The following is a 93127-nucleotide window of genomic DNA, read 5'->3' on the forward strand; positions in this document are numbered from 1 at the left end:
ACCGGCCCGACCGTCTCGCCGAAGGAGAGAAAGACCTCGTCCTGGATGAAGACGTTCTTGACGAAGCCCTGTTCGTCCTTGACCGCCGCGATCAGCGCCAACCCCGCGAGAATGCCCCGCGTCGCCAGCGTGACAATGAATTCAGGCAGCTCGAAGTAGGTGATGAAGAAGCCGTTCACCCAGCCGATCAGGCAGCCTCCGGCCAGCGCGATCGGAATGTAGATATACGCCGGCAGTTGCGTGTAGGAAATGAAGTTGATGCAGACCATCGAGGTGATGGCCACCACGGCGCCGATCGACATGTCGATCCCCGCCGTGATCAGCACCAGCGTGAAACCGATCGCGATGATCCCCGTCAGCGACGCCTCCTGCAACAGCGTCATGATGTTGTCCAGCGTCAGGAACGTGGGCGTGGCTAGGGACAGGAGCGCCGAGATGAGCAGCAGCAACCCGATCAAGATGAGTCGTCGTATGGCACTGACCGACACGATAAAACCTCCGAACGATGCTTGGATTTCTGGGTGATACGAGGAGGGAAAACACTCCGGATGTTGGCAGTGACGGCGCCCGCGGGCGCCGTCATCCGGAGGCAGGTCTTACCAGCGGTCTTCAGCCTTGATCTGGGCAACCGTCGCCTTGGTCGCAGCGAACGGCGGCACGGTGATGATCTCGGTCTTGCCGCCCTTCTTCTTGGCGCCCGAGAGCAGATCAAGCACATATTGCGCAGCGGTGGCGCCCTGGTTGTAGGCGTTGGTGTAGGCGGTGCCGGTGATCTTGCCTTGCTCGATCAGCGCCAGCGTGCTCTTCTGCCCGTTGAAGCCCCAGATCTGGACCTTCGCCAGGCGACCGGCGGCTTCGGCGGCGATCATGGCGCCTTCGGCCATATTGTCATTGACGGCGAAGACGGCATCCAGCTCCTTATTGACTTGCAGGAAGCTGTTCATGATCTCGATCGCCTTGTCCTTGTTCCAGGCCGCGTTCTGGGCGCCGACGATCTTGATGCCGGGATAGTTCTTGGCCATCGCGTTGCGGAAACCCTTCTCGCGCTCGACGCCGGCCTGCGCACCCGGAGGCGATTGCAGGATGGCGACATTGCCCTTGCCACCGAGCGCCTTGCCGATGCTTTCGCCGACCATGGCGCCGGCACCTTCGTCGTCCATCGTCACGCAGGCAGCGTGCGGCAGCATCGTGTCGGTATTCAGCGTGATGACGTGAATGCCCTTGCCTTCGGCCTTCTTGACGCTGGCCGTCAGCGCGGCGGCATCGATCGGTTGCAAAATGATCGCGTTGTAACCCTGGTTGATGAAGTCGTCCATCATTGTCACCTGAATCTCGGCCTTCATCTGCGCGTCAAGCGACTGCAGACTGACATTCGGCTGATTTTTCACGGTCCGCTCGATGCCCGCCTTCCAGGCTTGCGTCAGCGCCTGACCAACCGTGCTTGGCAGATAACCGATCTTGTAGCTCGTCTGTGCCTGCGCCGCGCCACCCGCCGTCACGAACAAGGCGGTCAAGATTGCCATCCATTTTGCTTTTGCCATGTTGCCTCTCCTGATTGTTTGCCGATTAAGAACCACAACGATCATTATGATCACTTATGGAACCATTCTATAGTCAACGTGTCGCCTTTTGCAAGAAATATTTGATGAAATAATTTCCTTTAAAAATCATTTGATTGCAGACACAATTCGCCAGCCCTACGGCATAAGCACACATCAAGCCCGACGCGGCAAACGACGCAAAACTTCTCTTTTTAACCATCATAACGATCACTTTGCGCTTTTCGCAGTTTACAATTGACCAAAAAACCACGTACACTCCCACCCCACCCCGTATCGAAAGGCGGCCCATGGACAATCCGGTCGGTATTTACGAAAAAGCCCTTCCCAAACACTTGAGCTGGTCCGAGCGCTTTGCTGCGGCAAGGAACGCCGGTTACGACTTTCTCGAACTCTCGGTCGATGAGACGCCCGAACGCATGGCGCGCCTCGACTGGTCGCTCGCCGAGCGGCTCGATTTCTTCCGCCAATCGCGCGAGGCCGGCATCCCGGTGCCAAGCATGTGCCTCTCGGGCCATCGCAAGATCCCCTTCGGCAGCGCCGACCCGGCGATCCGCAAACAGGCCGCCGACTTCATGGAAAAAGCGATCCGCTTCGCCTGCGACACAGGCATCCGCGTCATCCAGTTGGCCGGCTACGATGTTTACTATGAGCCGAGCACGCGCGCATCGCGCGAACGCTATATCGAAGGCATGGAAAAGGCGCTCGAGGTCGCGGCGCAGCATCAGGTCATGCTCGGCCTCGAAATCATGGACACGCCGTTCCAGAACTCGATCACCCGCTATCTGAAGCTCAAGGAGCGCCTGCCCTCGCCATGGTTCAAGGTCTATCCCGACCTCGGCAACCTGACCGCCTGGGGCAACGACGTCGCCCACGAACTTGAAATCGGCATCGACCACATCGTCGGCGTGCACGTCAAGGAAACGAAGGCCGTCGGCCCCGACTTCCCCGGTGCCTTCCGCGACATTCCCTTCGGCGAGGGCTGCGTCGACTTCGTGCATTGTTTCCAGACATTGAAGTCGCTGCGCTATGCCGGCCCGTTCCTGATCGAAATGTGGACCGAGAAAGCCGCCGACCCGCTCGCCGAAATCGCCAAGGCCCGCCAGTGGGTCGGCGAACGTCTCACTCAAGGAGGATATGAATAATGCTTGAACAACTGAAACAGGAAGTGCTCGAGGCCAACCTCGACCTGCCCAAGCTCGGCCTCGTCGACTTCACCTGGGGCAATGTCAGCGGCAAGGACGCCGATACCGGCGCCATCGTCATCAAGCCAAGCGGCGTTCCCTACGAGACGATGAAGGTCGAGGACATGGTCGTCGTCGACCGCGACGGCAAGCGCATCGAAGGCACGCTCAACCCCTCCTCCGACCTCGCTACCCACGTCGAGTTGTATCGCCATTTCCCGACACTCGGCGGCATCGTGCACACGCACTCGACCTGGGCGACCGTCTGGGCACAAGCCTGCCGTGGCATCCCGGCCTTCGGCACGACCCACGCCGACTATTTCTACGGCGAAATCCCCTGCACTGCGGTGCTCACCGAAGCCGAGGTCAAGGAACACTACGAAGCGCAGACCGGCATCGCCATCGTCGAACGGTTCAAGGCCGGCAAGCTCGATCCCAAGGACGTGCCGGCCGTGCTCGTCGCCAATCACGGCCCCTTCGCCTGGGGCAAGACCGCGCACGACGCCGTGCATAATGCCGCCGTGCTCGAACTGACGGCGCGCATGGCGCTGCTCAGCCTGCAGCTGGCGCCGAACCTGCCGCCGATGCCGCAATACCTGCTCGACAAGCACTACCTGCGCAAGCACGGCCCCGGCGCCTACTACGGGCAAAGCGGCGGTAAATAAGACGCAGCGGCGGCATCGCCGCCCCCGATCCCGGCGATGCCGCCGGGATCAGCCGACGATCTTCAGGATGCGGTCGAAACCCGTTTCCTGCTGCGCTTCACCGACCATACCGACCAGCAGGTACTCCTGGTCGATCGGATTGAAGCGAAACTCGGGCAATAACCGGAACGACTCGATCAGCCCCGTCGACGGCACGTGCGTGCGCACACCGGTGCATTCGATGACCTCGTCGCCGATGCGGATGTGATCCTCGTCGGCCGGCGTGATCGGCAGATCGCGGGCGATGTATTCGGCGACATCGGCCTCCAGCTTCTTGAAATCGATTTCCGGCGGATGCGTGAAGCCGATGACAAAGCCATGCTTGACGTCGGAGTGCAGCCCGGGAATCGGGATACCGTAATCGCGCGACAGGATCATGCTGGTGATGTCCTCGGCCGAGTGCGCCATCTTGCGGTACTTGACGGTGCGATAGACGATCTCCTTGATCGCCGCCGGATCGGGACCGAAAACATTGGGCCGCGCGACAACGACCTCCTCGCCGATGCCGAGGATGATCTGGGCGTTGAAATTGAGGTGCGGATAGAGCAGGTCGAAATGCTCGACGATGACGCGACGACGATGGCGGATCGCCTCGGTCACCACCTCGGCGATTTCCCAGAGCTGGTGGAAAGCCTGCTCGTAACGCACGTCGATGTGATAGGTGTGCGGCCCGAAACGGTCCGACTCGTTGAAGTCGAAGATCGGCGCCGTGCGCAGGTTGATGCCCTCGTCATCATTGGTGAGTTCGAGGCCGGGAAACAGGCCGCGAATCAGCGTCGACTTGCCGGCCCCCTCGGCGCCGATGATGCCGACCAGGAGATCGGTCGGAAACAGATGGCGCTCGGCGATGTCCCGCCCCAGCCGGTACAGGCGCAAACGCCCCCGCGGCGCGTAATAGACCGCGTAGATCAGGGTTTCGTGCATCACCACCATGGCCATCTTCCTTCTCTCGGAAATGCGTCAGCGGACCGAATCATGCCATGACAGCAGGGCACCCGAAACAAAGGGCACCCCGCCTCACAGCCCTCCTCGAAATTAGAGATCGAAGGTCATGCCAAGCAAGGGCGCGTGCTGCTGCGCGCCATACACGTCGGAATCGCCGGGCGCGCCCGAAACGATGCGGCGCGGCATGACGACCTTGACGGCATTGGCCGGTTCGAACCAGACGATGTTGCGGATCTCGTCGAGTCCGACGCCATAGGCCTTTGCGACGCGCTCCGGCGAAAACTGACCGCTGGCGCGCAGCGCGTCGAACAGCGCGCGATCCTTGAGCATGACGTCGAGCACGAGTTCATAAGGCCCGGAGTTCTTGGAGCGAACGACGCGGGCGATGTCGAGAATATTTTTCATGAGCTTATCCTTGTCTCCAACGGGCTCAGCCAACCTGTTCCATGCGGAACGGGAACGCCGTCGCCGGGTCGATCGGCATCAGGTGGTAAAGGGCGAATTCGTAGACGGTGCCAGCCTGCACATCCGACGGCGAGAACGGGAAGGCGAGATTGCCGGCGGTGGCGACGCGACCCGGATAGCCATAGTGCAGAAGCGTCGAGCGCGTCAGCGAACAGACCGTATTGGCCTGCTCCTGCGTGTCGGCGAGCACTTCGATGACGATGCCAAGCTCATGCGCCGTCGCACCCTTCAGCGGCTCCAGTCCCCCCATGACACCGTTCTTGCCGTAGATATGGAAGAACACCTGCGCCTTGGCCTCGTTGCCGAGGATGACACCGACGCGCGCCTTGACTGCATCGATGATCGAATCGATCGTCGAGATCATGATCGGATCGCGCGTGCCGGCGATCGAGATCGTGCGGAAGCCGACCGGCGCCGAGCCTTCGAGCTTGACCTTGTACGGAGTATGCACATGCTTCGAGCCGCGCACTTCGACAGTGCCGTCACCGAGTTCGGTGAAGGTGCACTCGGTCAGGTCGAGGATACCGCCCGGTCCGGGCAGGTGATAAGGATCGGACTTCTCGTAGAGCGTGTGCGCCGCTGCCGATTCGGCGGTGAACTTGCGGTCGTCGGAAAGCGCTTTCAGCACAAAGGAATCCTCGCGCAGGATGCCCATCGCACAGTCCGAACCCGAACCGGGCGAAGCGGCGATGGCGGCGCATTCGAGGATCTTGCCGCAGTGCAGCGCCAGGCCTTCGTCATAGCCCTTCATGATCGGCAGCGCCGCGAAACAAGCCGGGTCGTAACCGCGACCGGCGAGCACCACCTGCGCACCGGCTTCGAGCGCACGGATGAAGGGCTCGACGCCGGCCTGGGCGACGATGTAGGGGCTGGCATCGATGGCTTCATGCGTCAGCGGCGGCACCAGGTCGAGCGGCTCGATGTCACCGGCATCGAGCGCGGCATGGATCGTCGCCTTGTCGACGTCGGTCGGGATCACCGCCATCTTGAAGCTCAGCTTTTCTTCCTTGGCGATTTCGAGAATGATCTCGCGGCACCATTCGAGGTGCGGCGCCGCGCCCGAACCGCCGGCCGTGCCGACGACGACCGGGATGCCGGCTTTGACGCCGTGCGTGATCATGTAGCGCAGGTCGCGTTTGACACCGGTGCGATCGGTGAAGGCCTTGCCGGCGCCGAGATAGTACGGGCCGGGATCGGTCGAGCCGCCGTCGACGGCGATGAGGTCGGGCTTTTCGGCCATGCCGCGCAGGAAGCTGGCTTCCGGGAAGCCATAGCCAAGGATTGCGGTCGGGGAAAGAATCTTGAATTCAGGTTTCATGCTTAGCTTCTCCGTGCTTTAAGCAGCGCCAGCGTGCGATGCATTTCGTTATAGACGATGTTCATTCCTTCATCGAAGCCCATGCCGGGCTTGACCAGCATGCGCATCGGCCGCGCCGCGAGGGCAAGGTGCACACAGGCGCGGGCCGAGACGTCGGTTTCGTTGCAGGTACCGCCCTGATAGGCTTCCATGCCATTGGCGTTACAGTAGAGCACCGACTCGACGATGTTGTGGATGCCGCCGAGGTCGGGCGTCTTGATCTGCGCCATGTGGCAGCACTGCGCGTCGGTGAACTCGACGATGTCCTCGTAGGTGTTGCACCATTCGTCGGCGACGATCTTGACGTTCGAACCGAGTTGTTTGAGGCGCCGTGTGATTTTGCCCAGTTCCTCGATCTGCGCGTCCTTGCTGCCGGCATCGACCGGGCCTTCGATGTAGAGGTCGAGCGGGCCGGCGGCCTTTTCGAGGCCGGCGACATACTCGGCGACGCGTGCGGCGTCCTGGTCGAAGATCAGGCCGATCGTGCCATAGACGTCGATATGCAAGGAGGGTCTGTAGTCCGGCCGCGTGCGCAGCTTCTCGACGCGGGCGACGAGCCAGCGGATGTATTCCTCGAGCTTCTCGCCCTTGTATCCGAGCTTGTCGGGCACATTGTTGATCAGCCCGTGCGGCAGCGCATCGACGCCCTTGAGCAGCATCTTGTCGACGGCGGCATAGCGGTCGTCGCCGCTCTGGCCGAACAGCGGCACCGGTGCAGCGACGAAAGGCAGTTGGTATTCATCGAGAATGACCTCGGCCTTGGTGATGCTGCGCGCTTGCGCCGTCGCGTCGAGCAAGGCCTGCGTCAGGCCGTAGCGGATCGCCGTATGCAGGCGCTTGCCGTCGATCTCGAGCGCGTCGAAATAGCGCGCATTGGGCAGGAAAGTCGCCACCGAACGTCCTTCGAGCAGCGGCTTGATATGCTTTTCGAGAAATGGCACGAAGTTCGCGCCAAGGAACAGCGGATCGCGGCCGCCAGCGCCCGAGTACTGCACCGCCGCGCAATCGCCGACGGCGACCGTGCCGTTGTCGAGCACGAGCAGCACCGAGACGCATTCGCCGGCCTGGCGGATGTCGCGGAAGCCGTCGGTGACGGCCTTGCCGAGATAGACGAAGCCGTCCTGCCCGGCGCCGTTCTTGATCGCCTTCTGGTCGTCGAAATAGAAAGAGGAATAGCCCGATACGAACAGGGCCTGGGTAATTTTCATCGCGGTCTCCCGATCAGTTTGCTCTTGGATATGGCATAGATGTCGTCCACCACCATCTGGAAGACGGGCGCACGGTTTTCCGCCTTGGCGCGCTCGGCGATCTTCTCCTTGTGGTAGGCAAGGACGTCGTCCGGCAGCGGCACGCGACCGACTTCGAAGATACGCACGGCGCCCTCGTTGTCGCGCACCGGCATCAGCTTGCCGGCATTGCAGGTGGCGGGTGCGAAGGGCACGTCGAGCACGCCGGCCTCGAAGGCGCGCACGGCGCCGACGGCAACGTCGCCGTTGCCGAGTTCGAAGACCTTGGCCATCACCGCACGCACTTCGCGCTTGATCAGCTCGACTTCGAGATCGACCACCGGACTCGCCGGGAAGACCTGTTCGCGCACCATGTTGAGCAGTTGCGTCGTCGCATCGAGGCCCTGCTTGTTGGCTTCCTTGGTCGGGATGCCGGAAGCTTCGTGCGGCGTCTTGACGATCACTTTGGTCGCGCCCGAGAGCGCCGCCATAGCGCTGCCCCAGGCGATCACCGAGAAGGCCATCGCCTCGTTCTCGGGGAAACCGCCCATCCATTGGTGGAAGACCGTCGATAACGCATAGTCCTCATAGCCGGCGGCGCGGAAGAACTCGTGCCCGAGTTCGCGCAGCGAGCGGATCGCGGCGATGTCCTGAACGATATTGCCGGCCTGTCCGTATCCCAGCGTAATACACTTGCAGCCCTGTTCAAGTGCCAGCAGGCCCTCGATGATGGCGACGCAGTGCGAGACGAAGGGCGGCACCAGCGTGCCCGAGAGCGGCCCGAAGGGTTCGCGGTTGATGCGCACACCACGCTCCTCGTACAGGCCGACGAGGCGGTCGCAGTACTGCCAGTGACGGATCGAACGCTCGAGCGGCACCTTCTTGGCATAAGGAATGTTGTACGAGATGCCGCCGCCCTCGTAGGCGGTGAAACCGGCTGCCAGCGTGATCTCGCCGAGCAGGCGGGCATCCGGTGTGCCGTGGCGCACCTGCACCGGTTTCTTCAGCGCCTCGACGACGCGACGGCACTCGGCCAGGCCATGATTGACTGCCGGAAAGCCGTTGAGCAGCGAGGTTCCCGCCGCAAGCGAACGGGCGACGCCCTCGGCGGCCTTTTCGTAATGATTGAGACGCGTGTAGGCGTCGATCGTCGACGGCAGCAGGTCGCAGGAGGGCTCGAGGAACTGCAGCAGCTTGATATGCTCATCGACCAGCGCCACACCGGCGCGCGGCTGGCACAGCGTCTTGCCCTCGCGCTCGGCCTTGGCCAACGCACTGGAGAAGCGCTTGCTCTCGGGCAGCGCCAATTGGTAGCGGACGCCGTCCTCGAAGTCGACGCCCTGGCCGGTCGGCCAGGTGCGCATGACTTCTTCGCGTTCGGCCTGGAACGCTTCCATTGTCATTTTTTCGCTTTTCAATTTCATTCAACAGACTCCTAAAGTCAATCTTGCAATAAGCGGATGCCCGCCTGCGCGGCGGCTGCGGGGAAGGCGCGCGCGAGGTTGGCCAGCAACGGGAACAGGTAGTCCGCGTCGCGGTAATAGCTAAAGTGCTGCGGGAACAGCACGAGGCGTCCGCGCGCATCGACGGCGTGCTGCGCGAACCACGGCGCCGGATCGAAATCGGCGGCACGTGCAAGCCAGCCGCCCGAACCGATGACCCGCGCTACCTGGCGCAGATCGCGGCCGGTCTGGATCTTCATCTCGCCGTCCGGCGTGTAGATCGTCGCCAGGCGGCCGACATGACGACGGCACGCCTGCCCGACGCAGACGGCGGCCAGACGCGTATCGAGCGCCGCATCCTCGGGCGTCAGCGGCAGGAACTCGGGCTGCGCCACCACGCGTTCGGCATAGCAGCGCAAGGCTTCGGCGGCGTCGCCGAACTCCGGCTCGCCGGCTTCGACCGTCGTCCTGGCCGACACGCGCATGCCGAGATCCCCCTCGACGGTGCGCTTCACTTCCGGTTCGGGCAGGCCGCGCAACACCGTGCCAAGATCGGGCATTTCCTGATGAACCGAGTACACATCGGTCGTCGCGCCGCCCATGTCGAAGAGCACGAAGCTATCCCATTCGGGCACATGCGCATGGATCGCCCGGGTGTATTCGAGCACGGCAAACGGCGTCGGCACCGGCGCCGCACCGGTCGCCGCCATGATGCGATCGAGCCCTTTGCCCTTGACGATGGTTTCGAGAAAGATCGTGCGGATGGCGTCGCGCGCCGGGTCCGGGTTCGGCTCGTTGAAGACCGGCATCAGGTTGTCGACGATGCGCAGGCGCTTGCCAGCGAGCAGACGTCCGACCTCGGCAGCGACCGAGCGGTTGCCGGCATAGACGATCTCGCAATCGATCGACGAGCGGCCGATCGCCTCGGCATTGGCGCGCACATAATTGGTATTGCCGCCGTCAGTGCCGCCGGCAAAGAGCAGGATGTCGGGCGGCGAGGCTTCGAGGCCGGCGATGTCGTCCTCGGTCAGGTGATAGGCGAAGACCTGCGACAGGCGCGCACCGGCCGACTGGGCGGCGATCTTGCCGATTTCCAGCGTCATTTCCGGCACGAGGCCGATGGCGGCGACGGCGAGCCCGCCTTTCGCCGACGACGAATACTGGAGGCTCAAGCGTCCGTCATGCAGTTGCGCGAGCGGATCGCCCTCGACGATATCGCCGAGCACGGCAAAAAAGCCGTCGGCGAGATTGACCACCGTGGTCGGCCGCGCCGCACGCGCCAGCAAGGACACCGTCTCGCCATCGACGCGGAAGGTCGCGCCTTTTGTCCAGGTCGACCCGATATCGAGACAGGCGACGATCATGAGCGGGCTGCGACGTCCTGTTTGAGCAGGTTCGCCATTTCCTTCAGATCGACGGTCGGCGGAAAGACGCGGTCATAACCCATGCCGCGGAACAGCGTCTCGACTTCGGCGAAGTCACGCTTGCCGATAACGAGGTTGCCACCGACATAAAGCACGACCTTGTCGAGACCGCGTTCGAGGCAGCGACCGCGCAGTCCGTCACAGTCGATTTCGCCGTGACCGTAGATCGATGCCACCAGGATTGCCTGCGCGCCGGTTTCGACGGCGGCATTGATGAACTCGTCCTGGCTGACCATGACGCCGAGATTGACGACCTTGATGCCCTCGGCCGTCAGTGCATGGTCGAGGATCTTGTTGCCGACGGCATGACAGTCGGAACCGATGACACCGAGAACGGCGGTAATGTCGCTCATGAATCTGGTAACCTTTCAAATTCAAACACTTCTTGCAAAAAACGAAGGTTTTCACAAAAACAGAAAACCATTTGATGCACAGAAGGAATAAAGTCGATGTAAAAACTGACGTGTAACTTCTATATTTCAATTTTTACAGGGTGTTACCGAGACGACAAACGACAAATTATCAAAACTTAATTCCGTTTTGGAATGTTATAAATTTGTTAATGCCAAAAAGGAATGAAGTACGGAAAGAGCGGAAGGAACTCAGCGACAAATTCGCGGCAAAACACTGCCCACTGCCAGACGGCGCGAACGCGATTTTCCGTTATCAGACATGCCCCGGCGCCACGCGGACACCCGGCAGACTCAAGCCTCTTCCGGCACCCGCACGACCGACAATCCGGCCTCTTCGAGTTCCTGGCAGAACGAGACCGGCGTCAGCCAGTCGGTGACGATGACGTCGATGCGCGCCAGCGGACAGGTGAGGAAGCTCGAGACGCAATTCATCTTGGTGTGATCGGCGACGACGATGACCTTGCCGCCGGAGTTCTCGATCATCGCCTTGTTGACGCTCGTCTCCTGATGCACGGCGGTCGTGCAGCCCTTGCGGATACTGACGCCATTGATGCCGAGCACGGTCACGCTCGAGAAGATGCTGTGCAGACCGGCGATCGTCAGATCGCCGACCAGCGACTTCGACTGGGCGCGATAGTCGCCGCCAAGCAGGATGAGCTCAAGCTGCGGATCGAGATCGAGTCCCAGGCAGGCGGCGTTGTTCGTCACCACGCGCAGCTTCTTGCCGTGGAGATGACGAATGACTTCCAGCGTCGTCGAGCCGGCATTGATGAAGACCGTTTCGTTCTCGTCAATCAACGAGGCAACATAGCGGCCGATCAGCGCCTTTTCGCGCTTGGCGACGTGATCCTTGGCATCGAAAAACTCTTCCAGACGCAGCCCGGCGATCGACACGGCGCCGCCGCGCGTGCGTTCGAGGAATTTCTCGCCGGCGAGCGTATCGAGATCGCGTCGGATGGTGATCTTCGAGACGCCGAATTCGGTCGCCAACTCGTCGGCCGAAATCGACTGCCGCTGGTACAGCATTTCGAGAATTTTCTTGTGGCGATAATTGGAGATCGACGCGATCGATTGCTTGGCTGCCTGTTTCATCTTCCGACCCTTATTCGAACAGTTCGCGCAACACCGGCGACGCCAGCGCCTGATAGAGCGCCTCCGAGCGCCGGCATTGCCGCTCGTACAGCGCCCGCTGCGACGCGTCCGGACGATATTGCCGCGACGCCTCCGGTCGCGCCGCCCGCGCGAAGGCGGCAGGATAGCTGCTTTCCAGACCGACGGCCACCGCCCCGGCAATCCAGGCCCCGAGCGAGGTCGCTTCGTTATTGGCAAAACGCTCGACCGGCCGGTCGAAGACGTCGCTCTGGATCTGGTTGAAGAGATCAGAACGCGCCAGTCCGCCCGAAACGCTGACCGAGTCGACGCAGCCGCACAGGCGCTCGACCAGCGACAAGCCACCTTTCATCTCGACGGCAATGCCTTCGAGAATCGCCCGCGCCATCTCGCCGCGCGTCGTGCTCAGCGTCAGATTGTAGAAGGCGCCGCGCGCCTGCGGATCCCAGTACGGCGCGCCACTGCCCTTGAAATGCGGCAAGAGCAGCAGCCCGTTGGCGCCGGCCGGCGCCGCCGCCGCCTCGGCATTGAGCGCGTCGAAGGAAGCATCGCCATAAAACGCGTCACGGCACCAGCGGTAGATCGCGCCCGAGGTCAACACCGCCGCCTCAACGATATAGGCGCCCGGCACCGCCGAGGCATTGCAGGCCAGACGCATCGCCTCGTCGAAGACCGGATGATCGGCATGACCGATCATGTAGGAACCGGTGCCGGTATTCGACACCGCCCGATGCGGCGAAAACAGCCCCAGCCCGAGCGCCGCGCACTGCTGGTCGCCGCCGGCCGACACCACGGGCAACCCCGCCGGCAGACCGGTCGCTGACGCCATTGCCGGCGTCAACCCGCCAACGATGGCACCCGGTGCGACGAGATCGCAGAGCATCCGCCGCTCGACGCTGAAAAGGTCAAGCAAGGCATCGTCCCACTGTCGCGCCTTGAGATCGAAAAGATTGGTGCGGCTGCCAAAGGTGTGGTCGGTAACGTAGCGACCGCTGAGCAGATAGAGCACCCAGTCCTGGATGCCGATCATCTTGTGCGTGCGCTGCCAGAGCTCGGGCCGCTCACGCCGGAACCACAACATCTTGAGCGCCGAGAACACCGGCGAGATCTTCAGGCCGGTCTTGCCGTAGACCAGCGCGTCGTTGTCCTGCATCGCCCGCGCCAGCTCGGCGGTACGCCGGTCCTGCCACATGATCGCCGGATGCAGCGGCACGCCGTCGGCATCGACCGGAATCACCGACGAACGCTGCGCCGTCACCGCGATGCCGGCCACCGCGATACCGTCATCCCGTGCCGCAACGGCACAGGCCGCGAGCGAATCGGCAAGAATGCCGGCCCAGGCCTGCGGCGCCTGCTCGACCCGCCCGTCGTCGAAATACTCCGGCGCGTTGTCGCGCTGGTAAATATGCACGATGCGGCCGCCGCCATCATAAAGAATGGCGCGCATGCTCGTCGTACCGACGTCGACGGTGACGATCCCCTTCATTCTTCCCCCGGCTGACAAATTCCTCGCGCCATTCTAATGCCAAAGCCCCTGCCCGAAGCAAGCACTTTCGATCGTTTTGATCGTTTTATGTTTCATTACTTTCCTTGACAGGGTAAAATCAGAGCAAATTGTCGACGCATCACCACCCACTTCACGAGGCTCGCCCATGAAAATCGAGAAACGCTTCCTCACCGAATTCAACCGCTGCTATGCCGCCAATCACCTCAGCGTCGACGCGCGCACGCGCATCCTGCTGGCGACCGAGGGCGAAGGCGCGTGCAAGGCCTGGACCGGCCCCGACTACAGCGAATCGCATAATGTCTGGGAAGGCCCCGGCGGCACCATGTCGATCGTGCCAATTCCCGGCACCAACGGCGAATTCCTGGCGGTGCAGAAGTTCTTCAAGATGTTCCAGTGGGAAGAAGCCAAGGTCGTGCACGTCAAGCCGCGCGCCGACGGCGGCTACGATGTCACCGACATCCTGGCGCTCCCTTACATCCACCGCTTCGATCTGCTGACGGTCGGCGGTCGCCACTATTTCATCGGTTGCACGCTGGCGACCAAAAAGGAATCCAAGGAAGACTGGTCGAACCCCGGCAAGATCTGGGTCGGCGAATATACCGGCCCCGGCCCGCTGCAGGTACGCGCACTCAAGGAAGGCCTGACGCAGAACCACGGCTACGACCGCCTGACGGTGGACGGCCGCATGTCCGGACTCGTCACCTGCCGCGAGGGCGCCTTCGAGGTCACGCCGCCGCAGACGCCCGGCGCCGACTGGCAGGTTGAACAGTTCATGGACTGGCCGATCAGCGACATCTCGACGATCGACATCGACGGCGACGGCGAACTCGAATTCGCCACGATCGAACCCTTCCACGGCGAGTATTTCCGCGTCTACAAGAAGATCGACGGCAAGTTCGTCCGCATCTTCGAGCACCCCGAAGTCACCGAGTTCTATCACGTCGTCGTCGGCGCCACGCTGGCCGGCACGCCGGTGTTCATCGGCGGCTGCCGCCGCGGCAAGCAACAGCTCTTCTACGTCAAGGCAAACCAGGCCGCGCCGCTCGCGCTCGAAGCCGTCGTCATTGAAGAAGGCGTCGGACCGAGCAACGTGCATGTGATCAACGAAGCCGGCCGCGACATCATCGTCGCCGCCAACCGGGAAAAAGGCGAGGCCGCGCTCTACTTCATCACCCCGGATTAAAAGAACCAAGATGATCTTGCAAAAAGATAGTTGTGATCATATTATTGCAAAATGATCGATCGATAAGATCAATATGAACATTTAAGGAGAATCGCATGGCAAAAGTGGACGAGATCACCAAGGAATCCTGGGTACTGAGCACGTTTCCGCAGTGGGGCACCTGGCTGAACGAGGAAATCGAGCGCGAAGTCGTCAAGCCCGGCACCTTCGCCATGTGGTGGCTGGCCTGCACCGGCATCTGGGTCAAGACCGACGGTAACACCAATATCTGTATCGACTTCTGGTGCGGCACCGGCAAGCGTTCGATGAAGAACCCGCTGATGGACCCGCATCACCAGATGGCGCGCATGAGCGGCTGCGTCGCGCTGCAACCCAACCTGCGCGTCTCGCCCTTCGTTCTCGATCCGTTCGCCATCAAGCAGATTGACGCTGTCATTTCGACGCACACCCACAACGATCACATCGACGTCAACGTTGCCGCCGCCGTGCTCAAGAACGTCGAAGCCAAGGTGCCGTTCATCGGTCCGAAGTCCTGCGCCGACCAATGGAAGAAGTGGGGCGTTCCCGCCGACCGCATCATCCAGGTCAAGCCGGGCGACGTCGTCAAGATCGGCGACATCGAACTCGTCGCGCTCGAATCCTTCGACCGCACGATGGCCATCACCCTGCCCAAGGAAGAGATCGCCAAGAACAAGATGCCGGTCGACATGGACGAAGTGGCGGTGAACTACCTCGTCAAGACGCCGGGCGGCAACCTCTACCACAGCGGCGATTCGCACTACTCGAACGGTTATGCCAAGCATGGCAACGAGTACAAGGTCGACGTCGCCCTCGGTTCCTACGGCGAGAATCCGCGCGGCATCACCGACAAGATGACTTCGTCGGACATCCTGCGCATGGCCGAGGCGCTCAATACCAAAGTCATCATCCCCTTCCACCATGACATCTGGTCGAACTTCATGGCCGATCCGATGGAAATCACCATGCTCTGGAAGATGAAGAAGGATCGCCTCAAGTACGGCTTCAAGCCTTACATCTGGCAGGTCGGCGGCAAGTTCGTCTTCCCGGAAAACAAGGACGACATGGAATTCCACTTCTACCGCGGCTTCGACGACGTGTTCACCAAGGACACCGACCTGCCCTTCCCGTCATTCCTGTAACGGTGGTCTCTTGAGGGATCTCGCACCCCGCTCCGGCGGGGTTTTTTTCGCCGCTTGCGCGCCGTCAGACCCGCGCGTTGATCGCCGCCGCTTTCACCAGCGGCCACTGGCGACGACTCACCGGCAATGCCTCTGGAATATCGCGCAAGACCGCCCGCCACTGCGTCTCACCCTCCGTCTCGCCGCCTTTCTCGAAGGCGACGATCGCCTCTCGCGCCGCCAGCACGCTGCGGTGCAAACGGATGAAGCGCACCGCGAATTCCTCTTCAAGGCGCACCAGCGATTCGTCGAGCACGTAGCTGCGCAGCGCCGTATGCGCGGTCACGTACTTGAGGCCGGCCTGCAGGTAGCGGATATCGACCACCGGGACGAGCAGCAGACGGCCACGCTCGTGACATGACAAATGCGTTCTTTCGCCGGGCTGGAGACTCGCCAGTACGAGATCCGGCACCGGCGTGCTCAGCCGGCGTGCCTTCCGCAGCGCGGCGACGAGGCGGGCGAGCCGCACCGGCTTGAGCAGATAGTCGATGGCGTTGAGATCGAAGGCCTGGAGCGCATAGCTGTCATAGGCGGTGACGAAGACCACGGCCGGCGGTCGCGCCATGCGCGAAATATGCCGGGCGAGTTCGATGCCATCCATTGCCGGCATGCGGATATCGACCAGCACGAGATCGATCTCGCGTTCGGCCAGCACCGCCAGCGCCAGCAGCCCGTTGGCCGCCTCGGCGACAACCGCGTTGGCTTCCTCTGCCGTCGCATCGGCAAGCAGGTCGCGCAAACGCGCGCGGGCCGGCGCCTCGTCGTCGACGATCAACACCGACAGCGCCGTCGCCGTATTCATGGTTGCCGCCGCCGCAGCGGAATGGCGATACGCACGCAGAACTGGCAGCCACCTTCGGGCAGTGTTTCCTGGCGTGCGTCGAGGCGAGCCTCAAGATCGTAAAACAGGTCCAGCCGCTCGCGGATATTGGCGATCGCCATGTGATGCCCGCCGCTGCCTTGGGGCGCCGACGCGCAGGGGTTGATCAGTTCGATCCGCAGGCTGTCATCTTCGCGGGCGAAACGCAGCTGCAGCGTGCCGCCCTCGGCCAGCGGTTCGATGCCGTGATAAACGGCGTTTTCGAGCAAGGGTTGCAGCATCAGCGGTGGCACCGCGACATTGGCCGGTACGTCGCGCACGTCCCAATCGACGCGCAGGCGCTCGCCCAGCCGCAGCTTTTCGAGATCGAGATACTGACGGCAGAAGGCGATCTCGTCGGCGAGCGGCAGCAGTTCACGCGGATCGCGCATGAGCACGCGGAAAAGCTCGGCGAGCTCCTCAAGCGCCGTCTCGGCGCGGCGCGGTTCGCTGCGGATCAGTCCGAGCACGGCATTGAGGCTGTTGAAGAGAAAATGCGGACGGATGCGGGCGGTCAGCGCCAGCAGCCGTGCCTCGGCAATCGCCGGCGAGAAGGCGCGGGCGCGCAGCGCAAAGTACGCCAGCATCAGCGCCGCAGCCAGCCCACCGAACAGCGCCGCACGCATGAAGCTGACATCGCCGCCGTCGAGGCCGAAGAAGCGCCAGGCGTCGGCCAGAAACAGGGACGACAGCGCCGCCAAGCCGATCACGCCAGCGCGCGCCAGCGCCAGCGGCCATGACAAGAGCAAGGGCGCGGCAGCGGCGAGCACGAGCAGATTGAGCAGCAACAAGGGCTGCACCCAGGCCGACAGGGCGACAAACTGCGTCGCCCAGTCGCCGAATCCGGCGCCGCGCACGAGCGCCGCGGCGGCCGCCATCGCGTTCACGCCGAGCAATGTCCGCAGCATGATGCCGACGTTGCGGAAGTCAGGGACCGGGTGCCCGGCCGACGAATGCTTTATACTTCGCATCTACCGAAAATTGGAAAACAAACAAGGTTTTCCCCATTCTAGCCCAAGCCATTACGCCATCATGACCGACACGCACAATTCGCCCACGCAATACACCTGGGCCGGCCGCTTCACCGAACCCATGTCCGAACTCGTCAAGCGCTACACCGCCTCGGTCAACTTCGACCAGCGCATGTGGCGGCAGGATATCCGGGGCTCGCTGGCGCATGCCAGGATGCTGGCGCGTCAAGGCATCATCGCCGCCGCCGACCTCGCCGACATCGAGCGCGGCATGGCACAGGTCGTTGCCGAGATCGAGTCGGGCGACTTCGTCTGGTCGCTCGACCTCGAAGACGTGCACCTCAACATCGAGAAGCGCCTGACCACGCTCGTCGGCGATGCCGGCAAGCGCCTGCATACCGGCCGCTCGCGCAACGACCAGGTGGCGACCGATATCCGTCTCTACCTGCGCGATGCGATCGACGACATCCTGACGCTGATCAAGGCCTTCCAGACCAACCTGCTCGACCTCGCGGAACGCGAGGCAGCGACGCCGATGCCCGGTTGCACCCACCTGCAGGTCGCCCAGCCGGTGACTTTCGGCCACCACCTGCTGGCCTGGTTCGAGATGACCCGCCGCGACGGCGAACGCTTTGTCGACGTCCGCAAGCGCGTCAACGTCCTGCCGCTCGGCGCCGCCGCGCTGGCCGGCACGACCTATCCGATCGACCGCGAATTCGTCGCCGCCGAACTCGGCTTCGCCGGCGTCTGCGAGAACTCGCTCGACGCCGTCTCCGACCGCGATTTCGCCATCGAATTCTGCGCCGCCGCGTCGCTGCTGATGATGCATTTCTCGCGCATGTCGGAAGAATTGGTGTTGTGGATGAACCCGCGCTTCGGCTTCGTCCGCATCGCCGACCGCTTCTGCACCGGCAGTTCGATCATGCCGCAGAAGAAGAACCCCGACGTGCCCGAACTCGCGCGCGGCAAGACCGGCCGCGTCTACGGCCATCTGATGTCGCTCTTGACGCTGATGAAGGGCCAGCCGCTCGCCTACAACAAGGACAACCAGGAAGACAAGGAACCGCTGTTCGACGCGGTCGACACCGTCACCGACACGCTGCGCATCTTCGCCGAGATGATCGCCGGCGTCAGCGCCCGTCCTGAGAACATGCGCGATGCCTTGCGCCAGGGCTTCGCCACGGCCACCGATCTCGCCGACTACCTGACGCGCAAGGGCCTGCCCTTCCGCGACGCGCACGAAGCGGTCGGACTTGCGGTCAAGCGCGCCGAGGAACGCGGCGTCGATCTGCCGCAGCTGCCGCTGGCAGAACTGCAGACCTTCTCGCCGATGATCGAGGAAGACGTTTTCACCGTACTGACGGTCGAAGGCTCGCTCGCCTCACGCAAGCACATCGGCGGCACCGCGCCCGAGCAGGTGCGCGCGGCGATCACGCGCGCACGTCAGCGGCTGGCAACGGCTTAGAGCGAGCGCAGGAACGGCGCCTCCGGCCTCAGGGAGAACACGAGGGCACGATGCGCCGACCGTCAAGATCGGGTAGCGAATAGGTCGAGCGCACCCGTCCGGTCGTGCCGTCGAAAAGTACATCGAACTTCGCGGCCTTCCACCAGGCGTCGCAATACCGCCATTCCCAGACCAGTTCGTCGCGCGCCTCGAAATACACGGTCCAAGCCGGAAACGACGGACCGAGCAGACGCAGGACATCCTCCTGCGTGCTTTTTCCGGACTCGATCTGCGAAAAATGGGCCTGATCGAGGACCTGCTCGACGCGCTCGATCACACCGTCCGGAGCAACGAACACCATGTGCGTCGTGAAGCCCGCAGGGCCGCCGGGGTAAGCCAACTGCATGCTGCCGTCGGCATTCACCCAGCGCATCGCCGGCGGTCCGAAGGTCGCCAGCACATCGGACACGCTGCTGGTGCCAGCCTTCAGATTGCCGAGGGAATGAAACGAGCATGCCGACAGCCCCGCCAGGCAGACTACCGCAAGAATCGTTCTGAGGCTCACTGCACGCCCTCGATCAGAAAATCGGCACCGACGATAGCGATGCCGACGCCTTCATGTCAATCCGGCGCGGCGATGCCGACAAGCATCTGCTGGAGTTCGCCGGCCTGGTACATTTCGCGCATGATGTCGCAACCGCCGACGAACTCGCCGCGGATATACAGCTGCGGAATCGTCGGCCAGTTGGAGAACTGCTTGACGCCTTCGCGGATCTCGGGTTCTTCAAGCACATTCACGCTGAAGAACAGGGGCAGGTTGCAGGCCTGCAGGATCTGCACCGCCGTCGCCGAAAACCCGCACATCGGCTGGCGCGGCGTTCCCTTCATGTAAAGCACGACCGGGTTCGTCGTCACCTGCTGCTTGATCAGTTCCTGCACATCCATGAATTACCTCGTCTTGATGGGTTGTTTGAAGCTTGAAATTCTACCGGCGAAATACCGGCGGGGTTAGCCCGCAGCGCCGTCGACGCCTTCGCCGAACGTTCCGCCGCTGACCCGCTCGATGCCGGCCTCGTCGCGCCATGACGCAATCTCGCGAAAACCGGCCGCCGCGAGCCGTTCCCGCACTTTGACCGCCTGATCGTAGCCGTGTTCCATCAGCAGCCAGCCCCCCGGCGCGAGATGCGCGGAGGCACCGTCGATGATCGCGGCAAGGCAGGCCATGCCGTCGCCGCCCAGCACCTGATCGGTGAGCGCGCCCTGCGGCTCGAAGGGCAGGCCGTCGCCGGCCAGATGCGGGTCGCCGTCGGCAATGTACGGCGGGTTTGAAACGATCAGGTCGAAACGCTCGCCCGCGAGCGGCGCATACCAGTCGCCTTCGAGAAAACGGATCGCGGCGCCGTGTCTCACGGCATTGCTTTGCGCCACCGCGAGCGCCGCCGCCGAGACATCGACCGCCGTCAGTGCCGCCGCCGGGCAACGTTTGGACAGCACGACCGGAATGATGCCGGAGCCGGTACCGAGATCGACGATACGCGCCGTCGGCAGGCGCACGGCACGCTCGGCGGCAAGGTTCACGAGCACCTCGGTGTCGGGGCGCGGAATCAGCACCGCCGGCGAAACCGCGAATTCGAGACCGGCGAACCAGGCACTACCGAGCAGATAGGCGAGCGGTTCGCCGTTTTCCCGACGCGCCACCAGCGCGTCAAAGTGCCAGACCTGATCCTCGCTCATGAGCCGCTCGGGATGGGCGATCAGGTCAGCATGGGAGCAGACGCACACCGTTTCAAGCAGGCTGCGCGCCTCGCCGCGGCCGATGCGCTGCGATGCCTGTCGCCAGGCCTCGCCGATCGACGCGGCGCCGCTCATTCGGTGTCGGCGAGCGCGGCGAGCTGATCCGCCTGATGTTCGGTCGTCAGCGCGCCGATCAGTTCGTCGAGATCGCCGTCCATGATCGCGTCGATCTTGTACAGCGTCAGGTTGATACGATGGTCGGTCACCCGGCCTTGCGGGAAGTTGTAGGTACGGATGCGTTCCGAACGGTCGCCGCTGCCGATCAGGTTCTTGCGCGTCGAGGCGATCTTGGCGTGGCGTTCGCGTTCCTGCGCGTCGCGGATACGCGAAGCCAGCACCGCCATCGCCTGCGCCTTGTTCTGGTGCTGCGAGCGGCCATCCTGGCATTCGACGACGAGGCCGGTCGGCAGGTGGGTGATACGCACCGCCGAGTCGGTCTTCTGGATGTGCTGACCGCCGGCGCCCGACGCCCGGAAGGTGTCGATGCGAATGTCGTTGGCGTTGATCTGCACGTCCTCGAGCGCGTCGGCTTCCGGCATCACCGCCACCGTACACGCCGAGGTGTGGATGCGGCCTTGCGACTCGGTCTCGGGCACGCGCTGAACGCGGTGACCGCCCGACTCGAACTTCAGCCGTGCATAGACGCCGTTACCGGCGATACGGGCGATGACTTCCTTGTAGCCGCCGAGTTCGGATTCATTGGCCGAGACGACCTCGACCTGCCAGCGTTGGCGCTCGGCGAAACGCGTGTACATGCGGAAGAGACTGCCGGCGAACAGCGCCGACTCGTCGCCGCCCGTACCGGCACGGATTTCGAGGAAGATGTTGCGCTCGTCGTTGTCGTCCTTCGGCAGCAGCAGCTTCTGCAGATCGAGTTCGATTTCGGGCAGGCGCGCTTTCGCCGCCTTCATTTCCTCTTCGGCCAGATCCTTCATTTCCGGGTCGGCCATCATTTCCTGCGCCGACGCGAGATCCGCCTCGGTCTGCTGCCAGCTTTGATAGAGCGCAACCACCGGTCCCAACTCGGCATGCTCACGCGAGAGCTTGCGGTACTGGTCCATGTCCCGCGTCGCCTCGCCACTGGCGAGGATGCGGTCGAGTTCGTCAAGCCGCCCGACCAGGCTCTCGAGCTTGTCGCGAATGCTTTGTTTCATACGCTCAGTCAGAATGCAAGTGGAATAGCCTGGAAATCAGCGCCTGTTGTTCGCTGCGGTTCCCGTCGGCCTGGTGCAGCGCCTGGGTCGGCGCGTGCAGGAATTTGTTGGTCAGGCGCTGCGACAGCTGTTCGAGGACGGCGGCCGGATCGTCGCCGCGCGCCAGCAGCTTGAGCGCGTGATCGAGCTCATGCCGGCGCATGCGCTCGGCACTGTCGCGCAACGCCCGGATCAGCGGCACGCTGTCGCGCGCATGCAACCAGTGCAGGAAAGCATCGACGCGGGCATCGACGATCGTCTCGGCGCTGACCACGGCCGACTGGCGGGCTTCCATGCCCTCCTCGACGATCTGCGCGAGGTCGTCGACGGTGTAGAGGAAAACGTCGTCGAGTTCCCCGACTTCGACTTCGACGTCGCGCGGCACGGCCAGGTCGACCATGAACATCGGCCGGTGGCGGCGCGACTTGATCGCACGCTCGACGAGACCGAGGCCGAGGATCGGCAACTGGCTGGCCGTGCAGGTAATGACAATGTCGAATTCCTGCAAGCGGCCGGCAACGTCTTCGAGGCGGATCGCCGTCGCGCCGAAGCGCTCGGCCAGGGCCCGCCCACGATCGACAGTACGGTTGGCGACAACGATCTGCTTCGGCTTCTGGGCGGCGAAATGCGTGGCGCACAACTCGATCATCTCGCCGGCGCCGATGAACAGTACGCGCTGCTCGTCGATGCGTTCGAAGATACGGCCGGCCAGGCGCACGGCGGCGGCGGCCATCGAAACGATATTGGCACCGATCGCCGTCGTCGAGCGGACATCCTTGGCAACGGCAAAAGAGTTCTGGAAGAGCTTGTTGAGCGTCGCGCCGAGCGATCCTTCTTCACGCGCGATGCGTACCGCTTCCTTCATCTGCCCAAGGATCTGCGGCTCGCCGAGCACCATCGAATCGAGACCGCTGGCAACGCGGAAGGCATGGCGCACGGCCTCGCGCTCGGGATGCACGTACAGATAGGGCGCGATGTCGTCCGGCGCCAGCCGGCGATACTCGGCCAGCCACTGGCTGACGCGTTCCGGCGACTCGGCCTGGCAGTACAGTTCGGTCCGGTTGCAGGTCGACAGGATCGCCGCCTCCTGCGCGCGCGCACCGCCGAGCAGGTCGCCGAGCGCACGCCGCAATTCCTCGGCATGGAATGCCACCTGCTCACGCACCGAAAGCGGTGCCGTGCGGTGATTGATACCGAGAGTGAAAAGGGCCATGGGAATGCGTCGGGAAGAAATTCAAAGACCGTCGGTCTGCGGGAAAAACGAGCAGGATTATAGCATTCGCCCCTCGCCTCCCGACCAACCGCGGCGTTGTGGCAGCGCTACAGCGACTGCTCCGCCTGTTCGCGCAGCCAGACGAGAAACTGCGCCACCTCCTGGCGTTGGGCATTGCGTTCGGGATAGACGACGAAATGGGCGTGGACGCGGATTCCCCAGTCGGCATGGAAGACCGGCAACAACTGGCCGTTGGCGATATGCTGCGCGGCGATCTTCTGGCTTTCCAGGGCAATGCCGAAGCCCTGCACCGCCGCTTCGAGCGACATCGCTGCCCGGTCGAAACGGAAGGCAAAACGTTCGGGGACGGTGTCGATGCCGCGACTGGAAAACCAGTCGCGCCACTGAACGACGCTGACGGTCGACTGGATCAGGGGGCGTTCCAGGAGATCGGTCGGCGAATGCACCGGCTCGCGCATCAGAAGATCGGGGCTCGCCAGCGGCAGGATGTTCTCCTCGAAGATCGGCTCGACGACGAGGTTCGGCCAGTCCGGCACGCCATAGCGGATATCGACGTCCACCTGCCCCAGGGCGAAATCGGAATTGACCGGCGAGGCCGACAGCGACAGTGCGATGTCGCGGTGCGCGCGCACGAAAGCCCCCAGGCGCGGCATCAGCCACAGGCTGGCGATGCTGGTGCTGGCATGAACGTTGAGGCTGTTCTTGACGCCCTTGCGGATGTCATTGGTGGCGCTGCCGATCGCACCGAGCGCCGCCGCCACGCGCTTGAGGTAATCCTCGCCGGCCTTGCTGAGCGCGATGCCCTTCGACAGCCGCTCGAACAGCAGGAATCCGAGAAACTGCTCCAGCTTGGCGATCTGGTGGCTGACCGCCGAGGGTGTCAGGAACAGCTCTTCCGCCGCGCGGGCAAAACTGAGCCGACGGGCCACGGTTTCAAACACGACGAGCGCATCGAGCGGCGGGAGATCGGATTTCACGCAGGCCCTCAGTGAAAATAATTCATCGGCCGAACAATAAGCCATCCGCATTGAACCGACAAGATGGCCAAGGCCGCCACCGGCCGTTCGTGACCTCGGAAAAAGCTTGCCACCGGCTACGAGAAAAATTTGCTGTAACGATTCAGCACCATGTCATGACTGCAAAAGCATCCCGGCGTGAAATAAATTCACCGGTCCCTGAAATTTTATCGCTTGCGCGGCTTTCACCGTCTGCACAACCATGAGCAACGTTTTCACCACAGCAAAAAAAGGGACACGTCAAATGCTACTTGCCAATCGCGTTGCAATCGTTACCGGCGGTGCCGGGGTCAATGGGCTGGGTTTCTGCACCGCCCGCATGATGGCCGAACAAGGCGCCAAGATCGTCATCATGGATCTGGCCGTCGCCAATCCGCAGCAATCGGCCGACCTGCTCGGCGCGGGCCACCTGGGCGTCGTCGGCGACGTCACCAAGAAGGACCAGTGCGAAGCCGCCATCCAGCAGATCCTCGCCAAGTTCGGCCGCATCGACATTCTCGTCAATAACGCCGGCATCACCCAGCCGCGCAAGACCGTCGACATCACCGACAGCGACTACGACGCCGTCCTCGACGTCAGCCTGCGCGGCACGATGCACATGTCACAAGCGGTGATCCCGGTCATGCAGAAGCAGAAATCCGGCTCGATCGTCTGCATCTCGTCGGTCTCGGCGCAGCGCGGCGGCGGCATCCTCGGCGGCCCCCACTACTCGGCCGCCAAGGCCGGCGTGCTCGGTCTCGCCCGCGCCATGGCGCGCGAATTCGGCGGCGACGGCATCCGCGTCAATTGCGTCTCGCCCGGCCTCATCGCCACCGACATCAACAAGGGCAAGATCCCCGAAGACCGCCGCGCCTCGATCCTCGAATCGATCCCGCTGAACCGCATCGGCGAACCGGCCGACATCGGCGGCGCCTGCCTGTTCCTCGCCAGCGACCTCGCCAAGTATTGCACTGGCATCACGCTGGATGTTAACGGCGGTATGCTGATCCACTAATCTGGCAACTTGCAGCACCCACGTGGTTCCCGACCGGGAACCACGTTTTTCATCAACAGCAGAACGCCATCAAAAAGGCGTGGAGGAGTCGGACAATGAAACGTAAATGCCTCGCTCTACTTGTTGCACTCATGACCGTTGCTGGCGGCGCCCTCGCCCAGCAGCCGATCAAGCTCACCCTCGGTCACGGCGCAGCGCCGGGCAACCCGCGTCATGAAGCGGCGGTGCTCTTCGCCGACCGCGTCAAGGAAAAGACCGCCGGCCGCTATACCGTGTTCGTCGCCCACTCGGCACAGCTCGGTGATGACGCTGCCATGGTCACGGCCCTGCGCTCGGGTTCGCTCGACATGTCGGCCAACAGCCAGGGCGCGATCTCGGCCGCCGTGCCGGAATATGCCGCACTCGGTCTGCCCTTCCTCTTCGCCAACATCGAAAAGGCCTGGAAGCTGCTCGACAGCCCGGTCGGCAAGGAACTCGCCGACAAGACCGCCGCCAAGGGCATGGTCGTCCTCGGTTACTGGGACAATGGCATCCGCCACATCACCAACAGCAAGCGCGCGATCAAGACGCCGGCCGACGTCAAGGGCCTGAAGATCCGCACCCCGCCGGATCCCGTCACCGTCGACATCATGCAGGCGCTCGGCGCCGACGCGCAGCAGATCAAGTTCGCCGAACTCTATGTCGCGCTGCAGCAGGGCGTCGTCGATGGTCAGGAAAATCCGCTGACCAACATCGTTTCGTCCAAGCTCTACGAAGTCCAGAAATTCCTCTCGCTGTCCGGCCACAAGTACGAAGTGACGCCGTTCCTGATGGGCAAGCGCGCCTGGGAGAAGCTGACCCCGGCCGACCAGAAGGTCTTCCAGGATGCCGCCAATGAAGCGACCGTGCTGCAGCGCAAGCTCTCGAAGGAAGCCGACGAGAAGCTGCTGGTCGAACTCAAGGGCAAGGGTGTCCAGGTCGACATGGTTGACCGCGCCCAGTTCGTCACCGCGACCAAGCCGGTCTATGACAAGTGGCTGACAGGACCGGTCGGCGATTTCGCCAAGCGCGTCGTCGAAGCGAGCAAGTAAGGATGACCTCCGTGAATCATACGGAATCTTCCGGCGCGAGCCCCGAAAGGGGTTCGCCCTCGGCGATGGCGGTGCTGATGGCCGTCGTCGACCGGGGCATCGGCGCCCTCTGCCGCACCATGTTGTATCTCACCATGTCGATCGTCTTCGCCATCCTGAGCGTCAACGTCGGTCTGCGCTACGTCGCCGGTACCAGCCTGTCATGGGCGTCGGAACTGCCCGAGCTGCTGTTTCCCTGGATGATCGTTGCCGGTGTCGTCCTGGCCGCGCAACACGGTTCGCATATCGCCGTGGTGCTCGTCACCCAGAAACTGTCGGACAACCTGCGTCGCTGGGTACTCTCCGGCGGTTCGCTGATCGTCATCGGCCTCTACGGCTACATGGCCACCATCGCCTGGCCGCTGCTCGAAATTGCCCATGACGAACGCACCCCGGTCCTGCAAGTCCCCGGCTCGATCACCGTCAGCGCGCTGATGGTCGGATTCTTCATGCTCGCCGTGGTGACGCTGATCCGTCTGCCCGGCCTCTGGAATCCCGACCGCAACGCCCACCTTGAGAACGCGGGAGACCACTCATGACCGGCGTCATCATTACTCTCTTCATCATTGCCGCGCTGATCTCGATCCCGATTGCGCACGCGCTGGTGCTCGCCTCTGTCGGCGGTCTGCTGATCATCGACCGTGTGCCGGTCCATCTGGCCATCGAGCAGATGATCACGCAGATGCAGAGCTTCCCGCTGATCGCCATCCCGTTCTTCATGCTGACCGGCGCCCTGATGGTCAGCGGACGCCTCGGCCAGAGCCTCGTCAATCTGCTCTCGATGATGATCGGCCGCGTGCATGGCGGGCCGGCGCAAGTCGGCGTGCTCTCCTCGACGATCTTCGGCGGCGTTTCCGGTTCGGCCGTGGCCGACGCTTCGGCGATCGGTTCGATGCTGATCCCCTGGCTGAAGAACCTCGGCTACCCGGCGCCTTTCGCGGCCGGCACGCTGGCCGCCGCGGCGACGATCGACATCCTGATCCCGCCGTCGATCCCGATGATCATCTACGCCCTCGTCTCGGGTGCGTCGATCGGCTCGCTGTTCGTCGCCGGCATCCTGCCGGGTCTCCTGATGTGCGGCTTCTTCATGGCCATCTGCTACGTCCAGGGACGCCGCCGCAACTTCCCGCGCGACACCACGCCCTTCGCCTGGGATGCCTTCTGGGTGCAGCTCGGCCAGGCCGGTCCCGCGCTGGCGATGCCGGTCCTGATCATCATCTTCCTGCGTTTCGGCATCGCCACGCCGACCGAGGTCAGCGTCATGTCGACGCTCTACGCCCTGGTCGTCTCCGGCATCGTCTATCACGACCTGACGCTGGAAAAGATCAAGGCCGCCACCGTCGAAGCGGGCATCGCCACCGGCGTCGTGCTACTGATCATCATGGCCTCCAGCGTCGTCGGCTGGGTCGTCACCTACGAGCAGTTGCCGGCGCAATTTACCGAGTACGCGACCGAAACGCTGCGCGAACCGTGGCTGATCATCCTCGCGATGAACGGCATCATGCTCGGCACCGGCATGTTCATCGACCTGCCCGCCGCCGTGCTGCTGCTGACGCCGATGTTCGTCCCCCTGGCCTCGGCCGTCGGCATGGACACGGTCCAGCTCGGCATCATGATGATCGTCAATCTGTCGATCGGGCTGTATCACCCACCCATCGGCACGACCCTGTTCATCACCAGCTCGATCGCCAAGGTGCGGATCGGCGATGTGGTCGTCGAACTCATCCCGTTCTACATCGTCGCCTTCGGTTTGTTGCTGGGCTTCGCTTACCTGCCCTGGCTGACGATCCGCTGACGAGTACAGGCCAAGGTCATGAACCGCGTCATCAACAACCCCGGTCTCGTCGTCGATGACATGCTCAAGGGCGTGCTCGCCGCTTATCCGCAGCTCGAAGCGGCGGCGGCCAACCCCAGGGTGATCAAGCGCACCTGTGCGCCGATCGCCGGCAAGGTTGGCATCGTCACCGGCGGCGGCGCGGGTCATGAACCGGCCTTTCTCGGCTACGTCGGCGAGAATCTGGTCGACGCGGTGGCGATCGGCGAAATCCTTTCGTCGCCGACAGCCAACAGCTTCTTCGAAGCTTTCTGCGCCGCCGACGGCGGCAAGGGCATCGCCTGCCTGTACGGCAATTATGCGGGCGACGCGATGAACGTCTCGATGGCACTCAAGATGGCCGAACTTGCCGGCATCCGCGTCAGGACGGTCGTCGCCAACGACGACGTCGCCTCGGCGCCCAAAGGCAAGGAAGCCGAACGGCGTGGCGTCGCCGGCGAGTTGCTGATGCTGAAGACCGCCTCGGCCTGCGCATCGCTCGGCGGCTCGCTTGACGACGTCATCGCCATCGCGCAGAAGACGATCGACCACACGCGCAGCATCGGCATCGGCCTCAAGCCCTTCGTCATCCCGGCGGTCGGCAAGGCCAACTTCCGCATCGGCGACGGCAAGATGTCGATCGGCGTCGGGCTGCGCGGCGAGCCCGGCATCCGCCTCGACGACGTCGTTTCGGCCGACGAGATGGCAAGCCTGATGGTCGACGCCGTCGTCACCGACCTGCCGTTCCCGCCGGGCAAGCGCGTCGCCGTGCTGCTCACCGGCCTCGGTGCGACACCGCTCATGGAGCAGTACATCCTCTATGCCAGTGTCACCCGTTATCTCGGCGAAGCGGGCCTCACCGTCGCCGTGCCGCTGATCGGAAATTTCTTCACCTCGCTGGAGATGACGGGCGTCGCGCTGTCCGTCCTCCTGCTCGACGAAGAGCTGGAACGCTACATGAAGCACCCCTGTGCCTCGATCGGACTCAAGCAGACCTAGACGCCCACCCACCGCGCCGGAAATGGCCATTACACAAAGATTTCATGCCGCGGCACCCGCCATGGCAGCCGTCATACAACCTGGTTTCTGTTTCTTACTGAAGGAGTCTCACTATGGAAAACCCGTCGAACCTATCGTTCGATGCCCGCGTGGACCGGCTCAACAAGATCGCTCAAGAGCTGAGAATGCACGTCGTGGACATGGTCTACACGGCACAATCGGGCCACATCGGCGGATCGCTGTCGGCCGCCGACTTCGTCGCCGCGCTGTACTTCGACCTGATGAACCTCGATCCGGCCAACCCCGGCTGGGCTGATCGCGACCGCTTCGTCCTGTCCAAGGGCCACGTCTGCCCGATCTGGTACGCGGCGCTGGCCGTGCGCGGTTTCTTCCCGGTCGAGGAATTGAAGACGCTGCGCAAGAACAACAGCCGCCTGCAAGGCCATCCGATCGCCACCTACCTGCCCGGCCTCGACGCCTCGGCCGGTTCGCTCGGCATCGGCTTCGCCCAGGCTGTCGGCATTGCCATGGAAGGCAAGCTGATGCGCAAGAAGGACTACAAGGTCTATACCGTGCTCGGCGACGGCGAAATCAATGAAGGCATCATCTGGGAAAGCTCGCTGGCTGCCGCCAAGTTCAAGCTCGACAACCTGGTCGCCATCATCGACATCAACAACCTGCAACTCGACGGCACGCTGGCCGAAGTCATGCCGACCGAACCGATCGACGAGAAATTCCGCGCGCTCGGTTTCGACGTGCTGAAGATGAACGGACACGACATGGCCGACGTCCTCACGACCTTGATGAAGGCCAAGCGCGCCTGCTCGGGCAAGCCGACCTGCGTCCTCGCCTACACCGTCAAGGGCAAGGGCGTCAGCTTCATGGAGAACCAGCTCGACTGGCACGGCAAGGCGCCGAACGAAGCGCAGTACACACAAGCGATCGCAGAACTGAAAGGAGCCGCATGATGGACTTTGCCGCCGCCAAGAGCCCGACCCGCAAGGTCTTTGCCGAACGCATGACCGCCCGCGGAGACACCGACAGCGAATTCGTGGTCTTTGAATCCGACCTCGCCAAGTCGACCTACTCCTACATCTTCAAGGACAAGCACCCCGAGCGCTACTTCAACATGGGCATCGCCGAGATCGGCACTGTCGCCTCGGCCGCCGGCATGGCCGCCGAAGGACGCAATGTCGTCGTCTGCGGTTATGGCGTCTTCATCACCATGCGCGCGCTGGAAGCGATCCGTTCGTTCATCTGCTATCCGCACCTGAACGTCAAGTTTCTCTCCAGCCACGGCGGCCTGACCGCCGCCATCGACGGTGTCACGCACCAGGCAACCGAGGACATCGCCTTCATGACGACGATCCCGCAGATGAAAGTGCTGGTGCCCGCCGACAGCGCCTCGGCCGCCGCCGCCTTCGACATCGCGCTCGACACACCGGGACCGGTGTTCACCCGCCTGATGCGCGATCCGCTGTTCGAACTCTACGGACCGGGCGAATCCTTCAAGCTCGGCGGTTCCAAGGTCGTACGCAAGGGCAAGGACGTCACCATCGCCACCTACGGCGACATGGTCTTCCAGTCGCTGCTCGCCGCCGACGAACTCGCCAAACAGGGCATCGATGCCGAAGTCATCGACTTCTATTCGCTCAAGCCCTGGGACCAGGCGACGCTCGCCGAATCGCTGAAGAAGACCGGCGCGCTCGTTGTCGCCGAGAACCATCAGCGCCGCAACGGCTTCGGTTACGAAGCCGCCGTGTGGACACTGATGAATAATCCGGTGCCGACCGAACTGATCGGCCTGGAGGACACCTTCGCCGAAAGCGGCAGCTATCCGATCACGATCGACAAGTTCGGCCTGTCCGGACCCAAGATCGCTGCGAAGACCGCCGCGCTGGTGGCGAAGAAGCGCTAAGCATCCGTCGCCACCGACTTCCCTTCCACCCTGTTCTGCCCGGCAGCCTCGGCTGACCGGGCAAGACACCGACGCCAAGGAAACTCCTCATGAAAATCGTCGTTCTCGATGGATACACCCTCAACCCCGGCGACCTCAGCTGGTCCGGCATCGAGCAGTTCGGCGAGGTCGTCGTCCATGACCGCACGGCCCCGGAACAGATCATGGAGCGCCTCGCCGGCGCCGAGATCGTCTTCACCAACAAGACGCCGCTGACGCGCGAGCACTTCGCCGCCAACCCGCAACTCCGCTTCGTCGGCGTGCTGGCGACCGGCTACAACGTCGTCGACATCGTCACCGCCAAGGAACGCAAGATCCCGGTCTGCAACATCCCGACCTACGGCACGATGGCCGTGGCGCAGTTCGCTGCCGCGCTGATGCTCGAACTCTGTCATCGCGTCGGCCGTCACGCCGACAGCGTCAAGGCCGGCGACTGGTCGCGCGGAAACGACTTCTGCTACTGGCTGAACCCGCTCATCGAACTCGACGGCAAGACCCTCGGCGTCGTCGGTTTCGGCCGCATCGGCCAGGCCTTCGGTCGCATCGCCCAAGCGTTTGGCATGAAGATCATCGCCGTCGACGAGTACCCCAACAAGGCGCTCGAATCGGCGACGCTGCGTTACGGAACGCTCGACGAACTCTACGCCGAAGCCGACGTCATCAGCCTGCACTGCCCGCTCTTCGACAACAACAAGGGCATGATCAACAAGAGCGCCATCGCCAAGATGAAGCCCGGCGTGCTGATCCTCAACACCTCGCGCGGACCGCTGATCAACGAAGCCGACCTCGCCGAAGCGCTGGCTGCCGGCAAGGTCGCCGGTGCAGGTGTCGACGTGCTGTCGTCGGAACCGCCGGCGCTGACCAACCCCTTGCTCTCGGCGCCAAACTGCATCGTCACCCCGCACATCGCCTGGGCGACCAAGGAAGCGCGTTCGCGCCTGATGGACATCGCCACCGACAACCTCGCCGCCTTCCTCAAAGGCGCGCCGAAGAACGTCGTCAATCCCTGAGAAACCATGAGCGGGGACAGGTGCACACGCACCTCCCTTCGCGCCGTCCGCCCACCGGGGCCGACGGCGTTTTTTTCGTCAAATGCCTGAACCGCCGTCTTCGAGATCCCAGGCCGAAGCTTCGAAGACCTTGACCTGGCGCGGACGCAGCCAGACGCGCTGACCCTTGCCGAGCGTCAGCGTCGCCGCCCGCTCGCGCGTCAGTTCGACCTCGACGAGTTCCGGTCCATGCGCGAGTTCGACACGCACCAACGGCCCGATCGTATGCACCTCCTGCACGAGCGATTCAAGCCCACCGGCGACCGGCGCATTCTCGATCTCGATGTCATGGGGCCGGACGAAGGCGACGACGTTGCCGGCGTCGCGCGTCTGCGCCTCTTCCCGGCCGATCTCGGCCCAGTCGCCGTGAACACGGCTGTGGAAGACATTGACGTTGCCGAGGAACTGATAGACGAAGGGCGAGGCCGGATTCGAATAGACCTCGTCGGGCGAACCGATCTGCTCGATCTTGCCGTGGTTCATCACCACCACGCGGTCGGCGACTTCGAGCGCCTCCTCCTGGTCGTGCGTGACGAAGACGCTGGAAATATGCATTTCGTCATGAAGCCGGCGCAGCCAGCGACGCAATTCCTTGCGCACCTTGGTGTCGAGCGCGCCGAAAGGTTCGTCGAGCAGCAAGACCTTCGGCTCGACGGCGAGCGCCCGGGCCAAGGCGATGCGCTGGCGCTGGCCGCCGGACAGCTGCGAGGGATAACGCTCGGCCAGCCAGTCGAGTTGCACGAGCTTGAGCAATTCGCTGACGCGCCGCCGGATCTCCGTCTCCGACGGCCGTTCGGCGCGCGGCTTGACGCGCAGGCCGAAGGCGACGTTCTCGAACACCGTCATATGGCGGAACAGCGCATAGTGCTGGAAGACGAAACCGACCTTGCGCTCGCGCGCATGCAAATGCGTCGCCTCCTCGCCGGCGAACTTGACGTGACCGGCGTCGGCCGACTCCATGCCGGCGATGATGCGCAGCAGCGTCGTCTTGCCGCAACCCGACGGCCCGAGCAGCGCGACAAGCTCGCCGGTCGGAATGTCGAGATGGATATTGTCGAGGGCGGTGAAACTGCCGAAGCGTTTGGTGACGCCGCTGATTTCGATGCTCATGATCTATTTCCCGTGCTTGTTCCGGTGGCTTCCGGCGCCAGCGTCGCCGCCAGCATCTCGGTCTCGCGCCGCATCCGCCATTCGACCAGGGTCTTGGCGACCAGCGTCACCAGCGCCAGCAAGGCGAGGACCGACGCGGCGGCGAAGGAACCGACCGCGTTGTATTCGTTGTAAAGAATCTCGACGTGCAGCGGCAAGGTATTGGTCTCGCCGCGAATATGTCCCGACACCACCGACACCGCGCCAAATTCGCCCATCGCCCGAGCATTGGCGAGGATCACGCCGTAGAGCAGGCCCCACTTGATGTTCGGCAGCGTGACGCGGAAGAACATCTGCCAGCCAGTCGCGCCGAGCGAGATAGCGGCCTCTTCCTCGTCTTTGCCCTGCGCCTGCATCAGCGGAATCAATTCGCGGGCGACGAAGGGAAAGGTAATGAACAACGTGACGAGAATCATCCCCGGCAAGGCGAAGACGACCTTGATTTCATGCGCCGACAGCCAGGGGCCGAGGAGCCCCTGCGCGCCGAAAATCATCAGGAAGACGAGGCCGACGACGACCGGCGACACGGCAAAAGGCAGATCGATCAGTGTGATCAGCAGGCTCTTGCCGCGAAAATCGAACTTGGCGATCGCCCACGCGGCGGCGACGCCGACGGCAATATTGAAAGGCAAGACAAAGACGGCGATGAACACCGTCAGCCGGATCGCCGCCAGGGCCTCACGGTCGGCAAGCGCCGTTAGGTAGTTGTCCCACCCGCTGCGCAGGGCCTCGGTGAATACCGCCACCAGCGGCAGCGCCAGGAAAAGGCCGAGAAAACCGAGCGCGACGGCGGTCAGCGTCAGGCGCAACCAGCGCGGTTCGGCGTTGGCGCGACGAGGGGAGGATGTACTCACAGTGCCCCCCCATTCAGCCGGTGATGCCGATGCGCCGCCCACCACTGCAGGGCGTTGACGCCGAGCAGCAGCAGGAAGGAGATGATCAGCATCAGGAGCGCCAGCGCCGTGGCGCCGACGATGTCGTACTGTTCGAGTTTGGAAATGATCAGCAAGGGGGTGATCTCGGAGACCAGCGGCATGTTGCCGGCGATGAAGATGACCGAACCGTACTCGCCGACCGCCCGCGAAAACGCCAGCGTGAAGCCGGTCAGCAAGGCCGGAAAGATGCCCGGCAACAAGACGCGGAAAAAGGTCTGCGCCCGCGAGGCGCCGAGCGTCGCGGCGGCCTCCTCGACCTCCGGCTCGATATCCTCGATCACCGGCTGCAGCGTGCGTACGACGAAAGGAAGGCCGATAAAGGTCAGCGCGACGACGATCCCGAGCGGCGTAAACGCCACCTTGATACCGAGCGGTTCGAGATAGCGGCCGACCCAGCCATTGCCGGCATAGAGCGTCGCCAGCGTGATACCGGCGACGGCGGTCGGCAAGGCGAAGGGAAGATCGACCAGCGAATCCACGAGCCGCTTGCCGGGAAACGAGTATCGCACCAGCACCCAGGCGACGATCAAGCCAAACACGGCATTGATCGTCGCGGCCAGGAGCGACGCACCGAAGGTCACGCGCAGCGAAGCGAGCGCCCGCTCACCGGTGGCGATGTCCCACCATTGCGCGAAGCTCAGGGCACTGCTCTTGAACACCAGCCCCGACAAGGGCAAGAGCACGAGCAGCCCGAGATAGACAAGCGTGATACCGAGCGACAGGCCGAAGCCGGGCAGGACTCGTTTCATGGCGCCGGCCTTTCTGCGGAAGGCGCTGCGGCAAGGCGGGATGAGATCGACATGATCGGCGGCATCCGACGACTTAGCGAACCTGATAGATCTGGTCGAAACTGCCGCCGTCGCGGAAGTGCGCCGCCGTCGCCTTGGCCCAGCCGCCGAAGACTTCATCGACCGAGAAGGTGCGGATCGGCGGGAACTGCGCGGCATACTTCTTCAGCACTTCCGGATCGCGCGGCCGCAGATAGTTCTGCGCGGCATTCTCTTGCCCTTCCTTCGACCACAGGTATTCGAGATAGGCCTGCGCCAGCTTGCGCGTGCCCTTCTTATCGACGACCTTCTCGACCAGCGCGACCGGGAATTCGGCGAGGATCGACTGCGAGGGATAGACGACGTCGAACTCGCCCTTGCCGAATTCCTTGGCGATCAGTTCGGCTTCGCTCTCGAAAGTCACCAGCACGTCGCCGAGGCGGCGCTGCATGAAGGTCGTCGTCGCATCGCGGCCACCGGCGGCGAAGAGCGGCGCATTCTTGAGCAATTTGCCGACGAACTCCTGCGCCGTCTTGTCGTTGCCGCCCGGTTGCTTGAGTGCGACGCCCCAGGCGGCGAGGTAGGTGTAACGGCCGTTCCCGGTATTCTTCGGATGCGGCAGGATCACCTGCACCCCGGGCGCAGCCAGGTCGGCCCATTCCTTGAGGCCCTTCGGATTGCCCTTGCGCACGATGAACACCATCGTCGAGGTATACGGCGAGGCATTGTTCGGGAAACGCTTCGCGTAATCCTTGACGACCAGGCCCTTCTCGACGAGGAAATCGACGTCGGGCGCCTGGTTCATCGTCACCACGTCGGCTTCGAGGCCGTCGGCCACCGAGCGTACCTGCTTGCTCGAACCGCCGTGCGACTGGCGCAGTTCGACCGTTTCACCGGTCTTCGCCTTCCAGTATTTCTGGAAGAGCGGGTTGTAATCCTTATAGACGTCGCGGGCAACGTCATACGACACATTGAGAAGCCCCGTCTGGGCGAACCCGGACACCGACCACGCGAGGGCAGACAGCAGCAGAACACGACGAACCGAAGCAAACATGACAAACTCCTTGAGCAAACGAACACGGCATGGAAGCACTATAACGACCCGGCATAGAACCACAAAGTCTGTTTGTTCATTTGCTTATACCTTCGGAGAATATAAGAACACCGCTGCCGCGACGCGACACCGGCCGGACAAGCGGTTAACATGTCGCCTCCTGCGTTTTTCCCGACACCATGGATTCTGCATCCTCTCTCCCGGTCGACTTTGGCGGTCGCCGCTACCACGCCTACAACGACTGGGTCCGCCGCCAGCACGGCGGACGCCTCCAGAAAATATCGATCGACGCCGGCTTCACCTGCCCGAACCGGGATGGGGCGCTCGGCACGGGCGGTTGCAGCTTCTGCAACAACGACGGATTCACCCCGAGTTATCTGCGCGAGCAACGTGACATTCGACAACAAATCGACACGGGCGTTGCCTTCATGCGCCGGCGTTACCCAAACACGCGTGCTTTCCTCGCCTATTTCCAGAGCTATTCGAACACCTACGGCGAACTCGAACAGCTTGAGGCGCGCTACCGGACGGCGCTCGAACATCCGGACATCGCCGGACTCGTCATCGGCACGCGGCCGGACTGCCTGCCCGACGCGACGCTCGACTATCTCTCCGAACTCGCCCGGCACACGCCGGTAGAACTGGAGATCGGGATCGAATCCTGCAACGACGACGTCCTCCGGGAATGCCGGCGAGGCCATGATTTCGCCTGCACCGCCGATGCCATCCGCCGCGCTGCCGAGCGTGAGCTCTTCGTCACCGGCCACCTGCTGCTCGGCTTGCCGGGAGAAAGCCGCGACAGCCTGATCGCCGGCGCCGAAACACTGGCGCAACTCCCGCTCGACGCGCTCAAGTTCCATCAATTGCAGATTGTCCGCCACACGCGCTTGGCCAAACAGTACAACGAAGCCCCCGAGAGCATTCCGTTGTTCTCGCCGCAGGACTACATCGATGCCGTCGTCGATATGCTGGAGCGATTGCCGCCGACGGTAAAAATACAGCGCCTCGGCAGCGAAGTTCCGCCCAAGCTCCGCCTCTCGCCCGACTGGGGCGTCCGCCTCTCACGTTTTCCGGAAATGCTCGAAGAACGCCTGCTCGCCCGCGACACCTGGCAGTCCCGGCTGTTCCCGCCCCCCCGGAACTGAAGGCCCGCTGATTTATTCGTCATTACGGCGAAGACCAATGTCCTAATCTGGGATTGCCCGGAGCTCCAACCTTTGCCGTAATAACACCGCAGCCGCCCCCCTCCCATCACAGGCGCCTGTCACCGTCGTCGTTTTCGACTGACGCCGCGGGGATGTGAAAAAATCTATATACAAACCGTGAAATAGGTCACAACTGCAAATCCGTGCACTCGGCAGAATAACGTCATCGAATCGTTGAAAACCGCACCGGAGTCGAAGTGTTATCACACGAGGCAGTCCATCGATTACCCGGCCAGACAAAAAGGCCAGACCGGGCATCCGCTCAGGGAACCCCACGCGACATCCAACGCGTCGGTGCCGTCTGGCGCTGAAACGTTGCGGGTTTCGGTATCTTCATCCTCTCGCCCAAACACACGATGACCTCTGAACTTAGCAAAGGATTGACGAGCATCGTAGATCTGGCCGAAGCCAGCGGCATCGCCATCGGTACGATCCGTCACTACCAGAATGTCGGGCTCATCCAGAAGCCGGCACGCGCGCAGTACGGTGGATTCCGCCGTTACACGCAGGAAGACATCGACCGACTGAAATTCATTCAGAACGCGCTCGATATCGGATTCACCCTGAAGGAAATCGCCGAGATCCTGCAGCACCAACGAAAAGGCGAGGAATCTGCCCTGTTTGCCCTGCTCAACTCGCGCAAATCGGCCATTGAAAAGGAAATCAGGACCCTCAACCGGAATCTCGAATATCTCGTCAACCTCAGTGCCCACTGCACGCCCACGCAAGCCTCCGCGCCGGGTTGAGGCACGGAAACCCGCTTTTTACATGCTGCGTATTTCGGCACTGCCGCCATGTCCCAGCGACAACCCGAAGAGCCCATGGCGATAGACGGGCACACCACCGCACAATTAGAGGCTTTGCTTGCCTGCGCTTGCCCGCAGAAGACAGGCAATACCGATCTCGCTCCCGGCTGTCATGCCGAGCGCCTGCTCAATGAAACCTCGGCACTGCTATTCGTCACGCCCGGGGAACCGTGGCAATTGACTTGCAGGAAGCTGATCCATTTCGGCTCGGGATATTTCTGCCGTTGTCGCCAGCGCATCGACTACTACAAAAAATACGGTTGCTGAACAACGCCACAGACAATGCCCCCAGCATCCCGGCGAACGGATCGTGGTTCCAGAGCAGGCTAGGATTGAGCCCTCCCCGAAAGAAGACGCGATCATAAAAAAAGCCGCCAGAATTGGCGGCTTTTTGCTTGCGACATCGGCGAACGTTTAGCGAATCACGCGCGCGCCCTTGCCCTTCATCGCGGCTTCGACTTCATCGACACGCACCATCGAGGTATCGCCCGGCGTCGTCATCGCCAGCGCGCCGTGCGCGGCACCGTACTCGACCGCTGCCTGCGGGCCCTTGCCTTCCATGAAGCCGTAGGCCACACCCGAGGCAAAACCGTCGCCGCCACCGACGCGGTCATAGATCTCGAGGTTGTCGCGCTTCATCGACTCATAGATCTTGCCGTCATACCAGAGGATCGCCGACCAGTCGTTGATCGTCGCCGTCTTGGCATTGCGCAGCGTCGTCGCCGCCACCTTGAAGTTCGGGAACTCGGTGACCGCCTTCTGAATCATCTTGGCGAAGGAATCAGTCTCGATATTGGTCAGGTGCTCGTCGGCGCCTTCAACTTCAAAGCCCAGACAGGCAGTGAAGTCTTCCTCGTTGCCGATCATCACATCGACATACTTGGCGATTTCGCGGTTGATGCGCTGTGCGGCTTCCTTGCCACCCTGGCTCTTCCACAGCGAAGCGCGGTAGTTGAGGTCATAAGCGACGATCGTGCCGTATTTCTTGGCCACTTGGACGGCTTCGATCACGGCTTCGGCGGTGTTCGAGGCCAGCGCGGCGAAGATGCCACCCGTATGGAACCAGCGCACGCCCTCTTCGCCGAAGATCTTTTCCCAGTTGAATTCGCCAGGACGGATCTGCGAAGCGGCCGTATGGCCACGATCCGAGCAGCCCAGCGCCGGACGCACGCCAAAGCCCTTTTCGGTGAAGTTGAGACCGACGCGGGTGTTCTTGCCAAGGCCGTCGAAATCGCGCCAGACGACATGGCTCATGTCGACGCCGCCTTGCATGATCAGGTCCTCGAGCAGCCAGCCGAGATCGTTCTTCGGGATCGCGGTCGCCACCATGGCGCGCTTGCCCCAGCACTTGCGCATGGCGCGCGCGACGTTGTACTCGCCGCCGCCTTCCCAGACCTGGAAGCTGCGGGCATTACGCACGCGGCCGAAGCCCGGATCGAAGCGCAACATGATTTCGCCGAAGGACGCGCAGTCCCACTTGCACTCGGCGGCCGATTTGACGATCAGTTCTGCCATAGTCTTTTCTCCCGCTTATTTGCCGGCCAGCTCGGCCTTGATGCGCTTGACCAGCGCGATGGTCTGACGCACGTTTTCCTCGATACCCTTGAAATCCTTGGCGTCGAGCAGCTTCTTGGTGATCAGGTTGGAACCGACGCCACAGGCGACGATACCGGCACCGAACCACTTGCGCAGCGACTCCTCGGTCGGCTCGACGCCGCCGGTCGGCATGATGCGCGTCCAGGGCATCGGGCCCATGACGCTCTTGACGAATTCCGGGCCGCCCACCGACGAACCGGGGAAAACCTTGACGATTTCGACGCCGAGTTCCTGCGCGTCGCCGATTTCGGTCGCCGAACCGCAACCGGGGCTGTAGGGGATGCCGCGACGGTTACACACTTTGGCGACATCGGCATTGAGCAGCGGGCCGACGACGAACTTGGCGCCGTTGGCGATGTAGATGCCGGCCGTCGGCGCGTCGCAGATCGAACCGACGCCCATAATCACCGAGGGATCGGCCTTGGCGAAATACTTCGTCACCTGGAAGAACACATCCGCTGCAAAATCGCCGCGATTGGTGAATTCAACACACTTGGCGCCACCGTTGGCGCAGGCCTGGATAACATCCTTACAAAGCTCGACATCCGGATGATAGAAGACCGGAATCACGCTCTGATCCATCATCGCGGACAATACCGCCATGCGATCCTTAGCAGCCATTTAACTCTCCCATAGGAAAAAACCGAAAACAATGAAACGGCATCAAGCCGGCACAACGGCGCGCGCCGGCACTCATACCGGCGCGGCACCATACAAGTGCTATTCTAGCTCAAATTGGCCTGACAATCTTACAAAATTGAATTACATCACCGCACTAACGCGCCACGGCAGGAATTCGTCGTTGCCGTAACCGAGTTCTTCGCTGCGCACTTTCTCGCCTGAAGCATAGCGGATGATGGCGTCGAAGATGCGCTGGCTGATCTCGGTCATCGGCGTGCCGTCGATCAGATCGCCGCAATTGACGTCCATGTCGTCGCGCATACGCTCGAACAAGGCGTTGTTGGTCGCCAGCTTGATCGTCGGGACGCCGGCGCAACCGAAGGCAGACCCGCGCCCGGTGGTGAAACAGATGATCTGCGCGCCGCCCGCCGCTTGCCCGGTCGCCGAGACCGGATCGTAGCCCGGCGTGTCCATATAGACGAAGCCTTTGGCATCGATCGGCTCGCCGAACAGATAGACGCCGTTCAGCGTGCTCGTACCGCCCTTGGCGACCGCGCCCAGCGATTTTTCGAGAATCGTCGTCAGCCCGCCGGCCTTGTTGCCGACCGACGGATTGTTGTCGAGTTCGCCGCCGGTGCGTGCGCAATAGTCCTTCCACCAGGCGATGCGGTCGATCAGTTTCTGGGCGATCTCGGGCTTCGCCGCACGGCGCGTCAGCAAATGCTCGGCGCCGTAAATTTCCGGCGTTTCCGACAACACGGTCGTCGCGCCATGGCGGACGAGCAGGTCGGACGCGCCGCCCAGCGCCGGGTTGGCGGTGATGCCGGAATAGCCGTCCGAGCCGCCGCAGTTGAGGCCGACGATCAGGTGCGAGACCGACACGTCCTCGCGCTGATAGGCGTTGGCCTTCGGCAACATCGCCTCGACCAGCGCCACGCCCTTGCGGATCGCCGCCGCCGTGCCGCCTTCAGCCTGCATGACGACTTGCTGAAGCATGTCCGGTTCATGTTGCCCGATGGCTTCGATGATCGGGCCGATCTGGTTCTGTTCGCAGCCGAGGCCGACGAAGAGCACGCCGGCGAAATTCGGATGCTTGGCGAAGCCGACCATCGTCCGGCGCAGCATCTGCATGCCCTCGCCGTTCGGGTTGATGCCACAGCCTTCCGGATGCGGCAGGGCGATGACGCCGTCGACGTTGGGGAAGGCCGCCAGGATTTCCGGCGTGAAATGACGGGCGATGGCGCGCGTCACGGTCGCCGAACAGTTCACCGACGAGATGACGGCGATGTAATTGCGCGTGCCGACCTTGCCGTTCGGACGCTTGTAGCCACGGAAAGTGGCAGGATGCTCGACCTTCGGCAGCGCGTTCACGCCCTCGCCGATACCGTAATCGCGCTCGAAATCGCCCATACCGAGGTTATGGCTGTGAATATGCTGACCGGCTTGAATGTCCGACTTGGCGAAGCCGATGACCTGGTTGTAGCGACGCACCGGAGCGCCGGCCTTGAGGTCGTGCGCCGCCATCTTGTGGCCGTTGGGGATCAGGTCGCGCACGGTCACGCTGTCGGCCCCATTCTCGTCGGCGACCGAATTGCCGGGAACGAGTTGCTGGGTCGCAATCAGCACGTCGTCATTGGCGTGCAGACGGATTACGGAAGACTTGCTCATGTTCTGCTCCGGAGGAAGGAGATGAAGATTGGTATTGCAAGAGCGGCACCCCGGGGATATCGCCGGGGCGCCACCTGACGCTCCAGGGAGTTACAGCTCGCCCATCGCCGTCTTGACGCCGACGGCCTGGATACGCGCCAGTGCCGCCGCGGTCTGCTCGGCCAGGCCGGGCACGCGGGTCAGGTCCTCACCCCACAAGCGGGTGTCGGCCAGCAGCGTCGCCGCCACCTTGGCCGCATCGCTGCTGCCTGCCCATGCCGCATTCATGATCTGCAGGATGTCGGCATTGTCCTTGATCGGATAGGCACCCGCGTCGCGTTGGCCGACGTAGTCGCCGTTGGCCGCGAAGCTGCCGCGATAGAAGTTGAGCAGGGCCGCCAGCGAGAACGACAAGCCGGCCGGCGCCTTGCCATGCTGCGCCGCATAATCCTTGACCGTCGGCAGCACGCGCACCGTCCACTTCGAGACCGAGTTCAACGCGATCGAAATCAGTTCATGACGGATATGCGGATTGGCGAAGCGCTCCATGATCGTCGCGGCATAGGCCTTGCGCTCGGCATCGGGCAACGGCACGAACGGAACGATTTCCTCGAACATGACACGGTCAAGATACTTCGAGACGACCGGGTCCTCGGTCATTTCGCGCACGGTGTCGAGCCCGGCGCAATACGAGGCGAGCGAGCTGGCCGTGTGCGCGCCGTTGAGGATGCGCACCTTGCGCGTGCGGTACGGTTGCAGGTCGTCGGTCCAGACGACGTCGATACCGGCCTTGTGCAGCGGCAGTTCCTCGGCAATCTTCGCCGGACCTTCGATGCACCACAGCAGGAAGGGCTCGGCCGCCACCATCAGCGGATCCTTGTAACCGAATTCGGCGTACAGCGCTTCGGCTTCAGCCGCCGGGAATCCCGGCACGATGCGGTCGACGAGCGTATTGCAGAAAACGTTGTGCGCCTTGACCCAGGCAACGAAATCGGCCGGCAGTTTCCAGGCCTCGGCGAACTGCAGCACGAAGCTGCGCAGCTTGGAACCGTTGGTATCGATCAGTTCGCACGGCAGGAAGACGAGACCCGATTCCGGCGAACCGCCGAAGGCCTTGAAGCGTGCCAGCAACAGCGCCGTCACCTTGGCCGGGAAGTTGGCCGGGCACTTGCCATCGACATAAGCTTCATCGACGTAGGCGATACCGGCTTCGGTCGTGTTCGAGACGACGAAGCGCAGCGACGGATCCTGCATCGCCGCCAGCATCACATCCCATTGGGCATACGGATTGAGCGTGTCCTTGACGCAACTGACCAGGCGCTTGGTCTGCACCTGCTGACCGTTCTGCACGCCGCGCAGCAGCACCGTGAAGAGCTGGTCCTGCGCTTTCATCAGGTCGGCAATGCCGCGATCGAGCGGCTGCACGACGGTCACTTCACCGTTCATCAGCCCGGCGCCGTTGGCGACATCGACCATCCAGTCGACGAAGGCACGCAGGAAGTTACCATCGCCAATCTGCAGGATGCGCACAGGCTTTTGCGACGACGGCTGGCTCGCCTCGACCTTGAGCTTGCCCTCGGCAAGACTGGCCCTGTTCAGTGAATTCATTGACATTGCTCCGTAATTATTTTTCAGGAAGGATTCGCCCCGGACCCACCGCGCAACAGTCTCCCGTCATTTCGATGGCGAGCCGTGGACGCCCGATGGCAGCGCGTCACTATCGTCCCGGCCCGGAGGCTTGTCCAATGTTTATTCGACATAGGCATATGCGGTGTTCGCATGGCGACGCATGCCGCCGGCACACGTCGCCTTTGCCCATTTGATGCTTACAGCAGGCAGGTCACCTTGAGGAACTCGCCGGGGTTCTCGGCGATCGCCTTGACCATCGCCGGCGCCTCGTCGATCTGCACCGAGCAGGTCAGGAGATGCGACACGTCGATCTTCCCCTCCGAGATCAGGCGCAGGCTTTCGGGGAACATGCCAACGCTGTTGCGCGACCCGAAAATCGACAGTTCCTTGCGCGTGATCGTCGCCGTCGGCAGCGGAATCTCGTTCTTCGGCCAACCGGCCAGCGCGATGCGCCCGGCGAAGGCGACATATTCCAGCGTATTGCGGATCGCCCGCGCATCGCCGGAGGCCTCGATCACGGCTTCCGCCATGCGCCCGCCGGTGATCTCCTTGATCGCCGCGATCGAATCGACCGTCACCGGGTTGACCGCGTGCTTCACGCCCAGCCGGCGCGCCAGTTCGAGGCGTTCGTCGACCGGGTCGATGATGATCGGATGAGCGCCCAACGTCAGCGCGTACTGCGCCGCCAACAGGCCGATCTGACCAGCACCGGTGATCGCCACGTGTTCGCCGGCCTTGACCTTCGCCTGGCTGACCGCATGCATCGAAATGACGAGCGGCTCGGCCAGCGGCAACAGTTCCCAGGCGATGTTATCAGGCGCCTTGTGCACGAGATGGCGCGGATGCGTGATGCATTCGGCCATGCCGCCCTCGATATGCACCCCGCGTACCGTCAGGTTCTCGCAGCAGTTGGTGTGGCCGATCGAACACGGATAGCAGGTGCCGCAATAGACATAGGGCTCGATGATGACGCGGTCGCCCGGCATCAACTCGGTCTCGTTCTCGGGCACTTCGAGTACTTCACCGGCGACTTCGTGGCCGATCGTGCGCGGATAGCTGACGAGCGGATTGACGCCGCGGTAGGCGCCGATGTCCGAGCCGCAGATGCCGGCGCTACGCACCCGGATCAGCACCTCGTCCTTGCCGCGCTTCGGCTCGGCAATGTCGGCCAGGGCGATTTCGCCGGGACTTTTCAACAATACGGATTTCATACTTTCTCCTTCAAATTACATCGGAACCCAGTTCGCCAGTACCAGCGACAGCGGCGGATAGAACGTCGTCACCATCAGCGTGACGCCAAGCGCGATATAGAACGGCAGGATTTCCCGCATGTATTCGTCGAGTTTGACGCCGGTCAGGTTGCAGGTCAGGAACATCGTCGTCCCGAAGGGCGGGGTGATCGCGCCGATCGAGAGATTGAAGATCATCATGATGCCGAAATGCACCGGATCGATGCCCAGCGCATGGACGGTCGGCATCAGGAGCGGCGTCAGCACGATGATCGCGGCATTGCCGTCGAGGAACATGCCGACCAGGATCAGCAGCACGTTGACAATCAGCAGGAACACCACCGGGCTCGTCGAGATGCTCATCAGCAACTCGGTCGTCTCAGCGGCAACCCCCTCCCAGGTGAGTATCCAGGCGAATCCGGCCGATGCCATCAGGATCAGCATGATCGAACCGTTGGCGCGCGCCGACTCGGCGAGCGCCGCCTTGACGTCGGCCCAACTCGTTTCCTTGTAGGCGAAGCCGACGATCAGTGCGTAGATGCAGGTGACGGCGCCCGCCTCGGTCGGGGTGAAGATACCGTAGCGGATCCCGCCGAGGATCAGGACCATCAGCATCAGGCCCCAGAAGGCCTCGATCGAAGCCTTGCCCATTTCGCCGAGACTCGCCATCTTCGGCCGCGTCGGCTTATAGCCGCGCTTGCGCGCGACATAGTCGACGGCGACCATGAGCAGGATCGTGCACAGGATGCCCGGCCCCATACCGCCCATGAACAGCTTGCCGATCGAGGTATCGGAGACAAACCCGTAGATGATGAGACCGATACCCGGCGGCAGGATCGGGCCGAGCAGCGCCGACGCCGACGTGAGCGCCGCGGCGAACGGACGGCTGTAGCCGTTCTTGCTCATTTCCGGCACCAGCACCTTGCAGATCATCGCCGCATCGGCCAGACCGGCGCCCGACGGTCCGCCGATCAGGGCACCGAGCACGACGTTGGTCTGCGCCAGACCGCCACGCATGTGGCCCGACAAGGCGTCGGCCAGTTTGAGCAGGCGGTTGGTGATGCCGGTGTAGTTGAGGATCGAGCCGAGCATCATGAAAAAGGGAATCGCCAGCAAGGGCAGGTTATCGGCACCACCGATCATGCGTTGCACGACCATGATCGCCGACATGTCATTGGCAATGAAGAAATAGGCGAAGGTCGCAGCGCAGATGGCGAAGGCCACCGGCACATTGATGGCGAACAGGCCAAGCATCACCAGAAAAGCAATCAGAACGCTCATTGTGCGGGCTCCACGGATTCGTCATCGAGATTGGTCGTGTTTTTCTCGCCGCGCAGGCTGTTCCAGAACATGCGACCGTAGTACATCAACATAAAGAAGCAACTGACCGGAACCGAGGCATCGACGTAGCTGTAAGGAATGCCGAGAATCGGCGTGAGCTTGGTCTGTCCCTTGATCGTCAGCAGGATGCCGAACCAGATCAGCAACACCAGCGTCACCAGCACGACGAGATCACCAAAGATGCTGACGGCGCGTTGCCACTTCGACGGAAAGCGCCGCACCAGCACATCGATCGAGCAATGGCCTTCGACGTGCACCACGGCGGAAGCCCCGAGCATGGTCAGCCAGACGAAGGTAAAGACCGTCACCTCCTCGACCCAGCCCCAGGGCCTGCCGACGACGTAACGCATGAATACGTTGGCACAGGCGAGCAGGATGATGAAAGCCATCGCTGTCATGCCGAGAAAGTTGTCGAGCTTTCTCACCAGATTGTAGAAACTTCTGAGAATTTGCATAAAAATCACCTGTCATGGGGACGACGAGATCTCTGACGCAGCAAAGACGGCGTCATGATCGAGGACCCTGAGGGCAGAGAGGAACCGGAATGCGGTCGGGAGCCGCGGAGGCTTCCCGACCGATGCGTGGATTACTTGTGGCCGATGATCGAATAGACCTTGTTCATGACTTCAGGCGGGAACTCCTTGTTGAAGCGTGCCGGGAAGTCCTTCATCGCAGTCTTGAACGCAGCGCGGTCGACCTCGACGATCTTGACGCCCGCCGCTTCCATCTTCTTGACGGCGTCCTTGTCGGCGATTTCGTTCTCCTTGTCGAGGAACTTGCCGGCCTCTTCGCCGGTTTCCTTGAGCATCTGGACGATTTCCGGCGGCAGCTTCTTGATGAAGCCGGTACCGGCGATCCATGACGACAGGTTAACCTGGTGCTTGGTCATCAGCAGGAACTTGGCGCCTTCGAACATCTTGCCGCCGTAGAGCACCGGGATCGGATTCTCGGCGCCGTTGATGACGCCCTGCATCAGCGCCGGATAGGCTTCGGCCAGCGGCATCGGCGTTGCCGTCGCGCCCATCGCATTCATCATTTCGTTCGACAAACGGATGTTCGGCACACGGATCTTCAGGCCCTTGAGATCTTCGGGCTTGGTCGCTGCCTTGGTCGCCAGCATGTTGCGCACGCCGTAGATCCACTTGCTATGCACGATGTACAGGCCCTTGGCTTCGAGCTGCTTGGAGAGATCCTTGAAGAGATCGCTGTCGACGAGCTTGAAGAGCTGTTCCTTGTTGTCATAGATGTACGGCAGATAGGTGACGCCGAACGCCGGCACGTAATCCATCAGGAAGCCGCCATCCGAAATCGTGATGACGTTCGAGCCGATCGTCAGCTGTTCGGTCACGTCCTTCTGCGAGCCAAGCTGCGAGCTCGGGAAATACTGGAACTCGACCTGCCCCTTGCTGCGTTCCTTCATCAGGCGGCCCCACTCGCGCACCGCCTTGTCGTTGGGTTCGCCAACGTTATTGCCGTAAGCGATCTTGATCTTGATCACGTCGGCAGCCATCGCCGAGCCGGCCGCCACACACAAGGCCACGCTCATGGCGCAGGCCATCAATTTCTTGGAAAACCCTGAAATCATTGTGCATCCCCTTTTCTTTGAGTTAAACGGAATCCTCTCTCAACCTTCCGGCACAGCGCTTCCGCACGCGATCGCGCATCGTCGTCGCCGCCGCAAGGCGTGACCACTAATAGCAAACGTCATGCCACGGGTAAGTCCTTGTTTATTATCATCGCATTCATCGGCGTCGTTTCATTTTTGAAACATATGCAATTGCACTTTTGAAAATGCTTGTTATAGTGGCAGCTTCAGCCCATCCCTGCCTTGCCGATCATGACGCCCATTCTGCTACTGAGTCCGATGCAAAGCATCTCCGATCTCGCCCCCGAGGTCGCCGACGCGCTCGGCATCGACATCGACATCGAAACCACGGATGACGCCAGCGTCAGGAAAATCATCGGGCGCAATCCGCACATCGAGGTCGTCGTCACCCGCGGCGGACTCGCCGAGCAGGCCAAGCAGATTCCGGGCATCAGCGTCGTCGAAATCTCGATGTCGCTCAACGACCTGCTCGCCCAACTGAGCCAGCTCACTTCGGCCGGATTCAAGCGCATCGGCATTGTCAGCCGCGCCAATTTCTTCAGCGGCGCCTCCGGCGATTTCCCGATCCTCGACGTGCACGTAAGCATCCGGCCGCAGGCGGACGAAGCCGGCACCGAACGCATGGTCCGCCAGATGGTCGATGAGGGTTTCGAAGCCATCATCGGCTGCCGCGTCGCCTACGAAACCGCGCGCGCCCTCGGCGTCCGCGCGATCTTCCTCGAAAACGGCCGGACCTCGATCCGCAGCGCCTTCGAAGAAGCCCAACGCATCCTCGAAGCGAAGAAACGCGAGAAGCTGCAGGCCGCCCAACTCACCGCGATCATCGACAACATCGATGAAGCCGTCATCGCCGTCACGCCGAAGCGCGACGTCAGCTTCTTCAATCGCCATGCGCGCCGGCTATTCGCGCCGAAGCCGGGCATGGCGCCTGATTTTGCCCGCATCCTGCCGGTGCTCGATACCGGCGAGAAGGAGCAGGTCACCGCCATCAACGGCAACAGCGTCATCGCCCGCAGCATCCCGCTCGAATTCGACCACAGCATCCAGGGCACCGTCCTGACGCTGCACGAAGTCGCGCGCATCCAGGCGTCGGAATCGAAGATCCGCTCGTCGTTCCACCAGAAAGGTCTCGTCGCCCGCTATCACTTCAAGGACCTGGTCGGCGAGTCGGACGTCATGCAGCAGCTGATCGAGCGCGCCAAGACCTATGCCGGCCACGACTCGAACCTCCTCGTGTACGGCGAGACCGGCACCGGCAAGGAAGTCTTCGCCCAGAGCATCCACAACCACAGCAAGCGCAAACACGGCCCCTTCGTCTCGGTCAATATCGCCTCGATCGCGCCCAGCCTGCTCGAAAGCGAACTCTTCGGCTACGTCGACGGCGCCTTCACCGGCGCGCGCAAGGGCGGCAAGCCCGGGCTGTTCGAACTCGCCCACCGCGGCACCCTTTTCCTCGACGAGATCGGCGAACTGGCGCCGGAGATGCAAAGCCGCCTGCTGCGCGTGCTGCAGGAACGCGAGATCATGCGCATCGGCGATGACAAAATCATCCCGATCGACGTGCGCATCATCGCCGCGACCAACCGCGACCTCTTCCAGCAAACACTGGCCGGCTCGTTCCGTCAGGACCTCTACTACCGCATCCACGTCGTCGGCCTGCGCATCCCGCCGCTGCGCGCCCGCGTCGATGACATCCCGCAAATCTTCGAGCACTATCTGCAGCGCTTTTCCGCACAGACCCACCAGACCCCGCACCTGACCGCCAGCGCGCGCCAACTGCTCAAGTCGCGCCCATGGCCGGGCAACATCCGCCAGTTGCGCAACCTGGCCGAGGTCATCTCCTACCACGAAACCGAGCGCGTCGACGCCGAGCATCTCGCCGCGGCCCTCGGCGAACAGGAGCACACCGTCTCGGACACCGGTTTCATCGCCATCCCCGACCGCGGCACGCTCAAGGAGATGGAATCGGAGATCCTGCGCCACCTGCTCGCCAAGAACCCGGCCGACGCCGTCTGCCAACGCCTCGGCATCAGCCGCGTCACCCTGTGGCGCAAGATGCAGACCCTGGCGGTCTCTGCCTGAGCCCGCCGGCACGGCCGCCGCAGCGAAAAAAAATCAAGGCGCGCCGTGCAACAAAACCGGCATCTCCGTGTCCACCCGCACGGATAGACGCCCCGTCTGCCATAAAAACAACACGATTTCGATGCCCATGACCGCAAGCTCCCATCCGCCCCGCTGGCTCGGTTTTGCCGATGCCGCGGCGCTCCAGACCGCCGCCGTCGCGGCCATCGCCGACGCGGCGGAAGCCGCCCTGCGCCTGCGCGGGCGCTTCGACATCGTCCTCGCCGGCGGGACGACGCCGAAAGCCATTTACGCCGCCTGTCGCGGCCTCGCCACCGACTGGTCGCGCTGGCACTGCTATTTCGGCGACGAACGCTGCCTGCCCATCGACGACCCGGAACGCAATTCGGTCATGGCGCGCGCCGCCTGGCTCGACCACGTACCGATCCCCGCCGCCCAGATTTACGCCATCCCCGCCGAACTCGGCGCCACCAGCGGGGCCGTCGCCTATGCGCGAACCCTGAGCGGCGTCGGCAGCTTCGACTTCGTTCTCCTCGGCCTCGGCGAAGACGGTCACACCGCCAGCCTGTTCCCCGGCCATGCCTGGGGCGAGACCGCCGACGCGGCCGATGCGCTGCCGGTCTTCAACGCCCCGAAGCCGCCGCCCGAACGCGTCTCGATGAGCGCCGCCCGCCTCAGCCGCGCCCGCCGCGTCGTTTTCGCGGTCACCGGCGAAAGCAAGCGCACGGCCGTCAACGCCTGGCGCGCCGGCGAAGCGCTTCCCGCCAGCGCCATTTCCGCCGACAATGCAATCGAAATATTCTGCGAGCAAGGGCTTCTCGCGCCTTCCCCTTAAGGACATCACCATGGACATGATTGACCAGCACCCCGAACACTCTGACGCGCTTGTCATTTTCGGCGTCACCGGCGACCTGGCGCGCAAGAAGATTTTCCCGGCGCTCTATGCCATGGCCAAGCGCGGCGTGCTGACATTGCCGGTCATCGGCGTCGCCTCGTCGAAATGGAGCATCGCCCAGTTGCACGAACGCGCCACCGACAGCATCAACGAAAGCGGCGGCATCGACGACCCCGATGCCATGAGCGTGCTGCTCTCGCGCCTCACCTACGTCAGCGGCAACTACAAGAATCCGGAGACCTTCGCGGCGCTGCGCGAGGTGCTGGGCACCGCCGTCCGCCCGGCCTACTACCTGGCGATTCCGCCGGCGCTGTTCGAAACGATGATCCAGGGCCTGCGCGACTCGGGTCTCGCCGAAAACGCCCGCTTGATCGTCGAAAAGCCCTTCGGCCGCGACCTCGCCTCGGCCCGCGAACTCAACCGCATCGCCCGCAGCGCCTTCCCGGAAGACGCGATATTCCGCATCGATCACTACCTGGGCAAGGAAGCGATCATGAATATCCTGTACTTCCGCTTCGCCAACACCTTCCTCGAGCCGATCTGGAACCGCAATTACATCTCGAGCGTCCAGATCACGCTGTCGGAAAAATTCGGCGTCGAAGGCCGCGGCGCCTTCTATGAAACCGCCGGCTGCCTGCGCGACGTCGTCCAGAACCACCTGTTCCAGATCGTCGCCCTGCTCGCCATGGAACCGCCGGCCTACCGCGGCTACGGGGCCGTCCACGAGAAGACCGCCGAAGTCTTCCATGCCATGCGGCCGCTCAGCCCCACCGACATGGTGCGCGGCCAGTACGAGTCGTACCGCGCCGAAGCCGGCGTCCCGCAGGATTCCGACGTCGAGACCTACTGCGCCTTGCGCCTCTATATCGACTCCTGGCGCTGGCAGGGCGTGACCTGGTACCTGCGTTCGGGCAAATGCCTCTCGGAAACCGGGGCCGAAGTCGTCGTCCAGCTCAAGGCACCGCCGCAGCGGCTGTTCGCCGACTCACACCCCGACGGTCGCGCCAACTACCTGCGCATCCGCCTGTCGCCGCGCTCGGCGATTGCGCTGGCCGCCCGGGTCAAGCGTCCCGGCAAGGAATTCATCGGCGACCAGCGCGAACTGGTGCTCGTCGACGAGCAACAGGGCGCCGAGACACCGTACGAGCGCCTGCTCGGCGATGCCATGGCCGGCAACGGCGCCCTGTTCATCCGGCAGGACGCCGTCGAGGCGGCCTGGGCGGTCGTCGAACCGATTCTTGAGAACCATCCGCCCGTCGTCCCGTACTTCAGCCGCAGCTGGGGTCCGGAGTCGGCCAATCGGCTGATCGAAGCCGACGGCGGCTGGATCAATCCGATGCCCGAGTCCCGCCGCGAATAGGTGTCGATCCGGCACGCCGGAGCGCTGCTACAAACCGTCACGGAAACACCCAAGAACGGTCATAGACGCCCACCGCCGCATCACCCAAAATCTGGCCTCGGTCCGAGGCCGTTTACAATTGCGGCGAAACCCTCCCGCGCCAGAAACGGCCCGAATCGTCCGTCCGCGGAATCGCGCACATGAAAAGGAGACGAGAATGTATTCGGTTATTTGCAAAAAAACGGGCGAAATCCTGGCAAAGAATCTCACGCTTGACGGCGTCGACACGTGGATCTCGCGCAACGAGTCGCGCTACATGAGCGTGCGCACGGTCGGCATGACCGTCTTCGTCGCCAGCATCTCCTGACGACGCCCGACCGGGCCCCGATGAATTTCCTCGCCCACGCGCTGCTGGCGGGCGACCATGAGGCCGACCGCATCGGCGGCCTGATCGGCGACTTCATCAAGGGCCCGCTTCCGGGCACCCTGCCCACCGACCTCGCCGCCGGCGTCGCCCTTCACCGGGCCATCGACAGCTACGCCGAGCAACACCCCGCCTTCATCGCCAGCCGCCGCCGCATCAGCCCCGCACGCCGCCGCGTCGCCGGCGTCCTCGTCGATCTGTTTTACGACCACCTGCTGGCCCGCGACTGGGATCGCCACCACGACCTGCCGCTCGACGCCTACGCCGCACAGCGTTATGACGCCCTCGACACGCGCCTGAACGACCTGCCGGACGCCGCCCGCGACATCGCGCAACGCATGCGCGCCGGCAACTGGCTGTTCTCCTACCGCAACGTCACCGCCGTCGGCACGGCGATCGACCGCATGTCGATCTACCGCATGCGGCGCGCCAATCCGCTCGCCGGCGGCATCGACGAATTCTTCGCCGACCGCGAGGGTTTCGCCGCCGACTTCAACGCTTTTCTCCCCGATGCCCGCGACTTTGCCCGCGACCACTGCGCGCGCCGCAAGGCCTGAAGAATCCTGACACTGAACATGACCGCCACGCCGCTGCAACTCGCCATCGCCGACGGCCTGCTGACGACCCCGGACGGCGCCTCGCCCTTCGCCGAACCGATTTTCATCTTCAAGGGCACGACCTACGCGGCGCCAGACCTCGTCGCCAACCAACCGCCCGAGAGCGCCGAGACCCGCGTGAACGCGGCCTACGACAACGCAGTCGAAAACGGCCGGCGCTTCACCCGCGCCGAATACAATCTCGTCGCCCGCTTTTGCGGTCTGCCGTCCGCTAACCTGTGCTCCGGCGAATAGACGCCGGGACGAAATCCCGGTGCGATTCAGCGCTGCGCCGGAATGCAGCGCCCCCCGGTCATGCCGGGTTGCGCCAGCATCGACTGGCAGAGGGCGAGTTCGCTTGCCGGCGAATCTGCCTGCACGACAATCGCACTCTGGGGCAGAAGCAAGGAAGCGTGCACACCCGGCGCCCCACGCAAGGCGAGGGCAACCGAAGAATCCGGTGCCGTCTCGCAACGCGACGTAGTCGACAGGCACTCAGGACATTGCCGACGAACCGCCGCGCTATCGGCGGCAAGCACCGCCAGGCAGCGTTCCGACGATCCGAGCGGTGGTTTGAGCACGGTCAGACGAACGCCGGGCTGATCGATCTCGACGATCGGGAACGACAGACTTGCCGCGGCCCAGGTCACCAGCCCCCAGGCGAGCGCCGTGACCGTGGCAGCCCCTGCCAGCGTCAGGAACAGGACGCGCCCCCCGTGCCGCACATATGCCGACAGGCTGCGCCAGCCCGGCACCAGGCACGGCACGCTATTGGCATAAGCGGCGTACTCGTCGAAATGCCGGCGCAAAACCGACTCCTCGTAGCGCAAACGCAGGAACTGGAAGAACAGGATCGCCGCGAGCAAGACCACGCCGGCCACGCTACGAAAGCCCAGGTAGATCCCGAACAGCGAGATAGCCTCGGCGACGTAGAGCGGATGCCGGACCACGGCATACGGACCGCTGGTCACCAGCCTCCGCGCCTCGGGCATCACGCTCAAGGCCCGACCAAGGTGGCTGACCGAAACGATCGACAGCAGGTTTCCAAGCAGGATGAGGAACAGCGCAGCCTGATCGTACGCCGGATTCGACACGGCGCGCGGCAGCAGCGCCCAGCCGAATACCAGACAGACGCCGCACAGCGCGACAAGACGCGGCCAAGGCCCCTCGGATTTTCCGACCGGCCGCATGCGGACCAGATGAAAAACGAAGAGCAGAGCGAAAAAACTCAACAGGGCGACACGCGTGGCGACATTGCACAACACATCGAAAAATGCCGCCCCCCAGGCCGGATGCTCGTTCAGGTACTGCCGCAGATTTCCCACCTCCATCACGATGAAATACGCATTGAAGGCCAAAATCGGCAATCGCATCAGGCGATCATAGACGACCGATCCTGCAAAAACAGACAAGCATTTTTCCATGAATATCCTCAGGGCCGCGCCACAACGACGGCATGTCAAGTCGATATTGTATTTGACCTGGGCGCTCCGCTTGCGCATAAATGCCTCTTGAGTCCCAACCATCCCGACAGTCGCCCATTCCATGCCCCGTGACGTTCTGTACGCCCTGACCGCCGCCGCTCTGTTCGGCGCCAGCACGCCACTGGCGAAACTGCTCGTCGGCGCCATGCCGCCCATGCTGTTGGCCGGACTGCTCTATCTCGGCAGCGGCGTGGGCTTGGCGCTGATCCATGTTGGCCGCCGCGTTTTCAGCGACGCCGGCACGGGCCCGTCGCCGCTGTTGCCACGCGAATGGCCCTGGCTGCTCGGTGCCGTGCTCTTCGGCGGCATCCTCGGACCGGTCGCGCTGATGGCCGGACTGGTGCGGACGAGCGGCGCCACGGCGTCGCTGCTGCTCAATCTAGAAGCCGTGCTGACGGCCGCCATCGCCTGGCTGGCGTTCAAGGAAAACACCGACCGCCGGATCGTCCTCGGCATGGCGGCGATCGTCGCCGGCGGCATGATTCTTTCATTGACGCCGGCAGACGCCTCGCCCGGCGCCTGGTCGGGACCGGCACTGATCGCCCTCGCCTGCCTGTGCTGGGCGATCGACAACAACCTGACGCGGCATATCTCCGCGGCCGACCCGCTTTTCATCGCCGGCACCAAGGGGTTGATCGCTGGCACAGCCAACTGCGCGGCCGCGTTATCCCTCGGCGCCACGCTACCGTCAACGCCGGCAACAGCGATGACAATGGTAATCGGACTGGGCGGCTACGGCATCAGCCTCGTTCTCTTCGTGCTCGCACTGCGCGGCCTCGGCACCGCCCGCACCGGTGCCTATTTCTCGACGGCGCCCTTCATCGGTGCAGCGCTTTCGCTGCTCCTGCTCGGCGAGCGGTCTTCTGCCGAGTTCTGGCTGGCCAGCGCGCTGATCGGCATCGGCGTCTATCTCCACCTGATCGAGCGACACGCGCACGAACACACGCACGAAGCGCTGGAACACCGCCACCGGCATCGGCACGACGAACACCACCAGCACGAACACGCCGACGGCGATGACGGGCAGGAAGCGCACGACCACCTGCACGTACACGCCACGATCACCCACACGCACCCGCACACGCCCGACATTCATCATCGGCACCGCCACGACTGACATGAACGACAAATCGCCGCGAACCTTGCCGCCGGCAAGCGGTCATTCCGATAGACGACACACAGCGCCACCGGTGGCGTGAATATTGCTGGAAAATCGCCACCCCTCCGTGAAACAATTGCCATCTGCATGACATCGCACCCTGACCACCCGACCGCCCCTTCCTGGAGACTTTCAAAATGAGCCCATTCACCCTGCCCGATTCCGTTCTCGAGCAACTGATGCAGGATGATTCGCCGTTCGGCGACGCCACCTCCTGGGGCCTCGGCATCGGCGAAGAACCCGGCCGCATCATCTTCCGCGCGAAGCATGCCCAGACCGTGTGCTGTACCGAGGAAGCCGCCCGCATGGCCGTCATGCGCGGGCTTTCCGTCGACGGCTCGATCGAAGCGAGCGGCACGACGGTCGAACCGGGCCGCGTCCTCCTGTGCCTGACCGGCCGGGCCGTCGATCTGCAATCGGTCTGGAAACCGGCGCAAACCCTGATGGAATATTCGGCGGGCATCGCCAGCGCCACCCTCGACCTCATCGCCGCGGCACGGCGCGGCAACCCCGACATCGTCATTGCCTGCAGCCGCAAGCACATGCCGGGGGCCAAGGCGATCTGCCTCAAGGCCATCCTCGTCGGCGGCGCGGTGCCGCACCGCCTCGGCCTCTCCGAATCGCTTGTCATACTGGCGCAGCACCGCACCTTCCTGCGCGGCGAAACGCTCGACAAGACGATCGACCGTCTCCACCGCGACTGGCCCGAGCGCCGGGTGGTGATCGAAGTCAAGGGGGAAGCCGACGCCATCGCCTGCATCAACGCCGGCGCCGACGTCATTCAACTGGATCGCTGCTCGCCGCAAGTCATCGAAAAAGTGGCGCGGTACGCCGACGGACGCCCGGTCAAGATCGCGGCCATCGGCGGCATCGGCATTTCCAACGCCGAAACCTACGCCCGCGCCGGTGCGCACATCCTCATTACCAGCTCACAGTACAGCGCCAAACCCAAGGACGTTTCCGTCATCCTCGAACCAAACTGAAACATCGGCGCTGCCCGACGCTCAGGACGACGCCGGGCAGAGCGCTGCCAGCCGCTGGCGCAGCGGCGCCGGTATGTCGGTCTTGACGCGCCGGACCGGGTCGAAGCACACCAACTCCGCCTCGGCCTCGGCGGCCACCGCGCCGTCCGCCTTGCGCACGACCTGATACGAAGTCGAGAAGCGATCGACACCGATCGCGTCGATCTTCACCCCGGTCACTACAACATCGCCAAAGCCCAGCGGCGCCTTGAACCGGCAAGCGGTCGAGGCGACGACGATGGTCACGCCACCGGCCACCGATTCGTCATACTTGCCGATACGGCGATAAAGCTCGACACGCACATTCTCGACGTAGCGGAAATACCAGATGTTGTTGACGTGCCCGTTGGCATCGATCTCGCCCCAGACGACCGGCTGTTCGACCGTCACCGGAAAATCGGAAAGCATCGCGCGGACCATGGCCGCTCCTCTCGTGCAGGAATCATCGACACATTGTAGCCGCCGGCGGAGCGCCCCGAGGCGAGGCGAGAAACGCCGGCCTCAGCCCAGTCCGGCGAAAAGCTCGCGGCGGGCCGCCGAGATGATTGCCTTGACGGCGGGATGCGTCAGCCGGCGCTCGACCGAAATGGCGAAGAATTGCTCGACGACATCGCCGGTCCGGCCGATCTCGACGACGCCATACTGCTGGCATACCTCCGTGGCAATCACGAGCGGCGCGGCAAAGATGCCGACGCCAACCTTGCCGAACGCCTTGAGCAGGGCGCCGTCGTCGAACTCGCCGACCGATCGGGGCCGGACTGCCTGCTTCTCGAACCAGCGCAGCAGATGCGCCCGCACGGCCGCGTCCTTGCCCGGAAGCAGCATCGGCGCGCCGTCCATGCAGGACGGGAATTCCCCCTTCAACTTGCCAGCCAGCTTCTTCGACGCAAAAAATGACATTGGCGATTCGCCGAGCAAGTGGCTGAACCCACGGATACCGAGATTCTGAGGAATCGGGCTGTCTGCGATGACAATATCCTGGTTAAGGATGGCCAACTCGGCCAGCAAAGTCGACAGTTTCCCTTCCTGACACTGGATGAAGGGCGGATTCTTCATGCGAACGGCCGGTTCAAGCAGGCGATAGGCGATCGACTTCGGCACGGCATCGGAAACACCGACGCGAAACGACGGGGGGCGCCCGGCAGTCGGCTGGTCGATGATCTCCTGCAACTCCTCGCCGATCGAGAATATACGATCCGCATAGTCAAAGACGACGCGCCCGGACTCCGATAAATCCAGGCGATGGCCGACACGATCGAAGAGTTTGTAGCCGAGGACATCCTCGAAATAGGTGATCTGGCCGCTGACGGTCTGCGGCGTCAGATGCAGCCGCTCGCCTGCGCGCGAGATTCCTCCGGACTTGGCAACCATCCAGAAGTAGTACAAATGCTTGTAATTGAGCGCACTCATGGATTCACCGTCTTTCGGTTTATTCGAAAAACATTTTAATTATATTCGAATTTACAAGAAGATCGATCGCCCCTAATGTGGCTGCAACGACCGGAGAGATGACAGCAACAGCGGGAAGCGGCAGGCGGCAACACGCCACGACATCCCGGTACGGCTGAAATGCATCGAATCCGTCAGCCATTGAGGAGGTGTGCCAAATGGAATTTCTCAGCTTCGAATTCTTCGCCGCCCTGGCGGCCATCGTCGCCATCGATCTGGTGCTTGCCGGCGACAACGCAATCGTCATTGCCCTCGCCGCACGCAACGTCCGCAAGGACTTGCAGAAGCGCGCGATGATCTGGGGCGCCGGCGCCGCCGTGGTAATGCGGGCGGCGATGACCATCGCCGTGGTGTGGTTGCTCAGCATCCCCGGACTCCTGTTCGGCGGCGGCGTGCTGCTTGCGTGGATCGCCTTCAAGCTGCTGCTGCCCGAAAACGGACACGGCAGCAGCGAAAAGAACATCGCCGCCCCGGCGTCGTTCTGGGCCGCGATCCGGACGATCGTCGTCGCCGACGTCGTCATGGGCGTCGACAACGTCCTCGGCGTCGCCGGCGCCGCGCACGGCGACTTCATCCTGGTGGTCGCCGGCCTGCTGATCAGCGTTCCTATCCTGGTCTGGGGCAGTTCCTTCCTGCTCAAGTACATCGAGCGCTACCCGGTCATCATGTATCTCGGCGCCAGCGTGCTGGCGCTGACCGCGGCGAAGATGATCGCCTCCGAACCCTTCCTCAAGCGGCAACTCGCCGACGCACCGATCGCCACCTTCCTGCTCTACGCGACGGTCATCGGTGGCGTGCTGTGGGCAGGATTCGTGCATAACCACCGCAGGATCGAGTCGAAGATCAGCGCGAGGGTCTCCGACTTTAGCGCCCGCAGTCGCCGGGCATCTGACTCGCACGCTTGTCAAGGAGATCTCATCATGAGAAAGATACTGGTTCCGATCGCTGGTGCTGAAAACGCGACCCTGGTCGTCCCTCACCTGATTCGCGAATTCCGCGCAAATCCGGCCCTCCGGATTCATCTGCTCAACGTGCAGCCGCGCTTCTCCGCCTATGTCACGCGCTTCATCGGCAAGACCGACCTGAAGGAATACACGCAGTCGCAGGGCCGGGCAGCCCTTGCAGCGGCGCAGAAGGCGCTCGACGCCGCCGACGTTCCTCACACCTCGCACATCGAGGTCGGCGACAAGGCCGCGGTGATCGCCCGGATGGCGGAAGACCTGCATTGCGATCACATCGTCATGAGCACCGCGCGCAAGAACACGCTGACCCGAATGGTCGAAGACTCGGTCACCAACCGGGTGCTCGAACTGACGACGGTGCCGGTCGAAATGATTGCCGGTGCGCCGCCGTCGAACATCGAGCGCTACGGCATTCCGGCCGCGCTGGCGAGCATCCTCGGCCTCGTGTTCCTCGCCGCTGCGGAGTGAGTCGCCATGCGCCGCACGAAGCGAAGTGTCCGGCATAAAGCAGCGACGCGTTTCGGGGCGGCCGCTTCGCCCCGGCCCTGGCGATGCCCGGCGCCCCCCTCGCCGGCGTCGCCGGGGGGTGCGGGGCCGGACGCTACTTGCGGCTGACCATGAAGACGCCGAACAGCACCATCGCCGTACCGGCGGCCTGCGCCAGCGACATCGGCTCGCCGAGGATCCACCAGCCGAAGAAAATGGTCAGCACCGGACCGAGCGTACCGATCAGCACCGAGCGCGCGATGCCGATCCGCCGGATCGATGCGGACTGCATGAACATCGGCAGCACCGTCGAGAAGACGACGATGGCAATCACATAGCCGTAGATGCTGGCGGGAAGGTCGTAGGCGCTGAGCGGCTGGCTGACCAGCGAATGGAACGCCGCGGCCAGGGTCGAGACGATCATCACGAGCGCCGTGAAACGGGTCGAACCGAGGCGCGAAATCATCGGGCCGCTGCCCGACAGGTAGAGCGAATAGGTCACCGACGAGCCGAAGACGAGTAGGCTGCCGACAATCACCTTCTGCATGTCGCCGGAAAACTCGAGATCGTGAACGAAGGCGAGGCCGATGCCGACATAGGACAACAACAAGGCGGCGATCTCACGCCGCTCGAGCCGTTTGCCCATGAAGAAGACGCCGATCAGGATCGTCAGGGTCGGATAGGTGAACAGGATCAGACGCTCCAAGCCGGCGGAAACGTACTGCAGTCCGAGAAAATCGAACAGGCTGGCGCCGTAGTAGCCGAGCAGACCGAGGACGACCAGCATGCCCCAATCGCGGCGCGTCAGCGGCGGCGCGGCGCGGCTCGACGTGATGCCGAGCCAGACGAAGGCCGGCAATGAAAGCAGCATGCGCAATGACAGGAGCGTCACCGGACCGACCGGCGCCGCGCCCGGGGCGGTATAGGCCAGCTTGATCAGGATCGCCTTGAACGAGAAGCCGAAGGCCGCCAGGATGGCAAGGCCGACGCCGATGCGGTCGGAAGACCAGTTTTTCCAGAACATATCGCCACACAATCACGCCCGGGAGCGCACCTACCCGCGCCCCGATCGTCATACATCCGCCGAAACCGGCAACCCCGGCATACTACACCCGCTGCACCGGCGAACGTCATGGGCATGTCGCCGGAGATCGGACGCGACTGCCGGACCCGGGGTTCCGGACACGGCGCAAAGCAGCCCCGCCCGGCAAGCGGCGTTGAAAGAGACGAGGCTGGGCGGCAGGCGGAAAATCCATCCCGCCGCCCGCAGACGCTGCCGCCTACTTCGCCTTGAGCACCAGTTCGCCGAGGTTCTGGCTGGCGAAGGCACGCACTGCCAACTCGAGCGGCGCATAGCCAACATGCTCGACGTTGACGACGTAGCCCTCGTTGGTCTCGAGATCGCGGAAGGTGAAGTCGCCGAAGCAATCGGTCAGCGTCTCCTCGATCTTCTTGCCGGTGGCATCCTTCAGCACGACCTTGACACCCGAAGCGCATTCGCTGCCGCGGTTCGAGAACAGCACTTCGCCGGCGATGAACACTTTCGGCAGACCCGAGTAACACACCGACGGGCCGGTCCCGAATTCGGGCTTCAGGGCTTCGAGCTTGCCGGCCTTCTCGGCCAGCATGCGCGACACCGGGCTCGTCACATCATCGAGATCGCCGAAGACCAGCGCACCGGTCGGGCACACCTCGGCGCAGCGCGTGGTCTTCTCGCCGGCATCGAGCATATGCGCGCACATCGTGCACTTTTGCGGCAGGTCGGCATCCTGGTTCCAGTAGACGACGCCGTACGGGCAGGCATCGACCATGGCCTTGCAACCCTTGGCCTTGACCGGATCGATGATGACGATGCCGTCGGCGCGACGATAGACCGCCCCTTCCGGCGCCACCTTGGCGCAGGCCAGCGAGTTGCAGTGCTGGCACAGTACCGGCACGTAATCGACCTTGACCTTGGTGCCGGACCCTTGTTCGACTTCCTTCACGCGGATCCAGCTGTGCCCGCCGTGCGGCTGAGCCGCCGCCGTGGGCAGATGGTCGTTGCCGACAAACTCGTCCTTGCAGGCGAGAAAGCAGGAGTGGCACCCCGTGCACTTTTCAATATCAATTCCAATTCCAAATCGAGCCATTTCCTTACACTCCCCACTTTCTGATTTCAACGAGGCATGAATTCGGCGCCATGCCCGGTACGTTCTTCGACAACATGCGTGACGGCGTCAGCAAGGTGACGCAACCGCCGCGGTCGGTCGAACCCGGCTTGCCCGGCACCAACGGATCGTACTTCGCGCCCGAGGCGTAGCTGTGGATGACACCGGGCTGGACACGCTCGGTCACGACGGCGCTGCCGAGCACCGAACCGCGATCGTTATAAAGCTCGACGATGTCGCCGTTGCTGATGTTGCGTGCCTTGGCATCGGCCGGATTGAGGCGGATCGGCCACCAGCGGTACCCGTTCTTTTCGACGCGGTGCAGCGGAATCTCATCGACCCAGGTCGTATGATTGTCATAAGCCGTGTGGAACGAAAAGCGCGGATGCGGGCTGATCAGTTGCAGCGGGTACTGCTTGAACAGTTCGCTGTCATAGCCTTCCCAGGACGCATGGAAGCTCGGCACGATGCTGCGCTCGGTGTCGTCCGGGAACGCCTTCTTGAGACTTTCCGAAGCGAACTCGATCTTGCCGGAATAGGTGCCGAGTTCCTTGGCCTTGTCGGTGCCGCGCTTCGGGTTGCCGGTATCGGGCGTATCGACGTCACGCCCTTCGGCATACCAGCGCAGGCTCGGCGTCGACTTGTAGTCGTCGGGCACCGGCACCAGGTGGTAGCCCTTCTGGTTGAACTCGTCCCAGCTCACCGTCTTTGCCACGTCCGACGATTCGTAGAAGAGCTTGGCCCAATCGTCCTCGCTGTTGCCCTCGGTGAATAGCTCCTTCATGCCGAGCCGGTCGGAGAGCAGCGTGAAGATCTCGTAGTCGGACTTCGACTCGCCCAGCGGTTCGACCGCCTTCTGTTGGCGCACGATGACGCGGTAATTGTTGCCGATATGCGCGTTGGTCGTGTAGCCGCCGCAAGCCGCCCATTCGCCGATGTCATTGCGTTCGAGGTTGGTACAGGCCGGCAGGATGACGTCGGCGAACTTCGTCTCGCTGCTGAACCAGCAATCCTGGTTCACCACGAACTCGAGGTTCTCGCTCTGGTACATCTTCACCCACTTGTTGGTGTCGACCATGGTGCCCATGAACGAGCCGCCGTAGCGATAGAACATCTTGACCGGCGAATGTCCTTCCATCGGGTAGATGTTGCGCTTGAACTGCTGCTCCAGGCTCTGGCCGCAGAAGCCATCGCCGAGGAAGTCTTCCTTGCCGTTCAGGATCGCTTCCGGCAGGGTCAGGCGGAACAGGCGCTGCTTCGTCTGGTTCATCAGCGAGAGCTTGTTCTTGGCGATACCGGACTTGCCCATCTGGCCGCGCGGTTCGGCATAGGCCGGGAACCAGGTCGTCGAATCGGCCGGCGCGCCCATCGTCGCCCCCCAGATCGAGACACCCGGCTTGCCCAGGCCCTGCATCGCCTGCAGACAGACCATCATGCGCGCCCACTCGGTCCCGTAGGCGGTACGACAGGCGCCGCCTTCGCCGCCGCGGCAGCCGCTGCTCAGGCTGGTGCGCTTCGAGGCCCACTCGCGCGCCAGCGCCCGGATCTTGCGCGCCGGAATGCCCGATTCCTCGGCCGCCCATTCCGGCGTCTTGGCGCGACCGTTGTCGCTCAGGCCAAGGATGTAATCCTTGAATTCGTCGAAACCCTGCGTCTTGTCGGCGACATATTCCTTGTCATAGATGCCTTCGGTGATCCAGACGTAGGCGATCGCCATCGCCAGCGCCGTGTCGGAACCCGGCCGCGGCGGCAGCCAGGTACCGTCCATGGCAGCGTTGGTGTAGTTGTAGAAGGGATCGATAAAGACCGTCTTGATGCCCTTTTCCTTCAGCCACTGGCGCCAGATCGCCGATTCCTGGCCGCTGTAGGTGCCGCGCGTCGTGTCCGGATCGTTCGACCAGAAGACGACCATCTCGGTGTTCTTGAGCACGTCCTCGAGCAGGTCGAACTGTTCCGGCATGCCCAGGCGCCAGTAGAAGCCGTAGGTATGCGTCGCGCCCCAGTGCCAGCCCTCCCAGCTGTCGGTATTGTCGAGCACCGGCGTGTAGTTGAGCATGTTCATGAAGCGCGAGAACGGCCCCATCTTGTAGCCGACGACGCCCCAGTTGTGGTGCGACGAGGTCATGCCGGTGATCGACGAGCCGCCGTAGGTATCGGTCAGGCGCTTGATTTCGCCGGAAACGATGTCGAGCGCTTCGTCCCAGCTGATTTCGACATAGCCGGACTTGCCGCGATTCTGCGGGTTGCGCTCGCCCTTCGGATCGAAGTCGACACGCTTCAGCGGGCGCAGGATGCGGTTGTAGGAATCGAGCCGGTTGCGTTCGGCATGCACCGGCGGCGACAGGCGCACGGCCTTGGGCGGCGAATACTTCTTGCCGCCGGCCTCAATGGTCCAGGGCTTGTATTCCGATTCCGGAACCTGCAGAGGCCGCACGCGGACGACCTTCCCATCCTTGACGTAGACGGAGATCGGTCCGCCGTTCGTCATATTGAAATACATCTTTTCCTGGTTACTCATTGTGGTTTGCCTCCATGATTCCTGCTGTCAGTTGTCTATTTGGGCGAGAACAGCACCATCTTCGGTTTCTTGACCATCGAAGCCACCAAATCGGTGATATTCCCAAAAGTCATGCACGCGGCCTGGCAATGTTTCACGCAAGCCGGCAATTCGCCGTGCGAAGTTCTCTGGTGACACAAATTGCATAAATCGGTCGGAAACGGCAGGTAGGTGATTTCCATGCGCTTCTCGGAAATCTGCTGGGTGAATTCATTCACCTTGATGCCCCACTTCCCTGCCGGGTACTCGTGCTCCTGCTTGCAAGCCACTTCGCAGCTATGACAGCCGGTGCAGAATTCGTAATCGATCAACAGTCCCTGCTTTTCCATCACTCGCCCCTCCCTTCCGCCGCGCGGACGCGGACCAGGGTCGTCTTGTAGGCGCCGCCCCCATAGCCGGACTTGCTTTGCGTGCCCATCGGCACCAGCACGTTGCAATTGACATCCCAGATGCCGAACAGATTGGGCTCGCGCCCTTCCGTTTCGGGCAGCCACCAGCCGTGCGGCACGCTGACGATGCGCGGATGCACGATCGGCGTCACCTTGGCCTTGCGCCGGATGGCGCCGCGATCGTTTTCGATCGTCACCCAGGCGCCGTCCTCGATGCCATTGGCTTTGGCGACGCTGGGATGGATCTCGACGATCGGATCGGGATCGCATTCGCGCAGCCACGGGATGTTCCGGTGTTCGGAGTGGAAGAACACCGAGGAGCGTCGTCCGCTTACCATGACAAGCGGATACTTGGCGAGCAGCTCGGGCGTGCGCACCTCGCTCTCCGGCGGTTCGGAAAAATAGGGCAGCGGGTCGAGCCCCCACTGGGCGTAGCTCTGGCTGGCGAACTCGATCTTGCCGGACGGCGTCCGGAAGCCGGGCTTGCCGTCCGGGCGCAACAAGCCGCGCTCATGGCGGCGATACGGGCGCGACGCGGAATTCTCCGGCGGCATCATCCAGCCGCCGGCATCGCGCAGTTCGTCGTAGCTCATGCCGGTCGGCTTGAGGCGGTCGTCGAACAAATCCTTGAGCGTCGGGAAGCGCTTGCCGAGTTCAGGATTGAAGCGCTTGGCCAACTCGAAATTGATTTCCCAGTCGGACCGGCATTCGCCGACCTGGACGGCCGGCGTGATGACCTGCAGCGGCGCCCACCAGGAACGGAAGCTCTCCTTCTCGGCGAGCGAGGCGACCGGCAGGACGATGTCGGCCACCGCCATCGTCGTCGGATTGTGGAAGAGGTCGGCCACCACCACGAAGTCCATCTTCTTCAGCGCCTCGTGGTGCAGGCGGGTGTCGGCCGCCTGGCCACCCAGCACGTTGCTGGTCTGAATCCAGCAGGCCTTGATCGGATAGGGCTCGCCGCTGATCATCTGCTCGACGGCGACGTCCGGCTGCGCCCAGCCGCGGAAATTGCGCACCATCGCGTATTCCTTGGCGCCGATCCGCTTCTCGTTGAGCCGGTTGACGAAATCCTCGCCGTACAACGCGTGCATTTCCTGCGTCGAGAACGGATAGGTCGTGACGCCGTACGCCGGCCGGGCGATGACATTGCCGCCAGGCACATCGAGATTGCCGGTCAGGCACCAGAGATGGTTGATCGCCTGTGCGACGGTGGTCCCTTCCGGACTCTTGTCGACAGGGACGCCCCAGTGGATCGCCGCCGGCTTGGCCTTGGCGTACATGCGCGCCGCGGCGATGATGTCTGCCTCGGGAATCCAGGTGATCTCGGCAACGCGACGGGGCGTGTACTCGGCCGCGCGTTCGCGCAGTTCGTCGAGGCCGACGGTCCATTCGGACACGAATTTCTCGTCGTAGAGCTTCTCGGAGATGATCACGTTGATCATCGCCAGCGCCAGCGCGCCGTCGGTCCCCGGCCGGATCTGCAGGAACATCTCGGCCTTGGCCGAGAACCAGGTCCAGCGCGGGTCGATGACGATCAGTTTCGATCCGCGCTTCATGCAGTCGACGATCCAGTGGCCGAAGAAGCCGTCCGGACAGCCCGGCGCCGGGTTCTGCGCCCAGATGACGATGACCTCGGGAACGCGGTATTCCGGGTCGTCATAACGTTGCGGCGAGAACTGGGCGGCATCGAGCACGGCGTAATCGCCCTGCGTCGCCATCATCGCACCGAGCCGCGGCGTGTAGCAGGAATGGCCGGCGAGTCCGAGCTGGATCCAGTTGGGACTGCCGTAGGAATAAGCCAGGAAGGAAATCGGCCCGCCGATGTCGCGCCCGGTGCCCTGGCAGAACAGCACCGATTCGGGGCCGTAGTCGTCCTTGATTTCGCGCAGGCGCGCCTCGATCGTGTCGAGCGCCTCGTCCCATGAGATGCGGACGAATTCGCCGCTGCCGCGCGGCCCGACCCGCTTGAGCGGGTGGGTGATGCGTTCCGGGTGATACATGTACTGGGTCAGCGCCAGCAGGCGCGGACAGGCGCGGCCCTGGCTGAAGGGATGGTTCTCGTCGCCCTCGACCCGGACCACCTTGTCGTCGCGGACGAACAGCTTGACGCCGCAGCCACCGTGACAACCGGGCCCGGGCGACCATGCCGTCGTTGTTACAACCTTGTCGTATTTCATATCGATATCTCCTGTCTCAAGCTGTGCGGTACCGCCGACGGCGACACAAAGCGGTCAACGATACCCGACTTGGGCACAAGACAGGCCGGACAGCACAAGGAGATCGAACGCCACATGATGATTGATTGCCAGTTCTTCGTCTGCTGAATTCGTTCGATTCGAGGGCGCGTCCGGTACGGATCAGACGATCAAATCCTGCTTCTCTTCCTGGGCCGGATCTTCTTCATCCGGCATCAGCACCTGCATCAGGTAAACCAGCGTCAGCACCGCGAAGCCGAAGGCGCAGGCGTACATGAACGGATACTTCGGGATGTACAGCACGGCCGAGGTCGTACCAGCCTTGACCTCCATTCCCGCTTTCTCGAAGGTCTGCCAGGTAATCAGCGCGAACATCGCAAGGCCGACCAGATTGACGCCGCGATTGGCCCAGTTCTGGGCCGATTCGGGCAGCATCTCGATCAGCGTGGTGACGCTGATATGGCCGTTCTTGATCTGCGTGTAGCCGAGGGCGAAGACGATGACCAGGCCCATGATGTATTCGACCAGTTCATACGAGCCCTGGAGCGCGACGTTGAAGAGCAGGCGCGACAAGATGTCGACGACGATCAGCAGCACCATGATCAGGATGAACCCGACACCGAGGATGTTGAGCAGCGCGCTCAGCTTGTAGATAGCCAGTTTTATCGATTTACCAACGTTCAAGATCTTCCCCTTAAATCTCACGACAGACACGTTCCGGAGGCGCCTCGCCGGCACCTCCGGCGCGCGGCATTACATCTGCTGCTTCCTGGCCTTCTCGATGCGCTTCACCGCCTCATCCAGGATGGCGAGGCCCGGCAGCTTCTTGGCTTCCTGGTCGGAGGCCCACTTGGTCCAGATGCTCATCGACTTCTCGCGCCACTTCGTCGTTTCCGCCGCATCCATCGGCACAATCTTGCCGCCGGCCTTGAGGAACTTGGCCGTCGAGGTCTTCTTCGTCTCGTCCCAGGCCTTGGCGAAGAGCTGGCTGGCCTTCTCGCCGCTTTCCTCGTCAAAGACCTTCTGCACCTCGGGCGGCAGCGAATCCCAGGTCTTCTTGTTCATGATCAGGAAGAAGACGCCCGAATTGACGTTGGCGTCGAGCGCCGATTTGAACACCTCCTGCAAGTTCATCATCTCGACGGCTTCCCAGGCCATCACGGCACCGTCGATCACGCCCTTCTCGGCCGCCTGATAGGTATCCGGCGCCGGCATCGCCATCGGACTCGCGCCGAGCGACTGCAGCATCGGCACCAGCGGACCGCCCGGCGCGCGGATCTTCTTGCCCTGCATGTCGCCCATCGTGAGGATCGGCTTCTTCGAGGTTACCGGCGCACCGTCATGCGTGTGCAGCGTCAGCACCTTGACGTCGGCGAACTCCTTCTTCAGGTACGGCGTCTCGTTGTACAGGTCCCAGACCACCTTGCTGCCGACGGTGGCCTTATCGACCCCCAGCATCGGCAAGTTCATCACCTCGGTCAGCGGGAAGCGTCCCGGGAAATAGGCGACGAACCCCCAGGTGATGTCGGCGATGCCCTTGATGACGTTATCGTAGGCATCCTGCGGCTTGCCGAGCGTCGCGGAGGGATAGATGTCGATCTTGACCTGGCCGCCGGTACGCGACTCGACCGCCTTCACCCAGGGGGCGAACCCGTTGGTGCACACGAAGGCAGTCGGCGGGTTGTGGTGCGCGAACTTCAGGCGGAAGGTCTTCTTTTCCGGATCGGCCGCGAATGAAGAAAAGGCGACCGATGCGGCGAGTGTTGCGAGCAATAGCTTAAGGCTGAATTTCATGCTTAATCCTCCTCGAATTTGAAACTTGGCAGCAAGTAATGAATGGTAAAAACCGGTTTGTCTTATTAAAGCGCTCACATCAGGACCGACGGCAGCCACAGGGCAAGGTCCGGAATGAGGAACATCAGGAACAACATGACGACGATGGCCCCCCAGTACGGCCAGATAGCCTTGTAGATCTGGGTAATCGGGATCGATTTGTCGATGCCGGCGATGATGAAGCAGTTGATGCCGACAGGCGGGCAGATCATGCCCGAGGCCATGACCAGCACCAGCAGCACGCCAAACCAGTAGGGATTGAACTGGAGGGCCGCCACCACCGGGAAGAAGATCGGGATCGTCAGCAGCAGCATCGCCAGTTCGTCCATCAGCGCGCCGAGGAAGATGTAGAGCAGGATGATGCCGAACATGACGATGTTGCGGTGGAAGGGCAGTTCGGCGAAGAACTGCGCCATTTCGCCCGGTAGCCGCGAGATCGCCAGGAAGTACCCGAAGATCATCGCGCCGGTGATCACCATGAAGATCATCGCCGAGGTCTTGCCGGTATCGAGCAGCGCCTGCTTGAGCATGGCGAAGCTCAGCGAACGGCGGAAGCCTGCGACCACCAGCGCGCCAAGCACGCCGACCGCCCCGCCCTCATTGACCGTGAAGAAACCGCCGAGCATGCCGCCGATCACCAGCACGATCAGGAACAGCAGGTCCTTGACGTGATAGAGCGACTCGAAACGTTCCTTCCAGCTGCACTTCGGCCCGCGCGGCCCCAGTTCCGGATTGCGCAGGACGACCAGATACGCCACCAGGAGATACAGGAGCAACAGCGTCAGGCCGGGGATGACCACCGCCGAGAACAACTTGCCGATCGACAGCGAGCACATGACACCGTAGAGCATCAGCAGCACGCTGGGCGGCACCATGGTGCCGAGCGTGCCGGCGCAGGCCACGGTCGCGGCGGCAAAACCGCCCTGGTAACCGAAACGCTTCATCTCGGGCAGCGCGACGATGCCCATCGTCGCCGTCGTCGCCGTCGTCGAACCGCACAAGGCGCCGATCCCGGTGCAGGCCACGACCGTCGACATCGCCAAGCCACCCGGCAAATGTCCGAGCCAGGTGAAGGAGGCCTTGTACAGGTCGTAGCTGAGCCCGGAGTGATAGGCCAGCTGCCCCATCAGCACGAACAGGACGATGACGCTCAGGCCGTAATTGGCGACCGTCGAATACGGCGTCGTCTGCAACATCCCCAGGGCGGCATCCATACCGGTAATGGCCGCCATGCCGAGAAATCCGACGACGGCCATCGAAATGCCGATATGCACCCCCATGACGATCAGGACGATCATCAGCCCCAATCCAAGCACACCCAATGTTACTGGTTCCACACTCACACTCCTCTGAAATCGCTTTTCAGGCTAATCATTTTTATGACAGCAAGGCGAATTCTCGAAAAACGGGATCTTCCGCTCATCAATTCCGGGACCGAAACCGGCACCACCGTGAATTGTCCCCTGCTGCACCACACAAACAATCGGTATCCACACAGGGCGCCAATTTGCAATTTATCGACCCCCAAGTCGACTGGTAATTTGTTATGCCCACTTGCCTTGGAGGAATACCGGAACCGGCCTGCCGCGGTATTACCGGGGGTTATCTCGTCATGAACAATCGCCAGTCGACGCTGGCCTGCGGGGCTAAGCATAATCGGATGCCGATCGGCATTCCGTCGGGGAGAAGGCATGCCAACACTATAGACGGGCGGGAGCGGTTTCCCGGCCGGAAAACCGCGAATTCTAGATGACAGCGGCGAAAACGATCAAATCAACAGGCATCAAATAATGACGCTGTCAGGAACGGAAAAACCCCGCAAAACCGCCCGCCAGACGGGCAATGCAAGGATATCGGGCAGACCATGACGACCCCGCCACTTTTCATTTTTGTCGGCCATTCGAACGCCGGCAAGACCACTTTTGTCGAGAAACTGCTGCCCGCCCTGACCCAACGCGGTCGGCGCGTGGCCACCCTCAAGCATGCGCACCATCCGGTCGAACTGGACACGCCGGGCAAGGACAGCTGGCGCTACAAGAACGCCGGTGCCGCACTCAGCATGCTGGTCACCGGTTCGGCGCTGCAACTCGTCGCCGACACGGTCGGGGCGCACGAACCGAAACACCTCGCCCGGCGCTTTCTCGGCGAGGCCGACCTGGTCCTGGCCGAAGGCTTTTCCCGTGCCGACGGCCCGAAAATCGAGGTATTGCGCCGCGACTGCGGCAAACCCGCCCGCTGCACGCCGGCCGACGGCCTGATCGCGCTGGTCACCGACAGCCCGGAAACCTATCCCGAACTGCCGCATTTCGCCCTCGACGACGTCGACGGCGTCGCCGATTTTCTGCTGGGCCGCGCCGGACAATGATTGCCGACTGCACCGCCCTGATCCTTGCCGGCGGCGACTCCAGGCGAATGGGCTGCGACAAGACGCGCCTGCAATTCGGCGGCCGGATCCTGCTCCAGCATGTCATCGACGAGCTCCGCCCGGTCTTTTCCCAGGTGCTGGTCAGCGTCCGCGAAGGCCGCAACGACATCCGCGTTCCCCAGGTACGCGACCGCAGCACGGGTAAAGGCCCGCTCGCCGGCCTGAGCGCCGGGCTCGCCCGGGTCAACACGCCCTGGATTTTCGCGCTGGCCGCCGACATGCCCTTCATCAACCCCGCGCTCATCGCGCGCCTGGCCCGCGAACGTCGCGACCACCAGGCCGTCGTCCCGGTCATCGACGGCTTTCCGCAGCCGCTGACGGCCTTCTACGCACGCTCGGCCCTGAACGAGATGCAGCGCACGCTCTCCGGCGGCACGGATTGCAGCTTGCGCGGCCTGCTCAAACGACTCGACGTCTGCTGGGTCGATGCGGAAAAGCTGCGCGCCGCCGATCCGGCCTTGCGCAGCTTTATCGATCTCGACACGCCCGAGGACCTGGCGCAAGCCCTCGCCACCAAGGAACCCAGCCTTGCCTGAACACACCCACCTGAGTCTCGCCGACGCCCAAGCACTCGTCATGGCCCACGCCCGTACCGGCGAGATCGAGGAAATCCCGCTCGAAAGCGCCCAGGGCCGCGTCATCGCGCGCGACATCCGCGCCAACCGCGACCTCCCGCCTTACGACATCTCGGCCATGGACGGTTTCGCCGTGCGCAGCGCCGACCTCGCCGCCGGAGGCGCGGCACTGCCCGTCGTCGCCGACATCAAGGCCGGCGACCGGCCGACCGCCGCCATCACCGCCGGTCAATGCGTCCGCATCATGACCGGCGCGCCGTTGCCCGAAGGCGCCGACGCCGTCGTCCGCTGCGAGGACACCCGCATCGACGCCGACGGTGCCGTCATTTTTCCGGCTGCGGTCCCGGCCGGCAACGATATCCGGCGACGCGGCGAAGTCATGCGCCGCGATGCCGTCGTCCTCGAGGCCGGAAGCGTCGTCACGCCCGGCGTCGTCGGCGTGCTCGCCACCGTCAAGTGCGCCCGTGTTCCGGTCCACCGTCGGCCGACGGTCGCCATCCTCGCCACCGGCGACGAACTCGAAGCACTCGAAGACGCCTTCGATGCGGACAGGATTCCCGAATCGAACAGCTACGCGATCCTCGCCCAGCTCCAGGCCATCGGCATCGCGCCGCAACGACTCGGCATCGCCGCCGACGACCCGGAAGCACTGCGCGAGGCGCTTTGCCGCGGGCTCGACCATGACATCCTGCTGGTCTCCGGCGGCTCGTCCGTCGGCGTCCATGACCACGTCCGCCCGGTCCTCGAAGCCTTGGGCGCCGAACTGCATTTCTGGCGGGTGGCGATGCGCCCGGGCCATCCGCTCGTCTTTGCCACGCACGGCGATTGCCGGATCTTCGGCTTGCCGGGCAACCCGGTATCGAGCATGGTCTGCGTCGAAGAATTCGTCATCCCGCTGCTGCGTCGACATCTCGGCCACCGGCAGTGTTATCGCGAAACCGTCCCGGTCCGGCTGGCCCGCAACTTCAAGCACGCACCCGGTCGCTGCGAATTCGTCCGCGTCACGCTGACGCCCGACGCCGCCGGGATGCTCTGGGCCCGATCGACGGGTTCGCAAAGCAGCGGCGACCTGCTGTCGATGGCCATGGCCGACGGCTTGCTGTTCATCCCGGCAACCAGCGACGGCCTGGCGGCCGGCGAAATCGCTCGCGTCCAGCGCATTGCCTCGAATCGTTTTCAGGAAACCGCGCTACCCTGAGCGGGCACCGCCATCGGCGCGGGAAAGGTGCAGGAGGGGGGCAGGACAGGCGCGGGAAAATGCCCGGCTAACCGCCGATATACGACATCTCGATGCGTCTGGCCGGACTCCGCGTCGCGTCGTGCCGCAGTTGCGAATAGCGGTCGCTGCGCTGCTGCCAGGTCTGCCGGATCAGGCCGACCATCTCGTCGTCATCGGCACCTCGCCGCAGCGCCGTGCGCAGATCGTTTCCGGTCGAGGCAAACAGGCAGGTGAATAACTTGCCGTCGGTCGACAGGCGCAGGCGGGTGCACTCATGGCAGAAGGCTTGGGTCACCGAAGCGATGACGCCGATTTCGCCACTGCCGTCGGCGAATGCCCAGCGTTTGGCGACCTCGCCGTGGTGCCTGGCCGACAGCGGCTGGATCGGAATCTCCTGGTCGATGCGCGCCAGAATGTCGCGCGCCGACACGACATCGTCGAGACGCCACTGGTTGCGGTTGCCGACATCCATGAATTCGATGAACCGGACAATGACGCCGGTATTGCGGAAATAGCGCACCAGCGGCAGGATCTCGTGCTCGTTGACGCCGCGCTGCACGACCGTGTTGACCTTCACCGGCGCGAGCCCGACCGCCTGTGCCGCAGCGATGCCGTCAAGCACCGTCCCGACCGAGGCGGCCGCATCGGTGATGCGCCGGAACGTCGGTTCGCTCAGCGCGTCGAGGCTGACGGTCAGCCGCGACAAGCCGGCGTCCTTGAGCTGGCGGGCGCGTTTGGCGAGTTGCGTGCCATTGGTGATCAAGGCCACTTCGACGGCGTCGCCGCGCGCATCGCGCAGCCGGGCCAGCTTCTCGATCAAGCCTTCGAGCCCGTGGCGCATCAGCGGCTCGCCGCCGGTCAGGCGGATTTTGCGGACTCCCAGCGCAACGAACAGGCGGGCGAGGCGATGGATCTCCTCGAAACTCAGCAGCTGGCCATGCGGCAGGAAAGAGAATTTGGTGCCGATGGCATCGCGCGGCATGCAATACGTGCAGCGCAGATTGCAGCGATCGGTCACCGAAATCCGCAGATCGCGCAAAGGGCGGCCGAAGGCATCGACCAGAAACTCACTCTTCATGCTATTCCCACGCCCGCGGAAACCCGGCGCCGTGCACACAGGCAGCCGGACGCCGCCCCGGCGCGCTGCGCGACGGAAAAATCGCCGCGCCCGCCTCTCCCGCGGCGAAAAAAATGGGCCGGAGACTGAACCACGTCCCGGCCCACCACGGAGATTACTGCTGCTTCTTGAGACCGAGCATCTGACGCGCTTCTTCCGCCGTCGCGATCTCGCGGCCGGCGACCTTGCCGAACTCGACGGCACGGGCGACGAGTTGCGCGTTGGTCGCATGCACGCCCTTTTCCAGGAAGATGTTGTCTTCGAGACCGACGCGCAGGCCGTCGCAGCCGGCCGCCAGACCCGCCAGCATCATCGGCACGTGCGACTTGCCGATACCGGTGATCGACCAGGTCGAGCCTTCCGGCAGCTTCGGCAGCAGATAGGCGAGCGTTTCGAGATTGCCCGGCATGCCGCCCGGCACGTCGAGCACGAACTGGCAGTGCAGCGGCTGCTGGAGCAGGCCCTTCTTGAGGTAATGCTCGACGTTGCCGATCATGCCGGCGTCAAAAATCTCGATTTCCGGCTTGATGCCGAGCTCGATGCACTTGGCGCCAAGTTTTTCGAGGAATGCCGGTGTATTGAGGAAGACATAGCTGTTCGCCCAGTTCATCGAACCCGGATCGTAGGAGCACATTTCCGGCATCAGGATCGGCAGGTGGGCGAGGCGCAGTTCTTCGGAGAACGCGCTGCCGGAGGTCGTGAGGTTGAGCACGATGTCGAGACCGGCGTCGGCCACGGCCTTGCGCACCTTGGTCACGACCTCGACGAACTTGTCGGTCGCCATCGAGTTCTTGCCGTTCTCGTCACGCACGTGCAGGTGCGCAATCGCCGCGCCGGCCTTGGCGCAGGCGACTACGTCGGCGGCGATCTCGTCGGGCGTGATCGGAACGTGCGGCGTTTGTGCCCGGGTGGTACCGGCACCGACCAGCGCCGCGGTAATAATCAGTTTCTTAGCCATTTCAACTCATCCAATGTGTGTAAATAAAAAGCATGCAACAACCGAAAGCGCGGCTTACTGCCCCGTTTCGAAGCGGAACGTGCCTTCCGGATCGACGATCGCCAGGATGCGGACGCCGCAGCCTTCGCCGCCCTTCCAGCGCCACGGCAGCGCAACGAAGAAGCAGCGCTTGCCGGTGACCTCGTCGAGATCGCCGCCGACGTTCTCGATGCCGGGAATGCCGCCACCGACCATCAGGTTCTTGTGCGCATCCTCCCAGAGCGGGAAGTCCTCTTTCGGATCGCGTCCGGTTTCCTTCTTGTACTCCTCGATCAGATGCGGCTGCGACGGGCCGAGGCCGTGATCAACGAGCTTGGTGGCGATCGGATGGTCGTTCGCCTGGCAGCCGTAGCCGACCATCTTCACCTTCTTCTGCACCAGCCACTTGGCGCCGGCACCGTTGATGCCGCAGCCATAGGCGAAGTACTCGTCGGTGTCGGCCCACTTGTGATGGAAGCCGGTGTTGATCATGACGACGTCACCCTCGCGGATTTCCGGCGTGGCCTTCTCGAGGTCTTCCGGCGTGATCACGCCCCACTTGCCCTTCGGGATCGAGACGACGACACCGCTGCCGCAGAGCCGCCAGAGCGGATACGCCATGATGTCGGGGGTGTTGGCGGTCACGTGCAGCGGCGCATCCATGTGCGTGCCGCGGTGCATGATGCCTTCCCAGTTGATCTCGTAGACGCCGTCCTTGGCGTGGAACTTGTTGACGGTCAGGTTCACGCTCGGTGTGGACGGCCATTCCGGCATGAACTGATGGAAGGTGTGACTCAGGTTATAAATCTTGAGGCCCATGATGTTCTCTTTGCGCTTGAGTTAGTTGTTGCCGGAACCGATCCGGCACTGACCGCTCGGATCGATCATCGCGACGAAGCGGACCGGGCAGGCATCGCCCTTTTGCAGCTTCCACGGCGCGGCGACAAAGGTCGCACGCTTGCCGAGCAGGACATTGACATCGCCGCCGACCTGTTCGATGGTCGGGATGCCGGCACTCGCCAGCGTCTTGTGCGCGATGTACCACTCGCCGTGTTCCTGCTTCGGATCGAGCCCGGTCGCGTGCTGGTATTCGCGCGCCAGGCGCTTCATCGTCGGGCCGCCGCGATGCGGGCCGAGCGAGGTCGCCAGCGGGTGGTCGACCTGCTGCGTATCGACCGCGACCATCCGGACCTTCTTCGCCACCAGCCACTCGGCGGCATCCTTGGAGAGGCCCGGCGACTGGCCGAAATACTCGAGCGAATCGGAGTAGAACTTGTGCCAGCCGGTGACGATGACGACAACATCGCCCTCGCGCACAGCCGGCGTGGCTTTTTCCAGATCCGCGGCGGTAATGACCTCGTAGGCGCCCTTGGGAATGTCGAGCACGACGCCGTTGCCGAAGAAACGGTCGACCGGAATGTCGGCCAGATCGGCACCGCGCTGCACCATGTTGATCGGCGCATTCATGTGGGTGCCCGTATGCAGCACCGTATTGCAGCGCCAGGCGAGCACGCCGTGCTCGGCAAACTTGACGGCACGGTGCATCTTCACATCGGCCTGGCCGGGATACGAGGGAACGCCATGCCCCCACACATGGCTGAGCTCGACAAATTGCAAGCTCGAATAGGGATCGGTCACGAATGACATGGTGTGCTTTCCTTAAGTGCGAATCGATGAAAACGGCAAGGCATGAACACGGAAAAACTCAGAGCAACTCGACGACGCTGGCAATCCCCTGGCCGCCGGCGATACACAAGGTCGCCGCGCCGTACTTGACGCGGCGGCGCTTCATCTCGTGCAGCAAGGTGGTGAGGATGCGGGCGCCGGAACAACCGAGCGGATGGCCGAGCGCAATCGCGCCGCCATTGACGTTCACAATCTGCGGCACGAGATCGAGCTCCTTCATCACCGCCAGGCTCTGGGCGGCAAAGGCTTCATTGAGCTCGATCAGGCCGAGGTCGCCGACCCCAAGGCCGGCGATCTTCAAGGCCTTGCGCAGCGCCGGCGCCGGGCCGATGCCCATGACCTCCGGCGACACCCCGGCCGACGCGTGCGCGCGCAGCACGGCGATGGGACTCAGCCCCTGCCGTTGCGCCTCGGCCGCCGACATGACGATCAGGCAGGCGGCGCCGTCGTTGCGCCCGGACGAATTGCCGGCTGTCACCGAGCCGCCCTTCTTGAACACCGGGGCGAGCTTGGCCAACTGCTCGAGCGAGCTCAGGCGCGGAAATTCATCGACCTCGAAGCGCAGCGGATCGCCCTTGCGCTGCGGCAACAGCACCGGGACGATCTCGTCGACGAAACGCCCGTCGCGAATCGCCGCCGCGGCACGTTCCTGGCTCGTCAGCGCGAAACGATCCTGCTCCTCGCGCGAGATGCCATAACGCTCGGCGAGATTTTCCGCCGTCATGCCCATGGTCAGATTGCCGTAGGTCTCGATCGGCTGCGAGCGCGGCTGGCTCTCGGTATTCGAATCGATCAGCAGGCCATTGCCGGCGTCATAGCCGTAACGGGCATTGCGCAAATAGTACGGCGCATTGCTCATGCTCTCGGTACCGCCGGCGACGATGACGTCGGCACGACCGCACATGATCGCTTCGGCGCCATTATTCACCGCCTGCAAGCCGGACCCGCACTGGCGCATCACGGTATATGCCGGCACCTCGAGCGGAATGTTGGCGCGCAGGGCGGCAACCCGGGCGAGATTCGGCGCATCGGTGCTCTGCTTCGCCTGTCCGAAAATCACTTCATCGACCCGGGCCGGATCGATCCCGGCCCGCTTGACTGCCTCGTCGATGACAAGCGTCGCCAAGTCCTCGGGCTGCACGCCCTTGAGCGACCCGCCCATCTTACCGATTGCCGTTCTCACGGCGCTGACGATTACAACGTCCTGCACAATACGACCTCCACTTGAATACTTCCGAATGTCATACACCGTCGTCGTCCGGAAACGCGCCGACACATGCCGGCGCGCGCGGACTGAAGATCGGCGGCTAGCCGACGGCGGTCAGGCCGCCGTCCGGATAAATGATGTTGCCGGTGACGAAGCACGACGCTTCCGAACTGAGGAAGATCGCCGGACCGACGCAGTCGCCGGGAAGTCCCATGCGCTTCATCGGATGCTTGTCGGCGATTTCCTTGCGTGCATTCGGGCCGCGACCGTTGAGGATCTCGGTCATCATCGGCGTCTCGGTCAGGGTCGGGCCGATGCCATTGACGGTGATGTTGTACTTGCCGAATTCCGAGGCCAGTTGCCGCGTCAGCATGTCGAGCGCGCCCTTGGTGCCGCAATAGCCGGCATTGCCCGGCGCCGCCGTCGCGATCTTGCCGCGCACCGAAGAAACGTTGACGATCTTGCCGTAGCCGTTCTTGATCATGTGCTTGCCGAAATGCTTGCAGCACATCATCACGCCGGCGACGTTGATGTCGAACAGCTGCTTGAAGGCATCCATCGGAAACTCTTCGGCATTGAACTTCTTGTTGATGCCTTGAGCATTGACGAGGATGTCGATGCGCCCAACCTCCTGCTCCATCTTGTCCACCAGCGCCTTGATGCTTTCTTCGTCACCCGCATCCACCGTGTAGTACGCCACCTCCATGCCGCTCGCCGCCTTGATTTCATCGACCGCGCGCTGCAGCGATTCGACATTGCGGCTGGCGATCGCCACCCGCGCCCCGGATTGCGCCAACCCCTGCGCGATCGCCTGGCCGATGCCACCGGCGCCGCCGATGACTACGGCGTTTTTGCCAGCCAACGAGAACATATCCGTCATTTTCTTTTTCCCCTCGTCTTATCGTTAAATTGCGCGCCGCACTAGATCTTCTTGTAGATCAAATGCTTGACCGCACCGAATACATCCAGCATTGCCTCGTCGCGCTCCGCCAGCACCTGTTCGATCGGCCGGTCGGTATAGTCGAAGAAGCCCTTGCCGGTTTTCACGCCGAGATCGCCACGGTTGACGAGGTCGAACAGGCTCTTCGGCGCGTTGTCGTTGGGCGGATCGATGAATTCCTTGTTCTCAAGGTTCTTGGCGCTGATGTCGAGCCCGGTGAAGTCGTAGCGCTGCACCAGTCCGAGCACCATGGCGCGCGGAATGATGCTGGCCTTGACGGCGAGGTCGAGCTGCTCGGCGGTCATGTAACCGTTGTCGAGCAGGAAGAAGATTTCGCGACCGAGCACGCGCAGGATGCGGTTGATGCAGAAACCCGGAACGAATTTCTCCATCACCACCGGCACGCGATCGACATGCTTGAGCAGCGCGACGGTGAGTTCGACGGTGGCCGGACTCGTCTTCGCGCCGAGCACGACCTCGACCAGCGGAATGATGTGCGGCGGCGCGAACCAGTGGGCGATGACCGTGGTCGGCAAGCGGCGCTCGGGAACGACGTCATAGATATTGAGCGCCGAGGTGTTGCTCGTAAAAATGGTGCGTTCCGGGCAGAGCAGGTCGAGCTGGTCGTAGAGCGCCTTCTTGGCGTCCTTCTTCTCGACGATACTCTCGATGACGAGATCGGCTTCCTTGGCGGCGTCCTCGATCGACGTCGTCGGGACGATCTTCTGCAGCGCCTTGTCGGCCGCTTCGCGGGTCAGCAGATTGCGCTTGATGAAGGTTTCCATGTTGGCGCGGATGACCGACATGCCCGACGCGATCGTCTCCTGCTTGCGCGAATACATCGCCACTTCATAGCCGGCAACGGCAAATACCTGCGCGATGCCGGGGCCCATGGTGCCGGCTCCGAACAACGCGATTTTCTTCACATCCTTGATTTCCATAATGCTGGGTCGCTTTCCTGATTAGCAATTTGCAACGATGACGAGCACCCGCGCCGCGACGTTGCCATTGACGCTGACGGCGCGCTTTTCGCCCGGCGGGATATAGATCATGTCGTCGGCATCAAGCACATGCTCGACGCCGTTCTCCTCGGCAACCGATATGCAGCCGCGAATGACGCAGTAGATGCGTTCCTTGTCGGAGGCCGTCAGCGTTGCGCCGCCATTCGGCATGAACTCCGAAATCGAGACGTTCACCGCCTTGGCGCCATCCGGCGGCCCGAACTTGCGGATGCCCCACATGTTGAAATGATTGGGCGCGTCATAGACGCTGCCCTCGCCCGCCTTGATGACTTTCAAAATGTCGCTCCTTCCTGAACTCGAAAACCGGCCAATGACCCCGAAATACCGATATCCACCGCGCTTCGTTTGCCGCTTTGGATCGCTGCGATCGGCGCGATCGGCGCGACACTCCCGGCAAAATGCCAACGTACTTAACAGGCGATATGACATCGATTCAATTCACGGGCTAGACTATGGAGACATTCAAACCCCAAGTCGATTGGCGAATTGTTATGCCGGGATTCCTCCTGGTAATACCGTCGAATCCCTTACTGGAAGCGGCTTTCGAGACAAGCATCCGACGCCGGCGAGGCAATTTTGCTGCGGGTTGTACAGCGCCTCGCCGAGTGGTTACAATCCGGCCAGCACATGCCGATTCCCCGACGCTAGCGATCCTGGCCGCACGCCGGAAGCCCCGCGGGAAGCGCGCAGGTCATTCAAATTCAGTATTTGGCGATAGGAAGATTTCGTGAGAGAAATGCTCGACTCCAACCTGTTGCGTTGCTTCCTGTCCGTACTCGAGCACCGCAAACTGACCACCGCCGCCGACGAGCTGTGCGTCACCCAGCCCGCCTTGTCGAAGAGCCTCAAGCGCCTCGAGGACGAACTCGGTGTGCCCCTCTTCCAGCGCACGCCGTCGGGCATGGTGCCGACCACCTATGGCATCTCGCTCGGCCGCCGCGCCCGCCAGATCCACCTCGAATCGCTCGGCGCCAGAAGCGAACTGCAGCTCATGCGCGAAGGCGGTTACGGCTCGCTGATCATCGGCATCGGCCCGATGTGGTCGGTGCATGCGTTCCCGCGCGTGGTTGCCGACATCATGCGCAACCACCCGAAGACCCACGTCAAGGTCATTTCCGGCGTGCTCGACACGCTGCTGCCGCGCCTGCTCAAGGGCGAGCTTGACGTCGTCATCGCGTCGCTCGACTTCCCCGACCATCCTGACCTGGTCAAGGACCACATCATCGACACCGAGCATGTCATCGTCGGACACGAGAGTCATCCGCTCACCCAGCTCGAGTACGTTTCGCCCTCCGACCTGCTCGACCATCCCTTCGTCGGTTTCGCCGACGACTACGCCGGCATTTCCCGCATGGACAAGTTTTTCGCGTCGCACGGCATCCAGTCGCCGGGGCTTGCCGTCGAAAGCAGCTCGCTCGAACTGCTGCTCTCGCTGCTCTCGCTCGGCGATTTCCTGGCGAGCTTTTCGGCGCCGATCCTGCGCCGCAGCGAACGCTACGGCATCAAGCGCATCAACCTGCCCGACTCGTTCTGGCGCTTCGCCGTCGGCGCCGTCTATCGGCGCGGGTCGACCCAGTCGGCGCCCGTCACCTCATTGGTGCAGGCGCTGCGTCAACACCTCAAGGAGACCGAGTCGGACGCGCTGTAAAACGCATTCGACAACGGCGCGCTTCAACGCACCCGCAGCGCCTGGCTGCGCTGCTCGAATTCCTGCCGGAGTTCACGCCGGATCTTGGCGGCCGCATAGCGACGCTGCTCGTCCGGCGTCACCGGTGAGAACGGCGGCACGTCGCACGGCTTGCCATCGTCATCGACGGCGACCATCGTGAAGAAGCAGCTGTTGGCGTGACGCACCACCTGCGTGCGGATGCTCTCGGCGATCACCTTGACGCCGACCTCCATCGAGGTGCGTCCGACATAATTGACCGAAGCGAGAAAGGTGACGATCTCGCCGACATAGATCGGCTGGCGGAACATCACCTGATCGACCGACAGCGTGACGACGTACTTTCCGGCATAGCGACTGGCACAGGCATAGGCGACCTGGTCGAGCAACTTGAGCACGATGCCGCCGTGCACATTGCCGGAGAAATTGGCCATGTCCGGCGTCATCAGCAAGGTCATTGTCATTTGCCGCGAAGACGGCAAGATATCAGCAGGCGTCATCATTTCCCCGGTTGAATTGTGCGGCAGACTTTGCCAACGCTTGTTGCCAACGCTTGCCGCCAAGGCTTGTTGCCAACGCTCGCCCTCAGGCACTTGCCGGCTCGCGCCGCCGGCCGACGATCTGCGTCAGCACCAAGAGCACTGCGACGATGAGGAACGATAGCGCAATCGGCCGCGAAACGAAAATGCCGACGTCGCCGCCCGAAATGATGAGCGACTGGCGAAAGGCGGTTTCCATGATCGGCCCGAGGACGAAGGCGAGCACCAGCGGGCCCGGCTCGAAGGCGAACTTGCGCATCAGATAGCCGAGCAGCCCGAAACACAGCAGGAACCACATGTCGACGACATTGTTGCTGATGCTATACACGCCGATCATCGTCACGATCAGGACGCAGGCGGCCAGGATCGACAGACGCACCCTGAGCAGCTTGACGAAGACGCCAACCATCGGCAGGTTGAGGATCAGCAGCAGGACATTGCCGATGTACATCGACACGACGACGCCCCAGAACAACTGCGGCTGCTCGCGAATCAGGAAGGGGCCCGGCGTGATGCCATGGATCATCAGCGCGCCGAAAATCAGCGCCATCACCGCATTCGACGGCAGACCGAGCGTCAGCAAGGGAATGAAGGCCGCGCCGGCGGCCGCGTTGTTAGCCGATTCCGGCCCGGCCACGCCCTCGATGGCGCCGGCCCCGAACCGTTCCGGCTCGCGCGACAGACGCTTTTCCAGCGCATACGACAGCAGCGAGGCGATCACGGCGCCGCCGCCGGGCAGCAAGCCGACCAGGAAGCCAAGGACCGAGCCGCGGGCGATCGGCATCGACGAGCGCGCGAGATCGTCGCGCGTCGGCCAGATCTGGCTGATCCGGTCGGTGACGATCTTGGTCTCCTCGGACGATTCGAGGCTATGGAAGATTTCACCGACGCCGAACAGACCCATGGCGATGACGGCGAAATCGAGACCGCTCAGCAAGGAGACCGACCCGAAGGTCAGCCGCTGCACGCCGAATTCCGGATCGGAGCCGATGCAGGCCAGGAGCAGGCCGACGAGCGCCGAAACGATGCACTTGAGGGGCGACTGTGTCGACAGGTAGGTGATGAAGGTCAGCCCCATGACCATCAAGGTGGCATATTCGGGCGGACCGAATTTGATCGCCAGCCGGGAGACGGTCGGCGCGAACAGGTTCAGGCCGATGATCGCGACCGTCCCGGCGACGAAGGAACCGATCGCGGCGATTCCGAGTGCTGCCCCGGCCCGCCCTTTCCGCGCCATCTGATAACCGTCGAGACAGGTGACGACCGAGGCCGCCTCGCCCGGCAGGTTGACCAGGATCGAGGTGATCGAACCGCCATACATGGCACCGTAATAAATCCCGGAGAGCAGGATGATCGACGATTCGATCGGGATGCTGTAGGTGAGCGGCAGCAGCAGCGAGATGGTGGCCACCGGTCCGAGCCCCGGCAACACGCCGATCACCGTGCCCAGAGTCACGCCCATCGCGCAGTAGAGAATATTGCTGATCGTCAGCGCGACATTGAATCCCAGCATCATCGAGTCGAACATGCGCCGTAGCTCCTTCTAGGAAATGAGGCCGGGAAACGGAATCTTCAGCCACAGCGAAAAGAGGCCATAGACGAGCGCGCTCATCCCGGCCGTGACCGCGACGGCGCTTTTCCAGCTTTCGCCGCCGACCTGCTTCAACTGGAACAGCAGCAGCCCGACGACCGCCGGCACCAGCCCGAGCGACTGGAAGACAAGGACGAAGACGGCGATCGCCAGCGCACTCGCCACCACGCGTTTCGATTGCGCCGAAAATCGATCGTAATTGAGCGGGCGCACGTCCTTCACGAAGAGCAGCAGCGCGCAGACGATCAGGGCAATGCTGAGAATGAACGGCCAAAGCCCCGCGCCCGGCTGGCTCAAGCGCCCGATATCGAGCTGAACGGCGCCGATGCAGGCAAGGATGCCAAGCAAGAGCGGAATGATGCCGGCCAGAAGTCCCATGATGCCAATCCCTCACACGCGTCGGTCATATCGACCCGGATCGCTCCGGCGCCCACGAGGCGCCGCCAGCGACGATGACATGCAGTTACTTATTGCCGATCTGCTCGAAGTAAACGCCGATTTCCTTGTAGCCGTCGGTCAGCGTCTTCATGAACTCCGGCCCCGATGTCTTCATGCTCGGGAGGCTCAGCGTCTTCATCGTGTTCTGGTACTCCGGGTCGTCCGTCGCCTTGAGGAAGGCGCTGCGCAACACCTCGAGCTGGTTCGCCGCAACCCCCTTTGGCGCGCCGACGCCAAACCACGAGACCAGCGCGACGTCATAGCCCTGCTCCTTCAGCGTCGGCACCTCGGGCGCCTGCGGCATGCGGGAATTGCCGGCCGACGCTAGGATCCTGACCTCGCCGGACTTGAGGAACGGCAGCACATCCGAAACGATCGCGACGCTCGCATCGACGTGGCCGCCGACGACCGCCATCACCGCTTCCATCCCGGACTTGAAATTGACATAGCGGAACTTGCTGCCGTCCTTCTCGCCGACCTTGACCATGGCGAAGGGCTGGGGATAGCCCGAGGCGCTGAACGAGAAGCCGCCGTCCTTCTTCTTCGCCGCCGCCGACAGATCGGCCACCGTGCGATACGGCGAGTCACCCTTTACGGCGATGCAATACTGATATTCACCGTAGGCGATGATGCCCTCGAAATCGTCGGGCGTGTAGGGCGCCTTGATCTGGTTCGGGATGATCGCCACCGACGCGAAGGAAAGAATGCCGATGGTCTGGCCGTCCTTGGGCGCATTCTTGAGTTCGGAGACGCCGGTCACACCGTTTCCACCCGGCTTGTTCACCACCACGACCGGCACGCCGAGATGCTTCTCGGCCGCCTTGGCCAAGGCCCGTGCGCTGAGATCGGTCGGCCCGCCGCTGCCGAAGTTGATGATCATCGAGATCGGTTTGGTCGGATACTTCGCATCGGCGCCGTCCTTGCTGCAAGCGGACAGCAACGACGCGGCAACGACCAAGCCGACTGCCATGCCGAACAGATTCCGTTTCATTACACACTCCTTGCTGTTGTTTCTATGACATCCTCATCCGCGCTACTGGACATGCGCGGCGAAGCTCAAGGTGATCGCCGGGAAAGCCACCAGCAGCGCCAGGCGAATGAAGTCGGCGAACAGGAAAGGCAATACGCCGATCGTCACGGTGCCGAGCGACAGGCCGCGCTGCGATGCCTGCACGACGAAGAGATTCATGCCGAACGGCGGATGGATCAGGCCGATCTCGATCACCGTCACCATCAGGATGCCGAACCAGATGGCATTGAAGCCGAGGTTCTGCACCACCGGAAAGACGAAGGAAATCGTCAGCAGCAGCATCGACAGGCTGTCGAGCAGGCAACCGAGCACGAGATAGCCGACCAGGATCACGGCGAGAACCCAGTATTTCCCGATCGTCAGACTTTGCACGAAGGCGACCGCCATCTGCGGCATGCCGGAAAGATCGATGAAGAAACCGAAGATGCCGGCACCGATCAGGATCAGGAAAATCAAGCCCATCGACTCGGCCGTCTCCCACAAGGCATTGCGCATGAATTCAGCGCTGAAGCGGCCGCGGAGGATGGTCAGGAAGGCGGCGCCGCCGACACCAACGGCCGCCGCCTCGGTCGGCGAGAACCAGCCGACGAACAGGCCGCCGAGCACGAGCAGGAAAAGCGCGAACACGTCCCAGATCTCGACCAGCGCTTTCGCACGTTGCGCCCAGCTGAAGCGCTGACCGCGCGGGGCCATATCCGGATAGAACCAGGTCACCGTGGTGATCGACAGCATGTAGAGCACGCTGCCAAGAATGCCCGGCATGATCGCAGCGGCATAGAGCGAGCCGATCGACGTCTGCGTCAGCAGTCCATACAGCGCCAGCGGAATGCTCGGCGGAATCATGATGCCGAGCGTACCGCCGGCAGCGCAGGCGCCCGACGCGAGACCGGCCTGATAGCCGAGTTTCTTCATCTCGGGCAGCGCCACTTTCGACATCGTCGCGGCGGTCGCGAGACTTGAACCGCAGACCGCACCGAACACCGCCGACGCACCGATCGTCGCCGCCGCGAGGCCGCCGCGATAATGGCCGAGGAAGGCGTTGGCGCCGAGGAAGAGATTGCGCGACATGCCCGAATACGCCGCCACCACGCCCATCATGATAAACAGTGGCAGCACCGACAGGCTGTACGGAAACAGCGAGTTGAACGGGGCCGTGCCCAGCGCGAACTGGAAGGTATCGAAGCCGCCCAGCAGCCAGGTGCCGGCTGCACCGACGATGGCCATGGCGATGCCGATCGGGATGCGGAACATGATCAGCGCCAGCGTCACGACAAAACCGACGACGCCCCAGAGTTCATTGCTCATCCCAAGCTCCCTCAACCCCTTGCAGCACGATGCCATGCGACATTGTCATGTATTCGAGCGCCTTGCCGAGCGCGCAGAGCGCCGACAGCGCAAAGCCGACGACCACCGGCAGCCAGTACCAGACCATGGCAATGCCGAGGATCATCGAGCGGTCGGCCTGTTCGTATTCGTGCCAGGCCTGGACCGCGGCCATGCCCGACGCAGCCGTCAGCAGCACGACGCCGGACACGGCGGCGACGGCATAGACGATGCGGCGCGCTTCGGGCGAAAAGCGATTGGTCACCATCACGACGCTGATGTGATTGTCGAGATGAAATGCCGCCGGAATCGACAGGAATGCCGCCCACATGACGGAGAGCTGCGTCAGATCGACAACGCCGGTAATCGGCTGATTGATCGTGCGCCGCAGGATGATGTCGGCGACGGTGACGACGACCGACACCGACAGGGCGATCGCCGCGAATTTGGCCGCGCCGAAACTCAGGCGTTTCAGCACGGCATTCAATCGATGCACCATGGACTCGCCTCCGGGCTACTTCTTCGATGCTGCCTGCATGGCGGCCTGCATGTCCTGATAGACGGCGCGAGCATCCTTGACGCCACGTCCTTCCAGCTCGACGAGACGGTCCTCGATAACCTTCTCGGAATTCTTCTTCCAGCGCGCCACCTCGGCATCGGGCAGCTTGACGATGCTCGAACGGCGTGCCTTGGCGGCATCGACGCCGGCCTTGCTCCACTTCTCGAACCAGGCGTCGAAGCGCGGAATCAGGTTGTCGCCGGACACCGCATCGATCGCGGCACGCACTTCCGGTGGCAGCGCGTTGTACTTCTTCTCATTCATCGCGAACCAGAACGACACCGCCGACACGACGTTGTCGACGTGATTGTCGAGCACCTCGGCGAGCCGGTAGGAGGCGATCGGATCCCAGGCGAATACGGTGCCGTCGATGACGCCCTTTTCCAGGCTCTCATAGACCTGCACCGGCGGCATGTTGACCGGCACCGAACCGATGTCGGCAAGAATCTTGTTGACCGTCACCGACGGCGCGCGGACGCGCAAGCCCTTGAGATCGTCGATCGACTTGACCGCCCGTCCCTTGGTATGCAGATACGTCATATCGACGGTCAGCGCCAACAGCTTGAGGCCGGGATATTCCTTCTCCAGATCCTTCTTCGCCACCGCCCACAGCGCTTTGTTGGCGGTGCTGCGATCCGGCGCAAGGAAGGGAAGTTCGACGAGTTCGGTGCGCGGCAGCCGGTCGCGCGGCACGCCGACGAGACCGAAGGCGATGTCGACGACACCGGACTTCACCTGATCGAGCTGGCGGTCGATTTGCCCGAACGACGATCCCGCCGGGTAGATCGTGATCTTGGCCTTGCCACCGGCCCGCTTCTCGACCTCGGCGGCCCAGGCGCCGAGAAAATCGGCACTGATGACATTGACCGACGGCAGGTAGTGGCTCATCTTCAACTCGACCACCTGTGCCAGGCCGGGAGCCGCCATCACCGCCATGGCGAGGGCTGCAAAGGTACTTCTGAGGCGTTGCTTACACATGATTGTCCGCTCCGATGCTCAAACGCTGTGATGAATAATTCTTATTCTCTCCGCCAGCGACGAAGGCGCGTCACTGCCGGGCATGACAACGGATGCGCGCCTGTCGTTTTCATTCATCAGGCATATCTCGGAGCATCTGATGCATGCGGTTCGACGCTATTCTGAACAGAAATCCGGCGGCGCTTCATGAATGTTTGTAGACGACGCCATTCCCCGGTGGAATACCCGGAACAGACAAAGAAAGCGCTATGAAGAGTCGGTAACGGGCGCCCGCCCGGGCCGGTGACCCACTGCCAGCCGGCAGATCGCGGCAGGCATCTGCCGCGCAGGATCGGCTACATGGAATGGAAAATCCAGAGCAGCCCGCTGACCGAAAAGAAGGAAAGCACGGTCGCCGCCAGCAAGGCCAGCGCCGACATATCCTCGTGGCCGTACTGCATCGCCAGCGTTGTGTAGATGCTCATCATCGGCAGTGCCGAAACGAGGATCGCCGTCATCTGCAACTCCCGGTCGATCGCCGGCAAGCCGAGCGCCGCGGCGAGAAACAGGCCGAGCACCGTCGCGAGCGGATGCACCATCAACTTCATGACAACGATCGGCACGACGGCGAAGCCAGCCCGGCTGATCTTCAGGCCGGCCAGGGTCCCGCCGATCACGAACAGCGTCAGCGAGCCGCTCGCCGCGGCCAGCATATCGACCGCCCGGGCGACGACGACCGGCAGCTTGAGATCGACGCTCGACATGGCGACGCCGATGACGATGGCGACAAACAGGGGCGTCGTCGCGATCTTCCGCGCCAAAGTTCTCGCCGTGCGCCAGCTGGTCTTGCCGAGGCGACTGCGCTCCGCCAACAGGATGACGACGGGAATCAGCAGGATATTCTCGATCATCATGTTCATCGCCAGGCTGGCGCCGGCAATCGCCGGAAAGGTCAGCACGATGATCGGGTAGCCGATGAAGCCGCTGTTGGCGCAGGACGCGCCCATCGCGTAGAACGTGCTGGGCAACCGGTCCCTGGCGGCGACGCGGCGGCCCCACAGATAACCCATCGCTAGCGCGACGAAGGAACCGAAAGCATAGGCAAAAAGGTACTGTCCGCTGATTACCTCGGCAACCCGGTTCGCCGCCAGCGCTTTCAGCACCAGCGCCGGCAAGGCCAGGTTGATGACGAAACGGCCGATGGCCTGGATGCCCGAACGATCGAACAGCCCCGCCCGCGTGAGCAGATAGCCGACGAAGATGATGATGAAGATGGGACCGGTGATGTCGAAGATGGCGAACATGGGAGAAGCTCAAGGCAGACGCGGCGCGGCCGGCGACGGAAGTGCCGGCCGGCATGAAACCGGCACTATACCCGTTCACGCACCGGCCTGCCCCGCCGGGCGATCAGGCTGCGCCGACAATGTCACGGGTATCGCGGGCGATAACGAGCTCTTCGTTGGTCGGCACGATCATCGCCTTGACCCGCGAATCGGGCGTCGACACGATGGCCTCCTTGCCGCGCACGTCGTTGGCGCTGCGCTCCAGCCCAATGCCCAGCGCGCCCAGGCGTTCGATGACCGAGGCGCGGAAGTCGATGGCATTCTCGCCGATGCCGCCGGTAAAGACGACGGCATCGACGCGCCCGAGCAGGATCGCATAGGCGCCGACGTACTTGAGCACGCGGTGGCGCAACACGTCGATGGCGAGCCGGGCGCGAATGTTGCCGTCGCGGGCGGCGCTCTCGATGTCGCGCATGTCCGAACTCACGCCCGAAACGCCGTACAGCCCCGACTGCTTGTTCAGCGCATTGTCGATGTCGGCGAAGGACATCCCGGTGTTGTCGCCGAGGAACTTGATGATTCCGGCGTCAACGTCGCCGCTGCGCGTCCCCATCGCAATCCCTTCGAGCGGCGTCATGCCCATGCTTGTATCGTATGACTTGCCGCCCTTGATCGCGGTGATCGACGAGCCGTTCCCCATGTGACAGGTGATGCAATTGAATTTTTCGGGCGCGATACCGAGGATCGCGGCTGCACGCTCCGAAACGAAGCGGTGCGACGTCCCGTGAAATCCGTAACGACGGACATGATGCGCCGTGTACCAGTCGTAGGGCACGGCGTACATGTATGATTCCGGCGGCATGGTCGCGTGAAAGGCGGTGTCGAATACCCCGACGTTCGGCACGCCCGGCAAGGCGCTCATCATCGCCCGGATGCCGGTGATGTTCGGCGGGTTATGCAAGGGCGCCAGCGGGACGTTCTTTTCAAGCGCGGCGATGACGCCATCGTCGATCAGCACCGACCCGGAAAAGTCCTCGCCGCCGTGCACGACGCGATGGCCGACGGCCGAAATGTCGGCCAGCGACTTGATGACGCCAACATTGACATCGACCAGTCTGTCGAGCACGCAACGGATTGCCGCCGCATGATCGGCGATGGCGAACGTCTCCTTGATCCGTTCCCGGCTCTCCGGCTCGTAGGTCAGCACCGAATCCGACATGCCGATGCGCTCGACGAGTCCGGCCGCGATGCGACGCTCGTCGCGCATGTCGAGCAGCTGGTATTTGAAGGATGAACTGCCGCAATTCAATACAAAAACGAACATCACGCCCCCTCGGGATATGAAAGAACAACCGCGAAACACGTCGCGACCGTGGCATCAAACAAAATGGCGGAGTATGCACATGGCAAATCTCCGCACATCCTGAAACGCTGACTATTTATCTTGCCCGCGGGCAGCACGATTGAACATGGATATATTTTCATACCGCCATTCCATGTCGTAATGAACTCATTCGCATAGCATTATTCGAACGACGGAACTGACATAAGGGGGCAGGCCCGTTCGCACGAAATCATATAACCCCGGGTTATCCGCGCATGAATAATTGCCAGTCGACGCGCGTCGTCCATGCCGGCAATAATCGCCTCCACCTTAACAAGACGGCTCCGGCAATACCGCTGGAGTCAATCATCCGGGCGATAGCATGCACACCGAAAAGCAGATCGAGCGCTCAGCCATCAGGAAGCATTTGCACGATGGCATGAGCATCATGTTTGGGGGGTTTCTCGGATCGGGAAGCCCCAAAGGAATCATCCAGGAAATTCTCGATGCCGGCATCAAGGACCTGACCATCATCGGCAATGACACGGCAATGCCAGACACCGGCATTGGTGTCCTGGTGTCGGCCAAACGCGTCAAGAAGGTCATCACCTCGCATATTGGCACCAACGCCGAAACCGGGCGGCAGATGATCGCCGGCGAGATCGAGGTCGAACTCGTGCCGCAGGGCACCCTGGCCGAACGCATCCGCTGCGGCGGATCCGGCCTTGGCGGCGTGCTGACACCGACCGGCGTCGGCACGCTCGTCGAGGAAGGCAAGACCAAACTCAGCTTCGACGGCGTCGACTATCTCGTCGAGCGTGCCTTGCGTGCCGACCTCGCGATTCTCAAGGCGCATATCGCCGACGAAAAGGGCAATCTCGTTTATCGGCGTGCGGCGCGCAATTTCAATCCCTTGATGGCGCTGGCCGCCGATTTTGTCGCGGTCGAAGCCGACAGCATCGTCGCCCCCGGCGAGATCGATCCGGATCTCGTCATGACGCCGGGCATCCTGGTGGATGCCCTGATTTTGAGCGGAGAGTGCTGAGATGGATGCAAAGAAACTGATCGCCAGCCGGGTGGCGCAGGAACTCAAGGACGGTGACGTGGTGAACCTCGGGATCGGGCTGCCGACGCTGATTCCGGACTATCTGCCGACGGACGTGCATATCACGCTGCAGTCGGAGAACGGCTTTCTCGGCATGGGCCCGCTCGAAGGCGAGCCGCTGCCGGATCTCGTCAATGCCGGTGGCAAGGCCTGCGGAATGGTGCCGGGAACGGCCTTCTTCGATAGCGCGATGTCATTCGCGATCATCCGCGGCGGGCATGTCGATGCCACCGTGCTGGGCGGCTTGCAGGTCGACCAGGAGGGGAATCTGGCGAACTGGATGGTGCCGGGCAAGATGATTCCGGGCATGGGCGGCGCGATGGACCTGGTGACCGGAGCGAAACAGGTGATCGTCGCCATGGAACACGCGACGAAGGACGGCGGGGCGAAGATCCTGAAACGCTGTGAGCTGCCGCTGACGGCGGCGGGGAAGGTGACGGCCATTGCCACCGAACTCGCGTTCTTCCGTTTCATCGACGGCCAGCTGGTGCTGACCGAAACGGCGCCGGGCGTAAGCCTCGACGAGATCCGCGCCAAGACCGCCGCCGACTATGTCGTCAGCCCGGACTGCCACGCAATGAAGCTGTCCTGAACGCAAACATCATCGAGGAAAAGACATGAGCAAGGAAGTATTTGCATTGAGCGCCGTCCGGTCGCCGGTCGGCAGTTTTGGCGGATCGTTGGGCGGACTGGCGCCGGAAGAACTGGGCAGCCTGGTGGCGAAGGAAGCCTTCGCGCGGGCCGGTGTCGATCCGAAACAGGCGAGCTACGCCGTGGTCGGCAACGTCATCCCCTGTGGCTTCAGCTTCCCGTACGTGCCGCGCCGGGTGACGATCGGCGCCGGCATGGCGATGGAATCGACGGTGATGGCCTGTAACCGGCTGTGCGGCTCGGCGATGCAGGCGATCATCAACGTGTCGCAGAACATCCTGCTCGGCGACGCCGAGATCGGGCTGGGCGGCGGCGTCGAAGTGATGTCGGCCGGCGGCTACCTGTCGACGGCGATGCGCAGCGGCGCACGCATGGGCGACACGACGATGGTCGACATGATGGTGGCGGTGCTGACCGACCCGTTCGGGGCCGGCCACATGGGTATGACAGCCGAGAATCAGGCGGCCAAGTGGGGCATCAGCCGCGAGGAGCAGGATGCCTTCGCGCTGGAATCGCAGGTACGCGCGGCCAAGGCGATTGCCGAAGGGCGTTTCAAGTCGCAGATCGTGCCGGTGACGCTGAAGACGCGCAAGGGCGAAGTGGTGTTCGACACCGACGAGCATCCGCGGGCGACGACGCTGGAAGCGCTGGCGAAAATGAAGCCGGCATTCAAGAAGGACGGCTCGGTGACGGCGGGCAATGCTTCCGGGATCAACGACGGGGCGGCATTTCTGGTG

At 63.0% G+C, this 93127-nt stretch carries 92 protein-coding genes; 33 read left to right on the forward strand and 59 right to left on the reverse strand.

The window, feature by feature from the left end; translation table 11 throughout:
* Together BLR25_RS16340 and BLR25_RS16345 are read right to left on the reverse strand one after the other, a co-directional pair.
* A partial coding sequence (locus BLR25_RS16340; protein ID WP_176785948.1) for an ABC transporter permease occupies positions 1-458 on the reverse strand: 458 nt, incomplete at its 3' end.
* Positions 459-596: 138 nt separating this feature from the next.
* A complete protein-coding gene (locus BLR25_RS16345) occupies positions 597-1541 on the reverse strand; it encodes a sugar ABC transporter substrate-binding protein (protein ID WP_176785949.1) in 945 nt (314 codons plus the stop codon).
* 308 nt (positions 1542-1849) lie between these two features.
* Here BLR25_RS16345 and BLR25_RS16355 point away from each other — a divergent pair, with 308 nt between their 5' ends.
* Positions 1850-2704 carry an L-ribulose-5-phosphate 3-epimerase gene (locus BLR25_RS16355; protein WP_091939063.1) on the forward strand — a complete coding sequence of 285 codons (855 nt, stop codon included), beginning with the start codon at positions 1850-1852 and terminating at the stop codon, positions 2702-2704.
* A complete protein-coding gene (locus BLR25_RS16360) occupies positions 2704-3408 on the forward strand; it encodes an L-ribulose-5-phosphate 4-epimerase (RefSeq protein ID WP_091939065.1) in 705 nt (234 codons plus the stop codon). Before BLR25_RS16355 ends, BLR25_RS16360 begins: the two co-directional genes overlap by 1 nt.
* A 48-nt stretch (positions 3409-3456) precedes the next feature.
* Here BLR25_RS16360 and BLR25_RS16365 read toward each other — a convergent pair whose 3' ends face one another.
* From BLR25_RS16365 to BLR25_RS16405, 9 genes are all read right to left on the reverse strand, one after another.
* Entirely contained in the window at positions 3457-4380 is a 924-nt protein-coding gene (locus BLR25_RS16365; RefSeq protein ID WP_218122783.1) for an alanyl-tRNA editing protein, read from the reverse strand.
* Positions 4381-4482: 102 nt separating this feature from the next.
* Positions 4483-4797 carry a DUF4387 domain-containing protein gene (locus BLR25_RS16370; protein WP_091939068.1) on the reverse strand — a complete coding sequence of 105 codons (315 nt, stop codon included), beginning with the start codon at positions 4795-4797 and terminating at the stop codon, positions 4483-4485.
* 25 nt (positions 4798-4822) lie between these two features.
* Complete coding sequence (locus BLR25_RS16375) at positions 4823-6175, reverse strand: acyclic terpene utilization AtuA family protein (protein WP_091939070.1); 1353 nt, start codon at positions 6173-6175, stop codon at positions 4823-4825.
* A 2-nt stretch (positions 6176-6177) separates the two neighbouring features.
* A complete protein-coding gene (locus BLR25_RS16380) occupies positions 6178-7422 on the reverse strand; it encodes a methylaspartate ammonia-lyase (RefSeq protein WP_091939071.1) in 1245 nt (414 codons plus the stop codon).
* A complete protein-coding gene (locus BLR25_RS16385; RefSeq protein WP_091939073.1) occupies positions 7419-8864 on the reverse strand; it encodes a methylaspartate mutase subunit E in 1446 nt (481 codons plus the stop codon). Before BLR25_RS16385 ends, BLR25_RS16380 begins: the two co-directional genes overlap by 4 nt.
* Positions 8865-8881: 17 nt before the next feature.
* Positions 8882-10246 carry a glutamate mutase L gene (locus BLR25_RS16390; RefSeq protein ID WP_091939075.1) on the reverse strand — a complete coding sequence of 455 codons (1365 nt, stop codon included), beginning with the start codon at positions 10244-10246 and terminating at the stop codon, positions 8882-8884.
* Positions 10243-10659: a methylaspartate mutase subunit S gene (glmS, locus tag BLR25_RS16395; protein WP_091939077.1), complete on the reverse strand. Its 417-nt coding sequence runs from the start codon at positions 10657-10659 to the stop codon at positions 10243-10245. The genes BLR25_RS16390 and glmS overlap by 4 nt, the downstream gene beginning before the upstream one ends.
* A gap of 351 nt (positions 10660-11010) precedes the next feature.
* Entirely contained in the window at positions 11011-11811 is an 801-nt protein-coding gene (locus BLR25_RS16400; RefSeq protein WP_091939078.1) for a DeoR/GlpR family DNA-binding transcription regulator, read from the reverse strand.
* A 10-nt stretch (positions 11812-11821) separates the two neighbouring features.
* Positions 11822-13315: an FGGY-family carbohydrate kinase gene (locus BLR25_RS16405; RefSeq protein ID WP_091939080.1), complete on the reverse strand. Its 1494-nt coding sequence runs from the start codon at positions 13313-13315 to the stop codon at positions 11822-11824.
* 166 nt (positions 13316-13481) lie between these two features.
* Here BLR25_RS16405 and BLR25_RS16410 point away from each other — a divergent pair, with 166 nt between their 5' ends.
* Together BLR25_RS16410 and ulaG are read left to right on the forward strand one after the other, a co-directional pair.
* Positions 13482-14519 (forward strand): hypothetical protein, encoded by a 1038-nt coding sequence (locus BLR25_RS16410; RefSeq protein WP_091939082.1) that lies wholly within the window; start codon positions 13482-13484, stop codon positions 14517-14519.
* 95 nt (positions 14520-14614) lie between these two features.
* Entirely contained in the window at positions 14615-15679 is a 1065-nt protein-coding gene (ulaG, locus tag BLR25_RS16415; protein WP_091939084.1) for an L-ascorbate 6-phosphate lactonase, read from the forward strand.
* Positions 15680-15743: 64 nt separating this feature from the next.
* Here ulaG and BLR25_RS16420 read toward each other — a convergent pair whose 3' ends face one another.
* Together BLR25_RS16420 and BLR25_RS16425 are read right to left on the reverse strand one after the other, a co-directional pair.
* Positions 15744-16520 carry a LytR/AlgR family response regulator transcription factor gene (locus BLR25_RS16420; RefSeq protein WP_091939086.1) on the reverse strand — a complete coding sequence of 259 codons (777 nt, stop codon included), beginning with the start codon at positions 16518-16520 and terminating at the stop codon, positions 15744-15746.
* Entirely contained in the window at positions 16517-17485 is a 969-nt protein-coding gene (locus BLR25_RS16425) for a sensor histidine kinase (RefSeq protein WP_091939215.1), read from the reverse strand. Before BLR25_RS16425 ends, BLR25_RS16420 begins: the two co-directional genes overlap by 4 nt.
* 124 nt (positions 17486-17609) lie before the next feature.
* On the opposite strand from BLR25_RS16425, the gene argH reads away from it, so the two are divergent.
* Positions 17610-19013 (forward strand): argininosuccinate lyase, encoded by a 1404-nt coding sequence (gene argH / locus BLR25_RS16430; protein ID WP_091939088.1) that lies wholly within the window; start codon positions 17610-17612, stop codon positions 19011-19013.
* Positions 19014-19041: 28 nt separating this feature from the next.
* Here argH and BLR25_RS16435 read toward each other — a convergent pair whose 3' ends face one another.
* The 6 genes from BLR25_RS16435 to BLR25_RS16460 form a co-directional block, all read right to left on the reverse strand.
* Positions 19042-19557, reverse strand: a complete 516-nt coding sequence (locus BLR25_RS16435; protein WP_091939090.1) for a hypothetical protein — start codon at positions 19555-19557, stop codon at positions 19042-19044.
* A 56-nt stretch (positions 19558-19613) separates the two neighbouring features.
* On the reverse strand, positions 19614-19937 hold the full coding sequence (grxD, locus tag BLR25_RS16440) for a Grx4 family monothiol glutaredoxin (RefSeq protein WP_091939092.1): 324 nt from the start codon (positions 19935-19937) through the stop codon (positions 19614-19616).
* A 63-nt stretch (positions 19938-20000) separates the two neighbouring features.
* Positions 20001-20861, reverse strand: a complete 861-nt coding sequence (gene prmC, locus BLR25_RS16445; RefSeq protein WP_091939094.1) for a peptide chain release factor N(5)-glutamine methyltransferase — start codon at positions 20859-20861, stop codon at positions 20001-20003.
* Positions 20858-21940, reverse strand: a complete 1083-nt coding sequence (gene prfA, locus BLR25_RS16450; RefSeq protein WP_091939096.1) for a peptide chain release factor 1 — start codon at positions 21938-21940, stop codon at positions 20858-20860. Before prfA ends, prmC begins: the two co-directional genes overlap by 4 nt.
* A gap of 4 nt (positions 21941-21944) precedes the next feature.
* Positions 21945-23192 (reverse strand): glutamyl-tRNA reductase, encoded by a 1248-nt coding sequence (hemA, locus tag BLR25_RS16455; RefSeq protein ID WP_091939098.1) that lies wholly within the window; start codon positions 23190-23192, stop codon positions 21945-21947.
* A gap of 107 nt (positions 23193-23299) precedes the next feature.
* Positions 23300-24190: a LysR substrate-binding domain-containing protein gene (locus BLR25_RS16460; RefSeq protein WP_218122784.1), complete on the reverse strand. Its 891-nt coding sequence runs from the start codon at positions 24188-24190 to the stop codon at positions 23300-23302.
* A gap of 283 nt (positions 24191-24473) precedes the next feature.
* Between BLR25_RS16460 and BLR25_RS16465 the strand changes: the two genes are divergently transcribed.
* The 8 genes from BLR25_RS16465 to BLR25_RS16500 all read left to right on the forward strand — a co-directional run bounded on the left by BLR25_RS16465 (position 24474) and on the right by BLR25_RS16500 (position 32111).
* A complete protein-coding gene (locus BLR25_RS16465; protein WP_091939102.1) occupies positions 24474-25223 on the forward strand; it encodes an SDR family NAD(P)-dependent oxidoreductase in 750 nt (249 codons plus the stop codon).
* 95 nt (positions 25224-25318) lie between these two features.
* Positions 25319-26293, forward strand: coding sequence for a TRAP transporter substrate-binding protein (locus BLR25_RS16470; RefSeq protein ID WP_091939104.1), 975 nt, complete (start codon positions 25319-25321; stop codon positions 26291-26293).
* An 11-nt stretch (positions 26294-26304) separates the two neighbouring features.
* Entirely contained in the window at positions 26305-26871 is a 567-nt protein-coding gene (locus tag BLR25_RS16475) for a TRAP transporter small permease (RefSeq protein WP_218122786.1), read from the forward strand.
* On the forward strand, positions 26868-28127 hold the full coding sequence (locus BLR25_RS16480) for a TRAP transporter large permease (RefSeq protein WP_091939105.1): 1260 nt from the start codon (positions 26868-26870) through the stop codon (positions 28125-28127). The genes BLR25_RS16475 and BLR25_RS16480 overlap by 4 nt, the downstream gene beginning before the upstream one ends.
* Before the next feature lie 18 nt (positions 28128-28145).
* Positions 28146-29144: a dihydroxyacetone kinase subunit DhaK gene (locus BLR25_RS16485; protein ID WP_091939107.1), complete on the forward strand. Its 999-nt coding sequence runs from the start codon at positions 28146-28148 to the stop codon at positions 29142-29144.
* 113 nt (positions 29145-29257) lie between these two features.
* Complete coding sequence (locus BLR25_RS16490) at positions 29258-30112, forward strand: transketolase (RefSeq protein WP_176785950.1); 855 nt, start codon at positions 29258-29260, stop codon at positions 30110-30112.
* Positions 30109-31062 (forward strand): transketolase family protein, encoded by a 954-nt coding sequence (locus BLR25_RS16495; RefSeq protein WP_091939109.1) that lies wholly within the window; start codon positions 30109-30111, stop codon positions 31060-31062. Before BLR25_RS16490 ends, BLR25_RS16495 begins: the two co-directional genes overlap by 4 nt.
* 89 nt (positions 31063-31151) lie before the next feature.
* Positions 31152-32111 carry a D-2-hydroxyacid dehydrogenase gene (locus BLR25_RS16500; RefSeq protein WP_091939111.1) on the forward strand — a complete coding sequence of 320 codons (960 nt, stop codon included), beginning with the start codon at positions 31152-31154 and terminating at the stop codon, positions 32109-32111.
* A gap of 78 nt (positions 32112-32189) precedes the next feature.
* Here the strand turns inward: BLR25_RS16500 and BLR25_RS16505 are convergent, their stop codons facing one another.
* From BLR25_RS16505 to BLR25_RS16520, 4 genes are all read right to left on the reverse strand, one after another.
* Complete coding sequence (locus BLR25_RS16505) at positions 32190-33260, reverse strand: sulfate/molybdate ABC transporter ATP-binding protein (RefSeq protein WP_091939113.1); 1071 nt, start codon at positions 33258-33260, stop codon at positions 32190-32192.
* Entirely contained in the window at positions 33257-34153 is an 897-nt protein-coding gene (gene cysW, locus BLR25_RS16510) for a sulfate ABC transporter permease subunit CysW (RefSeq protein WP_091939115.1), read from the reverse strand. The genes BLR25_RS16505 and cysW overlap by 4 nt, the downstream gene beginning before the upstream one ends.
* Positions 34150-34983 carry a sulfate ABC transporter permease subunit CysT gene (gene cysT, locus BLR25_RS16515; protein ID WP_091939117.1) on the reverse strand — a complete coding sequence of 278 codons (834 nt, stop codon included), beginning with the start codon at positions 34981-34983 and terminating at the stop codon, positions 34150-34152. The genes cysW and cysT overlap by 4 nt, the downstream gene beginning before the upstream one ends.
* Positions 34984-35056: 73 nt before the next feature.
* Positions 35057-36055, reverse strand: coding sequence for a sulfate ABC transporter substrate-binding protein (locus BLR25_RS16520; RefSeq protein ID WP_091939221.1), 999 nt, complete (start codon positions 36053-36055; stop codon positions 35057-35059).
* A gap of 179 nt (positions 36056-36234) precedes the next feature.
* Between BLR25_RS16520 and mnmL the strand changes: the two genes are divergently transcribed.
* From mnmL to BLR25_RS16535, 3 genes are all read left to right on the forward strand, one after another.
* Entirely contained in the window at positions 36235-37200 is a 966-nt protein-coding gene (gene mnmL / locus BLR25_RS16525; protein ID WP_091939118.1) for a tRNA modification radical SAM protein MnmL/YtqA, read from the forward strand.
* 416 nt (positions 37201-37616) lie between these two features.
* Positions 37617-38006: a MerR family transcriptional regulator gene (locus tag BLR25_RS16530; protein ID WP_091939121.1), complete on the forward strand. Its 390-nt coding sequence runs from the start codon at positions 37617-37619 to the stop codon at positions 38004-38006.
* Between the two features lie 75 nt (positions 38007-38081).
* Positions 38082-38333 carry a hypothetical protein gene (locus BLR25_RS16535; protein ID WP_176785951.1) on the forward strand — a complete coding sequence of 84 codons (252 nt, stop codon included), beginning with the start codon at positions 38082-38084 and terminating at the stop codon, positions 38331-38333.
* 147 nt (positions 38334-38480) lie between these two features.
* On the opposite strand, the gene BLR25_RS16540 is transcribed toward BLR25_RS16535, so the two are convergent.
* From BLR25_RS16540 to BLR25_RS16575, 8 genes are all read right to left on the reverse strand, one after another.
* Positions 38481-39581, reverse strand: coding sequence for a sugar kinase (locus BLR25_RS16540; protein ID WP_091939125.1), 1101 nt, complete (start codon positions 39579-39581; stop codon positions 38481-38483).
* Positions 39582-39596: 15 nt separating this feature from the next.
* Positions 39597-40283 (reverse strand): bifunctional 4-hydroxy-2-oxoglutarate aldolase/2-dehydro-3-deoxy-phosphogluconate aldolase, encoded by a 687-nt coding sequence (locus BLR25_RS16545; protein ID WP_091939127.1) that lies wholly within the window; start codon positions 40281-40283, stop codon positions 39597-39599.
* A 141-nt stretch (positions 40284-40424) separates the two neighbouring features.
* On the reverse strand, positions 40425-41951 hold the full coding sequence (locus tag BLR25_RS16550) for a UxaA family hydrolase (RefSeq protein ID WP_091939129.1): 1527 nt from the start codon (positions 41949-41951) through the stop codon (positions 40425-40427).
* Positions 41952-42041: 90 nt separating this feature from the next.
* Positions 42042-43538 carry a tagaturonate reductase gene (locus tag BLR25_RS16555; protein ID WP_091939131.1) on the reverse strand — a complete coding sequence of 499 codons (1497 nt, stop codon included), beginning with the start codon at positions 43536-43538 and terminating at the stop codon, positions 42042-42044.
* A gap of 218 nt (positions 43539-43756) precedes the next feature.
* The gene (locus BLR25_RS16560) at positions 43757-44770 is read right to left on the reverse strand and encodes a zinc-binding alcohol dehydrogenase family protein (RefSeq protein ID WP_091939133.1); all 1014 of its coding nucleotides are present in this window, start codon (positions 44768-44770) and stop codon (positions 43757-43759) included.
* Positions 44771-44785: 15 nt separating this feature from the next.
* Entirely contained in the window at positions 44786-46069 is a 1284-nt protein-coding gene (locus BLR25_RS16565) for a TRAP transporter large permease (RefSeq protein WP_091939136.1), read from the reverse strand.
* Positions 46066-46584, reverse strand: coding sequence for a TRAP transporter small permease (locus BLR25_RS16570; RefSeq protein WP_091939138.1), 519 nt, complete (start codon positions 46582-46584; stop codon positions 46066-46068). Before BLR25_RS16570 ends, BLR25_RS16565 begins: the two co-directional genes overlap by 4 nt.
* Before the next feature lie 131 nt (positions 46585-46715).
* The gene (locus BLR25_RS16575) at positions 46716-47675 is read right to left on the reverse strand and encodes a C4-dicarboxylate TRAP transporter substrate-binding protein (RefSeq protein ID WP_176785952.1); all 960 of its coding nucleotides are present in this window, start codon (positions 47673-47675) and stop codon (positions 46716-46718) included.
* Between BLR25_RS16575 and BLR25_RS21375 the strand changes: the two genes are divergently transcribed.
* The 7 genes from BLR25_RS21375 to BLR25_RS16600 all read left to right on the forward strand — a co-directional run bounded on the left by BLR25_RS21375 (position 47674) and on the right by BLR25_RS16600 (position 53326).
* Positions 47674-47817, forward strand: coding sequence for a hypothetical protein (locus BLR25_RS21375; RefSeq protein ID WP_176785953.1), 144 nt, complete (start codon positions 47674-47676; stop codon positions 47815-47817). The genes BLR25_RS16575 and BLR25_RS21375 overlap by 2 nt on opposite strands.
* A gap of 176 nt (positions 47818-47993) precedes the next feature.
* Positions 47994-49817: a sigma 54-interacting transcriptional regulator gene (locus tag BLR25_RS16580; protein WP_176785954.1), complete on the forward strand. Its 1824-nt coding sequence runs from the start codon at positions 47994-47996 to the stop codon at positions 49815-49817.
* Positions 49818-49944: 127 nt separating this feature from the next.
* Entirely contained in the window at positions 49945-50652 is a 708-nt protein-coding gene (gene pgl / locus BLR25_RS16585; protein ID WP_091939142.1) for a 6-phosphogluconolactonase, read from the forward strand.
* Between the two features lie 10 nt (positions 50653-50662).
* On the forward strand, positions 50663-52072 hold the full coding sequence (zwf, locus tag BLR25_RS16590) for a glucose-6-phosphate dehydrogenase (protein ID WP_091939144.1): 1410 nt from the start codon (positions 50663-50665) through the stop codon (positions 52070-52072).
* 196 nt (positions 52073-52268) lie between these two features.
* A complete protein-coding gene (locus tag BLR25_RS21380; protein ID WP_176785955.1) occupies positions 52269-52418 on the forward strand; it encodes a hypothetical protein in 150 nt (49 codons plus the stop codon).
* Between the two features lie 20 nt (positions 52419-52438).
* Positions 52439-53032 (forward strand): acyl carrier protein phosphodiesterase, encoded by a 594-nt coding sequence (locus BLR25_RS16595; protein WP_091939146.1) that lies wholly within the window; start codon positions 52439-52441, stop codon positions 53030-53032.
* Positions 53033-53050: 18 nt separating this feature from the next.
* Entirely contained in the window at positions 53051-53326 is a 276-nt protein-coding gene (locus tag BLR25_RS16600; protein WP_091939148.1) for a hypothetical protein, read from the forward strand.
* 26 nt (positions 53327-53352) lie between these two features.
* Here BLR25_RS16600 and BLR25_RS16605 read toward each other — a convergent pair whose 3' ends face one another.
* Complete coding sequence (locus BLR25_RS16605) at positions 53353-54495, reverse strand: methyltransferase family protein (protein WP_176785956.1); 1143 nt, start codon at positions 54493-54495, stop codon at positions 53353-53355.
* Positions 54496-54616: 121 nt separating this feature from the next.
* Between BLR25_RS16605 and BLR25_RS16610 the strand changes: the two genes are divergently transcribed.
* Together BLR25_RS16610 and modD are read left to right on the forward strand one after the other, a co-directional pair.
* Positions 54617-55672 (forward strand): DMT family transporter, encoded by a 1056-nt coding sequence (locus BLR25_RS16610; protein WP_091939150.1) that lies wholly within the window; start codon positions 54617-54619, stop codon positions 55670-55672.
* Positions 55673-55851: 179 nt separating this feature from the next.
* Positions 55852-56697, forward strand: a complete 846-nt coding sequence (modD, locus tag BLR25_RS16615) for a ModD protein (protein ID WP_091939152.1) — start codon at positions 55852-55854, stop codon at positions 56695-56697.
* 21 nt (positions 56698-56718) lie between these two features.
* Here the strand turns inward: modD and BLR25_RS16620 are convergent, their stop codons facing one another.
* Both BLR25_RS16620 and nhaR read right to left on the reverse strand, forming a co-directional pair.
* The gene (locus BLR25_RS16620; RefSeq protein ID WP_091939154.1) at positions 56719-57156 is read right to left on the reverse strand and encodes an acyl-CoA thioesterase; all 438 of its coding nucleotides are present in this window, start codon (positions 57154-57156) and stop codon (positions 56719-56721) included.
* Positions 57157-57237: 81 nt separating this feature from the next.
* Positions 57238-58146 (reverse strand): transcriptional activator NhaR, encoded by a 909-nt coding sequence (gene nhaR / locus BLR25_RS16625; protein ID WP_091939156.1) that lies wholly within the window; start codon positions 58144-58146, stop codon positions 57238-57240.
* A gap of 197 nt (positions 58147-58343) precedes the next feature.
* Here nhaR and BLR25_RS16630 point away from each other — a divergent pair, with 197 nt between their 5' ends.
* Entirely contained in the window at positions 58344-59615 is a 1272-nt protein-coding gene (locus tag BLR25_RS16630) for a YjbE family putative metal transport protein (RefSeq protein WP_091939158.1), read from the forward strand.
* Between the two features lie 133 nt (positions 59616-59748).
* Here BLR25_RS16630 and BLR25_RS16635 read toward each other — a convergent pair whose 3' ends face one another.
* The 8 genes from BLR25_RS16635 to BLR25_RS16670 form a co-directional block, all read right to left on the reverse strand.
* On the reverse strand, positions 59749-60657 hold the full coding sequence (locus tag BLR25_RS16635) for a DMT family transporter (RefSeq protein WP_091939160.1): 909 nt from the start codon (positions 60655-60657) through the stop codon (positions 59749-59751).
* Between the two features lie 256 nt (positions 60658-60913).
* The gene (locus BLR25_RS16640) at positions 60914-61762 is read right to left on the reverse strand and encodes a 4Fe-4S dicluster domain-containing protein (RefSeq protein WP_091939162.1); all 849 of its coding nucleotides are present in this window, start codon (positions 61760-61762) and stop codon (positions 60914-60916) included.
* Positions 61763-61766: 4 nt separating this feature from the next.
* The gene (locus tag BLR25_RS16645; RefSeq protein ID WP_218122787.1) at positions 61767-64298 is read right to left on the reverse strand and encodes a molybdopterin-dependent oxidoreductase; all 2532 of its coding nucleotides are present in this window, start codon (positions 64296-64298) and stop codon (positions 61767-61769) included.
* Between the two features lie 35 nt (positions 64299-64333).
* Positions 64334-64666, reverse strand: a complete 333-nt coding sequence (locus BLR25_RS16650; protein WP_091939163.1) for a 4Fe-4S dicluster domain-containing protein — start codon at positions 64664-64666, stop codon at positions 64334-64336.
* Positions 64666-66906 carry a molybdopterin-containing oxidoreductase family protein gene (locus tag BLR25_RS16655; RefSeq protein WP_091939165.1) on the reverse strand — a complete coding sequence of 747 codons (2241 nt, stop codon included), beginning with the start codon at positions 66904-66906 and terminating at the stop codon, positions 64666-64668. Before BLR25_RS16655 ends, BLR25_RS16650 begins: the two co-directional genes overlap by 1 nt.
* 180 nt (positions 66907-67086) lie before the next feature.
* A complete protein-coding gene (locus BLR25_RS16660; RefSeq protein ID WP_091939167.1) occupies positions 67087-67608 on the reverse strand; it encodes a TRAP transporter small permease in 522 nt (173 codons plus the stop codon).
* 69 nt (positions 67609-67677) lie between these two features.
* Positions 67678-68718 carry a TRAP transporter substrate-binding protein gene (locus BLR25_RS16665; RefSeq protein ID WP_091939169.1) on the reverse strand — a complete coding sequence of 347 codons (1041 nt, stop codon included), beginning with the start codon at positions 68716-68718 and terminating at the stop codon, positions 67678-67680.
* Positions 68719-68792: 74 nt separating this feature from the next.
* Positions 68793-70094, reverse strand: a complete 1302-nt coding sequence (locus tag BLR25_RS16670; RefSeq protein ID WP_143009896.1) for a TRAP transporter large permease — start codon at positions 70092-70094, stop codon at positions 68793-68795.
* 527 nt (positions 70095-70621) lie between these two features.
* On the opposite strand from BLR25_RS16670, the gene mobB reads away from it, so the two are divergent.
* From mobB to BLR25_RS16685, 3 genes are read left to right on the forward strand one after another with little or no spacing between them, the layout of a single operon-like run.
* Positions 70622-71122, forward strand: coding sequence for a molybdopterin-guanine dinucleotide biosynthesis protein B (gene mobB / locus BLR25_RS16675; protein ID WP_091939173.1), 501 nt, complete (start codon positions 70622-70624; stop codon positions 71120-71122).
* Positions 71119-71718: a molybdenum cofactor guanylyltransferase gene (gene mobA / locus BLR25_RS16680; protein ID WP_091939175.1), complete on the forward strand. Its 600-nt coding sequence runs from the start codon at positions 71119-71121 to the stop codon at positions 71716-71718. The genes mobB and mobA overlap by 4 nt, the downstream gene beginning before the upstream one ends.
* Positions 71711-72955, forward strand: a complete 1245-nt coding sequence (locus BLR25_RS16685; RefSeq protein ID WP_218122788.1) for a molybdopterin molybdotransferase MoeA — start codon at positions 71711-71713, stop codon at positions 72953-72955. Before mobA ends, BLR25_RS16685 begins: the two co-directional genes overlap by 8 nt.
* A 67-nt stretch (positions 72956-73022) precedes the next feature.
* On the opposite strand, the gene moaA is transcribed toward BLR25_RS16685, so the two are convergent.
* The 8 genes from moaA to BLR25_RS16725 form a co-directional block, all read right to left on the reverse strand.
* The gene (gene moaA / locus BLR25_RS16690; RefSeq protein WP_143009897.1) at positions 73023-74054 is read right to left on the reverse strand and encodes a GTP 3',8-cyclase MoaA; all 1032 of its coding nucleotides are present in this window, start codon (positions 74052-74054) and stop codon (positions 73023-73025) included.
* A gap of 154 nt (positions 74055-74208) precedes the next feature.
* Complete coding sequence (locus tag BLR25_RS16695; RefSeq protein WP_091939181.1) at positions 74209-75051, reverse strand: beta-keto acid cleavage family enzyme; 843 nt, start codon at positions 75049-75051, stop codon at positions 74209-74211.
* Positions 75052-75105: 54 nt separating this feature from the next.
* Complete coding sequence (locus BLR25_RS16700; RefSeq protein WP_091939182.1) at positions 75106-75888, reverse strand: cyclase family protein; 783 nt, start codon at positions 75886-75888, stop codon at positions 75106-75108.
* Between the two features lie 21 nt (positions 75889-75909).
* Positions 75910-76716 (reverse strand): cyclase family protein, encoded by an 807-nt coding sequence (locus BLR25_RS16705; protein WP_091939184.1) that lies wholly within the window; start codon positions 76714-76716, stop codon positions 75910-75912.
* Positions 76717-76774: 58 nt separating this feature from the next.
* Entirely contained in the window at positions 76775-77965 is a 1191-nt protein-coding gene (locus BLR25_RS16710; protein WP_091939186.1) for a thiolase family protein, read from the reverse strand.
* Positions 77966-78062: 97 nt separating this feature from the next.
* The gene (locus BLR25_RS16715) at positions 78063-78842 is read right to left on the reverse strand and encodes an SDR family NAD(P)-dependent oxidoreductase (RefSeq protein ID WP_091939188.1); all 780 of its coding nucleotides are present in this window, start codon (positions 78840-78842) and stop codon (positions 78063-78065) included.
* A gap of 41 nt (positions 78843-78883) precedes the next feature.
* Complete coding sequence (locus BLR25_RS16720) at positions 78884-79843, reverse strand: 3-hydroxyacyl-CoA dehydrogenase family protein (RefSeq protein WP_091939190.1); 960 nt, start codon at positions 79841-79843, stop codon at positions 78884-78886.
* A 21-nt stretch (positions 79844-79864) separates the two neighbouring features.
* Complete coding sequence (locus BLR25_RS16725; RefSeq protein ID WP_091939192.1) at positions 79865-80200, reverse strand: cupin domain-containing protein; 336 nt, start codon at positions 80198-80200, stop codon at positions 79865-79867.
* 460 nt (positions 80201-80660) lie between these two features.
* Here BLR25_RS16725 and BLR25_RS16730 point away from each other — a divergent pair, with 460 nt between their 5' ends.
* Entirely contained in the window at positions 80661-81572 is a 912-nt protein-coding gene (locus BLR25_RS16730; RefSeq protein WP_091939193.1) for a LysR family transcriptional regulator, read from the forward strand.
* Between the two features lie 23 nt (positions 81573-81595).
* Here the strand turns inward: BLR25_RS16730 and BLR25_RS16735 are convergent, their stop codons facing one another.
* The 9 genes from BLR25_RS16735 to BLR25_RS16775 all read right to left on the reverse strand — a co-directional run bounded on the left by BLR25_RS16735 (position 81596) and on the right by BLR25_RS16775 (position 90634).
* Positions 81596-82048 carry an acyl-CoA thioesterase gene (locus tag BLR25_RS16735; protein WP_091939195.1) on the reverse strand — a complete coding sequence of 151 codons (453 nt, stop codon included), beginning with the start codon at positions 82046-82048 and terminating at the stop codon, positions 81596-81598.
* A gap of 127 nt (positions 82049-82175) precedes the next feature.
* Complete coding sequence (locus BLR25_RS16740; RefSeq protein ID WP_091939197.1) at positions 82176-83657, reverse strand: tripartite tricarboxylate transporter permease; 1482 nt, start codon at positions 83655-83657, stop codon at positions 82176-82178.
* Positions 83658-83672: 15 nt separating this feature from the next.
* Complete coding sequence (locus BLR25_RS16745) at positions 83673-84098, reverse strand: tripartite tricarboxylate transporter TctB family protein (RefSeq protein ID WP_091939198.1); 426 nt, start codon at positions 84096-84098, stop codon at positions 83673-83675.
* An 85-nt stretch (positions 84099-84183) separates the two neighbouring features.
* Positions 84184-85149, reverse strand: coding sequence for a tripartite tricarboxylate transporter substrate binding protein (locus BLR25_RS16750; protein WP_091939199.1), 966 nt, complete (start codon positions 85147-85149; stop codon positions 84184-84186).
* A gap of 42 nt (positions 85150-85191) precedes the next feature.
* Complete coding sequence (locus BLR25_RS16755; protein ID WP_091939201.1) at positions 85192-86493, reverse strand: TRAP transporter large permease; 1302 nt, start codon at positions 86491-86493, stop codon at positions 85192-85194.
* Positions 86483-87010 (reverse strand): TRAP transporter small permease, encoded by a 528-nt coding sequence (locus tag BLR25_RS16760; RefSeq protein ID WP_091939203.1) that lies wholly within the window; start codon positions 87008-87010, stop codon positions 86483-86485. The genes BLR25_RS16755 and BLR25_RS16760 overlap by 11 nt, the downstream gene beginning before the upstream one ends.
* Before the next feature lie 15 nt (positions 87011-87025).
* Positions 87026-88048: a TRAP transporter substrate-binding protein gene (locus BLR25_RS16765; protein ID WP_091939205.1), complete on the reverse strand. Its 1023-nt coding sequence runs from the start codon at positions 88046-88048 to the stop codon at positions 87026-87028.
* Between the two features lie 335 nt (positions 88049-88383).
* Complete coding sequence (locus BLR25_RS16770; RefSeq protein WP_091939207.1) at positions 88384-89331, reverse strand: AEC family transporter; 948 nt, start codon at positions 89329-89331, stop codon at positions 88384-88386.
* A 103-nt stretch (positions 89332-89434) separates the two neighbouring features.
* A complete protein-coding gene (locus BLR25_RS16775; RefSeq protein ID WP_091939208.1) occupies positions 89435-90634 on the reverse strand; it encodes an acetate/propionate family kinase in 1200 nt (399 codons plus the stop codon).
* 382 nt (positions 90635-91016) lie between these two features.
* Here BLR25_RS16775 and atoD point away from each other — a divergent pair, with 382 nt between their 5' ends.
* From atoD to BLR25_RS16790, 3 genes are all read left to right on the forward strand, one after another.
* Positions 91017-91679, forward strand: coding sequence for an acetate CoA-transferase subunit alpha (gene atoD, locus BLR25_RS16780; protein ID WP_091939210.1), 663 nt, complete (start codon positions 91017-91019; stop codon positions 91677-91679).
* Between the two features lies 1 nt (position 91680).
* Positions 91681-92331 (forward strand): 3-oxoacid CoA-transferase subunit B, encoded by a 651-nt coding sequence (locus tag BLR25_RS16785; protein WP_091939212.1) that lies wholly within the window; start codon positions 91681-91683, stop codon positions 92329-92331.
* 25 nt (positions 92332-92356) lie between these two features.
* On the forward strand, positions 92357-93127 hold a 771-nt coding region (locus BLR25_RS16790; protein ID WP_091939213.1), incomplete at its 3' end, for a thiolase family protein.

The sequence above is a fragment of the Propionivibrio dicarboxylicus genome (assembly GCF_900099695.1).
GTDB lineage: Bacteria > Pseudomonadota > Gammaproteobacteria > Burkholderiales > Rhodocyclaceae > Propionivibrio > Propionivibrio dicarboxylicus.

Coding starts and splice junctions, on each gene's coding strand:
- BLR25_RS16470 (WP_091939104.1), top strand. CDS start 25,319: ATGAAACGTAAATGCCTCGCTCTACTTGTTGCACTCATGACCGTTGCT.
- BLR25_RS16720 (WP_091939190.1), bottom strand. CDS start 79,843: ATGGAAATCAAGGATGTGAAGAAAATCGCGTTGTTCGGAGCCGGCACC.
- BLR25_RS16785 (WP_091939212.1), top strand. CDS start 91,681: ATGGATGCAAAGAAACTGATCGCCAGCCGGGTGGCGCAGGAACTCAAG.
- BLR25_RS16655 (WP_091939165.1), bottom strand. CDS start 66,906: ATGAAATACGACAAGGTTGTAACAACGACGGCATGGTCGCCCGGGCCC.
- BLR25_RS16400 (WP_091939078.1), bottom strand. CDS start 11,811: ATGAAACAGGCAGCCAAGCAATCGATCGCGTCGATCTCCAATTATCGC.
- BLR25_RS16410 (WP_091939082.1), top strand. CDS start 13,482: ATGAAAATCGAGAAACGCTTCCTCACCGAATTCAACCGCTGCTATGCC.
- pgl (WP_091939142.1), top strand. CDS start 49,945: ATGACCGCAAGCTCCCATCCGCCCCGCTGGCTCGGTTTTGCCGATGCC.
- BLR25_RS16490 (WP_176785950.1), top strand. CDS start 29,258: ATGGAAAACCCGTCGAACCTATCGTTCGATGCCCGCGTGGACCGGCTC.
- BLR25_RS16610 (WP_091939150.1), top strand. CDS start 54,617: ATGCCCCGTGACGTTCTGTACGCCCTGACCGCCGCCGCTCTGTTCGGC.
- BLR25_RS21380 (WP_176785955.1), top strand. CDS start 52,269: ATGTATTCGGTTATTTGCAAAAAAACGGGCGAAATCCTGGCAAAGAAT.
- mobA (WP_091939175.1), top strand. CDS start 71,119: ATGATTGCCGACTGCACCGCCCTGATCCTTGCCGGCGGCGACTCCAGG.
- BLR25_RS16640 (WP_091939162.1), bottom strand. CDS start 61,762: ATGGCTCGATTTGGAATTGGAATTGATATTGAAAAGTGCACGGGGTGC.
- BLR25_RS16565 (WP_091939136.1), bottom strand. CDS start 46,069: ATGAGCGTTCTGATTGCTTTTCTGGTGATGCTTGGCCTGTTCGCCATC.
- BLR25_RS16505 (WP_091939113.1), bottom strand. CDS start 33,260: ATGAGCATCGAAATCAGCGGCGTCACCAAACGCTTCGGCAGTTTCACC.
- BLR25_RS16425 (WP_091939215.1), bottom strand. CDS start 17,485: ATGCTGCGGACATTGCTCGGCGTGAACGCGATGGCGGCCGCCGCGGCG.
- moaA (WP_143009897.1), bottom strand. CDS start 74,054: ATGAAGAGTGAGTTTCTGGTCGATGCCTTCGGCCGCCCTTTGCGCGAT.
- BLR25_RS16360 (WP_091939065.1), top strand. CDS start 2,704: ATGCTTGAACAACTGAAACAGGAAGTGCTCGAGGCCAACCTCGACCTG.
- BLR25_RS16380 (WP_091939071.1), bottom strand. CDS start 7,422: ATGAAAATTACCCAGGCCCTGTTCGTATCGGGCTATTCCTCTTTCTAT.
- BLR25_RS16630 (WP_091939158.1), top strand. CDS start 58,344: ATGGAATTTCTCAGCTTCGAATTCTTCGCCGCCCTGGCGGCCATCGTC.
- BLR25_RS16600 (WP_091939148.1), top strand. CDS start 53,051: ATGACCGCCACGCCGCTGCAACTCGCCATCGCCGACGGCCTGCTGACG.
- cysT (WP_091939117.1), bottom strand. CDS start 34,983: ATGAAACGAGTCCTGCCCGGCTTCGGCCTGTCGCTCGGTATCACGCTT.
- BLR25_RS16605 (WP_176785956.1), bottom strand. CDS start 54,495: ATGGAAAAATGCTTGTCTGTTTTTGCAGGATCGGTCGTCTATGATCGC.
- BLR25_RS16570 (WP_091939138.1), bottom strand. CDS start 46,584: ATGCAAATTCTCAGAAGTTTCTACAATCTGGTGAGAAAGCTCGACAAC.
- BLR25_RS16480 (WP_091939105.1), top strand. CDS start 26,868: ATGACCGGCGTCATCATTACTCTCTTCATCATTGCCGCGCTGATCTCG.
- nhaR (WP_091939156.1), bottom strand. CDS start 58,146: ATGAGTGCGCTCAATTACAAGCATTTGTACTACTTCTGGATGGTTGCC.
- BLR25_RS16390 (WP_091939075.1), bottom strand. CDS start 10,246: ATGATCGTCGCCTGTCTCGATATCGGGTCGACCTGGACAAAAGGCGCG.
- BLR25_RS16535 (WP_176785951.1), top strand. CDS start 38,082: ATGGCGATAGACGGGCACACCACCGCACAATTAGAGGCTTTGCTTGCC.
- glmS (WP_091939077.1), bottom strand. CDS start 10,659: ATGAGCGACATTACCGCCGTTCTCGGTGTCATCGGTTCCGACTGTCAT.
- BLR25_RS16745 (WP_091939198.1), bottom strand. CDS start 84,098: ATGGGACTTCTGGCCGGCATCATTCCGCTCTTGCTTGGCATCCTTGCC.
- BLR25_RS16620 (WP_091939154.1), bottom strand. CDS start 57,156: ATGGTCCGCGCGATGCTTTCCGATTTTCCGGTGACGGTCGAACAGCCG.
- BLR25_RS16645 (WP_218122787.1), bottom strand. CDS start 64,298: ATGAGTAACCAGGAAAAGATGTATTTCAATATGACGAACGGCGGACCG.
- BLR25_RS16755 (WP_091939201.1), bottom strand. CDS start 86,493: ATGAGCAATGAACTCTGGGGCGTCGTCGGTTTTGTCGTGACGCTGGCG.
- hemA (WP_091939098.1), bottom strand. CDS start 23,192: ATGGCCCTTTTCACTCTCGGTATCAATCACCGCACGGCACCGCTTTCG.
- BLR25_RS16750 (WP_091939199.1), bottom strand. CDS start 85,149: ATGAAACGGAATCTGTTCGGCATGGCAGTCGGCTTGGTCGTTGCCGCG.
- grxD (WP_091939092.1), bottom strand. CDS start 19,937: ATGGATGTGCAGGAACTGATCAAGCAGCAGGTGACGACGAACCCGGTC.
- BLR25_RS16560 (WP_091939133.1), bottom strand. CDS start 44,770: ATGAAATCCGTATTGTTGAAAAGTCCCGGCGAAATCGCCCTGGCCGAC.
- BLR25_RS16635 (WP_091939160.1), bottom strand. CDS start 60,657: ATGTTCTGGAAAAACTGGTCTTCCGACCGCATCGGCGTCGGCCTTGCC.
- atoD (WP_091939210.1), top strand. CDS start 91,017: ATGCACACCGAAAAGCAGATCGAGCGCTCAGCCATCAGGAAGCATTTG.
- BLR25_RS16520 (WP_091939221.1), bottom strand. CDS start 36,055: ATGTTTGCTTCGGTTCGTCGTGTTCTGCTGCTGTCTGCCCTCGCGTGG.
- BLR25_RS16695 (WP_091939181.1), bottom strand. CDS start 75,051: ATGGCTAAGAAACTGATTATTACCGCGGCGCTGGTCGGTGCCGGTACC.
- BLR25_RS21375 (WP_176785953.1), top strand. CDS start 47,674: ATGGCGCAGGCCATCAATTTCTTGGAAAACCCTGAAATCATTGTGCAT.
- BLR25_RS16580 (WP_176785954.1), top strand. CDS start 47,994: ATGCAAAGCATCTCCGATCTCGCCCCCGAGGTCGCCGACGCGCTCGGC.
- BLR25_RS16540 (WP_091939125.1), bottom strand. CDS start 39,581: ATGGCAGAACTGATCGTCAAATCGGCCGCCGAGTGCAAGTGGGACTGC.
- BLR25_RS16595 (WP_091939146.1), top strand. CDS start 52,439: ATGAATTTCCTCGCCCACGCGCTGCTGGCGGGCGACCATGAGGCCGAC.
- BLR25_RS16650 (WP_091939163.1), bottom strand. CDS start 64,666: ATGGAAAAGCAGGGACTGTTGATCGATTACGAATTCTGCACCGGCTGT.
- BLR25_RS16370 (WP_091939068.1), bottom strand. CDS start 4,797: ATGAAAAATATTCTCGACATCGCCCGCGTCGTTCGCTCCAAGAACTCC.
- prfA (WP_091939096.1), bottom strand. CDS start 21,940: ATGAAACAAAGCATTCGCGACAAGCTCGAGAGCCTGGTCGGGCGGCTT.
- BLR25_RS16530 (WP_091939121.1), top strand. CDS start 37,617: ATGACCTCTGAACTTAGCAAAGGATTGACGAGCATCGTAGATCTGGCC.
- argH (WP_091939088.1), top strand. CDS start 17,610: ATGACCGACACGCACAATTCGCCCACGCAATACACCTGGGCCGGCCGC.
- BLR25_RS16495 (WP_091939109.1), top strand. CDS start 30,109: ATGATGGACTTTGCCGCCGCCAAGAGCCCGACCCGCAAGGTCTTTGCC.
- BLR25_RS16500 (WP_091939111.1), top strand. CDS start 31,152: ATGAAAATCGTCGTTCTCGATGGATACACCCTCAACCCCGGCGACCTC.
- mnmL (WP_091939118.1), top strand. CDS start 36,235: ATGGATTCTGCATCCTCTCTCCCGGTCGACTTTGGCGGTCGCCGCTAC.
- BLR25_RS16355 (WP_091939063.1), top strand. CDS start 1,850: ATGGACAATCCGGTCGGTATTTACGAAAAAGCCCTTCCCAAACACTTG.
- BLR25_RS16715 (WP_091939188.1), bottom strand. CDS start 78,842: ATGACGGATATGTTCTCGTTGGCTGGCAAAAACGCCGTAGTCATCGGC.
- BLR25_RS16735 (WP_091939195.1), bottom strand. CDS start 82,048: ATGACCTTGCTGATGACGCCGGACATGGCCAATTTCTCCGGCAATGTG.
- zwf (WP_091939144.1), top strand. CDS start 50,663: ATGGACATGATTGACCAGCACCCCGAACACTCTGACGCGCTTGTCATT.
- BLR25_RS16770 (WP_091939207.1), bottom strand. CDS start 89,331: ATGTTCGCCATCTTCGACATCACCGGTCCCATCTTCATCATCATCTTC.
- BLR25_RS16345 (WP_176785949.1), bottom strand. CDS start 1,541: ATGGCAAAAGCAAAATGGATGGCAATCTTGACCGCCTTGTTCGTGACG.
- BLR25_RS16545 (WP_091939127.1), bottom strand. CDS start 40,283: ATGGCTGCTAAGGATCGCATGGCGGTATTGTCCGCGATGATGGATCAG.
- BLR25_RS16365 (WP_218122783.1), bottom strand. CDS start 4,380: ATGGTGGTGATGCACGAAACCCTGATCTACGCGGTCTATTACGCGCCG.
- BLR25_RS16405 (WP_091939080.1), bottom strand. CDS start 13,315: ATGAAGGGGATCGTCACCGTCGACGTCGGTACGACGAGCATGCGCGCC.
- modD (WP_091939152.1), top strand. CDS start 55,852: ATGAGCCCATTCACCCTGCCCGATTCCGTTCTCGAGCAACTGATGCAG.
- BLR25_RS16760 (WP_091939203.1), bottom strand. CDS start 87,010: ATGGTGCATCGATTGAATGCCGTGCTGAAACGCCTGAGTTTCGGCGCG.
- BLR25_RS16465 (WP_091939102.1), top strand. CDS start 24,474: ATGCTACTTGCCAATCGCGTTGCAATCGTTACCGGCGGTGCCGGGGTC.
- mobB (WP_091939173.1), top strand. CDS start 70,622: ATGACGACCCCGCCACTTTTCATTTTTGTCGGCCATTCGAACGCCGGC.
- BLR25_RS16700 (WP_091939182.1), bottom strand. CDS start 75,888: ATGGGCCTCAAGATTTATAACCTGAGTCACACCTTCCATCAGTTCATG.
- BLR25_RS16420 (WP_091939086.1), bottom strand. CDS start 16,520: ATGAATACGGCGACGGCGCTGTCGGTGTTGATCGTCGACGACGAGGCG.
- BLR25_RS16485 (WP_091939107.1), top strand. CDS start 28,146: ATGAACCGCGTCATCAACAACCCCGGTCTCGTCGTCGATGACATGCTC.
- BLR25_RS16705 (WP_091939184.1), bottom strand. CDS start 76,716: ATGTCATTCGTGACCGATCCCTATTCGAGCTTGCAATTTGTCGAGCTC.
- BLR25_RS16740 (WP_091939197.1), bottom strand. CDS start 83,657: ATGTTCGACTCGATGATGCTGGGATTCAATGTCGCGCTGACGATCAGC.
- BLR25_RS16555 (WP_091939131.1), bottom strand. CDS start 43,538: ATGAATTCACTGAACAGGGCCAGTCTTGCCGAGGGCAAGCTCAAGGTC.
- BLR25_RS16730 (WP_091939193.1), top strand. CDS start 80,661: ATGCTCGACTCCAACCTGTTGCGTTGCTTCCTGTCCGTACTCGAGCAC.
- BLR25_RS16765 (WP_091939205.1), bottom strand. CDS start 88,048: ATGTGTAAGCAACGCCTCAGAAGTACCTTTGCAGCCCTCGCCATGGCG.
- BLR25_RS16665 (WP_091939169.1), bottom strand. CDS start 68,718: ATGAAATTCAGCCTTAAGCTATTGCTCGCAACACTCGCCGCATCGGTC.
- BLR25_RS16375 (WP_091939070.1), bottom strand. CDS start 6,175: ATGAAACCTGAATTCAAGATTCTTTCCCCGACCGCAATCCTTGGCTAT.
- BLR25_RS16775 (WP_091939208.1), bottom strand. CDS start 90,634: ATGTTCGTTTTTGTATTGAATTGCGGCAGTTCATCCTTCAAATACCAG.
- prmC (WP_091939094.1), bottom strand. CDS start 20,861: ATGAGCGGCGCCGCGTCGATCGGCGAGGCCTGGCGACAGGCATCGCAG.
- BLR25_RS16575 (WP_176785952.1), bottom strand. CDS start 47,675: ATGAGCGTGGCCTTGTGTGTGGCGGCCGGCTCGGCGATGGCTGCCGAC.
- ulaG (WP_091939084.1), top strand. CDS start 14,615: ATGGCAAAAGTGGACGAGATCACCAAGGAATCCTGGGTACTGAGCACG.
- BLR25_RS16385 (WP_091939073.1), bottom strand. CDS start 8,864: ATGAAATTGAAAAGCGAAAAAATGACAATGGAAGCGTTCCAGGCCGAA.
- BLR25_RS16550 (WP_091939129.1), bottom strand. CDS start 41,951: ATGAGCAAGTCTTCCGTAATCCGTCTGCACGCCAATGACGACGTGCTG.